General features: G+C 56.8%; 93 protein-coding genes and 11 tRNA genes (2 of these 104 cut by a window edge). 52 read left to right on the forward strand and 52 right to left on the reverse strand.

What is annotated here, in order from left to right:
* From AB1L30_RS06600 to AB1L30_RS06630, 7 genes are all read left to right on the forward strand, one after another.
* A protein-coding gene (locus AB1L30_RS06600) for a phosphate ABC transporter substrate-binding/OmpA family protein (protein WP_367012641.1) crosses the window boundary here: on the forward strand, positions 1–959 show its 3' portion. 589 nt of this gene lie to the left of the window's left edge; 959 of the gene's 1,548 nt are visible here — the last part of the coding sequence; its start codon lies off the left edge, out of view; it ends in the stop codon at positions 957–959.
* Positions 960–995: 36 nt separating this feature from the next.
* Positions 996–1,715: a hypothetical protein gene (locus tag AB1L30_RS06605; RefSeq protein WP_367012642.1), complete on the forward strand. Its 720-nt coding sequence runs from the start codon at positions 996–998 to the stop codon at positions 1,713–1,715.
* Positions 1,716–1,766: 51 nt separating this feature from the next.
* A complete protein-coding gene (locus AB1L30_RS06610; RefSeq protein WP_367012643.1) occupies positions 1,767–2,579 on the forward strand; it encodes a hypothetical protein in 813 nt (270 codons plus the stop codon).
* Positions 2,580–2,631: 52 nt separating this feature from the next.
* On the forward strand, positions 2,632–3,699 hold the full coding sequence (locus tag AB1L30_RS06615; protein ID WP_367012644.1) for a hypothetical protein: 1,068 nt from the start codon (positions 2,632–2,634) through the stop codon (positions 3,697–3,699).
* A gap of 115 nt (positions 3,700–3,814) precedes the next feature.
* Positions 3,815–4,609: an ABC transporter permease subunit gene (locus tag AB1L30_RS06620; RefSeq protein ID WP_367012645.1), complete on the forward strand. Its 795-nt coding sequence runs from the start codon at positions 3,815–3,817 to the stop codon at positions 4,607–4,609.
* 33 nt (positions 4,610–4,642) lie between these two features.
* Positions 4,643–5,281, forward strand: a complete 639-nt coding sequence (locus AB1L30_RS06625) for a TMEM175 family protein (RefSeq protein WP_367012646.1) — start codon at positions 4,643–4,645, stop codon at positions 5,279–5,281.
* A 43-nt stretch (positions 5,282–5,324) separates the two neighbouring features.
* Positions 5,325–6,758, forward strand: coding sequence for a sulfatase (locus tag AB1L30_RS06630; protein WP_367012647.1), 1,434 nt, complete (start codon positions 5,325–5,327; stop codon positions 6,756–6,758).
* Positions 6,759–6,851: 93 nt separating this feature from the next.
* Here AB1L30_RS06630 and AB1L30_RS06635 read toward each other — a convergent pair whose 3' ends face one another.
* The gene (locus AB1L30_RS06635) at positions 6,852–7,694 is read right to left on the reverse strand and encodes a sugar phosphate isomerase/epimerase (protein ID WP_367012648.1); all 843 of its coding nucleotides are present in this window, start codon (positions 7,692–7,694) and stop codon (positions 6,852–6,854) included.
* Positions 7,695–8,339: 645 nt separating this feature from the next.
* A complete protein-coding gene (locus tag AB1L30_RS06640) occupies positions 8,340–9,635 on the reverse strand; it encodes a hypothetical protein (protein WP_367012649.1) in 1,296 nt (431 codons plus the stop codon).
* A gap of 260 nt (positions 9,636–9,895) precedes the next feature.
* Between AB1L30_RS06640 and AB1L30_RS06645 the strand changes: the two genes are divergently transcribed.
* Positions 9,896–10,726, forward strand: a complete 831-nt coding sequence (locus tag AB1L30_RS06645; protein ID WP_367012650.1) for a purine-nucleoside phosphorylase — start codon at positions 9,896–9,898, stop codon at positions 10,724–10,726.
* 66 nt (positions 10,727–10,792) lie between these two features.
* Positions 10,793–11,632: a purine-nucleoside phosphorylase gene (locus AB1L30_RS06650; protein ID WP_367012651.1), complete on the forward strand. Its 840-nt coding sequence runs from the start codon at positions 10,793–10,795 to the stop codon at positions 11,630–11,632.
* On the opposite strand, the gene AB1L30_RS06655 is transcribed toward AB1L30_RS06650, so the two are convergent.
* Genes AB1L30_RS06655 through AB1L30_RS06665 form a run of 3 tightly spaced genes read right to left on the reverse strand, consistent with a single transcriptional unit; the run spans position 11,629 to position 14,036 of the window.
* Positions 11,629–13,092 (reverse strand): hypothetical protein, encoded by a 1,464-nt coding sequence (locus AB1L30_RS06655; RefSeq protein ID WP_367012652.1) that lies wholly within the window; start codon positions 13,090–13,092, stop codon positions 11,629–11,631. The genes AB1L30_RS06650 and AB1L30_RS06655 overlap by 4 nt on opposite strands.
* 17 nt (positions 13,093–13,109) lie before the next feature.
* Positions 13,110–13,496, reverse strand: coding sequence for a VOC family protein (locus tag AB1L30_RS06660; protein ID WP_367012653.1), 387 nt, complete (start codon positions 13,494–13,496; stop codon positions 13,110–13,112).
* A 3-nt stretch (positions 13,497–13,499) separates the two neighbouring features.
* Positions 13,500–14,036 carry a type 1 glutamine amidotransferase domain-containing protein gene (locus tag AB1L30_RS06665; RefSeq protein ID WP_367012654.1) on the reverse strand — a complete coding sequence of 179 codons (537 nt, stop codon included), beginning with the start codon at positions 14,034–14,036 and terminating at the stop codon, positions 13,500–13,502.
* 259 nt (positions 14,037–14,295) lie between these two features.
* Between AB1L30_RS06665 and AB1L30_RS06670 the strand changes: the two genes are divergently transcribed.
* Positions 14,296–15,945: a vWA domain-containing protein gene (locus AB1L30_RS06670; RefSeq protein WP_367012655.1), complete on the forward strand. Its 1,650-nt coding sequence runs from the start codon at positions 14,296–14,298 to the stop codon at positions 15,943–15,945.
* 251 nt (positions 15,946–16,196) lie between these two features.
* Here AB1L30_RS06670 and AB1L30_RS06675 read toward each other — a convergent pair whose 3' ends face one another.
* From AB1L30_RS06675 to hemB, 6 genes are all read right to left on the reverse strand, one after another.
* Positions 16,197–16,556, reverse strand: a complete 360-nt coding sequence (locus tag AB1L30_RS06675) for a helix-turn-helix domain-containing protein (protein ID WP_367012656.1) — start codon at positions 16,554–16,556, stop codon at positions 16,197–16,199.
* A 418-nt stretch (positions 16,557–16,974) separates the two neighbouring features.
* A complete protein-coding gene (locus AB1L30_RS06680) occupies positions 16,975–17,766 on the reverse strand; it encodes a YceH family protein (RefSeq protein ID WP_367012657.1) in 792 nt (263 codons plus the stop codon).
* 217 nt (positions 17,767–17,983) lie between these two features.
* Positions 17,984–18,550 carry a DUF1569 domain-containing protein gene (locus tag AB1L30_RS06685; RefSeq protein ID WP_367012658.1) on the reverse strand — a complete coding sequence of 189 codons (567 nt, stop codon included), beginning with the start codon at positions 18,548–18,550 and terminating at the stop codon, positions 17,984–17,986.
* Positions 18,551–18,689: 139 nt separating this feature from the next.
* Positions 18,690–19,604, reverse strand: coding sequence for a TatD family hydrolase (locus AB1L30_RS06690; protein WP_367012659.1), 915 nt, complete (start codon positions 19,602–19,604; stop codon positions 18,690–18,692).
* A gap of 65 nt (positions 19,605–19,669) precedes the next feature.
* Entirely contained in the window at positions 19,670–20,539 is an 870-nt protein-coding gene (locus AB1L30_RS06695; RefSeq protein WP_367012660.1) for an EboA domain-containing protein, read from the reverse strand.
* A gap of 179 nt (positions 20,540–20,718) precedes the next feature.
* Complete coding sequence (hemB, locus tag AB1L30_RS06700; protein WP_367012661.1) at positions 20,719–21,729, reverse strand: porphobilinogen synthase; 1,011 nt, start codon at positions 21,727–21,729, stop codon at positions 20,719–20,721.
* Positions 21,730–22,137: 408 nt separating this feature from the next.
* Here hemB and folE2 point away from each other — a divergent pair, with 408 nt between their 5' ends.
* The 5 genes from folE2 to AB1L30_RS06725 all read left to right on the forward strand — a co-directional run bounded on the left by folE2 (position 22,138) and on the right by AB1L30_RS06725 (position 26,012).
* Positions 22,138–23,148 (forward strand): GTP cyclohydrolase FolE2, encoded by a 1,011-nt coding sequence (folE2, locus tag AB1L30_RS06705; protein ID WP_367012662.1) that lies wholly within the window; start codon positions 22,138–22,140, stop codon positions 23,146–23,148.
* 38 nt (positions 23,149–23,186) lie between these two features.
* Positions 23,187–24,125 (forward strand): TIM barrel protein, encoded by a 939-nt coding sequence (locus tag AB1L30_RS06710; RefSeq protein WP_367012663.1) that lies wholly within the window; start codon positions 23,187–23,189, stop codon positions 24,123–24,125.
* On the forward strand, positions 24,122–24,469 hold the full coding sequence (locus tag AB1L30_RS06715) for a nucleotide pyrophosphohydrolase (RefSeq protein ID WP_367012664.1): 348 nt from the start codon (positions 24,122–24,124) through the stop codon (positions 24,467–24,469). The genes AB1L30_RS06710 and AB1L30_RS06715 overlap by 4 nt, the downstream gene beginning before the upstream one ends.
* 476 nt (positions 24,470–24,945) lie before the next feature.
* Entirely contained in the window at positions 24,946–25,161 is a 216-nt protein-coding gene (locus AB1L30_RS06720; RefSeq protein ID WP_367012665.1) for a hypothetical protein, read from the forward strand.
* 200 nt (positions 25,162–25,361) lie between these two features.
* Positions 25,362–26,012, forward strand: coding sequence for a LysE family translocator (locus AB1L30_RS06725; RefSeq protein WP_367012795.1), 651 nt, complete (start codon positions 25,362–25,364; stop codon positions 26,010–26,012).
* An 80-nt stretch (positions 26,013–26,092) separates the two neighbouring features.
* On the opposite strand, the gene AB1L30_RS06730 is transcribed toward AB1L30_RS06725, so the two are convergent.
* From AB1L30_RS06730 to AB1L30_RS06740, 3 genes are all read right to left on the reverse strand, one after another.
* Positions 26,093–26,635, reverse strand: a complete 543-nt coding sequence (locus AB1L30_RS06730) for a carboxymuconolactone decarboxylase family protein (protein WP_367012666.1) — start codon at positions 26,633–26,635, stop codon at positions 26,093–26,095.
* Positions 26,636–26,726: 91 nt separating this feature from the next.
* Entirely contained in the window at positions 26,727–27,197 is a 471-nt protein-coding gene (locus AB1L30_RS06735; RefSeq protein WP_367012667.1) for a nuclear transport factor 2 family protein, read from the reverse strand.
* Between the two features lie 79 nt (positions 27,198–27,276).
* Entirely contained in the window at positions 27,277–27,861 is a 585-nt protein-coding gene (locus AB1L30_RS06740; protein ID WP_367012668.1) for a TetR/AcrR family transcriptional regulator, read from the reverse strand.
* Between the two features lie 197 nt (positions 27,862–28,058).
* Here AB1L30_RS06740 and AB1L30_RS06745 point away from each other — a divergent pair, with 197 nt between their 5' ends.
* From AB1L30_RS06745 to AB1L30_RS06775, 7 genes are all read left to right on the forward strand, one after another.
* Positions 28,059–28,694 (forward strand): DUF4272 domain-containing protein, encoded by a 636-nt coding sequence (locus tag AB1L30_RS06745; RefSeq protein WP_367012669.1) that lies wholly within the window; start codon positions 28,059–28,061, stop codon positions 28,692–28,694.
* A 110-nt stretch (positions 28,695–28,804) separates the two neighbouring features.
* Positions 28,805–29,545, forward strand: coding sequence for an SDR family oxidoreductase (locus AB1L30_RS06750; RefSeq protein ID WP_367012670.1), 741 nt, complete (start codon positions 28,805–28,807; stop codon positions 29,543–29,545).
* 486 nt (positions 29,546–30,031) lie between these two features.
* Positions 30,032–31,012 (forward strand): DUF1559 domain-containing protein, encoded by a 981-nt coding sequence (locus tag AB1L30_RS06755; RefSeq protein ID WP_367012671.1) that lies wholly within the window; start codon positions 30,032–30,034, stop codon positions 31,010–31,012.
* Positions 31,013–31,053: 41 nt separating this feature from the next.
* The gene (locus tag AB1L30_RS06760; RefSeq protein WP_367012672.1) at positions 31,054–31,476 is read left to right on the forward strand and encodes a carboxypeptidase regulatory-like domain-containing protein; all 423 of its coding nucleotides are present in this window, start codon (positions 31,054–31,056) and stop codon (positions 31,474–31,476) included.
* A gap of 161 nt (positions 31,477–31,637) precedes the next feature.
* Positions 31,638–32,051 (forward strand): hypothetical protein, encoded by a 414-nt coding sequence (locus tag AB1L30_RS06765; RefSeq protein ID WP_367012673.1) that lies wholly within the window; start codon positions 31,638–31,640, stop codon positions 32,049–32,051.
* Positions 32,052–32,644: 593 nt separating this feature from the next.
* Positions 32,645–33,685: a DUF1559 domain-containing protein gene (locus tag AB1L30_RS06770; RefSeq protein ID WP_367012674.1), complete on the forward strand. Its 1,041-nt coding sequence runs from the start codon at positions 32,645–32,647 to the stop codon at positions 33,683–33,685.
* 185 nt (positions 33,686–33,870) lie between these two features.
* Positions 33,871–34,371 (forward strand): DUF1569 domain-containing protein, encoded by a 501-nt coding sequence (locus AB1L30_RS06775; protein WP_367012675.1) that lies wholly within the window; start codon positions 33,871–33,873, stop codon positions 34,369–34,371.
* A 33-nt stretch (positions 34,372–34,404) separates the two neighbouring features.
* Here AB1L30_RS06775 and AB1L30_RS06780 read toward each other — a convergent pair whose 3' ends face one another.
* The 5 genes from AB1L30_RS06780 to AB1L30_RS06800 form a co-directional block, all read right to left on the reverse strand.
* Complete coding sequence (locus AB1L30_RS06780) at positions 34,405–36,306, reverse strand: M48 family metallopeptidase (RefSeq protein WP_367012676.1); 1,902 nt, start codon at positions 36,304–36,306, stop codon at positions 34,405–34,407.
* A 221-nt stretch (positions 36,307–36,527) separates the two neighbouring features.
* Positions 36,528–38,111, reverse strand: a complete 1,584-nt coding sequence (locus AB1L30_RS06785; RefSeq protein WP_367012677.1) for a methyl-accepting chemotaxis protein — start codon at positions 38,109–38,111, stop codon at positions 36,528–36,530.
* The gene (locus AB1L30_RS06790; protein ID WP_367012678.1) at positions 38,104–38,796 is read right to left on the reverse strand and encodes a hypothetical protein; all 693 of its coding nucleotides are present in this window, start codon (positions 38,794–38,796) and stop codon (positions 38,104–38,106) included. Before AB1L30_RS06790 ends, AB1L30_RS06785 begins: the two co-directional genes overlap by 8 nt.
* Before the next feature lie 204 nt (positions 38,797–39,000).
* On the reverse strand, positions 39,001–40,914 hold the full coding sequence (locus AB1L30_RS06795; RefSeq protein WP_367012679.1) for a M48 family metallopeptidase: 1,914 nt from the start codon (positions 40,912–40,914) through the stop codon (positions 39,001–39,003).
* 270 nt (positions 40,915–41,184) lie between these two features.
* Complete coding sequence (locus AB1L30_RS06800; protein ID WP_367012796.1) at positions 41,185–43,368, reverse strand: glutamine synthetase III; 2,184 nt, start codon at positions 43,366–43,368, stop codon at positions 41,185–41,187.
* A 573-nt stretch (positions 43,369–43,941) separates the two neighbouring features.
* Between AB1L30_RS06800 and AB1L30_RS06805 the strand changes: the two genes are divergently transcribed.
* Positions 43,942–45,606 (forward strand): tetratricopeptide repeat protein, encoded by a 1,665-nt coding sequence (locus tag AB1L30_RS06805; protein ID WP_367012680.1) that lies wholly within the window; start codon positions 43,942–43,944, stop codon positions 45,604–45,606.
* A gap of 40 nt (positions 45,607–45,646) precedes the next feature.
* On the opposite strand, the gene AB1L30_RS06810 is transcribed toward AB1L30_RS06805, so the two are convergent.
* A complete protein-coding gene (locus tag AB1L30_RS06810; protein WP_367012681.1) occupies positions 45,647–46,834 on the reverse strand; it encodes an FAD-dependent monooxygenase in 1,188 nt (395 codons plus the stop codon).
* A 183-nt stretch (positions 46,835–47,017) separates the two neighbouring features.
* Here AB1L30_RS06810 and AB1L30_RS06815 point away from each other — a divergent pair, with 183 nt between their 5' ends.
* On the forward strand, positions 47,018–48,274 hold the full coding sequence (locus AB1L30_RS06815) for a PQQ-binding-like beta-propeller repeat protein (RefSeq protein WP_367012682.1): 1,257 nt from the start codon (positions 47,018–47,020) through the stop codon (positions 48,272–48,274).
* A gap of 73 nt (positions 48,275–48,347) precedes the next feature.
* On the opposite strand, the gene AB1L30_RS06820 is transcribed toward AB1L30_RS06815, so the two are convergent.
* From AB1L30_RS06820 to AB1L30_RS06840, 5 genes are all read right to left on the reverse strand, one after another.
* Complete coding sequence (locus tag AB1L30_RS06820) at positions 48,348–49,772, reverse strand: MBL fold metallo-hydrolase (protein ID WP_367012683.1); 1,425 nt, start codon at positions 49,770–49,772, stop codon at positions 48,348–48,350.
* A gap of 129 nt (positions 49,773–49,901) precedes the next feature.
* Positions 49,902–50,450, reverse strand: a complete 549-nt coding sequence (locus AB1L30_RS06825; RefSeq protein WP_367012797.1) for a rhodanese-like domain-containing protein — start codon at positions 50,448–50,450, stop codon at positions 49,902–49,904.
* Between the two features lie 73 nt (positions 50,451–50,523).
* On the reverse strand, positions 50,524–50,847 hold the full coding sequence (locus AB1L30_RS06830; protein ID WP_345088085.1) for a metalloregulator ArsR/SmtB family transcription factor: 324 nt from the start codon (positions 50,845–50,847) through the stop codon (positions 50,524–50,526).
* A gap of 111 nt (positions 50,848–50,958) precedes the next feature.
* The gene (locus tag AB1L30_RS06835) at positions 50,959–52,341 is read right to left on the reverse strand and encodes a sulfatase-like hydrolase/transferase (RefSeq protein WP_367012684.1); all 1,383 of its coding nucleotides are present in this window, start codon (positions 52,339–52,341) and stop codon (positions 50,959–50,961) included.
* A gap of 86 nt (positions 52,342–52,427) precedes the next feature.
* Entirely contained in the window at positions 52,428–53,240 is an 813-nt protein-coding gene (locus AB1L30_RS06840; RefSeq protein WP_367012685.1) for a hypothetical protein, read from the reverse strand.
* Between the two features lie 225 nt (positions 53,241–53,465).
* Between AB1L30_RS06840 and AB1L30_RS06845 the strand changes: the two genes are divergently transcribed.
* From AB1L30_RS06845 to AB1L30_RS06870, 6 genes are all read left to right on the forward strand, one after another.
* A complete protein-coding gene (locus AB1L30_RS06845) occupies positions 53,466–54,977 on the forward strand; it encodes an aldehyde dehydrogenase family protein (protein WP_367012686.1) in 1,512 nt (503 codons plus the stop codon).
* A 175-nt stretch (positions 54,978–55,152) separates the two neighbouring features.
* Positions 55,153–56,706: a hypothetical protein gene (locus AB1L30_RS06850; RefSeq protein ID WP_367012687.1), complete on the forward strand. Its 1,554-nt coding sequence runs from the start codon at positions 55,153–55,155 to the stop codon at positions 56,704–56,706.
* A gap of 157 nt (positions 56,707–56,863) precedes the next feature.
* Complete coding sequence (locus tag AB1L30_RS06855) at positions 56,864–58,210, forward strand: AAA family ATPase (RefSeq protein ID WP_367012688.1); 1,347 nt, start codon at positions 56,864–56,866, stop codon at positions 58,208–58,210.
* Positions 58,207–59,478: a tetratricopeptide repeat protein gene (locus tag AB1L30_RS06860; protein WP_367012690.1), complete on the forward strand. Its 1,272-nt coding sequence runs from the start codon at positions 58,207–58,209 to the stop codon at positions 59,476–59,478. The genes AB1L30_RS06855 and AB1L30_RS06860 overlap by 4 nt, the downstream gene beginning before the upstream one ends.
* Positions 59,479–59,490: 12 nt before the next feature.
* A complete protein-coding gene (locus AB1L30_RS06865) occupies positions 59,491–60,765 on the forward strand; it encodes a tetratricopeptide repeat protein (RefSeq protein ID WP_367012691.1) in 1,275 nt (424 codons plus the stop codon).
* Positions 60,766–60,767: 2 nt separating this feature from the next.
* Positions 60,768–62,045, forward strand: coding sequence for a tetratricopeptide repeat protein (locus AB1L30_RS06870; protein ID WP_367012692.1), 1,278 nt, complete (start codon positions 60,768–60,770; stop codon positions 62,043–62,045).
* 24 nt (positions 62,046–62,069) lie between these two features.
* Here AB1L30_RS06870 and AB1L30_RS06875 read toward each other — a convergent pair whose 3' ends face one another.
* From AB1L30_RS06875 to AB1L30_RS06885, 3 genes are read right to left on the reverse strand one after another with little or no spacing between them, the layout of a single operon-like run.
* A complete protein-coding gene (locus AB1L30_RS06875; protein WP_367012693.1) occupies positions 62,070–63,416 on the reverse strand; it encodes a sulfatase in 1,347 nt (448 codons plus the stop codon).
* A gap of 55 nt (positions 63,417–63,471) precedes the next feature.
* Positions 63,472–65,094: an arylsulfatase gene (locus AB1L30_RS06880; protein ID WP_367012694.1), complete on the reverse strand. Its 1,623-nt coding sequence runs from the start codon at positions 65,092–65,094 to the stop codon at positions 63,472–63,474.
* A gap of 20 nt (positions 65,095–65,114) precedes the next feature.
* Positions 65,115–66,836, reverse strand: a complete 1,722-nt coding sequence (locus AB1L30_RS06885) for an arylsulfatase (protein WP_367012695.1) — start codon at positions 66,834–66,836, stop codon at positions 65,115–65,117.
* A 190-nt stretch (positions 66,837–67,026) separates the two neighbouring features.
* On the opposite strand from AB1L30_RS06885, the gene treZ reads away from it, so the two are divergent.
* Positions 67,027–68,832 (forward strand): malto-oligosyltrehalose trehalohydrolase, encoded by a 1,806-nt coding sequence (treZ, locus tag AB1L30_RS06890; RefSeq protein WP_367012696.1) that lies wholly within the window; start codon positions 67,027–67,029, stop codon positions 68,830–68,832.
* A gap of 79 nt (positions 68,833–68,911) precedes the next feature.
* On the opposite strand, the gene AB1L30_RS06895 is transcribed toward treZ, so the two are convergent.
* Entirely contained in the window at positions 68,912–70,771 is a 1,860-nt protein-coding gene (locus AB1L30_RS06895) for a methyl-accepting chemotaxis protein (RefSeq protein WP_367012697.1), read from the reverse strand.
* Between the two features lie 441 nt (positions 70,772–71,212).
* On the opposite strand from AB1L30_RS06895, the gene AB1L30_RS06900 reads away from it, so the two are divergent.
* Both AB1L30_RS06900 and AB1L30_RS06905 read left to right on the forward strand, forming a co-directional pair.
* Positions 71,213–72,667 (forward strand): porin, encoded by a 1,455-nt coding sequence (locus tag AB1L30_RS06900; RefSeq protein ID WP_367012698.1) that lies wholly within the window; start codon positions 71,213–71,215, stop codon positions 72,665–72,667.
* Between the two features lie 74 nt (positions 72,668–72,741).
* Positions 72,742–73,377 (forward strand): hypothetical protein, encoded by a 636-nt coding sequence (locus AB1L30_RS06905; RefSeq protein ID WP_367012699.1) that lies wholly within the window; start codon positions 72,742–72,744, stop codon positions 73,375–73,377.
* A 152-nt stretch (positions 73,378–73,529) separates the two neighbouring features.
* Here AB1L30_RS06905 and AB1L30_RS06910 read toward each other — a convergent pair whose 3' ends face one another.
* The 4 genes from AB1L30_RS06910 to AB1L30_RS06925 form a co-directional block, all read right to left on the reverse strand.
* Positions 73,530–73,769: a hypothetical protein gene (locus AB1L30_RS06910; protein WP_367012700.1), complete on the reverse strand. Its 240-nt coding sequence runs from the start codon at positions 73,767–73,769 to the stop codon at positions 73,530–73,532.
* 370 nt (positions 73,770–74,139) lie between these two features.
* Positions 74,140–74,349, reverse strand: a complete 210-nt coding sequence (locus tag AB1L30_RS06915; protein WP_345088047.1) for a hypothetical protein — start codon at positions 74,347–74,349, stop codon at positions 74,140–74,142.
* 286 nt (positions 74,350–74,635) lie between these two features.
* Complete coding sequence (locus AB1L30_RS06920; RefSeq protein WP_367012701.1) at positions 74,636–76,042, reverse strand: ATP-binding protein; 1,407 nt, start codon at positions 76,040–76,042, stop codon at positions 74,636–74,638.
* A 1-nt stretch (position 76,043) separates the two neighbouring features.
* The gene (locus tag AB1L30_RS06925; RefSeq protein ID WP_367012702.1) at positions 76,044–76,724 is read right to left on the reverse strand and encodes a response regulator transcription factor; all 681 of its coding nucleotides are present in this window, start codon (positions 76,722–76,724) and stop codon (positions 76,044–76,046) included.
* Positions 76,725–77,000: 276 nt separating this feature from the next.
* Here AB1L30_RS06925 and AB1L30_RS06930 point away from each other — a divergent pair, with 276 nt between their 5' ends.
* Positions 77,001–77,576: a hypothetical protein gene (locus tag AB1L30_RS06930; RefSeq protein WP_367012703.1), complete on the forward strand. Its 576-nt coding sequence runs from the start codon at positions 77,001–77,003 to the stop codon at positions 77,574–77,576.
* Between the two features lie 5 nt (positions 77,577–77,581).
* Here AB1L30_RS06930 and AB1L30_RS06935 read toward each other — a convergent pair whose 3' ends face one another.
* From AB1L30_RS06935 to lpxA, 11 genes are all read right to left on the reverse strand, one after another.
* Entirely contained in the window at positions 77,582–79,009 is a 1,428-nt protein-coding gene (locus AB1L30_RS06935) for a DUF1501 domain-containing protein (protein WP_367012704.1), read from the reverse strand.
* Positions 79,010–79,062: 53 nt separating this feature from the next.
* Positions 79,063–82,296, reverse strand: coding sequence for a DUF1549 domain-containing protein (locus AB1L30_RS06940; protein ID WP_367012705.1), 3,234 nt, complete (start codon positions 82,294–82,296; stop codon positions 79,063–79,065).
* A 3-nt stretch (positions 82,297–82,299) separates the two neighbouring features.
* The gene (locus AB1L30_RS06945) at positions 82,300–84,021 is read right to left on the reverse strand and encodes a FecR domain-containing protein (protein ID WP_367012706.1); all 1,722 of its coding nucleotides are present in this window, start codon (positions 84,019–84,021) and stop codon (positions 82,300–82,302) included.
* Positions 84,018–84,587: a sigma-70 family RNA polymerase sigma factor gene (locus tag AB1L30_RS06950; RefSeq protein ID WP_367012707.1), complete on the reverse strand. Its 570-nt coding sequence runs from the start codon at positions 84,585–84,587 to the stop codon at positions 84,018–84,020. Before AB1L30_RS06950 ends, AB1L30_RS06945 begins: the two co-directional genes overlap by 4 nt.
* 170 nt (positions 84,588–84,757) lie before the next feature.
* Positions 84,758–85,174, reverse strand: a complete 417-nt coding sequence (locus AB1L30_RS06955; RefSeq protein ID WP_367012708.1) for a hypothetical protein — start codon at positions 85,172–85,174, stop codon at positions 84,758–84,760.
* A 30-nt stretch (positions 85,175–85,204) separates the two neighbouring features.
* Entirely contained in the window at positions 85,205–86,104 is a 900-nt protein-coding gene (locus AB1L30_RS06960; RefSeq protein ID WP_367012709.1) for a DUF1559 domain-containing protein, read from the reverse strand.
* 331 nt (positions 86,105–86,435) lie between these two features.
* Positions 86,436–87,878 carry a sulfatase-like hydrolase/transferase gene (locus AB1L30_RS06965; RefSeq protein WP_367012710.1) on the reverse strand — a complete coding sequence of 481 codons (1,443 nt, stop codon included), beginning with the start codon at positions 87,876–87,878 and terminating at the stop codon, positions 86,436–86,438.
* 32 nt (positions 87,879–87,910) lie between these two features.
* Positions 87,911–89,401 (reverse strand): arylsulfatase, encoded by a 1,491-nt coding sequence (locus AB1L30_RS06970; RefSeq protein WP_367012711.1) that lies wholly within the window; start codon positions 89,399–89,401, stop codon positions 87,911–87,913.
* Positions 89,402–89,405: 4 nt separating this feature from the next.
* Positions 89,406–91,208: an arylsulfatase gene (locus tag AB1L30_RS06975; RefSeq protein ID WP_367012712.1), complete on the reverse strand. Its 1,803-nt coding sequence runs from the start codon at positions 91,206–91,208 to the stop codon at positions 89,406–89,408.
* A 32-nt stretch (positions 91,209–91,240) separates the two neighbouring features.
* On the reverse strand, positions 91,241–92,851 hold the full coding sequence (locus tag AB1L30_RS06980) for an arylsulfatase (RefSeq protein ID WP_367012713.1): 1,611 nt from the start codon (positions 92,849–92,851) through the stop codon (positions 91,241–91,243).
* 111 nt (positions 92,852–92,962) lie between these two features.
* On the reverse strand, positions 92,963–93,853 hold the full coding sequence (lpxA, locus tag AB1L30_RS06985; RefSeq protein ID WP_367012714.1) for an acyl-ACP--UDP-N-acetylglucosamine O-acyltransferase: 891 nt from the start codon (positions 93,851–93,853) through the stop codon (positions 92,963–92,965).
* Between the two features lie 142 nt (positions 93,854–93,995).
* Between lpxA and AB1L30_RS06990 the strand changes: the two genes are divergently transcribed.
* Together AB1L30_RS06990 and AB1L30_RS06995 are read left to right on the forward strand one after the other, a co-directional pair.
* The gene (locus AB1L30_RS06990; RefSeq protein WP_367012716.1) at positions 93,996–94,829 is read left to right on the forward strand and encodes a hypothetical protein; all 834 of its coding nucleotides are present in this window, start codon (positions 93,996–93,998) and stop codon (positions 94,827–94,829) included.
* 31 nt (positions 94,830–94,860) lie between these two features.
* Positions 94,861–96,072, forward strand: a complete 1,212-nt coding sequence (locus AB1L30_RS06995) for a glycosyltransferase (protein ID WP_367012718.1) — start codon at positions 94,861–94,863, stop codon at positions 96,070–96,072.
* A 3-nt stretch (positions 96,073–96,075) separates the two neighbouring features.
* On the opposite strand, the gene AB1L30_RS07000 is transcribed toward AB1L30_RS06995, so the two are convergent.
* Positions 96,076–96,900, reverse strand: coding sequence for a prolyl oligopeptidase family serine peptidase (locus tag AB1L30_RS07000; protein WP_367012719.1), 825 nt, complete (start codon positions 96,898–96,900; stop codon positions 96,076–96,078).
* 341 nt (positions 96,901–97,241) lie between these two features.
* On the opposite strand from AB1L30_RS07000, the gene AB1L30_RS07005 reads away from it, so the two are divergent.
* Together AB1L30_RS07005 and AB1L30_RS07010 are read left to right on the forward strand one after the other, a co-directional pair.
* Positions 97,242–99,656, forward strand: a complete 2,415-nt coding sequence (locus tag AB1L30_RS07005) for a DUF1592 domain-containing protein (RefSeq protein ID WP_367012720.1) — start codon at positions 97,242–97,244, stop codon at positions 99,654–99,656.
* A gap of 32 nt (positions 99,657–99,688) precedes the next feature.
* Positions 99,689–100,984, forward strand: a complete 1,296-nt coding sequence (locus AB1L30_RS07010) for a DUF1552 domain-containing protein (protein WP_367012721.1) — start codon at positions 99,689–99,691, stop codon at positions 100,982–100,984.
* 64 nt (positions 100,985–101,048) lie between these two features.
* Here AB1L30_RS07010 and AB1L30_RS07015 read toward each other — a convergent pair whose 3' ends face one another.
* From AB1L30_RS07015 to AB1L30_RS07045, 7 genes are all read right to left on the reverse strand, one after another.
* Positions 101,049–101,567 carry a hypothetical protein gene (locus AB1L30_RS07015; protein ID WP_367012722.1) on the reverse strand — a complete coding sequence of 173 codons (519 nt, stop codon included), beginning with the start codon at positions 101,565–101,567 and terminating at the stop codon, positions 101,049–101,051.
* Positions 101,568–101,572: 5 nt separating this feature from the next.
* Positions 101,573–102,139 (reverse strand): response regulator, encoded by a 567-nt coding sequence (locus AB1L30_RS07020; RefSeq protein ID WP_367012723.1) that lies wholly within the window; start codon positions 102,137–102,139, stop codon positions 101,573–101,575.
* Positions 102,129–103,373 (reverse strand): response regulator, encoded by a 1,245-nt coding sequence (locus AB1L30_RS07025; protein ID WP_367012724.1) that lies wholly within the window; start codon positions 103,371–103,373, stop codon positions 102,129–102,131. The genes AB1L30_RS07020 and AB1L30_RS07025 overlap by 11 nt, the downstream gene beginning before the upstream one ends.
* A gap of 52 nt (positions 103,374–103,425) precedes the next feature.
* Positions 103,426–106,674, reverse strand: a complete 3,249-nt coding sequence (locus AB1L30_RS07030) for a response regulator (protein WP_367012725.1) — start codon at positions 106,672–106,674, stop codon at positions 103,426–103,428.
* A 380-nt stretch (positions 106,675–107,054) separates the two neighbouring features.
* The gene (locus tag AB1L30_RS07035) at positions 107,055–107,483 is read right to left on the reverse strand and encodes a hypothetical protein (RefSeq protein ID WP_367012726.1); all 429 of its coding nucleotides are present in this window, start codon (positions 107,481–107,483) and stop codon (positions 107,055–107,057) included.
* A gap of 45 nt (positions 107,484–107,528) precedes the next feature.
* Positions 107,529–108,419, reverse strand: coding sequence for a DUF1559 domain-containing protein (locus AB1L30_RS07040; RefSeq protein ID WP_367012727.1), 891 nt, complete (start codon positions 108,417–108,419; stop codon positions 107,529–107,531).
* Positions 108,420–108,472: 53 nt separating this feature from the next.
* Positions 108,473–109,543: a GntR family transcriptional regulator gene (locus AB1L30_RS07045; RefSeq protein ID WP_367012728.1), complete on the reverse strand. Its 1,071-nt coding sequence runs from the start codon at positions 109,541–109,543 to the stop codon at positions 108,473–108,475.
* Between the two features lie 179 nt (positions 109,544–109,722).
* On the opposite strand from AB1L30_RS07045, the gene AB1L30_RS07050 reads away from it, so the two are divergent.
* The 14 genes from AB1L30_RS07050 to AB1L30_RS07115 form a co-directional block, all read left to right on the forward strand.
* Positions 109,723–112,449, forward strand: coding sequence for a sialidase family protein (locus AB1L30_RS07050; RefSeq protein WP_367012729.1), 2,727 nt, complete (start codon positions 109,723–109,725; stop codon positions 112,447–112,449).
* On the forward strand, positions 112,450–113,433 hold the full coding sequence (locus AB1L30_RS07055; RefSeq protein WP_367012731.1) for a dihydrodipicolinate synthase family protein: 984 nt from the start codon (positions 112,450–112,452) through the stop codon (positions 113,431–113,433). It begins immediately after the preceding gene.
* A gap of 452 nt (positions 113,434–113,885) precedes the next feature.
* Positions 113,886–113,958 (forward strand) — tRNA-Ile (locus AB1L30_RS07060).
* Positions 113,959–113,974: 16 nt separating this feature from the next.
* A tRNA-Lys gene (locus AB1L30_RS07065) sits at positions 113,975–114,047 on the forward strand.
* Between the two features lie 34 nt (positions 114,048–114,081).
* Entirely contained in the window at positions 114,082–114,345 is a 264-nt protein-coding gene (locus AB1L30_RS07070) for a hypothetical protein (RefSeq protein ID WP_367012732.1), read from the forward strand.
* A 62-nt stretch (positions 114,346–114,407) separates the two neighbouring features.
* Positions 114,408–114,479 (forward strand) — tRNA-Thr (locus AB1L30_RS07075).
* A gap of 36 nt (positions 114,480–114,515) precedes the next feature.
* Positions 114,516–114,586 (forward strand) — tRNA-Gly (locus tag AB1L30_RS07080).
* Positions 114,587–114,596: 10 nt separating this feature from the next.
* Positions 114,597–114,671 (forward strand) — tRNA-Pro (locus AB1L30_RS07085).
* A gap of 6 nt (positions 114,672–114,677) precedes the next feature.
* A tRNA-Asn gene (locus tag AB1L30_RS07090) sits at positions 114,678–114,752 on the forward strand.
* 12 nt (positions 114,753–114,764) lie between these two features.
* Positions 114,765–114,836: transfer RNA gene (locus AB1L30_RS07095), tRNA-Gly, on the forward strand.
* Positions 114,837–114,873: 37 nt separating this feature from the next.
* Positions 114,874–114,948 (forward strand) — tRNA-Gln (locus tag AB1L30_RS07100).
* Positions 114,949–114,956: 8 nt separating this feature from the next.
* Positions 114,957–115,027 (forward strand) — tRNA-Trp (locus tag AB1L30_RS07105).
* An 18-nt stretch (positions 115,028–115,045) separates the two neighbouring features.
* Positions 115,046–115,118: transfer RNA gene (locus AB1L30_RS07110), tRNA-Val, on the forward strand.
* A gap of 183 nt (positions 115,119–115,301) precedes the next feature.
* A tRNA-Asp gene (locus AB1L30_RS07115) sits at positions 115,302–115,343 on the forward strand; it runs 31 nt beyond the window's last position.

Consider the following 115,343-nt stretch of genomic DNA (forward strand, 5'->3'; position numbering starts at 1 on the left):
CGGAACTCGAGAAAGATCCCTTCATCAAAGTGGCCGACGCCGCGGAAGTGATGCAAAAGTACAAGCAGGCCAAGCCGGGCGATCCGTTGGCGTACGTCGTCTGGCAGCCGTTCATAGCCAAGATGCTGCAGAACGATCGGATGCACGTCGTGGTCGATAGTTCTCGCTTTCCCTCCGCGATCGTTGACGTGCTGGTGGTCAGTGACGACTTCATCGCCAAGAACCGCGACACGGTTGCCCAAGTGGTGAAGGCGTACCTCAAGGCAAACTATGCCTATCGTGACGATGCCCGGCGAATTGAACTGGTGATGAAAGATGCCGCTGCTACCGGTACCAAGCTAACCCAGTCCGAAGCAACGCAGTTGGTCGAAGGCGTCTGGTGGAAGAACACACAAGAGAACCTCGCGCATGTCGGCCAGCGAGGTGGTTCCCACTTGCCCCATATCGAAGACATGATTGCCGGCGTGACCAACGTGCTGGTCGAAACAGGTTCGATCGCCGCCGATCCGACGATGGGCCATCCGAACTATCTGTACAACGACTCGATCTTGAAAGAACTGGTCGACTTTCATCCCGGCGAGCAGCCGGAAGAGGTTCGTGGTACTTCGATGCCGGCACTGACCGATCAGCAGTGGGGCTCGCTGGTGCAAATCGGAACGGCCCGGGCACCAACGCTGGTCTTTGCTCGCGGAACGGCAAGCTTAACGGAACGCAGCCGGGTGCTGCTGGACGAACTCGCCGGAACGCTTCAGGCAACCCGTTATTACGTGATTGTGAGGGGGAATGCCTCGCGCCGGGGCAACCTGGAAGCGAATCAAAAGCTGGCCGAAGATCGTGCCAAAGAAGTGGAACAATACCTGGTATCGCAGGGTGTCGATCGCGATCGCATACGAGCCATCGGTGTCGAGCCGAGCGGCAGTACTTCGGTTTCGTTCGTCCTGGGCGAGCTTCCCTATTAGTCACCACGGGAAGCAGCGGATGAAAGCGATACCCTGATGGACAGCGTCAAAAAGAAGGTCTTACTCGATCTCTTTGTTTCGCCGTGGACGGTCATTCCGATCGTCGGCGGGCTGAGCGCTTGGCTGCTGTCGTGGGGCATCGACGGTAATACGACGCTCAATGTGATCGGCCTCGCAGGCGTGCTCGCAGGCATGGGAATCCAGGCCTCGCGATTGATCTTCGGGATCGAAGACCTGACCGCTCGGGCGCACAACTATTTGACCGAACAAGAGCGGCTCGAGAGAAACCAGCACCTCGACCAGTTGGCCCGCCGGCTCGAACAAGACCAAGACCCACGCAGCGAGCAATGTTTGAATCGGCTGCGGGCGTTATACACCTCGCTGGAAGTCGATGCTCCGGTGGGGCATGCCGCGATCAGCATTCGCGAGAAGGTCGACAAGCTGTTCAACGCAGCCGTGCGGCAGCTCGAGCGTTCGCTGGAACTGTGGGACAAAGCCAATCGATTGCCCGGCAAGATCGGCCGACCGCTGCTGGAAGAACGCCGCAAAGCGGTGGATGAAGTGGTGCTGACCGTCGAGCATCTGGCGCGGACCGTGCAGCAGTATCACTCGTTCCAACTGCGCGATAGTGACGATGAATTGGCAAAACTTCGCCAGGAACTCGATCGCACTATTGAAGTCGCCAGACGAGCAGAAGAAGTTATAGAGTCGCTCGATTCGTCGAAGCAATATAACGAGTCCGAATACGAATCCTAGATAATCGCTCATCTACAAGTTTGACCGCCATTTCCCAAAGTGAGGGGATCCATGTTCCGAGCAATTGGCAAATACCTGCGAGCCATTGGCTACCTGTTGACCTTCCGGATCGACAAGGCAAGTGAATCGTTGCGTATGAACCCTGGCGTTGTATCGGCCAATTACGACCGGATCATCACCGAGAAGCGTAGCCGGATCAATCAATACAAAGACGCCATCAGCGCGATGATTGCCCAAGAGGAAACGAAGAAGGAAAAGCTGAAGGTCGTTACCGAAGAGATCGAGCGACTCGAAAAACTGAAGGCTGGTGCCGCGGCGAAGGCCCGCCAGGTTGCCTCGAAGTATAACGGCGATCCTGAAGCGACCCGGAACGATCCAGAATATCAAAAGTGCCAGGCCGCGTTCACCGATTTCAGCAGCACGCTGTCGGAGAAGCAGGCCCGCGTCGCCGAATTGGAATCGGATCTCGAGCAGTTGGTGGAAAACGTCAACCGTCACAAGCTGCAGATCCAAACGCAGATGCGTGAGTTGGAAAAGCTGGGCGAAGAGAAGCACGATGCGGTGGCTTCGATGTTGTCGGCCCAGGAAGAAAAGCAGATTGCCGACTTGATGACCGGCCTCGCCGAAGATCGTACCAGCGAAGAGCTGCGAGAGCTTCGCGATCTGCGGAACAAAGCCTCGGCCAATGCCCGCGTCAGCCGCGAACTGGCCGGCCTCGATACGAAGCAGGCCGAAGCCGAATTCATGGACTTCGCCGTCAACAGCCAGGCTAACGACGAGTTCGACGCCTTGATCGGGCTGACCAACAAGTCGCCAGAATCGGATGGCGATGGCCCGGAAAAGACAAGAATTCCGGAAAGCTAACGAATAACTGACGCAGAGAAAAATACACACCCTATCAAGAAGGAAGCAGTCAATGAGATTTGGAAATCTAGCAGCGTGTGCCGCCCTCGTCGCGTTAGTGGTCGGTTGCAACTCCGGCACACCCGCCGGTGGTGGCGAAGGGGACGTTCCGGTATTCAGCCTGGCTTGGAGCGAGTATCCCAGCTGGTCGGTCTTCGGTGTCGCGCACGAAAAGGGTCTGCTTCACAAAGATGAAGGCCAGATGGGCGAGTTGGAAAAGAAGTGGGGCGTCGACATCGTGCTGGTCCAAGCCGACTACGATTCCTGCTTGAGCCAGTATGGCAACTCGACCGTCGATGCCGTCTGCATGACCAACATGGACAGCCTTGCTCCGGCGACCGGCCGTGATTCGGTTGCCATCTTGCCGACTTCGACCAGTGTCGGTGCGGATGCTTGTATCACGGTGGGTGTCGATTCGATCGAAGCTTTGAAAGGCACACCGACCTACGGTTTGGAGAAGTCGGTTTCGCAGTACGCATTTGAACGCTGCCTGGAACTGGAAGGCGCCAATCCAAAGGATTACGAATTCAAGAACATGGATCCCGGTGTCGCGGCTCAGGCCATGCAGACCGGCGACGAAGCGATGAAGTCGATCATGGTTTGGAATCCGTTCGTTCTGCAGACACTCCGCGATCGCGACGGTGCCAAGCGTTTGTTCGACTCGCGTAAGATACCAGAAGAAATCATCGACATGGTCGTGGTTAGCAAGGCCAGCCTCGCGAAGCCAAGTGGCGACAAGTTTGCCGGCGCCGTGATCGATGCCTTCTACGAAGTGAACAAGATGCTGGAAGACGACAGCACCCGCGCCGACACCTTGAAGGCGCTGGGCGAAAAGTTCTCGAGCCTGGGTGTCGAAGACATGGAAGTGGTCGTCCAGGAAACGAAGATGTACCCAACGCCAGCCGACGGAATTGCTTTGTTTGAAAACAAAGATTTCCAGGAAAAGACGATGCCAACGGTTGTCGACTTCTGCGTCACGCACGATATCGTCGACGAGAAGTCTTCGATCGGTTTCGGCAAGGCAGACGCTCAGTTGAACTTCGATGCGTCGTACATGAAGCAGGTCGAAGCGGGCAAGTAAGCTCGTTCGATCCAAGATGCTTTCGCAAACCGATGTCAAAGGCACGAGGCAATGCTTCGTGCCTTTGCGCGTTGCCTACAACCTATGCCCCACACTTGCCTGAAAGTTGCCCCGAATGATTCGCCGGTCCATTAGCAAACGGACTCGCCTGCTGCTGGGATTCGCCAGCTTTGTTGTGATCTTGCTCGGTTATGCTTGGATGTCGCATCGCGCCCATGTCGAAAACCCTCGCAACAAAACGCTGCCCAACTTCTCGCAGTTTCAAGAAGGCTGGCAGAAGATGGCCACCGGCGATGGGGGCATCAAGTTTTGGGATGACGTGAAAGCGTCTTCCACCCGGCTTGCCGTCGGTGTTGGAATTGGGGTGCTGCTGGCCTTTGTGATCGGGCTGGCGATGGGGTGTATCCCCCAGGTCGAAGCCGTGCTGCTGCCGCCGATCTCGTTCTTCGCCAAGATCCCGCCCACTGCGATGTTGGCGGTTTACTTCGTGCTGTTCGGCGTGACCGGGATGAAGATCTTTGTCGCGTTGATCGCCTTCGGCATCTTTCCTACGTTGGCCCAGGCGATTGCCCAGGCTGCCCAAAAGGATGTCGACGAGCACACGATCTATAAGTCGTACACGCTCGGTGCGTCTCACTTCGAGGTCATCTGGGAAGTGGTAGTGCGGCAGATTCTGCCTCGTATTATCGAGAACGCTCGCCTGCAGATCGGACCAGCGATGGTCTTTCTGATTGCCGCCGAGTTTGCCCTGGCCGATGTCGGGTTTGGCTACACGCTGCGGATGCAGTCGCGTCTGCAGAACCTGAACATTGTGTACACTTATCTGATCATTCTGGGTGTGGCCGGGCTCGCGATCGACTGGTGCTTGATCTTGATGCGACGCAAGCTTTGCCCTTGGTTCGGCGAATAGTTCAAGCTGCCACGATAAAGGGCAAACGGCATCATGGGAAAAGGACGTCTCGAAGCATTCAGCGACGGGGTGATCGCCATTCTGATTACGATCATGGTCTTCAATCTGAAGGCACCCCAGCAGCATACGTGGGACGGGCTGATGGACATTATGCCGGGCGTGCTGACGTACGTGCTGAGCTTTGTCTATCTGGGGATCTACTGGAGCAATCACCATCACCTCCTGCAGTTGACCCAGCGTGTGAATGGTGGTGTGCTGTGGGCGAACTTGCACTTGCTGTTCTGGCTCTCGCTCATCCCGGTGGCGACGGCTTGGATGCATGAAAGCGAGTTCGTCGACCTGCCGGTCGCGATCTATGGCGTGGTGCTGTTTTGCTGCTCGGTGGCATGGTGGATCCTGCAAACGACTCTCGTCGCTCAAGATGGCAAGGGTTCGCGACTGGGAGGAGCGGTCGGGATCGACATCAAGGGAAAGGCCTCGATGCTGGCCTATCTGTTCGGAACGCTGGTCGCGTTTGTTTCTCCCTGGTTCGCGATTACGGTCTATTCGATCCTGGCGGTCGTCTGGCTGGTGCCGGACCAAAGGTTTGAACGAGCGGTGGTCGAAGCACAACGCGCGGAAGTCGCTCGTCAGGAAGGCAATGTTGGCCATCGCCGTTCGGAGGAGCTATAATCGGGCCACCCCATCCGTGATTCTCTCTCGCCTGAGATCCGCCATGCCTGCCCCGATCCGTCTTGGTTCGCTCCTTTTCGTCTGCCTGGTCGCGAGTTTCTGTCAGGCCAAAAAGCCCAATGTGTTGTTCATCATTTCGGATGACCTCGGCAGCCAGTCGCTCGGCTGCTATGGCAATGCCCAGTGCCAATCTCCGAACATCGATCGTCTGGCCGGCGAAGGGATGAAGTTCGAGCATACCTACACGCAGTATCCTGTGTGCGGTCCATCGCGAGCCTCGCTGATGTCTGGCATGTACGCCCAAGCGATCGGCGTGACCTCGAACGGATTGTCGGACAAGTTCACCAAGAACCTCGGCGACCGTCCGACGATGGCGCAGCACTTTCGCGACAACGGCTATTACACGGCACGCGTCAGCAAGATCTATCACATGCGAATCCCCGGCGATATCACCGCTGGGACCGATGGCGCGGATCACGCGGCATCGTGGACCGAGCGTTTCAACTGCCAGGCCCTGGAGCAGTGGAGCAAAGGTGAGCATGCCCATCTGACCAAAGAGAAGCTGAAGCCAGATCCCAAGCAGAACATTCACTACAACCTTGGCTACGGCGGAGCATTTTACACGGTAAAAACGCCAGGCGATGGTGCCGAGCAGGCCGATGTCAAAGCTTCGGCCAAGGCGATTGAAATCCTTGAGGCCCGAGCCAAAGACAAGCAGCCATTCTTTCTGGCAGTCGGGCTGGTGCGGCCTCATGTTCCGCTGGTGGCCCCCAGCAGTTTCTTCGATCTTTACCCGGCCGAAACAATGGAACTGCCGCCGCAAGTCGATGACGACTGGGACGACATTCCGAAGCCTGGCATCATCAAGAACAGCAAGTCGAGCGGCCTCGATACGCAGATCAAAAAACAGAAAGTGCTCGAGGCCTATTATGCTTCAGTCAGTTTCATGGACGCCCAGGTCGGCAAGATGATCGATGCTCTCGAACGCTTAGACCTGGCGAAGAACACGATCGTTGTTTTCACGGCCGATCATGGATACCATCTCGGTGAACACGAGTTCTGGCAGAAGATGAGCCTGCACGAAGAGTCGACGCGGATTCCGCTGATCGTTCGCGTCCCTGGGGAAGGGGAGGGGACGACTGCTTCGCTCAGTCAGCAGATCGATATCTATCCGACCCTGGCCGAGCTGTGCGGGCTGAGCATTCCTGAGCATGTCCAAGGTAAGAGCCTCGCTCCGGTCTGGAGCGACCCGCAGGCAACGATTCACGACGCCACTTACACGCTGCGGAACAAGAACGATCATCTGTTGCGAACAAAAGGCTGGGCGTTGATTCGCTATGGAAACGACAGCGTTGAACTGTATGACATGCAGAACGATCCACAGCAGTTTACGAACCTCGCTCGCAAGGCCGAACATGCCGAGACGTTGGCGGGCCTGCAAAGCCAACTTGATCAGAAGCTGGCCGAGATCAAGTAAGCGGCCGCAGTCGTGGATGCTGCTTCCATCAACAAAAACAGGCACGCCCGAAATGGACGTGCCTGTGCATTGATTGAGCGAATTGGCTGGCCGTTACGAGGCAGCCGTCTTGCAGGCTTCCGAGGCGACTGCCAGGCATTCCTGAATGTCGGCGACAGGATTGGCTGCGTTTTCTTCGTACTCCAGCGACAAGCAGCCATCGGCTGGGAAGTCGACCTGACGCAGTGCCCGAAACACACCGACGACGTCGAGGTGACCCTTACCGAGGATGACACCCTTGGTCTTTTCTTTCTGCTCGGCGAAGTCCTTCAGGTGGATGCCGAACACGCGCCCCTTCAGCAGGCGAATCACTTCGACGGGGTCTTCACCACTACGAATGAAGTGACCCAGGTCGGCACATGCACCGATGCGAGGATCGTGATCGCGAACCGCATTCAGCACGTCCAATGCCGTGTTGTAGCGATGCGATGGGCCATGGTTGTGAATGGCGATCCGGATGTCGTACTTGTCGACCAGCTTGTCGAGGCTATCGAACGAATCAGGCGTTGGGTCGGCCGACAGGTTCTTGATGCCGGCAGCCTTGGCGAATTTGAAGATCTCTTCGTTCTTGGCATGGTCGCTGCCGAAGTGATTCACACCGTGACCATAGATCGTCATGCCCTGGTCGGCCATCTTTTGCTTCATCGCGGCGATTTGTTCGGGCGTCGAATTCAGCGGGAAGTGACCGCTAAAGAATTCGAGATGGGCACAACCCAGGTCGCCCGCCGTCTTGATCGCCTTATCGACGTCGAAGGCACGCAGCGAATAGCTTTGCAGACCAACCTTGAAGCCTGGGAAACGTTCCTGGTCGTACTTAGCCCAGGCCCGGCCTGGCAGCGTGGTTGCGGCGAAGGCAGCGGAAGCAACTGCCAGAAAGCGGCGGCGAGAAATCGGCATGGTGGTAGATCCTTGGAGGGATGAGCCCGGGGCGGGGAAATACAGATTCACCAGTATACCTGCCGCAAAAATGGGTTTCAGCGGTGTCTAGGGAAAAAGCACTAGATCTTGCTGATTTGATGCGGGATGACAGCATTCCGGTTGCCCTCGCCCCTGGTTTCTCGCAGGGGGCAACGAGTCCATCACGTGGTAAGAAATCGCGATTTCGCCCCTTATTTCTGGCAAAGAAGAATGTGCCGCCCCTAAGATCGGAAATATCGGGCGATACTGCCCTGATTTCGTGCCAAGACAAAGCAGAAGAGTTGCTGCAACAGTGCCAAAGCGATCAGGCGTACAGAAAAATCAGGGGATAAGTGTGAATAGCCCTTAACTTGGAACCAGTGTTCCCTATAGTGGGAATTGGCACTCAAGCAGAGTATGTGCATAGTCGCAGGACGCGATTCCGACTCGGGAGGAAGCATTTCACGGAAACCGCTTCCCACTGCATTTCTTAAGGAAAAGGAGATCGCAATGCGTCCTGAAAATCAAATTGCCCAGACTTCGGAAGTTCGTCAGTACACGACTTTCCTCGTGGTACATGCCCTTGTTTATGGGCTTGGATTCACGATTGCACTGCTTCCATAACGTAGTAGAAGCAGTTTTGGTTCAAGCATTGACTCTCTCTAAGATTGCTTGAACAGTTTCTTCCGCCGAACAACATTCTGGTTCGGCGATCGCCCGGATCGGCAGCGGCATGTCATCCATTCGCGACATCGAGCCTCCGCTCGTAAGCCCAGGTCTGGCAATCGGCAGAAACACACTGCTAGGCAACGCTTCGCTTGGTCGATGCCCTAGCACCACCGTTGGAATCTGCTTGAGCGTCTGCATTGCCTCGGCTGGCAAGTCGGCCAACCAAGGGCCCTCCATCACAAACGCTGCGTCGACGCGTTGTTGCGTCAGCAGTTTAACGGCCGACAGGTTATCGGGATCGAACTGCGGCAAGCCTTGCAGCAGCGAAGCTCCGCCTGGGTAGCCGGTTCGCGAAGCAATCACGCCGCCAGCGCCGACCCAGTTTGGCCCAGGCCGCAAGATCGAGACCGCCCCACGGGTTTGTTCATGCAGAGGCCGCACATACTGAGCGAGGAGCTCCAGCGGGACGCAACCTGCCTCTCGTCGCAAGAAGCGATCACCAATCACAAAGACAAAGTATTTCGCTTGTTGAATCTGTTGATGAAGGTTGTCCAGGGCGGGGGCGACATCTTTCAATTGCGATTCGACCCGGCCGGCATCGGTTGGTTTGTCGGTAGCCAGCGATAGCAAGTGATGCAGCGCCGCGATCTGCTGCGCGTCATCCAGCGGAATCTGAGTATCGCATTCCGCACTGGTCGCGTTGGGTGAACCGATCGCGATAAGCGTTCGATCGGCACGGCCATTCGGGATGAAGCGTCCAGTGGCGTCGACGCTGTAACGTTCCCAGTGCCGCAGATGCGTTGTCTTTGGATCGCAGCCCCAGAAGATCACCAGGTCGGCGCGATGTCGAATTTCACCCAGCGAACAGGTCACCATGCCGGTCGTCTGCAAGATGCGACCAGTAGGATCGAAAAAGGTGGGGTGCGTCGCGTCGACGATTCCGCCCACGCGATCGGCGAGGTCCACGATTCGGCGGACTGCTTCACTGGTGGTTTCTCCCAGGCCAAAGAAGAGCGGCGCGTTGGCTGTGTTTAAAATCTCTGCCGCTCGCTTCAAGGCATCATCGGCCGATGCTGGCTGGCCGTCGATCTGGCAGTTGTCAGTCGTGGTGAGTGGTTGCCGGTAATAGGCAGCCGCCATCGGACAGGCAGGCTCGATGCTTTGCACCTGGTTGCCAGCAACGCCGACAGAAAGGTCATCGCAGAGGCAGCCACAGCCAGGGCAAGGGACATCGTGATGCCAGGTAGGGGAAGCAGCGTTGGATTCAGCCATCTTGTTCTATTGAGAAAACAATGCAACGTTCAGCAAGTAACGCTTTTTAGTATAAGGGATTCGCCCGGCAAATCGGGAGGTTCGTCCCATTGCCTGGCAAGATTCGCTGAGAGGTACGCGAAACATCGCATTCTCCATCCGATTTCGCGAATGCTTTCAGTTCGCCCCCAGTCAGGGCCGGGACTTGTCGGTCGGAGGGAACGTGGCATAATCGGGGGCTAAGTTGACCTGACCGCCGATCAAAACCGGGAAACCCCGCCATGCTCGATCTCTACGACAAAATCGAAGACGCCCTCAAAGTTATCCGTGCCAAGTGGGACAAGACCCCGAAGGCCGGCATCATTCTGGGGACTGGCCTCGGTGGATTGGTCGAAGAAATCGAAGAAGAAGCTTCGTTCGAATACTCGGAAATCCCTCACTTCGCCGCATCGACCGCCACCAGCCATCGTGGTCGCCTGGTCTGTGGCATGCTGTGCGGTGTGCCTGTGGTGGCGATGGAAGGTCGCTTCCACATGTACGAAGGCTACTCGCTCAAGCAAATCACGCTGCCAGTCCGCGTGATGAAAGCCTTGGGGGCCGAACTGCTGCTTTGCTCGAACGCCGCCGGCGGTATGAACCCGTTCTATAACTGCGGCGACATTGTCCTGATCGACGATCACATCAACCTGATGGGCGACAACCCGCTGATCGGTATCAACGACGATCGCCTCGGTCCACGCTTCCCAGACATGTGTGCTCCTTACAATCACGAGCTGATCGACAAGGCCCTGGAAATCGCTCGTAAGGAAGACATCGTCGCGCATCGCGGTGTGTTCGTTGCGGTCGCCGGTCCGAACCTCGAAACCCGTGCGGAATACCGTTTCCTGCGTGCTATCGGCGCGGACTTGGTCGGCATGAGCACCGTGCCAGAAGTGATTGTCGCGGTGCACTGCGGTTTGAAGACGGTTGGTTTCTCGATCGTGACCGACATGTGCCTGCCCGACGCTTTGAAGCCAGCCGACGTGGCCGAAATCATTTCGATCGCCAACAAGGCCGAGCCGAAACTTCGCACCTTGGTCAAAGGCGTTCTGTCGGAAATTGCCGCCAGCTAACGGGGCAGCTCTCTGGTTTGCATTCTCGTGCGGCAAGGATCGCAGCAAGAGAACAGGAGTGGTTGTTTGTACAAACTGAAAGCCCAGGTCGAAGAGTTGGCGGCCGCCATTCGACGCCGATGGAACGAGCGTCCGCTGGCTGGCATCATCCTTGGTACCGGGCTCGGATCGTTGACCGACGGCATCGATGTCGAAGCAACGATCGATTACGAAGATCTCCCGCACATTCCTTCCTCTACCGCCCTTAGTCATAAAGGGCGATTGGTATGTGGACGGCTGGGTTCAGTCCCAGTCTTGGTCATGGAGGGCCGTTTTCATGTTTATGAAGGGTACTCGTTAGAAACGATTACTCTGCCGGTCCGGGTCATGAAAGCGCTCGGCGCCGGCATTCTGGTGGTCAGCAATGCCAGCGGCGGCATGAACCCGTTCTACAAGAGCGGCGACATCATGCTGATGGAAGATCACATCAACTTGATGTGGCAAAATCCGCTGACTGGGCACAACGATCCGAATCTCGGAAAACGCTTCCCCGATATGTCGAGCCCCTACGACGAGTCGCTGCTCGAAGCGGCAACGCGAATCGCTCGACGCGAAGGGATCGTGTGTCACCGGGGTGTCTACGCCGCGATGACCGGACCGAATTACGAGACCCGTAGCGAATACCGTTTTCTGCGAAAGATTGGAGCCGATGTCGTCGGCATGAGCACGGTGCCTGAGGCGATCGTGGCATCGCAGGTCGGTCTGCGGGTGTTGGCTCTGTCGACGGTCACCAACATTTGCCTGCCTGACAATCTCGGTTCGGTTGGCAAGTACGATGTGATCCACGCCGCCCAGGCCGCCGAGCCGCGGCTTCGCTTGATTGTCCGCGAAGTGCTCAACGAACAGTTGAAGCTGGCAGCCAGCTAGTTCGTCGGCTTCTTCCGCCAAAGCTGGAATTCGTCGTTGTGCCAATCGATGGCGAAGCCTTCTTTCTCAAGCAGTGGCGTGACCGATTCTCGATCCTGATTGGTTGTCACCACCACGCGGACATCGCCCAGGTCGAGCGTGCGTCGAAGACTTTCCGGGGAAAGCTCAATCGGGAAGCCAATCGTGCGGCGGCGAGCGTAAAAGGCCATCACACGTGGTTTGAAGAACAAGCAGGCCTCATGTGGATCAACCGTCAGTTTGACGTGATTGAACATCTCTTTCGCCGCGACCGATTCCGGTCCAGGGAAGGCGTGGTAGTCTTCATATTTGTAGTGCCGAGCATCACACGCCAGCGTATAGATCACCAACGCTGCCACGGCGATCCGCTGCCAGTGGGTTCGCGGGATCAGCCATTCGATCGCGAAGAAGATCCAGAACAGAAAAGCCGGCAGCATCGGCAGCACCATGCGAATGCCATTCGCTCCTGGCCAGACAACAATCAGAATCATGTACAGCAAGGTCGCCACACCCATCAGTTGCGGCCGCGGAAGCGTTTCGCGCAGGTAGCCCACCACCGCCACCAGGCTGAAGATTACGCCGCTGACCGCAGCGATGCCGCGAGCATGTCCGTTCCGCCAGATGTACAGAAACGAGATGCCATCATGATAAAGATTCGAGGCCAGCGACTGCGCGGTGATTTGTGAAAGCTGATCGAGATAACCAGAGCCGCCCATCGGCAACAGCACTTTCTGTAACGCGTAACAGGCAATCGCCGTCAGCAAACTGACCATCGCAAACCGCGTCAGTCGCCGAAAGACGAGGACCTCGGTCAGCAGCAAGGCGGGTGGCAGAACGATGCCAACCGTTCGCGTGCCGATCACCAGATAGGTCAGTACGCCAACCGCGATCGCTGGTCCCCAGTGTTCGCACGGCTTTGCATGATCGCCGCGATAGATCTGGTAAACCAGCATTGTCAGCATCCACCAGAACAAGAACAGATGCTCGGAGTCGAGCATGTGATTGAATTCCCAGAAGACCGGCGAGAAGCCGAGAATCGCCGCAATTCCAATCGCCGACCAGGGAGAAAGCTTCCGCGCGAAAAGTACCGCCGATATGCCAAGCGTGGCTAAGAAGACAAGTAAGATCGCTAGCCGAAACACGTCGAGGTCCATTCCAAAGCCGGCGTAGATCGGGGCCAGGAACATCGGGAACAGCGGAGGGTAGGCTCGTGGCCCGATCACGGCGGCATCGGGATTGTAGATGTAACCGGTATCCGCGTAATCGTGCAGCGTCGCGAGGTTACGGGCATGGCCAAGGTACTGGGCGAAGTCGCCACCCCATTCATGCCCTTCACGCTGCATCGCCAGGTGAAAGAAGAAGGTCGCCGCTAAGACGGCTGCCAGAGAAAAACGCTGCAGTGTTGTCCATCCGTGAACATCATGGCAATCCGTCGCTTCCACTGCAGTGTCTCGCGGGGCTACTGTTCCTGGACGAATTTGTCCTGGTCGATCACTTCGAACATGTAGCCGTTAGGGTCGTAGAAGAAAAAACGCTCGAACGGTGTCGGCCGAATCGGCGGGATGATGCTCACGGAAAGTTCTTCCAGTCGCTGCCGAATTTCCGCCAGCTTAGCGGCTGGAAACAGAAAGGCAAAGTGACGGCCGAACTCTTTCTCGAAGGGCGACACTTCGAAGCCTTCGACCTGCAGAACGTGGACTTGCTGGCCTTGGCCGATGTCGAGCCAATAGGTTGTCAGATCCACATTACCGGGCCGATGGACTTCGGGCCAGTCGAACACCGTTTGCAGGAACTTGGAGGTCGCCGCGGAGTCGGCGGTGGCGATCGTCAGATGTGCGAGTGGCATCGGCTATTGCTTCTCCAGCACGTCGATGATCGCCTGGCAGAAGGCTGGCAGGTCGTCTGGTCGGCGGCTAGTGACAATGTTGCCATCGACGACGACTTCGGCGTCTTCCCAGCTGACGCCAGCGTGGACCATGTCGTCTTTGATGCCAGGCGATCCGGTCTGACGCGTACCGTGGCAAATACCGGCCGATGCCAGGAACCAACCGCCATGACAGATCGCGGCAACCAGTTTGCCTTGCTCGTGAAACTGACGAACGAGTTCCTTCACTTTGTCTTCACGTCGCAGCTTGTCCGGCATGAAGCCGCCAGGGCAGATTACGCCGTCGAAGTCGTTTGCATCGACATCCATAAACGACACATCGGACTTCGCAGGGTAGGTGTGTTTGCCGGCGTAGACGGCGCCAGCTTCCTGCCCGGCCAGAACCGATTCGGCCCCGGCTTCTTTCAAGCGAAGGTGCGGGTACCACAGTTCCAGATCTTCGTAGATGTCTCCGACGAAGATGAGAATTCGTTTTCCAGCGAGGGTTGGCTGCGATGGCATGGTGTATCCTTGTGCGTGAGCGTGGGGCTATTGTTTCGAATAATCGTTACGATTGCGACCCCCTTAATCAACAGAACGCATGCTTTTGTGGCAGGGCGGTAAGTTACGGGCTTTGAGGTATCCCAGTTGCTTGCTATCGAGGGGGGAGGTGCTGGCAGGGGAATCTTGACCAGTGACTCGACCGGGCTGAATTGAGGGGTAGAATAAATGGCGAATCGACCTACCTTTCTTTCTCGTCCCTAGAGGAGTGTCCCCCGACATGTCTCGCCGATTCCCATCGTTTGAAATTGCCAGCCTGGGCTCGATTTCCGCGACGCTGATTACTTTGATCGCGGTGTCTGGCTGTGGCGAGAACGTCAAGTTTAATAATCCTCTGGCGAAGAAGCCGGCGCAAACGCAAGCCACGTCGAAACCTGCCCCAGCCGCCAAGCCTGCCGCCCCGGCAGCCAAGCCAGGGCCATCCAAAGAAGAGCTCGCTCGACGGACCATGATTCGCACGGAATCGATTCGTGGTGGCACCAGTCGCTTCAGCAGTGGCAAGTCGGTCGGGGCCAATGCAACGGTTGAAGAGAACGTCGATCGCCTGCGGACCGAAATCGCCAGCAGTATCGACTTCGCGCCGACGTTGATCGTGTGGGTGGTCGATGCGACGCAAAGTGCTTCGGAAATGCGGCAGTCGTGGTCGACCGCCGCCAAGCAGCTTTACTCCAACTTCCAGACCAACGGACTTCCCGGCGGCAAGGCTTCCGATAGCCTTTCGACCGCGGTGGTGGCCTTCGGTGAAAAGACGATCATTCTGCAAGATCCGACGACCGATCTGCCCGCGGTTGTCAGTAAGGTGGGAACCGCGTTCCCAACCGACAACTCAGGTAAAGAAAATACTTTCGCGACTTTGAACCAGGTGTTCGACACCTTCGGCCCTATCAAACAGAAAGAAAGCCGCGAGTTGCTCGTCGTGGTTGTTTCCGACGAAGCTGGCGACGACTGGATGCAGGTCGATGCCGTCACCGAGAAGGCGAATGCCCTGGGGGCTCGCGTTTATGCGATCGGCGTGCCGGCTCCGCTGGGACGAAAGCGTCCGGAGGTGGCTGCTCAGGAAACTCGCTCCGACGGCATGCCAGCCATGTTGCAAGGACCAGAAACACGTTACTCGCAGCGTGTCGACATGAAGTTCAGCAGTGGCGGCTTCGGTGGCGACGACGTCGACAGTGGTTACGGGCCTTTCAGTCTGGGCTACCTGACGAACAAAACCAACGGGGCGTTTCTAATCTCGCGACTCCGTTCGTCGCAGTGGCCTGGCAGCTCGATGCGTTTCGATGACGAAACGATGCGTAAGTATCCTCCGCAGTACCTGACCGAGGCTCAGTACCAAGCGAAGCTGGCCGAGAACAAAGCGTTGGCGGCACTCGATCGTGCTGCCCAGCAAGGTCAGGTCGAAGCGATGACCTATCCGGCGTCGCAGTTCATCGTGGAGGATGAAGCTCGATTGAAGAACGCGCTGGATGGCGCTCAGCGTACGGCAGCCCGGCTCGAACCTTTGGTGAACGCGATCTACGATCCGCTGGCCGAAGGGGAGAAGGATCGCGACAAGATCACCGACAAGCGTTGGCAGGCCAGCTACGACCTGGCACTCGGCCGCGCTGCTGCTGCCAAGGCACGCACCGACGGTTACAACCAGATGCTCGCCATCTTGAAGGGTGGCCGCAAGTTCGAGGATCCGTCGCACAATACCTGGAAGCTGGAGCCAGCCGACACGTTGGAAGAAGCAGGTAGCCGCCTCGAAAAGACGCGTCTCCAGGCGAAGGAATACCTGGAACGTGTCATCAAAGAGCATCCTGACACGCCTTGGGCCTATTACGCCGAGAAAGAGCTGGAAACGCCAATCGGTTGGAAGTGGGCCGAGTATTAATCGCCTCACGGCATGGTCGTTTCTGAATAGCGACCGTTCGAAATAAACCAGGGCCGGCATCAAAATGTTGAATGCCGACCCCAGTGGAACGCTTCACAGCGAGATCTATTGTCATCAGGGCGAGGCGGAGTTCAATCCGCTCAGGCAATCACGAGGCCTGATTCGTCAAATCTAAAACGCACCTTCAAATGGTGTTAATCTCGTCGGCTGAATTTGCCACTTACGCTGGGTTTGTGAGCACTGCGTGGCCACTACCATTGGCCACGCTGACGACGATCTCGGTCGTCGGTTTCAGAGCGATCGAGCTGGCCTGAGTCGACCATGCTGCTGATGCGACACGGCATGCAAGGCATGTGAACGCGGCGACCACAACGAGGGCAGCGTTCGATCGGGCCATCGAAAAACGGCGTCGAATCGTCGATCGGCTCGTTGTTTTCTTGAGCATGCGACGACGAATGCTGTCCATGCAAAATCAAATGAATCGTCGTCCGCGAGATGCCTGTCTGGCGTTTGATTTCCATGTGCGTGTGTCCGGCAGCGCGAAGGCGATGAACTTCAGCGATCTGATGCGATTGCAGCCGGTTGCGAGAATTGCGGATTCGTCGCGACATGATTTCCCTGGCTCCACAAAGGTGAATGATTTTCAAACGTCACGTCGGCGCGCACGACTTCCCGTCTGCCCCAACGTGCAAGATAAAACTGGTGCGAAACAACATCCTGAAAGAGGGCTCGCCGCGTCGATTCAAATCGAGCGATTCGCGAGCAAGTCAGGTACAAAGATGCGATCGGACGGCGATCACAGCCGGCAGCGCCCAGGCTGACGAGGTTGTCTAAATCAGATAAGCGATACTGTACAAAATTTCAGTAGTGATGGCAAGCAAAACCAGACCCAAGATGTGGGTACGCAAGCAGTCCGAAGCACAACGCGCACCCCTTTGGTCACCATCATACAATCGCACAAAAAAAGGCCGCCGTCGAGCGATGCGACAGCGGCCTTTTCGGTTTCTTACATGCGATGCGGAAGCGAACTCACGTGATGCTCGACCAGAGGTCCTCGACATCTTTTTTCACGCGTTCAAGCTCGGCTTTCAGTTCCGCGACTTCTGCCCGTAGCGCGGCGATCTCTTGGGAATCAGCCGCACTCGAAGCCGGGGCAGGGGAGGCGGGGGCGGATGGTGCCGGCGTGGAAGCAGCGACCGGTTGGGCCACAGGTGGAGGGGCTGGAGCTGAAGGCGATTCCGGCGGAGCTGTATCTTCCACGGAGACCGGACGGCCGTCGCCCATGTGTTGTCGCTGCTCGTTCAGTTCCTTCTCGTTGAACAGGCCATGCGTGACGACCTGACCGCGTCCACGCGGAGTGAGCGGAACGACCAGCTTCTTCTGTTGCAGTTCGTCGAGCAGTGGTTGCAGCGAGCCCATGTCAGGGATCTTACCCATCCGGGCCGCGCGTCCGCGGAGTTCGCCAACGGTCTGCGGGCCACGCAGCAGAAGCTCGGCCATGATGGCGAGTTCGTTCCCTTCGCAGCCGAGCCAGTCTTTGCCGTAATGACGAAACTTAACCACGCGACCATCGCCATGCACTTCGGCGACGGCACCCATCTCGCGCAGTTGGTCGATCGCTTCTTCGACTTCCCAGCCTTCGAGGTTCATCTGGGGATCGCGATTGCTCTTTTGATTGCAGCCGGTCGTCAGACCGTTCAGCGACATGGGATAAGCGTCTGGTGTCGTCTTGGCTTTCTCGATCAGCACACCCAGTACGCGGCGCTGAACTTTGTTGAGCGGGCGCCAGGCGGGTGCGGGGGATTCCAACTCTTGCGACATGAGGGGCCTTCCTGGATAAGCGACGAGAGGTTTGTCGCGCAGGATACGACGAGCGATGTCTCATGGCAAGCGGTGCCACGTTTCAGAAAGCGTTTTCACGCTGGCACACGACCGCAAGATGGCTCGCCCTAACGAAGCGCGTAGCCATGCTTGCGATATTGCGTTGAGCCCAGGCAGCGACCGGAAGTCAGGCGACCTGGAACGATTGGGAAGTCCTTTAGGACGAGACGTCGCGAGCCGCTGGAATGAGGTATTCCAGGTGATGCTGGCAATGCCACAGGTGAACCTTCCGCCACTCTTCTGGCGTCAGTTTGCCAAACAGCGGCGAAGGAACGAACTGAACGTTCGGGTCCAGAATGCGAGCAATGGCAGCTTCCAGTTGTGGAAGCGCCTTCTCGTCTTCGGCCCATTCGCCTGGCATGAATACGCTCAGCGTAGGCATCTTGGCCGGAAGATGTTCGTTCCGCAGGATCTTACCCAGATGGGCCATCCGTGCGAACGGACGAATCAAAGGAACATAGAACGGCGATGGCGGAAATCCGTCAATCGACGCATCCATGAATCGAGAAACATGATCGCAGATTTGCCCTAGCGACCATTTGGCTACGCGATGATAGCCGACACGGGAAAGGCTTCGGGCCTCCGACAGTACCTCGTCAAAGGACTGGAGGTGAAGCTGGCGCCGCGACAACTTGTCGCTAGCACCATTTCGATGAAAGCTCATATTGCACCGTAAAAAAGCTGGTCCAGGTTTCAGTCCGCAACGGTAGCGGACCCAAGGCATGTGCTGGGTGCCTCTGGATACGAACAGTCAACGCGGTTCCGACGCGTTGCTAATTCTTCTTTGGTGGTGCCTGGCGTTCTCTGTTCTGACTTCCCGAGGGAAGTGAGAGGGTTATGGATGAGCACAAAGACGTATGAGCTTATTGAATGATACGATCGTCTTCTTGCTTATCATCGACTCGAGGAGTCTGACCGCCCCGGAGCACGCTATTACCCTCGAACAGCGTACGTTGATCAATGGGTTCCGGGTCGAGCCAATCCGATTCCTCGAACTGACCGCTCTGGCCATAGGCTGCCAGGGCGTTCTTGTAACAGGTTAACTCAACGTGCTCTTGGGGAATACCCCGCTCTAGCATCAAATTTCCCGTTTTGGGAACGGCTAAAGGATCGGAAACACCCCAGTCGGCGGAGGAGTCGACTATGATTCGTTCAGGTCCATACTTCTTGACTACTTCCACCATCCGTTCGTTCCCCATTTTGGTCTTGGGATAGATGGTGAACGCGGCCCAGTACCCGCGCCGCAGGACCTCTTCGCAGGTCTCTTCGTTGTTGTGGTCGATCACCACCAGATGGGGCGGGATCTCATGTTCTTCAATGATGTCCATGCTCCGATACGTTCCCTGCTTCTTGTTGCGATGGGGCGTATGGATCAGGACTGGAAGGTTGACTTCCTTGGCCATTTCCAGCTGCAAGCGAAGGTACTTCTCTTCGAGTGCTGTCATGTCGTCGAAGCCGATTTCACCCACGGCAACCACGTTCTCTTTCGCCAGAAACAGAGGCATGATTTCCATGACCTGTTCGGCGAGGGCCTCGTTGTTGGCTTCCTTGGAATTGAGGCCGATGGTGCAGTAGTGGCGGATGCCGAACTGAGCCGCGCGGAACTTCTCGAACCCAACCAGGCTGCTGAAATAGTCTTGAAAAGAACCGACATTGGTACGAGGCTGACCCAGCCAGAAGGCGGGTTCGATGATGGCCGCCACGCCGGCTGCTGCCATCGCTTCGTAGTCGTCGGTGGTTCGCGAGGTGACGTGGATGTGCGGGTCGATGAATTTCATGGTTGGTTTCGATTCGGTTGGTGGCTTCATTGGAAGCTGGCTTGGGGAATGAAGGTCGCGACCGACTAATAAGCTTCTTCGGCAATTGCGCGCCAGGTAATTTCCCCCCGTTCCGCACGAGCCGCGATTTCAGGGTGGGTTTTCAGAATAACATCCGCTTCATCAGATGCACTCGATACCAGGGCGAGCGCGATCGCCGACTGCTCGAGCTGTTCGCCCGAAGCATACAATGCTCGCATGTCTTCCAGGGCGATCTCGTCCGCGAACGGAGCTGCGACGCGCCACAGTTCGACCGGGATCGGACGCTTAGCGGCGCGGCGTTCGTGCGCGAAGTCGATCAGCATGCGGGCCAATTCGGGATTCACTCGGCGATCGAGCCCTTCGATCGGATCGAGTGCCGCACCGATGAACAGCGCCTTGAGCACCATCTGATTCCAGGCCGGCTCCTGCATCAGTTCCATCGGCAACGGATTGTTGTGGGCGATCGACTCGAACACGCTTTTAATGTTCGTGCGAATGCCTTCCGCGAGGCGATCATCGAACAACTCTTGATGCGGCAGCAATTGCAACGCTTGATACAAGCAGATTTGCTCGCGGATCTCAGCGGTCTGAAACAGCTTTTCGATCGTGGCGAAGTAGGCCGCGTCGTCTTCCGATGGCAACGAGGTAAGTAGAAGAACACGGGCCGCTTGATCGATCGTCCACGTATGTGGCATCCAACCTTCGCGGGCTTCGGCGGCATCGTTGAGGTCGCGTTCGGTAAGCTGAAGATCTGCCTTGCCGACCTTACGCGGAGCAAAGCCAAAGCCCATGTACAACGCCTTCATGTCGCCTTGAGCGACCGCTTGACGCTGGGCATCGAGCCACTCTTGGCCGGCGTCAGATGCCTGGCGGAGAATCCAATTCTCGAGCAATTGAATTGGTGTATAGGACATAGCGTTCGACCTGATTGTCAAATGGAGAGAATCTTACCGCTCGAAATAGCGTTAAGGCTCCTCTTTTAGCCTAAGTCTAAGTCGGGGCTGAGGCAAGATGTTGCCGCCTCGAGCGTAAGTTCCCGTAGGATGCTGTGAAATCGTTCGTTGGAGGGCCTTCGATCCGCAGTGCCTGAATGCTAACCGCTCTTCAGCATTTCGGCCGCCACAGGGGCGAAGTAGGTCAAAATGCCATCGGCGCCGGCTCGCTTGAAAGCGGTCAGGCTTTCGAGCATTACCTTGTTCAGATCGAGCCAGCCATTGCCTGCCGCGGCGTGCAGCATCGCGTACTCGCCAGAGACCTGATACACGTAGGTCGGTTGGTGGAAGGTTTCCTTCACGCGACGCACGATGTCGAGGTAAGGCATGCCTGGCTTCACCATCACCATGTCGGCCCCTTCTTGAATATCGAGGGCGACTTCGCGAATGGCTTCGTCGGTGTTGGCCGGATCCATCTGGTAAGTCTTCTTGTCGCCGCCCCCCAGGTTGCCGGACGAACCAACCGCATCGCGGAACGGTCCATAAAACGCCGACGCGTACTTGGCCGCATACGACATGATTTGAACGTGCTGATAACCCTTGTGATCGAGCGCCTTGCGGATCTCGCCAATGCGGCCATCCATCATGTCGCTCGGGGCGATGATGTCGCAGCCGGCCTGGGCTTGGACGAGCGATTGCCGGCAAAGCATCTCGACCGTCTCGTCGTTCACCACGTACCCATCACGCACGAGTCCGTCCTGGCCGTGGCTCGAGTAAGGATCCAGGGCGACATCGCACAGAATGCCGAGGTTCAGCCCCAGCTTCTTGATCGCCCGGACCGCTTCGCAAACCAGGTTCTCTGGGTTGACCGCTTCTTCGCAATCAGGCGTTTTCAGTTCCGAAGGTGTCGCCGGAAAAAGGGCCAGAACTGGGATGCCGAGCGACTCGGCTCGTTGGGCTTCTTCCACCGCCAGATCGACCGTCAGACGATCGACCCCGGGCAGAGAAGGGATAGCTGTTCGCTGTGATTTGCCTGGCTGAACGAAGATCGGCCAAATCAGGTCATCGACTGTCAGCGTGTTTTCGCGAACAAGACGTCGCGACCAATCGGTCTGACGATTGCGACGTGGGCGAGTGTGCGGATAGTCTCCAAATGGACCCATGGCAGTCATATTGGCGGTCTTCCCAGGGCAAATCAGGGGTGTCGATTGACTTTTGCAGCCGACAGGAAACGATTATCTGTCAATGAGTTATCGTCACATCGACAGGCCGGTCGCGATAAGAATTGTTGAGCCCGGACGGTCCGTGGGCAACAATGATCTTCGGGAGGCAGGATAGTCCTTAGTGTACTCAGTTTACGCCTCGATTGGCAGTATCCAGGTCGCTGTAACGAGTTACGTCGGCTGGCATCTCAAGACGTGGCGACTTGATTGCAGTATGATAAATGCCCTGAATGGTTCGTTTCTGGCCTGATAGGTCGCCGATACATTGTCTAGAAATGCGGTTGCCCCACCGCGATTATGCCGGTCTTGATTCTGGCAAATAACGACCGCACGATTCACTCCGTCAAGGAAATCTTCATGTCCTCTCAGCCTGCTTCTTCCACGCAAGCCGCTTCGGATCCCTCCGTGGTGGCTGAAGTTACTCGCCCCTTGACGATGGATACCTCGCCACGATTGCTCCCGGATGTCGCCAACGACACCGCTCCGCAGTTCCAAACGACCATCGATCGCGTCGGCATGTCCGGCATCGAAGTCGCCATCTTGCTGAAAGGTGAAGATGGCGTGCTGATGCGTACGCCGGCCAAGGTCGACGCGTACGTCAGTCTCGACGATCCCGCGACCAAGGGCATTCACATGTCGCGGTTGTACTTGAGTCTGCAGAACGAATTGCACACCGAGTTCTCACGGAAGCAGATCGAACGCATCTTGGGCCGGTTCCTCGAAACCCATGCCGAGATGAGCCAGTCGGCTTACCTGAAGTTTTCATTCGAGCACATGATCCAGCGGGCCTCGCTGCTGTCGGACAACCGCGCCTGGCGAAGCTACCCAATTCAAGTCGAAGCCTTGAAGAAGGGGACCGAGGTCAAATATCGGATTCACGTTCGCTTGACCTACTCAAGTGCTTGCCCATGCTCAGCTGCGTTGTCGCGGCAGTTGCTACAGCAGCAGTTTGAAGAACAGTTCGATGGTCACAACTGGCTGAGCGCCTCGACCGTGCTGAACTGGCTCGGTTCGAACAACACGCTGATCGCGGTTCCACACAGTCAACGTAGCCACGCCGACATCACGGTTGACCTGGATGGCTCGCGTGATGGGTTGCCGTTCGACGAAATCATCAAGCGAACCGAAGGCGTGCTGAACACGGCCGTTCAAGCCGCGGTCAAACGAGCCGACGAACAAGAGTTCGCTCGCTTGAATGGCGAGAACCTGATGTTCTGTGAAGATGCCGCTCGTCGTATGAAGTCGGCAGTTGACCCAATGCCCGGCGTCGTTGACTACCGCATTCAGGCCAGCCACTTCGAGAGCCTGCATCCGCACGATGCCGTGGCGATCGTGGTGAAGGGCGTGCCTGGCGGTATGGTCCCGTAACGAACGACCGTTGCCCTGCGAAACCCGCTGAGAAAACCATGCTCAGTCGTCGAACCATCTTGAAACAAGCTGTCGCTGCGGCAGCTTGTTCTTCGTTTCTTGACCTCGCAAGCGTCGTCCACGCAGCTGAATCTGCCGGTGTGCCGATCGCCACGCAGCAGTATCCGTGGGGAACGTTCTACGGTAGATCCGGCAAAGATGCACGCGATCTTTCGGCGATGCTTGCTGAGGTGAAATTGTGCGGTCTCTTCGCTTTCGAGCCGATCGCCACTTCGCCCGAACATATCCAAGCGGTGGCGACCCAGGCGAAGGCAATCGGCCTGGAAGTCCCTTCGATCTACGTCAACAGTTCGCTTTATGAAGCGGACGAAGCGAAACGCTCGATCGATTCGGTCCTGGCAATCGCGGCTGCTGCCAAGGAGGCCTGCGGAACGCGAATCGTCGTGACCAATCCCAGTCCGTTGGCTTGGGGCGGTAAAGACGATAAATCAGATCTGCAACTCCGAACCCAAGCCAGCGCACTCGATACGCTCGGAGCGGCATTGTCGGAAAACGGTCAGCAGCTCGCTTATCACAATCACGATGCGGAACTACGCAGCGGTGCCCGTGAACTGCATCATATGTTGGCCTCGACTAATCCAAACCATGAGAAATTTTGTCTGGATGCGCATTGGATCTTTCGTGGCTGTGGCGACTCGGAGGTCGCGGTGTTCGACGTGGCTCGGCTGTATGCCTCGCGTGTGATCGAACTACACCTGAGGCAATCGCATGGTGGCGTCTGGTCGGAGTCGTTTGCCGCCGGCGACATCGACTACAGCAAACTAGCCGAGTTGTTGGCAGGGCTGGAATCGCCTCCGCTTCTGGTGTTAGAACAAGCGGTGGAGGGAAAGTCTCCGCAGACGATGTCTGCCGCCGAGGCCCATACGTTGGGCCGCCGTTACGCACAACAAACCTTCAGTCAATGGGCTTCTTCGTGACCGAGAATGATTCGCCGCTAACGCTTCGCCAGGCTCAAGCTGATGTCGACCAGTGGATTCAGACCATCGGTGTTCGTTACTTCTCAGAACTGACGAACCTGGCCCAGTTGGTCGAAGAAGTGGGTGAGGTCGCGCGGATCATCTCGCGAACCTACGGCGAGCAAAGCTTCAAGCCTTCCGACGAGAAGGTCGAGCTGTCGGACGAACTGGCAGATGTCTTGTTTGTGGTGATCTGCCTGGCCAATCAAACCGGAGTCGATCTGACCGAAGCGCTCCGCCGAAATCTGGACAAGAAGACCAAGCGAGATGCGACCCGGCATCAGCAAAACGAGAAGCTAAAGTAGCGCGGCCGGCTCCAGGTGTCTGCCGGAGCTGGGTTCTTCTCTCGGCGATCTGTTGCCACTTCTAACGGACAGTCACGCTAAAGTCCCCATTGTGTTTCTTGAGCGGCTACGGGGGACCTGGATTGCCCATTATCTCGAAATAAGAAGGGGCGAGATTCCGCCCGGCATCGCTCAAAAACCTCGGGTTTTCTCGCTGTTTTCGATGTACGAGAAAGCGCCAGGCCGGAATATCCCCAACTATGAGGTACTAGTAATTGGGTGTGAAAAATGGTACGATAGTCGATGCTGTGGAAAAAATGGCGATGGATTACCTGGGGCAAGGAGCCGCCAGGGGCTATCTCTCTGGATTCCTTGCTGTTCGATCCGTCGCATGATGTGTGGTGATTTCGAGCAGACGGCACCCGACTTTATGGACGGAGTCGCCAATTTTATAGCAGGAGGCTGAGCTCTTCGAATCCTTATCATAGGAGCTTCCCATGCTGACCGAAGGCGAAAAGAAAGTCCTGAGAACATTCCGCCAATACTTGATGGATCCAGGCCGAATGCTCTGCTTCACAGGTCCCATGCTCGCGACTCACAAGAATTCTCTTTCCAAGCTGGTCAAGCGGGAATACTTGGTACCTGAATCGTTCAAAGGGGCTTACAGCCTGACCAATGCTGGCTTCCAGGCCATGCGTACTTGCGGAAAATAACACGACCGAATCAGGTCGAGTTCCCATATAAATCGCCGGGCAGATTTCACAACCAGAAGTCTGCCCGGCTTTTTTTATGCCCACATTGAACCGCGGCCGCTCCGTCGGTGTCGAGTCGATACTTCTGCGTTATTCTGTACGGGTCATGTCCGCACCCCGTGGGAATGTCGCCAGAGGGCTTCGTTCAGGAATTCATCGTGATGCCGCCCATCGAATCACTGCCTTACTTTTTCCTGGCCATGCTCGTCATCAGTATCACGCCGGGGCCAGATATGCTGGGGATTCTCAGCTATGGCATCGCCCGCGGACGTCAGGCCGGCATGGGGTTCGCATTCGGCGTTGGCCTGGGAACACTCTTTCATACACTGCTGGCGGTTGTTGGCATTTCGGCGATCGTCGCCACGTCGCCGTGGGCGTTTCGTGGGATCATTTACGCAGGGGCGTCGTACCTGATCTATCTCGGAACGAAAGCCTTGCTCAAGCCAGGTTCGATCGGGGAAGAAAGCGAAGAAGTCGCTGTTGAGAAAAGCACTGCGCGACCAGGATTCTGGCCAGCGGCGATGCGTGGTTTTCTGTGCAATGCCCTTAACCCCAAGGTCGGGCTCTTCTTTCTGGCGTTTCTGCCCCAGTTCATCAATCCGCAGCAACCAGCCTGGTCGCAGCTTTTGGTGCTGGGCGTGGTGTTCTGGCTGTGGACGACATTCAGCTATTCGCTGTTGGGCTATTACTGCGGGGTCGTTGGCAGTTGGTTACGTGGCCGGCAGTCGACGGGACGCTGGATCGATCGCGTCACCGGCGGACTATTCGTCGGCCTGGGACTGCATTTGATCTTTACCGGGCAGAAGTCATAGCGTGCGTGATTCCCTGCGTGGATGCCTCGCGGACAGGCAAGCCCAACGTGCACCCACGCAGAGAAGATCACACCAACGCATTACGCCGGGACCGCATCGACTTGCGGGAAGTCGATTTCCGTTTCCGCGACGCTATTGAAGTAGTTGGTCAGCACATTCAGGGCGACATGGGCGACCACTTCCGCCACGGCAGCGTCGTCATAACCCGCCGCGCGAAAGTTCTCTAACTCGGCGTGTTCAACGTGTCCCTGCGATCGGAGGATGCTTTGCGTGAAGCGGAGCAGGGCGTCCGCCTGCGGATCGTCCGACTTACCTTTGCGAGCCTCGACGACTTCCTCTGCCGAAAGACCAACCATCTTGCCCAGCATCGAGTGGGCAGCCAGGCAGTATCCGCAGTCGTTCTGCTGAGCCGAGGCCAACGCGACACGTTCCCTGTCTTGGGCCGACAGCACGCCATGTCCCAGCGATTGGCTGAGGCTCAGGTAGCCTTCCAGTGCCGCGGGCGAATGGCCGAGCGTTTGCATCATGTTGGGCACCTTGCCGAGGGCACGCTTCACTTGATCGTAAAGCTGGCTGGTCTTACCGGTGGCGTTGGCAGGAGCGATAGTTTGCAGGCGTGGCATGATCCATTTCCTTGTGAAAAAAACAGGTGGCAAATAAAACAGACAGGTCTGTATGTTGTGATGTCAAAAAAAGAAGGGGGTTACAGCGAAACTAAAAAACTTCCGAGATGCCAGGGTGGTCGGCAGGCCGCGGAGCATCTTCCGGCCAATCGAATCTCCGCTGGTCGGCGGTGATTGCATAGTCGTTGATGCTCGCCTCGCGGCGTCGCATGAGCCCGTCGGCATCGAATTCCCATAGCTCGTTGCCATAGGCACGGAACCACTGACCGTCAGCGTTGTGGTATTCGTATTGAAAGCGAACCGCGATCCGGTTGTCCGTGAACGACCAGAGGCTCTTCACCAGGCGATAATCGAGCTCGCGTTCCCATTTATCAGCGAGGAAGGCCTGGATCTCTTCGCGGCCGGTGACGAACCGATCTCGGTTTCGCCACTGGGAATCGATTGAGTAGGCCAGCGAGACTCGCTGTGGGTTGCGAGAGTTCCAGGCATCTTCCGCGGCCCGAACTTTCGCCAAGGCGGTCGCCTCGGTAAAGGGGGGCCGGATCGATGTCGGTGTGGTCATCGAGATTCTCCTTATTGGTAGGTGCAAATTAAGGTATGTAGAACGGTCTGTATTGGTGCGGCAAAAAAAGAGTTGGCGATTACTCGTCGAGCCAGGTCTCTCCCAGCAGTTGCCGGGTTGCCTTACGTGCCTGGTCGGCTGGCTTTGGGCTGTGCTGCATCACGGCGGTCACAATCGAGCCTTCCACGATCAGCTCGATGGCAGGCACAACCTGAGCCGGAGCATCGGGGGCGGAAGCTTTGATGGCATCGGCCAGCAAATCATTGAAACGCTTCTTGTGATCCACGGAGTACTGAAACGCGGGATGGTTGCAGTCGGCGATCTCGGCTGCTGTGTTGATGAACATGCAGCCTCGGAACTCAGGAGCCGAGAACCACTTCTTCAAGGCAGTGAAAAAGCCACCCAGTCGGCCACCCTTCTTTGAGGCGCCCTTTTCGATCTGTTCGTCAAAGAACTGAAAGAAGACGGTGTCCCGTCGCTGCAAAACGGCCAGGATCAAGTCGTCCTTCGACTTGAAGTGGTTGTACAGCGTCATCTTTGCCACGTCCGCTTCCGCGATGATACGATCGATCCCGACGGAATTGATTCCATCGGAATAGAACAAGCGGAGTGCCGTGTCGACGATTCGCTCGCGGGCTTTCGACTTGGGTTTGGTGTCTTGCATGCTGGGAATATACAGATCTGTCTATGTTGTGTCAACTAGAAATTTTCAAGGACCGAGTCCAAGGAGATGTGCGGCCGACCCACTGGCCCAGGTGAACCCTTGGAAAAGGCCCCTGGCAGGCCAAAAACGCTCGTAGCCACCGATCGCGGTCCCTGGTAGCATGTTGGCGATCTTTCTTTATCAAAAATGGAGTACTCATGGATAACGAGGCCATCCGGCAGAAGAGTCTGTCGAAGGCGAAGCGGCTGGGGTATCCGGTCAATTCGCATTTGCCGTTGTTGGGGGACATCAAGATCGAACGCTCGTTGGAAGAGTTCGTCGATCGAATGCTGTGTCTCTACACATGCGTGGCTTGTTCTTATGGGCTACCGAAGAAGATCGGCTGGGCCTGGTTGGCTCAGGAAGGCTTGCTCGAGAAAGTCACCACCGGCGAATCGCTTTATCTCCGCGAGAAAGATCCCGACGCTGGCGAGAAGTACAAGACGCACGTCGAAACGATCTGGGCGATGACCTGGATCGCTAGTCTTCAAGACGAACTGGAGTTCGACAAGACCTGTACGAACGAAATGGTCTCGATGTTTCCCAACCTGAAGGCATCGGCATCCAGCGAAGCCTTCCGCAGCAAGTGCCAACTGCGAGAACTGGACGAAGTGGTGCCCAAGATCGACCTGGCATATTGCCTGCACTGGGCCGTCGGCTACGAATCGTTGAACAAGGCCGAGATCCCCAAGAAGCCAAAACGGATTCGCCCTTACATCATCGTCAACCGACGCCTCGCCCTGGAGTGGCTGGTTTGCGACGATCCTTGGGACGAAGTGCACCTCGATACGTAGTTCTCTATCGCAATGCGGCTTTGCCCTGCTCGCTGAAAGATCAGGGCCGCACCGGCACAAGTCGCGGTACTCGTTTGCTGTAAGGCACGGTTTCGATTGGAGTCATCTCGATGCGCAAGTTGGAAGATAAAGTCGCCATTGTCACCGGCGGATCCCGAGGGATTGGTGCCAATATCTGCACTTCATTGGCGGCGGCAGGGGCCAATGTGGTGGTGAACTACACCAGCAACCATCCAGCGGCAGCCGAGGTGGTCGCCAAGATCGAGTCGGATAGCGGCGCTGCGATTGCTGTTCAGGCCGATGTCTCTCAGGTCGAGGACGTGCGGAAACTGTTCGATGCCGCAGAGCAGCAGTGGGGGCCGGTCGATATCCTGGTCAACAATGCCGGCATCGTGCACTACAAAACGATCGAAGAAACCAGCGACGAAGAGTTCGACCGGGTCATGCAGGTCAATACGTACGGCGTCTTTTATGCTCTGCGAGAAGCGGCAACGCGACTGGCCGAAGGGGGCCGCGTGATCAACATCTCCAGCTCTGCCGTCCGCATGATGCTGCCGACCTACGGACCATACTGCGCCACGAAAGGAGCGGTCGAACAGTTGACACGAAGCTTCGCCAAGGAGATGGGGAAGCGTGGGATCACCGTCAACGCGGTTTCGCCAGGTCCGACCGAGACCGACTTGTTCATGGGCAACAACGATCAGGAGAAGATCGAGCGAATGCGAAGCCTGTCCGCGTTCGGCCGGCTCGGTAAATCGGAAGATATGGGCCCGGTCGTCGTGTTTCTCGCCAGCGAAGATGGCGGCTGGATCACAGGGCAAGTGGTCCCCGTGAATGGCGGTACGGCCTAGTCCGTCCTGCGGTGTTCCCAGCGTAAGGCCCCAATCCGGGGGAACCCTTAATGGCGGATTATCTTCCCCGTGCTTCCTTGGTCGGGGTTCCGCTCCCCATGCGTTCGATGAAAGTACCCGGTTGATGGGGTGTCTTGTAGCAGTCGAAGTAGTGGGTAAATATCACGGGATAGTCGCTTGTTTGAGCAACAATTCTAAAGACATGCCTTGTTTCAGAGCATCAGGCCGCTCGCCGGAGGGTGGTAAGGAAGAAACAATGTGAAATTATAAATGTCTATCGAAGGGAATATCTCACTACCTACTGAAAATCATGGGTTAACGATAAATAACAACGCGTTGATGTAAATTTTCTCTCTTCGATTCTCGACGAGCGGAACACTTGCGGCGAAATGGAACGGCATTTGAGTTACCAAGGCTGTCAATCTCGCCAACCGAGGCCTGGGCTCCGTTGGCAAACTGCCATCATTCGTTAAGGAACTCCCCACTATGACCATCCAGTTTCGCTCGCGACGCGCGTTCACGCTCGTCGAGTTGTTGGTTGTCATCGCGATCATCGGTGTTTTGATCGCTCTGCTGCTGCCGGCCGTCCAGCAGGCACGTGAAGCTGCTCGCCGTATGCAGTGCACCAACAACCAGAAGCAAATCGGCCTGGCGATTCACAACTATCACGACACGTACTTGAAGATGCCGTACAACGCGGTGCCGCAGGTCACCACCAGTGCAGTGCAGCGTGGTCCTTCGTGGTTGGTTCGTCTATTGCCCTACGTCGAGCAGAACGCCGCGTACGATCAGTTCCAATTCACCGGCGACTGGTCGATGCAGGATGGACCTAGCCCGAATGCGACGATCCTCGGACAGTTGCGGGTGCCAGGATTCAATTGCCCCTCCAGCCCGCTGCCAGAGCTCGAATCGCAATCGACCAATGCCAACGGTACCGTCTCGCTGCAGGTCGTGAACTACATCGGTATCACCGGTTCGTATTACAAGGGTGGCACGACCAATGTCGTCTCGGGCTCGCCACAAGACAGCTCTTACGGCGATGCGGTCTACAACGGGATGATCGTTCCGCTTTCGTCCAAGAGCAACGCCATCAATCTGGCCGCGTGCACCGATGGGACCAGCAACACGATGATGGTCACCGAGCAAAGCGACTATTTCATCAACTCTTCGGGAACGAAGGTTGCCCGTCGTAGCTCGGGGCATGCCGGTCGTTCGTGGGCCAACGGGGCGGGGGCAGGCAACTGGACCTCCAACGTAACCACCATTCGCTATGCCATTGGCGAAGAAGGGGGAACCGGGAATGCCGCGAACTATAACGTCAACATTCCGCCAATCTCGGCCCACCCAGGCGGCGTGATGATTCTGCTCGGGGACGCCAGCGTTCGCTTCCTTTCGGAAACAACGAACTTCGCGATTCTGACTGGCCTGGGCGATCGCCAGGACGGCAACGTGCTGGGTGAATTTTAATCCAAACGCAGAATCGAACTGAATTGATGAGAGGCGGAACAATGAAGATTCCAACCCTGACCAGCATCGGGGCCACCATGGCTACCGCTGCCCTGATGCTGCTGGTGTTTGGCTGTTCTCAGCAAAGCTATGGCTCGCTTGGTGGCGTTACCGGAACGGTGACGCTGAATGGCAAACCGCACGCGAATGCCAAGGTCACATTCACTCCAGCCGCAGGTCGGCCTTCCAGTGGAATGACCGACGAGAACGGCAATTACGAACTGTTTTACATTCGCGATACCAAGGGAGCCGAACCTGGCTCGCACAAGGTTACGATTGTGACCGTCGCCCCGGTCGAGTCTGACACCTACCAAGGGCCTGCGTTCAAAGATCCCATTCCCCCGAACTACAACCGGGTGACCGAGCTAACGGCGGAAGTCGAAAAAGGCTCGAACACGTTCGACTTCGACTTGAAGGGCAAATAGCACTCACTCTCCCTCCACCTTCTTGACGAGCGGTGCTGGATCGGACCTGATCTGGCACCGCTCTCTCCTCTTCTTGCCCCTACCTTTGCCGGGGACATCTTTCTTTGAATCGCCTTGCGCCGATAGGATGGCAGTGTTACCCCATCAAGACGGAGTAAGAGATGATCGAAGAACAACAACCCCTCCCCGATGTCCCAGAGCCGGACGAGCCCTATCGGATGCCGGTCGAAACGATGTCGCTGCGGCAGATCGATGGCGAGCTCCGTGATCTGTTTAGCGTGGCGGTGTTGTATCTGTTGGTGCCGGTCTTCTTGATTGCCATCAGCACAACCACCGTTGTCGCGACGCCATTCTTTGTCCGCGTGTTGCCTGCGTTTGCCTTGGTGTTTGTGGGGTATTGGATTTTGCAACGCTCGTATGGCCCCCTCTATCGAGCCGAGCCTGCCATGGCGATCGAGTACGTAAAATGGGTCTCTTGGGTTGGTGGCGGAATCATGAGTACTCCTCATGCCCGACTCGTTGCGCTTTGTGAGCGCCGAGAAGCGATTAAGGAAGAAAAAAGCCTTGAATCGTAGTTGTCGCAAAGCATGGTGATTTATGACTTATGATTGCGTATTAACGAGGTAGTAATTTAGGTTTTGCCAAATAGAGGGATCAAGCTTTCCACTCATTCACCTACGTTCTGCATTTTGTCAACGGGAGATTATCTCGCGTTAATTGATGCAGAGAGATGTTAACGGTGACGAACCTATTTATTCGTCATATTTTCCCATGACATAGTCAGAAGAAAATGGACAAATTGCCTGAGAAGTATTTCGAGGGTGCCCCCTTAGTCGGTAGATACGCTGCTGACGAATCCCAAGGCGCGATTCTCGTACATAAAGGGGGTGTGGCACCCTGTTAGGTAAATTAGTTTGTTTTTGTTGCCTGATTAGCACTCGTGAAGATAAGAAAGTTGAGTATAAAGAAATACGCAGCGCTTTTCATGCAGTAGGGTTTCTCATCAATCTCTCTGCAAACCTCGCTGGGTAACGCGGCCATAGAGGCACGGGGAGATCAACTCTCCGGGGTCGTAATACCGGTTCTCGCATCAGTTCAACGGCGGGAACTCACTCACATCTAGTTCTAATTTTCTTGCATCTCTCTGGGGACAGAGAAGGAGACGTTCGTGACTCATTCTTGGAATGCCCGCCGGGGGTTTACCCTGGTGGAACTGCTCGTTGTGATCGCCATTATTGGCGTATTGATCGCCCTGCTTCTGCCGGCGGTCCAGCAGGCTCGTGAAGCCGCTCGTCGTATTCAGTGCAACAACCAGCTGAAGCAGCTCGGTTTGGCCATGCACAACTACCACGACACGTACATCAGCAAACTGCCTTTCAACTCGTGCTACATCAGCGGGTCGGGCAACACCACTGCTCCATCGTTCTTCGTGCGTCTGCTGCCGTTCCTCGAACAGAACGCTGCTTACGATGCCTTGGATTGGAGCGGTTTCAACAACGGTACCTTCATCACCGACAATACCCAGACCGGCGATCCACTGCTGGCCCTGCGTGTTGACGGCCTGTGGTGCCCATCGAGCCCGCTGCCAGAAACCCTGAACAATGTTCAGCTGACCAGCTACACCGGTATCGGTGGTACCGCTCAGAAGTGGAGCACCTCGGCTGCCGCGGTTCAGAACATCGACTCGACCAAGAAGGCCCAATACTACAACGGTATGGTGGTCGCTAAGGGTGACGGTTCGAACCCAATCGGTTTGGAAAGTGCAACCGACGGTACCAGCAATACTATGATGATCAGCGAATGCAGCAACTACTTCTACGATGCCAATCGCGTGAAGCAAGTTGACACCATTCGTACCAGCATGGGGCCAAACAGCGTTGGTGGTGCTTGGAACGGTCTGGGCTTCACCAGCACCGGTACCGGTACGGTCACGACGGCTCAGAACGTTACGTTCATCGACCTCGATCCAACCAACAACACCACGGTTCCTTACCTCGGTAACATCAACTCGGGCGTCAACGCCGGCAGCTCGCCAGTTTTGGGCAACGCTAAAGGCAATACCGCGATTCCGCTGACTGCAGCCCACCCAGGTGGTGTGCTGACCGTTCTGGCCGACGGTTCGTGCCAGTTCATCTCGGAAACCGTTGCCGGTCAGGTTCTGGTCAGCTTGGCCAACCGTCAAGACGGCAACGTTATCCCGGATTATTAATGGTCACGGGCTAACCGCTTGATTCACCAGAAGGCGAGAGCATCCATCGATGCTCTCGCTTTTTTTATGCGCCAATTTTCGCTTCGTCCTAGCTCAAACGGTAAGCTAACCGACGGAAGTAATTCCAGCAGAACGCGATTCTTGAAGGTGGGGCGAATCGAAGCACATCAGAAGGAGCCGAGGCGATGGCAATCAACACGAAGGGAGTCCAGGGGCGTCGCGAAGTGCACTATCGCACGCCCCAAGAGGTCTTGGTCGATGCACGTCAGCTCGCCGAAGCCGAGCATATCGAGACACTGGGCAACTGGAGTCCTGGGCAGATCTTCGATCATCTGGCGAAGGCTTTTGATATGGCGATTGATGGGGCGGACTTTCGTGCCTTCTTCCTGCTGCGGTGGTTTGCGACGCTGTTTCTCAAGCGAAAGTTCCTGGAACGAGGGTTGCCGCCAGGGCTGCCGACCAACGAATGCTTCGTGCCAGAGCCGATCGATAACGATGCCGGTCTCGCCAGGCTGGAAGATGCGATTGGTCGCTACTTGCAGGACCCACGGCGAGGACTGCACCCGATCTTCGGCAAGCTGACGCCCGAGGAGTGGACGCAGTTCCAGCTGCGGCACTGCGAGATGCACATGAGCTTTCTCAAGGTGCAGCAAGACGTCACAGCGCCAGCAACGGCCGACGTCTAGCGGCCAGAGAGCCGTTGAGACGCCCTGCGAGATCTAATCGAATGAGAAGGTCTCGCCAGGCTGGGCGACGTTCACAGGCTCTTCCTGCGACTGCTGATAGGCGATCGCGGACATGGCCCGGGCATAATACTGCTCGAGGGTTTGAATCACCTGCTGCTGCTCCGCTTGTTTCTTGCTGAGTGGCAACTTGATCGTTCGCTTCTTTCCGTCACGCTTCACGACCAGATCGAGCCGGGCACCCCACTGGTTTTCGAACGACATGCTCTCGATTTCGCGGTAGTAAGTCGGCTGATCCCAGTCTTCAAACGTGAGCTTCTCGTAATCGAAGTAGACGATGCGGTTCTTATTCGCAGGGGCTTCGACCGCCGGGAAGAACTTCTCGACCAGTTCCTGTTCTTCGGTATTCGAGGGGATATAGCGATACGCCAAGATGTTCTCGTGGAACTGACGGAACTGCTCTTCGTAGTGTTCCCACTGCTCGCGTTCCAGATCGTTGGCCCGTTCAATCTTCTGGAACCAAGGCCCCAGCGAGTCATCCCCCAAAGCATGACGCATCACGTCAGGAGTCGCCGAAAAGCCGAGGGCTTCCAGACGAGCGTGTAGCGGGGGATGGGAATCGAACGGATGCGTGGTGGTCAGTTCGCCGACGTCGCGTTTGTCGACGAAGGCGGTTGCATACTCCAGGAAGCCGCCGTCGATTCGTTGCGATAAATTGACTTGCTCGTGGGCCTGATCGGCATCGAAGAACTCTTGTTCCAACTCGTTGCGATAATACGAGTACGCCGTGGTGCGAAGCAAGGCCTGGGCCATCGATTGCGGCGAGGTGCCGCTGGCGGCCAGACGATCGGCTCGGAACTCGCGTTGCCGACTTAGGCTGCCGAGCGAGACTTCAAACAGCATGCGGAACATGACGGCAAAGTAGAAAACTGGCAGCGAGATGCCGCCATCGTGCAGGCCCTGCAGAAAATGGCCATACTTGGCCAGCAGTGGGCTGATCTTCTGCGTGTAGAGGGTGTCGTCGCCGTTGAAGTGGGCCAGTTCGTGCAGCAGCACGGCGTCGGCTTCATCGCCTGGCAGCTTCTTCAGCAGCGAGAGGCTAACGAACAGCGTCCGCCCGGTATAGGTTTGCAATTCGTCACTATCTTTCACCTTTAGCTTCACGGGGCACTGCGTCACGAAGAAGCTATCGTCGATGCCCGCAATCACATGATCCGGCGGGGCGGTCTGCATTGCCTGGCTTAGTCGTTCCAGGTCGTACCAAAGCTGTGGAGCCATCTCCGGCGTGATCTTATGTCCTTCGATCACAAAGTCGTCGTCCACCTTCTTGAAGATCGCGACGATCACGGCCCCCATGGCCGCGAAGGCCATCAAGCCAAACACCACCAACAGTTTGATGATGTAGATCTCGAAGAAGAAGGCCGGAATCCAGAACGAAAGCGAGAACACCAGCAGCGACTGGGCGATCACTTCCAGCGTGCAAAACAGGCGTAGCGTATGCCAGCCGGCCAGCAGGCTGTAGTACTGCATTGCTTGCGAACGAAGCGAGAGAAGAACGCTGATTCCAATCAGGAAACAGGTCCCCACACCCGCCAGAATACAGAACCATGCAACGCGAATCGCCCAAATGATCGAGAGCTGCATGTACAGATAATCGGCCGGCAATTCGTTCCGCCACGCGACCAATTCCGGGTCGCTAGAGACCAGCAGCGACGACAGATTGACGTTCTCTATCTGAGCCAGTTCTTCGGCACGCTCTTGGGGATTGAGCATCCTATCGGCTTTGATTTCGTCCCGCATGCCTTGGCGGAAGAATTCGTCGTAGGTCCCTTGGACATGCTCGTAGAAGAAAAGACACGCCACCGGGATCAGGAACAGAGCCAATGCCGGATAGATGTAAGTTTTGACGAAGCCGAGGCTCGAAAAGTTTTGCGACATGCGACAAGGCGCCTGCGTGGGAACCGCTCGTGCAATGGGGCACGAATCGTTCGCAGTGGATAGCAAAGAAAGGAATGGCACGTCTTGCGCCATCTTGGCATGCACGCAGTATGAGGAAGCTTGCCTTCCAGGGCAAGAAAAACTTTCGGTTCGAAAAGAAAGCAGGCCACTTCCTTCATCAGGAAGCGGCCTGAGTGGTTGTTCAATGGCTGGCGAGAAGCCTATCGCGAGCTCGCCAACTGCCGGGTATCGGTGTCGCGGAATTGGAACTGGCGAACGCATTGGCTAAGCTCTTGAGCCAGGTTTGCCAGCACGTCCCCTTCATCGGAAAGCTGGTCGCCGTTATTGCGCGTGACCGATTGAGCCTCCTGCAGTTGCGTCAATTGCGATTGAAGACGCATCGCGGACTCGGCCTGCGAATGAGTCAGGTGCCCGATACTCGTCGTTTGCGAAGTGATCGACTCGACCGAAGCACACACCTGCTTAAATTGCTCGGCGGTTCGGTTGCTCTTCTCAACACCGGTCTGAATGTGCTGCCGGGTTTGTTCGATCAACGCGGTGACCTGGGCGATGTTGTGATCGCAGCGCCCAGCTAGTTCTTTCACTTGCTGGGCAACCACAGCAAACCCGCGGCCTGCTTCGCCGGATCTTGCCGCTTCGATCGAGGCATTCAATGCCAGCAAATTCGTTTGTTTGGCAAGCTCCTGGATGGTGCCGATCGTCGAGATCATTTCGTCGGCACTGTCTTGAATTGTCTTCATCGACTTTTCCGAGTCAGCGAGCGTTTCGGTGCCGAGTCGAGCGATCTTGTTGGCTGCGAGCGAGGTCGCTTCGGCCTGGGAGACGTTTTCGCGAATCGCTTGAATCGAGTCGTTGAGCGTGAGCACTTCTTCAGCCATGTGATGTAGAGACTCTCCCTGGCTGGCGATACCATCGGAAAGTGTCGAAGAACTGGTATGCAGTTGTGTCGAACTCGAGGTCACGCCTTCCACGCTGCGCGAGAAAGTGGCGATCACGTGATTCCATGAATCGATGGTGTGCTGGATGTCGGTTCGCAGCGAACTCACCATGCCATCGTGCACTTCTGGAATGGTCACCGTCAGATCGCCATGGCTGGCTCGATCAAAGACCGGACGGAGCGATTCAATTGCTGATCGCAGCGTTTCGTGCTGGCGGCTGCTGGCAACTTGCTCGCGTGCCAGGATCGACGAATCCCGTAGCGAAGCATAAATACCAACCAGCAGAACCGCATCTTCAATCACGACCCACGCGGCATGTTCCAGTGCCAGAACGAGGGCTGGATCCGAGAGCCCAAAGATCGAATACGGCCAGAACACCGCACGCAGCAAGTGATCAGCCGCCGTAAACCCGGTGGCGGCCAACAGCACCAGGGGATCGCGGTAAAGCGAAAGGAATGCCAGCGACGCGAAGACGTGAAAATGGACTTCCGTGCGTCCGCCACTGATATGAATGAACAATGCCGAAAAAGCGGCCTGCGAAATCGCCATCACGTAGCGAGTCATGCGATCGCGAGAGCGGTAGTAACCGAGGTACGCCGGCAGAACGCCCAGCAAGATCGCCAGAATCGCCGAGCCCCACACGTGATTGTGGATGCTGCTTTCGTGGCCAGCCCATGTGCGTGGCGTCAGGAAGATTGCCAGCCCCAAGGCAATCGCCGCTTGCAGTAACATCAGGTTGGCAAACAACCGATTAGTTCGCTGGTCGGCTGCCACTTCTCGTTGAAGGACGAGGGCGGCCTCTTGCGGGTCAAGGCCTTCGTATTGTGGAAACAGGATCTTATTCATGAGGATTCCTATTTTCGCAGCATGGGGAAGGGATGAGTGATTCAACCGCCGCCAGATTCGAGGTCGCAAGTGGCTCGCTCCCCTTAAGCGGGCAGCCAAACACTGGGAACTGCTTGCGACCAGACGACCAGCCTTCGATCACTGAACTGAGGCACGCCAGGCCCGAGTTATTGCCTTCATGGCCACGCCGAGAGGTCACCCCTCCGCTAAACCGAAGATTGCCAAGTTCATCAAATAGCAGGCAATGGCCACTGGTTGTCACGCGAAAACGATCCGCTTCGAGACCGTCGATGTCGCGATATACATCAATGGATGGACGCGATTGCCAGCGTGCCACGTGTCCGCGGCAACTGCCGGCGGTCAGCCAGTTCGACTCGAATGATTCCTGGTGCGAATCGCTCAGGCAGACCAGTGTGATCGCGATCGAATGTTGTTCCGCGATGCGTTCAAGATTGTCGAGAGTCGCACGGCTGCAGGGGCATTCAGGATGTAGGAACACCAGCAGCGAGGATTCGCCAGGCTCGTGGCGAATTGCAGAGCTCCCCGGCCAATTCTCTGGTGGGCGCATTGCAACGCCGGGAGCCGAGCCGTATTGCGTCAACCAACCAAACGTGATCAGAACGGCAAACAGCCACACACCAAAGGCAATCAGGCTTCCTCGATTCGACGTAGGTAAATCCGTCATGAGGGGCTCTCGAACTGTCTGGAAAGTTGAAGAATTTTCGAGAGCCTAGGTTATCAGGGATCAGAAGGCTGCACGTTTACGGCAACCCGAGGATGCCCTCGCATCGTTTGCTGTCGAAGATGATCACGTTCGACTTGTCGAAACGGATGTAGCGATTGCGCACCCTGGTTCGAGGCAGCGAAATCGCTGTCAAAAGGCGTGCAATCAGGAAGTCGCCAGGCTGGGATCTGTCAGCCGATTGTTGCTTTGCGAGGCGAACGCCGCCTCCCGTTCGGCCTGATAGGCATGGGCGAAATCGCTGCGATTCGAGTACCGCTCCATGTTATCGCGAACGGCCATTTCCTGATCGACATCGTTGCGGCTGAGCGGGAGCTTCGCCTTTAGTGGAATCTCCATGCGGCGATACGAGACGATGATATAGGTTTGCTCCTCGCGGAAGATTTCGAACGTCTCGACCTCGTGGTAGTAGATGGGATGCTCCCAGTTTTCAAACGACATCTTCTCGAAGTCAAGAAACAGTCGGCGGCCGTGGGCTACTGGAAGATCGATCGGAGGGAAATACTTTTCGACCAGGGTCCGTTCAGTATCGTTGGAAGGGAGATAGCGATGCACGAGCATCGTTTCGTGGAACGTTCGGAACTCCGCTTCGTAAGCACTCCACTGCTGACGTTCGATTTCTTCGGCATCGTAGATATTGCGATACCAAGGCCCAACCGACTGGTCGGCCAGGGCCGTTCGTAGCGTGTGGGCATCGGCCTGAAAGCCGATGAACTTCAGTCGCTGCTGCACCGGCGGGTGCGAGTCGAACGGGTGAACCGACGTTAGTTCGCCAATCGGGTTTTCGTCGAAATAGCTTTCTGCGAAAGGGCGGAAGCCATCGTCCAGCCGTTTTGAAATTGTGGAGTTCGCGTCGATCGCCGCGGCTTCGTAAATCTCTTCTTCGCATTGTTCGCGATACCGCGAGAACGCGACCACGCGAAGCAAGGCGAAGGCAAACGCTTCCGGCGACGTATGCCGAGCAGCGATCTGATCGGCGCGGTGTTCGCGGTCGCGAGCAACCTTGCCGTTGAGCGAGTGATTGATCACCAGTTGCAGCATCGCCAGGTGATGAATCGGACGCGTCAGCCAGTGCTCGTACAGGCTCTCTGCGTAGGCATAGTGCCGTTCGAATAAAGGGGCGATTCGCTGCGAGTAAATCGTGTCATTGCCGCTGAAGTGAGCCATCTCGTGCAATAGGATCGCGTCGGCTTCCTGATCGGGCAACTGCTTCAGTAGCGGTAGGCTGACGTACAGGATTCTTCCACGCAGCGTGCGTCGCATAACGTCGTCGATCGGCAGCACGACCGGGCACTCGGTAACCCAGAAACCGTCTTCGATGCCAGCGATCACGTAGTCTGGTGGTGATGTGCCTGCCTTGAAACACAGACGGTCCAGATCGTCCCAGAAGAGTGGAGCGTGTTCGCGCTCGATAAGCACGCCAGAGGCTTCATGCCGCAGGTCAACCCGTTTGAACATGGCAGCCGCCGCGGCACCGACACCAGCCAGGCCAGCACCACCGATGAAGATCAGGAACTTCGTCGCCCCGAGGCTGCTGTGCGAGAAGAGATATGCCGAGATCAAGCCGACGATAATAGTTGTTTGAGCGATCAATTCGAGAAGGCCAACGATACTGATGAGGTACCAGCCGCCCAGCAGCGAATAGTACAGCATCTCGTTGGAGCGAATCGACAGGCCTGAGCCAATCGAGATGAGCAGCAGCGTGGCGATGCCCAGGCCGATGCAGCCCCAACTCAGCAGAACGACCCCTTTGTAGGTCAGATAGGTTGGAATATCGAGCGGCCTTAGTTCGCTGTCCCAGCGGCTTAACGCCTTGTTTTCTTTGTTGAGGATCGACCAGGTCGAGGTCTTTTCCAGGGCCTTGAGGGCACTGTTTTTCTGTTGCAGGTTTAGCCCTGGTGCCGTGTTGATCGCACGCTGAAACCGCGCCGTCAGTTGCTGTTCAAATTCAGGTTGAAAGTGGCCGCATACCAGCAGGGCACCAATGGGAATCAGAAAGAGCGTTAGGGCTGGCAATACGAACGAGCGTACCAGCGAGGGCGGAGGCGAATGCTGAGTCATGGTGGGAGGGTCTCCTGGGCGAAAAGAGACGTAAGGCGGACGAGGTTACAGGAGCCCAGCGTGAATGAGCAGCCGAGAAGGTTGGAACGGCCGAAGTAGACTCCCCTAATGGGAGTGTATGATCCGATTGGCTTAGGGGGCTAAACTTGCACGATAGAGGCAATTAGCGCCAGAAAGAATTAGTGCGAATCCCAAGAAAAGAAGCAGGCCGAGATGTGAAGTCTCGGCCCGCTTCCGTGGAAAGATTGAATTGGCAATGCCGATGTCCGCTTAGCGGATGAAGAGCATTTCCTGGTAGGTTGGCAGTGGCCACAGGTCGTCGGCAACGTAGCCTTCCAGTTCGTCGGCGTACTTACGAACTTCGTTCATCGCCGGCAGAACATCGTAGCAGCAAGCGTTGGCCTTCTTGTGCCAGCATTCGATTTCGTCGGCCTTGGCAGCGGCAGCTTCCAGGGCGGCGACACTGTCCTGGAGCGACTTGACCAGGGTGGTCATCTTGTCCAGGGTGTCTTTGTCGAAATCGTAACCCAGAGCCTGAAGGTTCGCACAGGTCGAAGCCAGTTCGTTCTGGTAGCGGATCGAAGCAGGGAAGATCATCGTGCGAGCGATCTCGACGGTGAGCTTGGTTTCGACGCTGATCGACTTGCAGTACTGTTCCAGGTAGATTTCCAGACGGCTTTCCAGCTCGCGTTCCGAGAGGACACCGTACTTGGTGAACAGTTCTTTGACTTCTGGCTTTTCCAGGTAAGGCAGAGCATCGGCAGTGGTCTTCAGGTTCAGCAGACCACGCTTTTCAGCTTCCTGGTGCCATTCTTCCGAGTAACCGTCGCCATTGAACACGACCGCGCCATGTTCGTTAATGATGTCGGTCAGAAGCTTTTGGATTGCTCCGTTCAGCTTCGAGTTGTCGCCGCCGGTGGCTTCTTCCAGCTTGGTCGCACAGTAGTCCAGCGACTCGGCAACGATGGTGTTCATCGCGACGAGTGGACCAGCGATCGACTGGTTCGAGCCAACAGCACGGAATTCAAAGCGGTTGCCGGTGAAGGCGAATGGGCTGGTACGGTTACGGTCGCCAGCATCCTTTGGCAATGGCGGAAGAACGTCGGCACCGATTTCCAGCGTGCCCTTTGGCAGCGAGCTGCTGGCCCCACCACCCTTGATCTGCTCGAAGACGTCGGCCAACTGAGTGCCGAGGAAGATCGAGATGATCGCAGGAGGAGCTTCGTTGGCACCCAGACGGTGATCGTTGGAAGCCGAGGCAACCACAGCACGCAGCAGACCCTGGAACTTGTGCACGGCACGGATAACAGCACCGCAGAACACAAGGAACTGAGCGTTTTCGTGTGGGGTGTCGCCTGGGTCGAGCAGGTTGCCTTGCGAGGCACTGCCCATCGACCAGTTGACGTGCTTACCCGAACCATTGACGCCGGCGAACGGCTTTTCGTGGATCAAGCAGGCCATGCCGTACTTTTCGGCGACGCGCTTCAGGGTGATCATGACCAACTGCTGATGGTCGGTCGCGACGTTGGCGAACTCGAACATCGGAGCAATTTCGTACTGGCCTGGGGCGACTTCGTTGTGACGAGTCTTGACCGGGATGCCCAGCTTGAACAGTTCACGTTCGGTTTCCAGCATGAACGCGAGAACGCGATCTGGAATGGCACCGAAGTAGTGATCGTCGAATTCCTGACCCTTTGGAGGCTGAGCACCGAACAGGGTACGACCAGCGTTGAGAAGGTCAGGACGTGCGAAGAAGAAGTTGCGATCGACCAGGAAGTATTCCTGTTCTGGACCGGCGGTCGAGCTGACCATGGCGCCATCGGTGTGACCGAACAGGCTCAGGATACGCTGAGCTTGCTTGTTCAAAGCCTGCATCGAACGCAGAACCGGGGTCTTCTTATCGAGGGCTTCGCCCGTCCACGAAACAAACGCCGTTGGAATGCACAGCGTGGTTCCGTTCGGGTTTTCCATGATGTAAGCAGGGCTGGTAACGTCCCAAGCGGTGTAACCGCGAGCTTCAAACGTCTGGCGGATACCGCCCGATGGGAAGCTGGAACCGTCTGGTTCGCCCTGGATCAGCTGCGAGCCGCTGAACTCGGCAATGGCGCTGCCGGTGCCGTCTGGGCTGAGGAAGCTATCGTGCTTTTCGGCGGTGAAACCGGTCAGCGGATAGAAGACGTGGGCGTAGTGGGTCGCACCCTTTTCGATGGCCCAATCCTTCATGGCCGAAGCGACGTAGTCGGCGACGGTCGTATCGAGCTTTTCGCCCGTTTCGATCGTCTTCATCAGCGACTTGAAGATCGGCTTAGGAAGACGGTCCTTCATGACCGATTTGCTGAAGACGTTTGCGCAGAACAGTTCCTGAGTTGGGGTTTCCAGGAAGTTCATGGCTGGAGCGGAGGGCTTGTAGTTGGTAACCGCGGAGATGGCTGCCATTCGAGCCGAACCGCCCATAAACCCGCTACCGCTGCCTGCGGAATTGGTTCCGCAAGAGCCCGCCTTACCTTTCGATGCCGTACTCACTAGTGTGTGACCTCCAAAGCCTTAGCGCGAACGGCGACCCCTGGGGAAGGGATCTGCGTCACGCTTTTCGTTGTTGAAATTCCCTTACGATCGATACGCTTCGCGATCCCTGCAGAAGCATGGTGCGGAGTGATAGCAATTACCATGCCGCACCGTCAGAAGGGTCAAAATCGCTAGAAAATGACCCCAGAATGAGTAGCCTCTGCGCGCGAAGTGGGCGTGACCTGCATAGAAATGTAGCAAAAAAGTATTGCCGAGGCCTCTTTTTTAAACTTTGCAAAAAGGGTGCCGACCGTACTGCCGGGGGAGATCAATTTTTGATCACCAGCCCCAGCACGTCGTCGCCCTCTCGAAAAGTCCCATTCGTCGGCCGAACATTTCTGCCCCCGGAAGGTCTCTTCCGGTGGTCACTGTCGCTAAACTTAAAGCGCTGAATAGTCAAAGGGAAGTAGGCAAATGGGCCAAATGGCTCACGGGGCAAAACTATCTTGGGGGATCCTTTTCATGCTTCGCCATCTTCAAAAGCTTGTTTCAGTAGGGTGCCTTCTACTGGCATGCCTGGTCGCTGCTCCACTGCTTCACGCCGAACCTCCCCTGGTCGACGTTCCTATGTTCCCCGGCTTGGGAGAGCATGGCATGAAGATCTCGACCGACCAGCCGCAAGCTCAGGCCTACTTCAATCAAGGCCTGGCCTTTATGTATGGCTTCAATCATGACGAAGCCATTCGCAGCTTCCACGCTGCCGCGAAGCTCGATCCGCAGTGCCCGGCTCCCTGGTGGGCGATTTCGTTTGCCAACGGTCCGAACATCAACTATCCGCTGCTGGACGAAAAACACGCTCCACTGGCCTGGGATGCTTTGCAAAAGGCCAAGGAGCTTGCCAAGAACGGATCGCCCCTCGAACAAGACCTGATCGCGGCGTTGGAAGAACGTTACGCCGACCCGCCGCCTGCCGATCGCAAACCGCTCGATCAAGCGTTTGCCAAAGCGATGCGAAACGTCTGGCAGAAGTATCCCAACCAACCAGACGTCGGCGCGATCTTCGCTGAGAGCCTGATGGATCTTTGGCCTTGGGATCTGTGGCAGAAGGCAGGCGCCGCCAACCCTGACACGGCCGAAGTGATGCGCACACTAGAAGCGGTTCTGCAGCAATCACCAAATCATCCGCTGGCACTGCATCTGTATATCCATACGCTCGAAGCTTCCGGAGAAGTTGCCAAAGCGGCCGACGAAGCGGATCGACTGCGTGATCTGCAGCCTGGTCTCGGGCACATGGTTCACATGCCAAGCCACATCGACGTTCGACTCGGGGCATGGCGGAAGGCAATCGTCGCGAACGAAAAGGCGATTGAGGCCGATGCCGCTTACAAGGCTCAATCACCTGATCAAGACTTCTTCCGGATCTACATGGCTCACAATCGTCACATGTTGGCGTTTGCAGCCATGATGATCGGGCAAGAGAAGGTGGCGACCGAACAAATCGATTTGATGCTCGAAGAAATGCCGGAAGCTTGGGTGGAAGCGAACGCTCCGTTCGTCGATGGGATGCATAGCATGCCGTACGAAATGCACATTCGGTTTGGACGCTGGGATGCGATCTTGGCAGAGCCAGAACCTGCCGAGCACTTCCCGATTTGCCGAGCGATGCGACACTTCGCACGGGGAGTTGCTTACGCCGCGAAGAAGCAGCCAGAGAAGGCTCGCCAAGAACAGGCCATCTTCCAGAAGCTGAAAGACGCGATGCCAGAGGATGCCTACTTTGTGCTGAACCCTGCCAACGTTGTTCTGGCGGTCGCTGACAACATGCTGGAAGGGGAAATCCTCTACCGCGAAGGGAAGACCGATCAGGCCGTGGCGAGTTTGCAGAAGGCAGCCGAACTGGAAGACGAACTTCGCTATACCGAGCCGCCAGATTGGATTCAGCCGGTGCGTCACGCGTTGGCGGCAACCTTGATGGATGCCAAACGCTACGCCCATGCCGAGAAGGTGTTACGCCGCGATCTCGAGATTCATCCGCATAACGGCTGGGCATTGTACGACCTGGCCCGCAGTCTCCGGATGCAAGAGAAGTGGGACGAAGCCGACAAAGTTCAGGCCGAGTTCGAGATCGCCTGGAAAGACTCGGACGTCAAGATGAGCTCGGCGTGCATGTGCTTGCCGGCTCAATAATCCGTGAAAGAAAGAGACTGACTCCGCGCGATTGGCTGGGTCAGTCTCGTCGTCGCTTGCGTGGCTTTTCGTCGGCGGCTTCCGCTTCGCTGGCCGCTTTCTTCTGCATGAGCGGAAGGGGGTGATCGAGACCGGTTAAGGTCTTCAGCATGTTCTCGCGGATGCTCTTCCAACGCATGACACGCGGGAGCATCACATTGCGAATCGTACGTCGCATCCACGACTCGCCTTTGGCGAAATCGGTGATCGTTCGGATCCGCTGGACGACGGCATTGTCGACCGGCCAACGCTGTTGATCGTAAAGCTTTAGTTCGTCTCGCTTGGCAAGTTCGGCGAAGACCCAGGCATCTTCGATCCCCAGGTTCATGCCACGGGCACCGACCGGCGAATGTAGATGGGCTGCGTCGCCAGCGAAGTAGACCTGGCCAACGCTCATCGATTCGACCACGCGATGCGCGATGTGGAACGACGAATTCCAAAGGGATTCGCCAATCAGATTGGATTCGGTCAATTGAGCTAACGGTTCTGGGTAGTTTCCCATCACACGCCATACGGTTGGCTCGCCTGGCTTTTCTTCGCCGGTATAGATCGGCAGCAGAAACAGGAAGCCATCGTCCAGCAGCTTGATGTGGGCTCGGTCCGGGGCGAAGTCGGATGCCAGCGGAATGTCGTCCAGCACCCAAGCTCGGTCGTAGGTGTCGCCGGCGAAGGGGACATGGACCGACTTGCGAGCGACACTGTGGGCACCATCGGCGGCCAGGATCCACGGTGCGTCGATCTGCAGGTGCGACTGTGTTTCGGAGTGGACCAGGTTCGCCTTGCCTTGGATCAGGGCAGGGGACTCGACCAGTTCAAGCTGGCGTTCGATCTCGATCCCTTTGCGGGCGAGATGTTCGCTCAAGACCCGCTCGGTTGTGGCTTGCGAGAGGGCCAGCATGAAGGGGAAGCGGTGTTCGAGGTCGTTGAAGTCGACCTCGGCGATGATTTTGTCGTTGCGATGGAAGGTCGTGCCATGGATCTTCCGGCCAAGCCCCAGCAATTGATCGGTGATCCCGCTCTCTTCCAGCAGTTCCAGCGTCCGGGGATTGATGGCCAGTGCTTTCGAGAACTTGGACCGTTCCGCCCGTTTGTCGACGATGCGCGGCACGATTCCGTCCTGAGACAGGAAAGTTGCGGCCGCCATTCCGACGGGACCTGCACCAATAATGAGGGGTGTGGAGAGCGTCATGCAGTCGATTCAGCGCGAGGAATACGTCTTTCGGTCGAAAAACACTACCCCTCACACTAGGTTGCTGTATGAATATCTGCAACCGAGGATCTGAGGGGAATCATTGAGATTAAGGAATCCTCCCCGTTAGAATAACCCTGGTTCACCCATTCTCTCAATTTCTTAACTACGGAGAGTTCACCCATGCCCGCTTCGTTTCGCCTGGGTTCCCGATTCGCACTGTCGTGCGGATTATTGCTTCTGGTTCCATTTTCCCTTTTCGCCGGCGACTGGGCTCAATGGCGTGGTCCTGACCGGGATGGTATCTCGGACGAGAAGGGGCTGTTGGCCGAGTGGCCCAGCGATGGTCCGAAGCTCGCCTGGCAGGTCAACGATCTGGGCGATGGCTACGGTGCGGTTTCGGTTGCCGATGGCATCCTCTTTCTGGTCGTCAACGAAGGACTGGAAGACGAACAAGTAAAAGCTCTCGACGCGACCACCGGTCAAACGTTGTGGAGCACGCGCATTGGCAAGGTTGGCAATCCCGATCAAAAGCCTGATTACCCGGCCGCTCGCAGCACGCCGACAGTGGAAGGCGAGTTCGTTTACGTCTTCGGTTCTGATGGTGACCTCGCTTGCCTGAAGGCAACGAGTGGCGAAGTCGTCTGGAGTAAGAATGTCCGGACAGAATATGGTGGCGAGCCAGGGATCTGGGCGTACTCGGAATCCCCCCTGGTCGATGGCGATAAAGTGATCGTCACGCCTGGTGGTGAGACCGCTGGCATCGTGGCGGTCGATAAGAAGACCGGCAATACGATCTGGAAAGCCGAGACGCCGAAGATGGGCGCGGCCGGGTATGCCTCGGTCCAGAAGGCAACCATCGACGGCGTCGAACAGTACATCGCGTTCATGGGGAACGGTGTCGCCGGCGTGAATGCCAAAGATGGGGCTTTCCTCTGGTCGTATGAAGGAACCTCCGGCACCGCCAACATGGCCACGCCAGTCGTCAGCGACAACGTGGTTTACAGTGGCGGTGGTCGCAAAGGTGGCGGTGCGTTCAAGCTGATCGCTCAGGAAAAAGAACTGACGCCGGAAGAACTTTACTTCAGCCCGAAGCTGCCTTCTTCGATCGGCGGTGCCGTGAAGGTGGATGGCTATCTCTATGGCTGCGGTCAGTCGACACTCATGTGTTTCGATGCGATGACCGGCGAAATCAAATGGCAGGAACGCATCAGCGCCGCGGCGTCGATCGTATATGCCGACGGTCGTTTGTACCTGCATACCGAAGATGGCAAAGTGATGATGGTCACTGCCTCGCCGGAAGGATTTCAACTGCTGGCCGAGTTCACGCTGCCAGGCCAACCGGAAGGGCGTGGCAAGGAATGGGCCTATCCAGCCCTGGCCGACGGCAAGCTCTACTTGCGTCAGCATGGCACCGTGTGGGTGTATGACGTGAAGTAAACTCAAGAAATAAATCGAGCCAGGCACATCACGCGCCTGGCTCGGTTTTGCCTTGGGATTCGAGTCGGGTGACTTAGCTCTTCACCGAACACGTTCCTCCACAACTGCCGCTGCTGCCGGTTGTCGGCAGATGCGAAGCTTCCCAGGCCTTGTAACCACCCACGAGGTCGAGCAGGTTCTCTTTGCCGAGTTTCTGCAGCACGCTGACGCCCAGCGACGAGCGATAGCCGCCGGCACAATGCACCACCACGTGATCGACTGCCGGAATTTCGTCGGCACGTTCTTCCAGGTGAGGCAGGGGAATGTTGATCGCACCGTCGATGTGTCCTGCATCGAATTCTTTTTCGCTGCGAATATCGACGATTGCCACATTGCCATCGAGTTCGCCAACCGCCGGGGCAGTGATCCGGGCTGTCGATGCCACCAGGTCGCTATGCTGATCGAGGGCATCCATTCCGCCGTCGAGGTAGCCAACCACTAGATCAAAACCAATTCGACCCAGTCGCACGATCGATTCTTCGGTGCGGTCGGCGTCCGCGATCACAACGATCGGCTGATCTTTCGCCAGCATCGAGCCGGCCCAGGTCGCGTACTTGCCATCGATACCGATGTTGAGCGATCCTTTCAAATGGGCACCTGCGAAGTCGACTGCTTCGCGGGTGTCGACCACCTGAGCACCATCTTTCTGGAACTGCAAAACCTGCGACAGTGTCAGCGGCGAAAGACTTTCCTTTAGCGATTCATCCAGGCTCTGGCGATCCTTGCGATTCAGGATGGCATCGTGCACGAAGTAGCTCGGTGCCTCCGGCTGGGCTGTGGTCACCAGGTCGAGGAACGCCGATCGCGACATCGGTTGGAGTGCGTAGTTGTACTTTCGCTGTTCGCCGAGTGTCGAATAAGGCTCGCTACTAAGGGCCTTGCCGCAAAGCGATCCAGCACCATGAGCCGGGTAAATGCGAACGGCATCCGGAAGCTTCAAAAGCTTCTCGTGCAGCGAGTCGTAAAGCTGATTGCCAAGCTGTTCAGCCGTGGCACCAATCGAGGCCAGCAGGTCAGGACGGCCCACATCGCCGATGAATAGCGTGTCGCCGGTCAACGCGGCGTAAGGAACCTCAGCGTTGGATTCGGGATCGTAAACCAGCAGGGTAATCCCTTCCGGCGTGTGTCCTGGGGTTTGGATTGCCGACAGGTAAACCTTGCCCAGCACCACCTGGTCGCCGTCCGAAAGTTTGACGTGATCGAACTCGGCGTTGCCTTCGGCACCTAGATAGATCTTTGCGCCGAGGCGATTGCGTAGTTCGATATGACCCGCCACGAAGTCGGCGTGGAAGTGCGTCAGAATGACATGTTCGATGCGGAAGCCATGTTCTTCGGCGTCCTTCACGTAGATGTCGATATCACGCTGCGGATCGATGACCGCGGCGACCTTGGTTTCTTCGTCCGCCACCATGTAGGAAGCGTGCGAAAGACACTCCAGATAGTATCGTTGAAAATACATGGTCTTGGTCCCTATGCGAGTGGTTGGGGCATGTTTGGAGGGGAGGTAGGGGAGCAGAGCGAAGTGTGCCCTTGCATTGGGTGGAGCCACAATGAGCACTCCAGGTCTGCTCCCCTGATCCACGATGATTTAGATCGAACAGTTCTTCGCGCCACTGGAAACCTGGTTCCACGGCATCTTGGCCAGCACCATGGCCATGCCGCAGGTATCGGTGATCCCAGCGAACATCAGGCCTGCTCCGACAAAAGCCGAAAGTCCAGCGAAGTAGGGATGCACGAACATGGCCAGCAAAGCACCGACCAACACCAGGAAGCCGGCCGCGATGCGAACCTGGCGTTCCAGCGACATCACCTTCTTGCCACGCACGACCGGCAGGCCAGCCGCAGCCCAGGCTTCGGTGCCACCTTCCACGTTGACAACGTTCTCGAAGCCAGCGGCCTGAAACTTTTCACAGGCCTTGCCACCTCGCGTACCAGACTTGCAGATCACATACAGCGTCGTCTGGGCATTGCCGTTACGGGCTTGCATGTAGTCGCGCGGCACGAGGCGATCGAGCGGGACGTTGACGGCCTGGGTGGCGTGCACTTCCTGGAACTCGGCCGGGGTGCGGACGTCGATCAGTTCGTAGGCTTCGTTCTGATGGCGCTGGTTCAGCTCTTGGGGCGAAATAGTGTTGATGCTCATGATTCGCTCCTTCAGTATCCTTGATATGTCGTGAGGTGACGATGTATTCGGTCAAAAAAAGGGGCGGCTATTTGCCGGCACCCGTGAGGAATCGACTTTCGATGCAGCCCATGATGTCCTTCAAGTGAGGTTCGGCAACCGAGTAATAAACACGGCGACCATCTCGCTCGCTGGTGAAGAACCCACAGCGTTGCATCAGGCGAAGGTGTTCCGAGGCCAGGTTCTCGGCAATACCGCAGTCTTCCGCGATTTCACCCACCGTGAAACGGCCTGCCAGAAGCAATTGCACCATGCGAATACGAACTGGGTGAGCCAATGCCTTCAGGCATTCAGCGGCTTCACCAAGGGCGTCCATATCGAGTGGCGGCTTGTTGTCAGGTTTCTCGGGCATGATTGATTCTCCTAATATCAATATATCGGGAATTCACGAGATGTCAATCAGGAAAATATCTGAGGAAAGCTCAAAAAGGTGGGGATACGGTAAGCCGAGTACCAGGCGGAACTAATAATCGCGAAACGGACCTCGCGGCTCGGCCGCTTCCATTTGGCTTTGCCACTGGGCCAATTGCTGCTGCAGCTCGGCGACCTTTTCAGGGTGTTTGGCCGACAGATCGTTCTTCTCGGCGATGTCGTTGGCCAGATGGTACAGACCCTTCGCTTTCTTGCTATCGATCCATTTCCAGTCTCCGACCCGCACCGCGACCTCGTCGCGGCGCTGCCAGAACATTTCGATGCGGGGTGAAGCGATTTCGTTACGCAAGACCGGCAGCAAATCGAAGCCGTCGTACGTGACATCTTGCGGCAGTTCAACACCAGCTGCCGCGCATGCCGTCGGGAAGACTTCCAGCGACGAGAGAAACTGATCGCTGACCTGATTGGCCGGAACATGACCAGGCCATCTCACAAGGCATGGCACCCGGTTGCCACCTTCCCACATCGTCGACTTGCGACCTTGCAGTGGCGCGTTGTTCGCCAGACCGCTTCCTCCATTGTCGGAAAAGAAAATCACCAAGGTGTTGTCGGCAATCTCATATTGGTCCAAGCGATCAAGCACGTCACCTATCGCGGCATCCATCTCGGTCACGGCAGCCATATAACCTTGGCGTCGCCGCGATGCTTTTGTGTCGCCGGCTGGGTAACGTGCAAGGTATTCCGGCGAGGCCTGAACGGTTCCGCGAATCTCGGGATCTAAGTTCGATGCGCCGTGCGGTGCGTTGAAGGGAAGATACAAGAAGAAGGGACGCTCGTGATTGCGGTCGATGAAATCGAGCGCATGATCGCGAAAGAGGGTCGTGCAGTAGGTGCCTTTGTCCTTGGTGGTGATCTGGTTGCCATCGAACATCGAGGGGACGCCGTAACGTTCGTGGGTGAAGTAATCGATGCCGGTGTTGCAGAATCCATAGAAGTCGTCGAAGCCACGTTGCATTGGCAAGTATCGCGTCAGTTGCCCGCCATCCCACTTGCCGAAACAGCCGCATGCGTACCCGGCATCGTGTAGCGTTTGCGAAAGGAAGATCTCGCGGATGTCGGTTCCCAAAATATGTTCCGGCGAAACGGCGTATTCATCCGCCTTGTAGAGATAGCCGTCGTCAACGCGATCGTTCCGGATCATGTCGTAGGTGCCGTTTCGCTGTGGATAACGGCCGGTCAAAAACGCGGCACGCGATGGCGTACAAGCGTTCCAGGCCACATAGAAACTCGTAAGCCGCGTTCCTTCTTTCGCCAGGCGATCGAGGTGGGGCGTCTGCACATCCTGGGCACCGTAACTTCCGAGATCGTGATAGCCCTGGTCGTCGGAAACGATTAGCACAATGTTGGCCGGACGGTCAGCGGTTAGTCCGGTAGAGCAGCACACGAAAGTCAGAAGCAGAGCGAACGCACGCATTGCATTTCCAGTCGTCGGGGGGAAGGAAGCAGGAGGGAGGTGCGTTCAAGATAGCGATTTGTAATCGCGAAGCAAGTTTTCGCCGTTTAGCAGCCGGAGAGAACGGAGGTTCGCATCCCGGCGAAGTGTCCGACCGAATCGGCAAAGAAGGCGTCAGGCAGGATCGCGTAGTGATCGAGCGCTCGTTCGACCTGATCCCAGCCTACGTGAGCGGCGATGTCGAACGCCTTGAGGCCGCGAGCGATCCGTTCGGCTTTGTTGTCGAACTTCCAGAACTGCAGCCAGCGCCCGGTGGGGAAGTAAGCGAAACGAACCGCGGGCATCAGGGCGATCGATTTCATGAGCGGCCAATCGAACTCTTGCACGGCCTGGGCAATCCGCGGACCGACGACCCGGTCTTGCTCGTCGAAGAAGTGAGCCTGGAAGATCTGGCGTCGTGCAGCATCGCTTAGAGGTGTTTGACTTCGTCGAGCATGATGGATTTGTCGTAAGCCTGCCAGAAGCGGAGCACGCACGATTTGATCGGCATCTGGGTGATCGCCGAAATGCTTGGTGAAGTGGTAGGTCGCGTAGGTGTCGACACATACCCGTCGATTGACTTCCCGGAACGCTTCGGCGAAGTTCTCCAGGGCCTGCAGCTTTGCCACGCGTTTGTCTCGATTTCCGGCGAATTGCCAGGCGGCGACCTGTCCCAGCTTCATGCCGAAGGCAAAATAACCACGTGCCCACAAGGCGCCGTGAGCCGCAATCAGGGGAAAAATATGGTTGTGACCCGAGTCTTCAAAAAGGTGGTGATAGGTGGTCGCTCGCTGCGATAGCTGATGCGTCGCCCCTGCCAATTGGATCGCTTCTTTCTCGATATCTACATAGCACTGCCGTAGTTGGGCAAGCGATTCCATGGCCGGTACTCCACCGTACGTTTTTCATCTTCTGGTCGTGTTTGTTGGTCAGGGAGTAGACCGAAGTGGGGGCAGAGGCAATAACCCAAATTCGGAAAAGATTCCAAGGAAAGGGTCCCAACGCATAGAATGAGATGGGAGGCTGTTTGCCCAGTCTTCTATGCTGCAATGCTGATAACCTGCCGGCTCGTTCGGCAGTCACCCTCATCGACCAAGGAGAGACCTATGATCTTGACGACGACTGCCCCTGTCGCCCGTCGCGAAACGCAAGCATTCATTGACCAGCAGCATCAACTGTTGATCGATGGTCAATGGATGCCGGCTGCCTCGGGCAAAACATTCGAGGTGACCAATCCTGCCGATGGCAAAACAATTGCCGAGGTTGCCGAAGGTGATAAGGCGGACGTTGACAAAGCAGTCGCTGCCGCTCGCCGAGCCTTCGAGACCGGCCCTTGGCCAGCGATGACAGCCTCGGAACGTGGCAAGCTGATCTGGAAGCTGGCCGACTTGATGGAACAGCACATCGAAGAGCTGGCCGAAATCGAATCGCTCGACAACGGCAAACCCAAAGCGGTTGCCGCTGCGGCTGACGTTCCACTAGCGATTGATCTGTTTCGCTACATGGCGGGTTGGTCGACCAAAATTGAAGGGACCACGATTCCGATTTCGGTGCCGTATCTTGAAGGGGCCGAGTTCCACAGTTACACGCTCCGTGAACCGGTTGGCGTTGTCGGCCAGATCATTCCGTGGAACTTCCCGATCTTGATGGCCGCTTGGAAGCTGGGCCCAGCCTTGGCCACCGGCTGCACCGTTGTGCTGAAAGTGGCCGAAGAAACGCCGCTGAGTGCTTTGCGTTTGGGACACTTGATTCAAGAGGCAGGCTTCCCACCCGGCGTGGTGAACATCATCACCGGGTTTGGCGAGACTGCCGGTGCCGCGCTGTCGGCGCATCCCGATGTCGACAAGATTGCGTTCACCGGTTCGACCGAAGTGGGCAAGCTGATTGTCAAAGCGGCCGGCGATACCAACTTGAAAAAGGTGACGCTCGAATTGGGTGGCAAGAGCCCCAACATCATCCTGCCTGATGCCGACATCTCGGCGGCGATCAGTGGTGCGGCCAACGCTATCTTCTTCAACCATGGCCAATGCTGCTGTGCCGGTTCGCGTTTGTTCGTGCACCGCAGCCAGTACGATCAGGTCGTCGAAGGTGTGGCTGCCGAGGCTTCCAAAATCAAGCTCGGTCCCGGCATGCATCCCGATACCAACATGGGGCCGATGGTCTCGCGGATTCAGCAAGACCGCGTCTGCGGCTACCTCGACATTGGCATGCAGGAAGGTGCCAAGGCATTGGTCGGTGGTAAGCGAGCCGACAGCAGCGGTTACTTCGTCGAGCCAACCGTGCTGGTCGATACCCACGCGGAAATGAAGGTGATTCGCGAAGAGATCTTTGGCCCGGTCGTGGCGGCGGTTCCTTTCGACGACATCGACGAGGTGATCGCCACGGCCAACGACACGATCTATGGCCTGGCCGCCGCGGTCTGGACGAAGGACATCAGCCACGGGCACCGCATTGCCAAAAGGCTGAAGGCCGGCACTGTGTGGATGAACTGCTACAACGTCTTCGATGCGTCGTTGCCGTTTGGCGGTTACAAACAGTCTGGCTGGGGCCGCGAGATGGGCTACGAAGCGATTAGCCTTTATACGCAGACCAAGGCCGTGACGCTGCAAATTGGCTAGTGTGCCGAGTGTTACTTCTGGGGATGCTGGTGCCAGCGTCCCCTCTTTTATGCGCGGCGGAAGCTTCATTGCTACCCATCACCGTAGGTGAATTCGTTTTTCATTTTCGGGCCAGCGCGATACAAAGGAGGCTGCGCGGAAGCAAAGCCCCATCCTGCTATTCGGAGTCATCGCCATGCATTCCCCATTACGCACCCCTCGCGTCTCACGCCGTCAAATGCTGCAGTCTGGTGCCCTCTGTGGTGGCTTGCTGGCGATGGGAGATCTCGGAATGCTATCGCAACTGAAGCCGGTCTCGGCGGCGGAAGCGAAGCTGGATCCAAACGTCGTGCGTCTCGACTCCAGTATCGAACCCCTGGTCCGACTGATTGAAGAGACCCCGCGCGAGCAATTGATGGAAGCAGTCGCAGGCCGCATCAAGCAGGGAACCAGCTATCGCGAAGTCCTAGCGGCGCTGCTGCTGGTAGGTGTCAAGAACATCGAGCCCCGTCCCAGCGTCGGCCATAAGTTTCATGCGGTGCTGGTTGTGAACTCGGCCCACCTGGCGAGTATCTCTTCCCCAGATGAACATCGCTGGTTGCCGATCTTCTGGGCGCTCGATCACTACAAGTCAGCCGCCCAGCGTGATGTCGAAGAACGGGGCGACTGGACGATGCCCGCCATCGACGACAGCCAGGTCATGCCACACGCCAAGGCGAAGGCTCAGTTCATCGAAGCGATGGAGAGCTGGGACGAAGCGAAGGCCGATATCGCCGCGGCCAGCCTGGCACGGACCGGCGGTGCGAACGAGATCTATCGTTTGCTCTTCAAGTATGGCTCGCGCGATTATCGCAGCATCGGCCACAAGGCGATCTACGTTGCCAATAGCTATCGCACCTTAAGCTGCATCGGCTGGCAGCATGCCGAGCCCGTCTTGCGCAGCTTGACCTATGCCTTGTTGATGCATGAAGGAAGCAACCCATCCAAACGCGACGACGAAGCAGACCGGCCGTTCCGTCGTAACGAAGAAATCGCGGCGAAGTTGCGCGACGACTGGACGACGGGCAAGCTCGATTCCGACGCCACCCAGGCCATGATCGATACGCTGCGAAGTGGTTCCAATGACGATGCGTGCGATCAGGCGGTTCAATTGATCAACAGTGGAATTCATCCACAGTCGATATGGGATGCCATGCATGTGGTCGCCGGCGAGATGGTGATGCAGCAGCCGGCGATCGTGCCACTGCATAGCGTGACCACGACCAACGCCATGCGTTACGCCTACGAGACCTGCGGAGACGATGCGACTCGCAAACTGCTTCTGCTGCAGAACGCTGCGTTCCTGCCGATGTTCCGCAGTGGCATGGGAGGCCGCGGCCGGGTCAAGGACGTGACAGTCAGCAAGCTTTCCGAAGTCGAGCCAGCGAAGTCGCGGCAAAGTGTGGACGATATCTTCGCCGAACTGGGAAGCGATCCGATGGCCGCCGCGCAGATGACTTTGGCCTACCTGCAAGGTCAGGAAAACCACTCCGCCAAGGCGAAGCAGTTAATCGATGCGGCCCGGGTATTGGTGTTCCGCAAAGGGGACAACGCCCACGATTACAAGTTCAGCTCGGCCATCCTGGAAGATTATTACCACGTCTCGCCGGCCTGGCGGGATACCTACCTGGCGTCGAATATCTTCCTGCTTCGCGATTCGCAGCGAAAAGATAACCAGCTTGTTTCACGAATCCAATCGGCTCTGGCCTAGCTAAGGTAGGTGATTCGTTCTCGATTTCCCGAACTTGTTGTCAGTTTTGGCTGTCATCTTCCTGGGAAAAATGATCGCTCGGCAGTGGGCAATCAGCCCCCTGCGTGGCATGATAGGAATAGTCGAATTCGCTACTGGGAACGGAAGATCGCAGGCCATGAGCTCATCTGAAGAATCACTCCGCGCGCTGGAAGAAGCGTTGCGGTTCAGCCCCGACAATATCCCGCTTCGTCGTCACCTGGCCGACTCGCTGTATGGCCTGGGCAAGTTTGAAGCGGCCATCGATCACTTTAAAGAGCTGACTCGCCAAGAGCCAGGCAACGAAGGCTGGCCGCTGCGGTTGGCCGATTGCTTTCTGCAGAACAACCAGGTCGGTGAAGCGGCCGTGGTGATCGAGCGGATCGTCCATGGTCGCGATGCATCGCCGGAAGCACATATGCTGGCGTGCCGTGTGGCGATGGCGGAAGGGGATACCTCATCGGCCGTTTACCACTACAAGACCGCGATCGATCTCGATCCGGAACTGGAAGACGACGCCTTGAGCGAACGCTTGGGTGTCGGCGTGCAGTTTGAAGAAGGAGAAGTGGTCGAAGGAAAGATTCGCATCAATTCGACCGATCCGGCCGATGATCTGACCGCCGCGGTCGAACGTCCGAAGATCAAGTTCTCGGACGTGGGCGGGATGGAAGATCTCAAGGAAGAGATCCGGATGAAAATTATTTATCCGATGCAAAACCCTGAGATCTACAAGGCCTACGGCAAAACGATCGGCGGCGGGATCATGATGTATGGGCCTCCGGGGTGTGGCAAGACGCACCTGGCTCGGGCCACCGCTGGCGAGATCGACGCCAACTTCATCAGTGTCGGCATCAACGATGTGCTCGACATGTGGATGGGCAATAGCGAACGCAACTTGCATCAGCTTTTCGAGGTTGCCCGAAACAGCAGCCCTTGCGTGATCTTCTTTGATGAAGTCGACGCACTGGGTGGTCGCCGTAGTGATATGAACGGCGGCAGTGCCCGGCAATTGATCAATCAGTTTCTGGCCGAGATGGATGGTGTCGAAAGTTCGAACGAAGGCGTGCTGATTCTTTCCGCGACGAATGCTCCCTGGCATGTCGACTCCGCCTTCCGCCGACCAGGCCGTTTCGATCGCGTGATCTTCGTTCCGCCACCTGATGCTCCCTCGCGAACCGAAATCTTGCAGGTCCTTTGTCAAAACAAGCCGACCAAAGATGTCGACTTCAGTTACCTCGCCAAGAAAGCAGACCAGTTCTCTGGGGCCGACTTGAAGGCGGTCGTCGACCTGGCGGTCGAATCGAAACTGAGCGAAGCACTGAAGACCGGCAAGCCCGTTCCGGTGACCGGCAAAGATGTACTGGCCGCGATCAAACGGCACAAGCCAACCACCAAAGAATGGTTTTCGACCGCGCGTAATTATGCCTTGTACGCGAACGACGGTGGGCTTTACGACGACATCCTGAGCTACATGAAATTGAAATGAATCGACACGTCGAACGTGGTCAGATGCTGATCGATACGCACCGTTATGCGGAAGCGAAGAAGCAGATCAGCTTGGGACTGGCCGAAGATCCGCAAGATCCGATCGCGCACATGCTGCTGGGGATTTGTCACGCCAATCTCAAAGAGTACGATGCCGCGATCGAGCATGCCGAGTTCGCCGTGCATCAGGTACCTGACTCGGCGAACACGCACGGGGTGTTGGCCGCCATCTACCTGCAAGCCGACAAGTGCAAAGATGCGAAGCTCGGCGCCGAGCAGGCACTCCGCCTCGATCCTTCGTTGATCATGGCGATGAATGTGCTGGCCTCGGTTCATGCCCATAACAAGAACTGGGCGGAAGCCCGGCGTATGGCTGAGATGGCTCTGTCGTACAAGCCAGACGATATCGAAGCGATGAACCTGCGTGCTTTGGCTTTGCGAAGCATGGGCGAGTCAGGGGCTTCGATCGACGAGTTGACTGAATCGTTGAAAGTCAACGCCGAAGATGCGACCTCGCATGCCAACCTGGGTTGGACCTATCTGCAAAATGGCAAGCTCGACAAGGCCGAGATTCATTTTCGCGAAGCACTGCGGATCAATCCGAATCTGGAATGGGCCCGCGTGGGTGCTCTCGAAACGCTGAAAGCGAAAGTACCGGTCTATCGCTGGATCCTCGGCTATTTCATGTGGATGGCGACGAAGACCCGCAGCATGCAGTGGGCGATCGTTATAGGTTTGCTGATCGGCTATCGCGTCGTCTTCCAGGCCCTGGTCAACAATCCGGCGACGGAAGGGCTCGCCTATGTTGTCATGGGGGCGTATCTGATCTTCTGCGCGACGACCTGGTTCGCTGGGCCGATTTCGGATGCCCTCGTCGTATTGCATCCGTTCGGACGACTGGCGTTGACTCGCTGGGAACGGCTGGGCGGATTCGCGGTCGGTTCCGCAATCTTGCTGACGGTTGGCTGCCTGGTTGCCAATTTCTTCATGGCGAGTCAGATTGGACTTGTCCTCGCCATGTGCATCGGGTTCACGGCGATCCCAATGGCAATGATGTTTCAGATTCGCGAGGGGACGCCACGCAAGGTCATGGCAATCACGACCGTGGTGGCCGCCGGCCTGGCGATTGGCTTCGGCGTTGGTGCCATCTATGGACTCGAGAACCTGCCGGTTGCCGTCGCCTCCCTTTGCGAACGATGCACCCAGGCATTCATCTTCGTTCCGCTGGGAACCATCGTGTTAGCGAACATGCTGAGCAGCTATCGATAGGCCTGAGCTTCTATGGAACAACACGATCGGATCCGCATGCTGGTTGGGGCAGGGCGGTATGAAGAGGCTCGCAAGCAACTGATGTTGCGGTTGGTCGACGATCCGGAAGACCTCTTCGCCCACTTGCTACTGGTCGACTGTCTGATCGAACTGAAAGACTATTCTGCAGCGGTCGAACATGCCGAAACGGCCGTCGGGTTGGCACCGGAGTTCGCCGAGACCCATGGCTGTCTGGCGTTTGCCTGTTTGATGGCCAACCGATTGGCCGATGCCGAGATGTCGGCAAAGATCGGCGTCGCCATCGATCCTGAGTCGGTCTCTTGCTGGCTTGCTCTGGGGACGTATTACTCACGCAAATCGCAGTGGCAACAAGCTCTGAATGCGGCCGATACTGTGTTGGCACTCGATCCTCAGCATCACGAAGCCCGAAACCTGAGGGCCTTCGCTATGCGTGGGCTGGGCAAGCTTGATGCCTCGCAGGAGGAACTCCGCGATACCTTACGAGAAAACCCGGAATCGGAATACTCGCACTGCAACTTCGGTTGGAACTGTTTGCATCGCGGGCAGATCGAGGAAGCGGAAGTTCATTTCCGCGAGGCGCTACGTCTCGATCCGAACTACGAAGATGCCCATCGAGGCGCATTGGAAACACTCAAGGCGAAGTCCCCCATCTATCGCCGGTTACTCGCGTTTCTGCTATGGCTCGGGACCAAGACCACCGGCATGCAGTGGATGATTATTCTCGGCATCCTCGGCGTGATGATCGCGGTCGATCGAACGGTCGAGTGGCTGCAGTTGCCGCGGGTGGCCGCCGTCCCGATCGATGCCGCTGTGATTCTTTTCGGGGCGGCGCTCGCGTTTTCGGATGCCGTGACCAATTTCATGTTGCTCTTTCATCCCTTCGGGCGTCTCGCGATGTCGCGGTGGGAGCGGTGGCAAGGGGCGATCGGTGGTCCGTTGATCTTGCTGGCGGTCGGCACGATGATCACCTCGCGGATTGTCGAAATGAAAGAGATGAGCCTGATCAACTCAGGCGTGCTAACACTTGCGCTGCCGACCCTGTTACTCTTCCAAGCCGAAACCAAGTGGGCTCGCTGGGCCATGGTCGGAGCGTTGGTTCTGGCAGTTCCGCTGACTATCGGTCGCATGATTCTTGCGTTCGGCCCTGAGGATCTTCCGCTGTTGGTGCTGCTATTCTGCCTCCCTTCGATCTTCATTTATCGTTGGTGGATCCTGATTACCTACATCACTTGTGTGGCCCTCGATAGCCTCGGAGAAGAAGGGTAGCTATGGCATTGTATCCCGTCTCTCCGGATGGCTCGCAGGCCAACTTCTACATGGACCGTGGCTTGTTTTTGCTGCAAGCGAAACGGTATGCCGATGCCCGGCAGCAGTTCGCTTTGGCTTTGGGAGAAGACCCGGATAACCCACTAGGCCATGTGCGAATGGGAGTCACGCTGTGCGAACTGAAGCAAGTTCGCGAGGCGATTCCCTACGCCCAAGAAGCGATCCGATTGGGGGCCGATAATCCGTTGGTGATGCAAAACGCCGCTTGGATTTTGCAGCGCGACGAACGGTTTGACGAAGCGGAGAAGACGGTTCGCGAAGCGATTCGGATGGCTCCGGAATATGCCGATGCCTACTCGTTGTTGGCTTCAATCTTATATCGACTGCTGCAAAAGCAGGAAGCCTTGGAGATGGCCAATAAAGCGATCGAGCTCGATCCGAGCGATGGTTACTCGCATCGGCTGAAGGGCATTATTCTGCGTGATCTTGGCTTCAAAGATGAAGCAGATAAAGCGTTGAAAGAAGCCATACGGCAAGATCCAGAGAATCCCTGGACGCATCACTTTATGGGGCTCGCCCAAGCCGACTACGGAGATTTGCAGGCAGCCGAGTATCACTTCCGTGAGTCGCTGCGCATCGATCCGAATATCGAAGACTCGCGAATGAGCCTACATCAGGCCAAAATCGCGACGACTCCGATCGGCAAGCTGCACAACTGGGGACGCGACTCAGCTGAGTTCGTGCTTGTCTTCTTCGTGCTGCTCCTGGGCGTGGGTGGTGGCATCTACGCGTCGAAAGTCGACAAAGTGATTCCAATGGCCCTGGCGCCGATCACTGGCCAATTGATTCTGGCCTCCGTGATCCGGGCAATCGTCGATCCACTTGGTGTGTGCTGGCTTTCGTTGACGAGCCAGGGAAGACAACTCTTCTCGCGTTGGGAGATTCGCAGCAGTTGGTTTCTGTTTGGGTTTCTGCTGCTTTATCTCGGCATTATGATCACGGGAATGGCCTTGGCGAGCCAGCCGATGGTGCTGGTCGCACTGCTGTTGGCGTTCGCTTACTTGCCGATCTCTGAGGTCTGCCGCACTTATAGTCCGAGGATCGCGAAGAACTGCATCATCTTCACGCTGGTCGCCATTCCGTTTGGCATTTTCTGCATCGTGCTGACGCTGACTGGTGATGAGTCAAACGACTACAACAGCTCAGCCTTCGCGTGGGCGGCCTACTTTGCCCTGACCGCGGTGCCAACCATCGTGGCAGAGGTCTATGAGGGCAAGTGAGTTTGCATCGGCCAGGCGGAAGGCTTATTCGTTTTCCAGCAAGATCGGTTCGCCGTAGATCTTTTCCTGATCGCCTTGTTCTTTCATCCAGGCATCAAGCTTTCCGCGAAGCTGGTTCAAGGTTTCGGCATGCTCAGGATCGAGAGCCAGGTTATTCTGCTCCATCGGATCGGCTTCGAGGTCGTACAACTCTTCGGCCGGACGCTGCGTGTAACGTTTCACTTTGCGGGCAGCCTCTTTGACCGTCTCCGCCTTCTTCACCCAGCTATCCCAGTAAGGGACCGGGCGTTTCTCGCGAACGACGTGCGAGCTGAACTTGAACTCTGGATGCAAGTTGCGAATGTACTTCCAGCGTTCGGTGCGGACACTGCGGGTCGGATAGACATTGTTGTTGCCATCGCCGCTATGGACCGTGAAGATCGCATCGCGATGATCGGTCTTCTCCCCTTCGAGCACTGGCAGGAACGACTTGCCATCGATCGATTCCGGAGGCGTCTGTCCGGTGGCGGCGTACAGCGTCGGCAAGATGTCGACCCACGAGACCATCGCGCCGGTTCGCTTGTCGGCGGCAATGTGGCCTGGCCAGACCGCGATCATCGGCGTGCGAATGCCGTCGTCGTATAGCGTCCACTTGCCAAACGGCCACTGGGCGCCGTGATCGCTCGTGTGCAGAAAGAGGGTGTTCTCGCCCAGCTTGGCGTAGGCTTCGTCGAAGACTTCTCCAAGTTCGCGGTCCATCGTTTTCACGGCCTGATAATAGCGGGCCCGGGCAGCACGCGTCTGAGGCGTGTGGACATGCGTCAGCGGAATCTTGATCGACTTGGGATCGATATCCTTCGCTTCCGGCCATGGCACATGCGGCCAGTTCGTACCGACGAACAGCACCAGTGGCTTGTCGCTCTCACGAGCCTTCAGCCATTTGATCGCTTCGCCAATGGCGATGTCTTCGTGATATTTGAAATGCTTCGCCAGGTCGAATCCGTACTCAGGCGTCTGGGCGTAATGCCCGACTTTGCCGAATGAAACGACTTCATATCCCAGGTCCTGGAAATAGGCTGGCAGCTTCTTGATCTCGGCCCGAGGACGCGAGTGATTCGGTTCGGCACCGTTGCGAGAAGGCATGAGGCCAGTCAGCAGAGCCGCGCGGCTGGGGGCACACGATGGCGAAGCGACGAAGGCTCGATCGAACGTCAAGCCTTGCTTGGCGATTCGCTCCATATTGGGCGTCTTCAGGTCGGTTGAACCGTAGAGCGACGAATCGGTCAGCGTATGATCGTCCGAAAGAAAGACCACGATGTTGGGCAGATCCGCGGCACGGGCCGATCCGATCAACGCGAACAAGGCCAGCACAGCCAGCGAAATACGATGCATGACTAAAACTCCGGCGACAAGGGATGAGGGGTGTTCCGGCAAGTGGCACGGAAGGTTAGTTGGCAGGCTTCACGCGATCGAACCAGGCCTGCCACTGCTTCTTCATGTTGGCCAGTCGCTCTGGCTGCTCGGAGGCGAGGTTCTTCGTTTCGGTGCGGTCCTCTGCCAGGTGATATAGTTCCCACGGACCACCTTGGCGTGGCTGAACGACTTTCCAGCCATCGGCGATCACCGCCTTGCCACCTTCATGCTCGAAGTAAAGTTGCGGGTGACCTTCGCGCGTCTGATCTTGAAAGATCGGAGCGAGCGACTTGCCTTCCACCGGCGTGATCGTGTGCGAATCGTAGGTCGTCGGATAGGAAGCCCCAGCCAATTCCAGGCAGGTCGGCATCACATCGATGACATGCCCTTGTTGATCAGTCGTCGAACCTGGCTTCGCTTTCAGACCGCTCGGCCAATGAGCAATCATCGGCGTATGGGCTCCTCCTTCAAACGACTGCGCCTTCCAATAGCGGAACGGCGTGTTCACGGCGCTGGCCCAATACGAACCGATATAGCCCCAGGTCTCTTCGCTGCCAGGATTGAAGATCCCCTCGTACTGAATCGGTTTGCCTTCGCGAGTTTCGTTCGGTCGATCGAAGCCAGGGTTCAGGTAACGTTCCGGCGAAGCACCGTTGTCCGACATTACCAGGATCAAGGTATTGTCGTAGCGGCCGGCATCCTTCAAGGCCTGAATGACTCGGCCGACACTTTGATCGACGCTGTCGACCATCGCGGCATGGACCGCCAGCAACTGAGCCATGTGTTGCTTCTCTTCGGTCGACAGGGCATTCCAGTCGGGGCCTTCGCCTTGCAGGGCAGCCTTAGGAAACGTTTGTGGATCGATCAAGCCAGCTTCGACCATGCGGTCGTAGCGGGCATCACGAAGTTGGTGCCAGCCAGCAGCGTACTTGTCTTGATACTTGGCGATGTCTTCTGGCTTGGCATGCAGCGGCCAGTGAGGAGCGGTGTGGGCGACGTACATGAAGAAAGGAGCATCCTGCTTCGACATTTCTTCGATGTATTCCACCGCTTTGTCGCCGATCGCATCGGTCATGTAGAAATCGTCCGGGACTTCTTTCACGATCTCGGTGCCGTCGACCAGCGAGAACGGATCGAAGTAATCGACCACACCCCAGATCGGACCGAAGTGCCGCTGGAAACCACGATTGATCGGATAGGTTTCCGGCGGAGCGAATTCGCGATCGAAGTTCGATTGGTGATTGAGCCAGTCGAGCTGCTTCTGTCGGCCATCGATGGGATTCGTCTGGCTGAGATGCCACTTGCCAGCCATGGCGGTCTGATAGCCGGCCTGCTGCAGGGCTTCGGCAATCGTCACGCCATTCTTGGTCAGCGATCGGCCATTACGAATGAGACCGACCTGGTGCGGATAGAGCCCCGTCAACAATGCGGCCCGCGTCGGACAACAGCGAGCACAGTTGTAAAACGAAGTGAACCGCAAGCCTTCGGCGGCCAGTTTGTCGATGTTCGGCGTGTCGATCTCGCCGCCGTAGCAGCCAAGATCCGAGAAGCCAAGATCATCGAGCATGATCAGCACGATGTTCGGTCGCTCGTCCGCGTGGGCTGCGGTCGCCAGGAACAAGGTCAGCAGAAGCGAAAGAGAAAGGCAAATGCGCATGTCGGACTTCAGGCGAAAGTTTACTTTTTACGGAGATTGCCCCAAGGCCAAGGCAACACATGAGAGGCTTCCGCCCAGCTTTGCCATTGGCCGGCCATCTTCTTTACGATTTCAGGGTGTTGGTCAGCGAGATTGTGTTGCTCGGTGCGATCGGCTTCCATGTCGTACAGCTCCCATGGCTGCGTCTTGCCTGAGCCCATCTTGCCGTATCGCACGATCTTCCATTTGCCGTCACGAACGGCACCGTTGGCTTCATGCTCCCAGAAAATCGGTGTCGGACGCTGCACGTCGTTGCCGCTGAAGGTTTCTTGCAGGCTGATCCCCGGCATCGGCGTGATGGCATTGCCGGCGACTTCCTTGGGGTATGAAGCCCCGGCGACATCGACACAGGTCGACATAATATCGATTAAGTGACTTGGCGTGTCATTCAGTTTGCCGAGCTGATCCTTCGCGACACCGGCTGGCCAGTGCACGATCAGAGGGGTCGAGATGCCTCCCTCATGGACCCAATGCTTGTACTCGCGAAACGGCGTGTTGGAAACATTCGCCCAGTCGCGACCGTAACCGATGTAGGTGTCTTCGGGGCCTGGCATCGCATCAGGACCATGACGCATCGGTCGACCTGACCGATCGAACGCAGGTATCACGGCCAACTGAAGTTCATCGGGGCCCATCGGTTTGCGATTTGGTGGAAGCTTCTCGTCGTTGCCGCGGCCGATCCCTTCGGCACAACCGCCGTTGTCTTGCATGAAGAAGATCAGCGAGTTGTCGTAATCGTTCGAAGCCTTCAATTGATCGACAATCTTGGCCACGTTCTGGTCCATGCGATCGATCATTGCCGCGTAGACTTCCATGTTGCGGGCTTGCCACTCTTTGTGTTCGATCTTCTTCCAGTTGCCAGCCTGTTCCGACATCTGCCAGTCGGCGTCGATCAGGCCAAGCTCTTTCAAGCGAGCAAATCGCTGGGCTCGAATCTTGCCATAGCCTTTGTCGTAGACCCCGTCATACTTGGCGATGTCTTCCGGCAACGCATGCATTGGCCAGTGGGCCGCAGTGAACGCGACGTACATAAAGAACGGCTGTTCGGCCGAGCTCTCTTCGTGCTGCTTCAAGAACTGAACCGCATTGTCGCCGATCGCATCGGTGTAGTAGTACTGCTGCGGCTGGTAGTCGCTGTCGTTCACCGGCGTGATCAGTGTGTTGCCTCGGCAAAGTGCGGCCGGATCATAAAAGCTGCCAGCGCCGGTGATCGTACCATAGAACTTGTCGAAGCCACGTTGCAGCGGCCAGTTGTGCTTGGGACCATCGGGCTGAATATTGCGGCAGACGTGCCACTTGCCCACCATGTAGTTGGCATAGCCAGCAGTCTTCAGCACTTCCGGAATCGTCTGGCACTGCTGGTTCAGTTCCATGTGATAGCCAGGGAACGCCTCGGGATCGTAGCTGCCGGTGACCATGTGGCCGATTCCCGCTTGATGCGGATAGAGTCCCGTCAGCAGTGAAGCTCGGGTCGGGCAGCAGCGAGCCGTGTTATAGAACTGCGTGAAACGAAGACCAGAGTCGGCCAAAGTGTCGAGCGTTGGCGTTTTGATTTCGCCGCCATAGCAGCCAATGTCAGAATAACCCATGTCATCGGAGAGGATGACGATAATGTTCGGCGGCGTGGCGGCTTGAGCAACGGCAGTGCCAAGCAAAAGCAGCGGGATCAGCCCCAAGAGCCGAAAGGCAGGGAATCTAGGCATGGCGAGATCTCGATGAGGGGATTTTTGAGAGTGGTGGCCTTTGATTGTAGCTGAAACGAAATCAAAAAACGAACTACGAAATTTCGAGTCGCACCATCATTGTCGAATCGAACCAGAAACGAAATAATCGACGCGCAACTTTAGAAGTTTTGCGGCAATTGAAACTCTTTGCACACGAATTGAAATTGTTATGCCTCGCACTTTTGGCCCCACGATCCAGCCCGACGGAAACGTTCGCTTTACGGTCCATGCTCCGGCGTGCGAAAGTCTGACCCTTCGGCTCGAGGGAACCGACCCGCGAGAGATCGCAATGGAAGATCAGGGGGACCGCACGTTCGTTGCCGAGGCCGCGGTGCCCGCCGGAACGCGGTATTGGTTTCGCATGCCCGATGGCAACTTGCGGCCAGATCCGGCGACGGGTTTTCAGCCAGACGGAGTTCATCAGGCATCGCAGTTGATCGATCCTGCCGCATACGACTGGCAAGACGACGCCTGGAAAGGACTGCCGAAGTCCGAGATGGTGTTGTACGAACTCCATATCGGAACCTTCACCGAAGAAGGGACTTACCTGTCGGCGATTGAGAGGCTGGACGAATTGGTTGCCTTGGGCATCAACGCAATCGAACTGATGCCGGTTGCTCAGTCTGCTGGTCGTTGGAACTGGGGCTACGATGGAACCGACTTCTTCGCGCCACGCGAATCGTTCGGAACGCCAGACCAGTTGAAGCAGTTGATCGATGCAGCCCACCAGCGCGGCATCGCGATGATTCTGGACGTTGTCTACAACCATTTCGGCGCGGAAGGGAATTATCTGCATCCGTTTGGCGGCTATGTTTCGCCGCGGCATCAAACGGTGTGGGGTGATGCACCGCACTTGGATGGCGACGACTGCGAAATGATGCGGGACTACATTGTTGAAAACGTGCAGTACTGGCTCGAAGACTTTCACTTCGACGGTCTTCGTCTTGACGCGACGCACTGCATTCTGGACGAATCGCCGCGACACATCGTGGCTGAGGTCGGAGCATTGTTTGCCAGCCTGCAAGAGAAGCTGGGACGCGAGTTGCATTTGATCGCGGAAAGCAATGTGTACGATCCACAGTTGCTGACCCCGCTCGATCAGCAAGGCTATGGTTTCGATGCGATCTGGTGTGACGACTTCTTGCATGCGGTCGCGGCAGAGATTCGTCCGGACGAGCACATGTCGGACCGCCGCTATTTGCCTGGGGAAGATATCGACACCGTCTTGCGGCGCGGGTACGCCTTCCTTGGAACGTTCGAGAAGAAACGTCGCCGAATCCCGCTATCGGAAGACGCGACGTCAGCCGATTGGGAGTCGCTAATCTTTTCGATCCAGAACCACGACTTCATTGGCAACCATCCCGATGGTGGCCGACTGCACCAGGTCACCTCGCACGAAGCCCACCGTGCGTCGGCGGCGCTTATGTTGATGTTGCCGGCGATTCCGATGTTGTTCATGGGGGAAGAGTTCGCGTCAGAGAGCCCGTTCTATTTCTTCACCGACTTCGGCGATGCTCATCTGCGAGAAGCGGTCGAGCAAGGACGGCGTCGCGAATACCCGCAGCATAGCTGGGCCGACACGGTTTCGTGCTTATCGAACGAAGCCTTCGAGCGTTCGCGGATTGGCACGATCGATCAAGGGAACGCCGAAACGTTGGCCTGGTATCGCAACCTGATTGTTTTACGAAAGCAATGGAAAGCGGCCGGGCTGATGGCCGGTGCCACGTTGAGGGCGGAGTGGAACGGCCTGGCACATGCAGCGGTGATCCAATATCGAAAAGACGACGCGACAGGCTTCGCCGTTGTACGTTTAGGAGTGCCTGACGAGGTTTCCACACCAAGCAAGTTGACGATCGATGGCAGGGTGCTGCTCAGCCAGAATGCCGATTCAAGCTCCGACGAAGCGAACCAGTATCAATTGAATGCGTTTGGTGTCTTGATCGGAGAAGGGGAACTGGTATCGCTGACTCCGTAAATGTCGGCAAGAAACAAAACAAGTCCGGCAGGAGAATCCCGCCGGACTTGGCTGTGGGTCGAAGTCGACTGAGTTGTGCCTAGTAGCTGAACTCGGCCAGGGTTTCTTTCAACTGCGCGGCGAGCGATGTCATTCGCGTACCGACTTCGCCTGTCTTGGCAGCATCGGAGGCCGTGCGGCTGGCGACGTCGTCGACCTGGGCGATGTTGCGGCTGACTTCCGCACTCGCTTCGCTCGACTGATCGAGGCTGTGCGAGACCGACTGAACGCCCGAGGCGACGTTGGTCAACTGTTCCGAGATGCTTTGAGCGACGCAACGTTGCTCTTCCACCGCGGCGGCGATCGTCATCGAGATGTCGTGAACCTGTTTGACGACGTTGTCGACGTCCGAGATCGTTTCGACGGCGAGTGTGGCCGAGCTTTGGATACCGGCAATTCGCTTGCGGATGTCGTCGGTTGCTTCGGCCGTTTGACGGGCCAGAGCCTTCACTTCGGTGGCAACCACCGCAAAACCTCGACCGGCTTCCCCGGCTCGCGATGCTTCAATGGTCGCGTTCAAAGCGAGCAGGTTAGTTTGCTCGGCGATGTCTTGAATCACTTCGGTCACGCGGCCGATTTCTTCGGCGGCCTGACTCAGCAGTTGCATCTTTTCGTGGCTGCTACCAACCGTCACCGAAGCCGAGTTGGCGATCGACGACGACTGTTCGGTATTGGTCGCGATTTCGGAAATGCTGCGGGTCATTTCATCGACCGCGGTCGCAACCATGTTGAAGCTGTCGTTCATATCGTGAGTCGTACGCTGAATGTTGGTAATCGAGACCGACATTTCTTCCGCGGCGGCGGCGACCGACGAACTTCGCAGCGAAGTATCTTCGGCACCCTTCGACAAGCTGCCGGCGGTGGCGTTCAGTTCGTTCGACGAATTCACGAGCACTTCCGAGTTGGAAGCAATCCGACTGACCACATGCTGAATCTTCTCGACGAAGCGATTGAATGAGTTGGCCAGAATGCCGAACTCATCTTTGCGATCCATCACCAGTCGCTGGGTGAGGTCACCGCCGGAAGAGGCAATTCCGTCGAGCATTTGAATCGTCGTATTAAGCGGTGCGATGATCGAGCGAGCGATCAGGACGCCCAGGACCATCGTCAGCAAAATCGCGAGACCGCCAATCACCAGGAAGCTAGTCACCGAAGCGGAAGCAGTCTCGCGGACCTCTTGCGAAGTCGCGACGACGGACTCACGGCTTTCGCTCGCTTTCTGCTCGCTTTCGTTGATCAACTGCTTCTTGTTCTGAATCGCTTCCAGGGCGTCTGCAATGTCTTGCTGGAGCTGTTCTTTGGCACCGTCCAGCGGTTCGCGGAAGGCTTGAAACGCAACCAGCGACTCGGCGATCATCTTGTCCATTTGCTCGTCGTTGTATTCGTTGCCGGGTGCTGACTTGGCAACGATCTGACGGGTAATCACTTTCCACTCTTCCAGACGAGCGAGCGATTCGTCGAGGTGAGCCATTGCCTCTTGGCTGAAGATGCCATCACGCGACTGCCCAACTCGGCGATCGATCTGACCGATATTGTCCTCGTGATCCTTGACAAAACCGGCATATTCTTCCTGATTGTTATTACCGGTCTGGGACATGTTGCGGGCTTCGATTTCAGCAACCAACGCCTGGTAAGCATCGCGGTCGGCATCAAGCATCAGCACGATACTGGCCTGCATCTCTTGCATTCGCACCAGGTCTTCGTTCAGGAACGGAAGGATTTCGTCCTTCAGCAATGGTGTGACTTTTTCGTCGATCAAAACCAGAAATTGATTGTCGACGATGTCGTCGAGACTCTTCACTTGTGAAGAGAGGGCGTACCACCCGAGACCAATGAGAAGAACAAGCGACAGGCAACTGATTGCTACCAGTCCCCCGATTTTGCCCTTGGTGTTAAACATGCTGAATCTCCTGCCCCGTGGCCTTTGGAAGCCACATGTTCAGATCCTTGAAGAATGAGGGCGTCGCCACCAATGACAACGCGATTGAAGAACCCTAGGTCACATGAAGGTTCCACGGGCAGGCTGGCGGAGGGATGAGCTAGATTTGGCCCGCAATTGCGGCAACCTGCATCATTTCGACCCGAAATGCCATGCTAGAGAGTGGAGAAAGCATGTCACAGGGGGTGGCAAACTCTAGTCCTGAGATATGCAAAGATTAAGCGCCAAACTCAACGTAGCTGGAATAACAGAAAACAGGGGCCTGCGGGAATCATCATCAAAGCTCGTAAAGCGCATTAAAACTTCTAGCCCATTGTGGTGTGAAGTCGAACCAGTTGATGCCGGGGGACGGTTGAACCGGTTTATCTCGAAATTCTGAAATTATCTTCGGGGCAGATTTCAATGACACGATGGATTGTGATTGCCACGGTCGTGGTGGTGAGCTTTTGCCATACGGCAATGGCTCAGTATGAGTTCGCGGGACCAACCTATTATCCCACGCCTCTTCCACCCCCGCCGACGCCAGAAATGATCACGGCGGATCAAGCCGCGGCACTGCAAGCGCAGATCGACGAACTGAAACGAGAGTTGAATCGTTCCAAGTTCGATACGCCTGCCATGAATGTCAGTGCCCCCAGCAACGCTGCCCCAGACCTGATCGGAGACGTCGACTCGTTAATGAAATGGAGAAAGTCGGTTGAGAAGGCGGAGGCAGCCGCGGCAGCCAAAGCGGCTCTCAAGCCATCGGTCAACGTCGGCGGACGTGTCTTTATCGACTCGGCCGTCTTCGGGCAGAACGACGAGAGCATGGATCAGGTCGGTGATGCCGAAAACGCGATGAAGGTTCGCTGGGCATGGGTCGAACTGAAAGGTAACATGCTCGAAAACACCGAGTACCGCTTGTGGTTCGATCTCGCCGGTCAGGTGAGCTTGCTCGACGTTTACCTCGACTTTGGTGAACTCCCTTACATCCAGAACTTTCGCGTGGGGCACTTCTTCGAGCCGTGGGGCATGGAGCAGCTTACCCCAAACAAATATATGACCACGATGGAACGTGCCAGTCCGTTCAATCTTGGACGTAACATGGGCATCATGGCTCACTCGAATAACGACGAAGCCAACTGGACCTATGGGGTCGGTCTGTTCGTTTCCGAAGTGGGCTCCAAGCCCCCGTTCTATCAGAATGACAATGATTCCTCGGCGATCACCGGGCGAGTAACGTACTTGCCATGGTACGACGAAGCCAGCGGCGGACGTGGTCTGATCCACGTCGGTGCCGGCTACAGCTGGCGACATCTGGGCGACGGAACAGCTCAGTTCCAGAACCGACCTGACTCGGCCCTGGCTCCGATCATTGTCGACACCGGGGTGATCAATGCCGACTCTTACCAACAGTTGGAACTGGAAGCTGCTTACGCTTATGGTTCGTTCATTTTACAGTCGGAATACCATATCGCTTCGATCGACACGGATGACTTCGGTTCGGAAGCACTCAACCACTATTACATTCAAGCCAGTTACGTGCTGACTGGCGAATACCGACCCTACAACCGCAAGTCGGGTTCGTTTGCCAATCGCGTAGTTCCTTACGAGAACTTCTTCCGGGTTCGTACGGAAGACAACTATATCTGCAATGGATGGGGGGCCTGGGAACTGGCTTACCGCTTCGCTCACGACGACTTGAACAGCGACAACATCTTCGGTGGCCGCGATCATCGTCACCTGGTTGGTTTGACCTGGTATCTCAGCCCGTTCTCGCGAGCGATGTTTGAGTATGTGTACTCGAATACTGAGGACCAGGTTGCTTCAGATGGCGTGCTGCAGATCTTCCAAATGCGAATGCAGTACGACTTTTAGTCGCGACAACGCCCACTTCGCTTGTCAGGTTGAATCCGAAAGAACTACGAATATTGCCCACGAGGGAAAGAACAATGCGTACCAAGATTCTCACGCTGATGCTGGTTGCGATGCTGGCCTGTTTCTCAGGTCAGGTCCGCTCGCAAGAGCCATTTGTGATCCCGCCGATTCCCGTCCAATTGGAAAAGGCAGTGCCAGTCGCGACGAAGGTGCCTCCGGTCGAGTCGCTACCTCAAGTCGTTTATGGCGAACCATCGTGCTGTGCTCGTTGTACCCAGCAATGTGCCTGTCAGAAGCACACACGGATCGTCTGCGAAATGAAGAAGGTCAAGAAGACGGTCTTCGATTGCGAATGCGAAGACGTTTGCGGCCTGCTGCCCAGTTCGATGTTGCCAGACAGTTTGTTTGGTATCTCGCTATGGGGACATAAGAAGACGGGCTGTGGCGAAGCAGGCTGTGGTGATTGTGCCGCTGGCTGCTGCACCAAGGCTCCTGTGGCGACGCATTGCCGTACCCGGAAAGTGCTGGTCCAAAAGACCATCACGGTGGAAGTGCCGGTTTATAAATGCGTCGTTGAATTCTGCTGCGACAGCTGCGGTGGTGCGATCGACTCGGCAGGTAGCGAAAAATCGCCGGTCGCCGATGCCAAGTCGGAAGACGTGCCACACGTCGCCACGCTGCCTCGCAATCAAAGCAGCTATGGCGAATAAGATCTGCCATTCAGACTCGATAGCTCCTGCTCCCAGCTTCCTTGCCCGCCTCGTGCGGGCATGGTCGTTTCTTGCCACTAGCGGTCGCGCACAAAAACAGCCACGTTTGCAGAACAAACATGGCTGCCGTGCTTGGAGTGAGCAGTTTGCGATTAGCTTTCGCCGTAGTTCGATTCGTTCAAGAACATCGAAGGATCGTTGACGTGGCGGATGATGCTGATCGCAGGCGTCGAATAGCTAGGAGTAGAGTTGTAGACGCGATACGAGGTGCGAGGAGCGTGGTGCCCAGGGAAGCTTGCACGGCGGCCAAACAAACCAGCTTCGGCGGTCGATACGAGCGAGCTACCTAAGATCGCTACCAGGGCCAAGGATGCAAAAATACGTGTGATCATCGAAAGGGGCCTCCAATACAGAAAGGCGAACACTAGGGAGTATGAATTGGGGACGGACATTGTTGCTTCATTTCATACTAATCAGGCTCGACCGAGGTTCAATCGCGCGCGGGCATCCCTGGGAGCGGAGGATGGCCCGAGGGACTGAAATGGAAGGCGAGCCAAGATTTGGTTCGTTGAATTGCGTCACAATCGAAGAGTCTGATCAGGGAATCAAGTCGGTTCGTACTGATTGTACGGCCCAAGATCCCCCTGCGTGACGGAGCGCCTAGCCTAAAGGAACGAGGCGAAAGAGAAGCGGCGCGCTCAAAAAATTTTGAGAAAATCGCAGGGAGAGGAGTCCCTGCGAGATCTCAACAACTGAATGGGCCTAAGCCTGCGAAGGGGCGAGGTCGGTTTCGACGGATTCGATCCGCAGGATCTTGTTCAGCACGGCGCGAGCCTGATCGTACGACCGGTAGGTGCCCGGGTCGACCAGGTAACCTCGCTCTTCGCGAGCGGTGTCTTCAGGCAGTTGGCCTGGCGTGACTTGAGCGATCGTCAGAGTTCGATTTACCTCGATGATGGCAAAGCGGACCATGGTTGGACTCCTTAATTCTGAGGTTCCGATTCCACTAAATCCTAATGCCCAACGTTCATCATTCCGCCTAGAACGATGCGACATCGTCGCTGTTTCCCTACAACAATAATTCCTTCTTCGGGCAGTGTCCCAAGGCTCGAGAAGTATGTAAATGGGAAAAATTTCACGAAGTTGAAATTTGATCAGATCTAAACAAGCGTGGTCAAATCGTGATCGGTTTTGGCGCGATTCTGTATGAGCAAAGGAGACATCGCCGACAGCACTTGCCGCCTGCGGTTGGCCAAGTCTAGGTCGGAATCTGCAGCGTGAATCTGGATTTTGACGCATTCGGGGAATCAACTCGAACGTTCCCTTGGAGGCGGCGGGCAATCCGCGCGACCATTGCCAGACCGAGGCCGGTACCGGCAACGCCTTGGCGGCGAGCCATTTCAGAACGATAGAAAGGCTCGAAGATCCGCTCCTGGTCTTCCGCCCGGATCGATCCACCTTCGTTGATCACCGAGATCTCCACGTGATCTCGCTGAGGATCGCAAGTGATTTCGATGGGGCTACCAACTGGGCTGAACTTGACGGCGTTCTCGACCAAGTTATCGAGCACAACTTGCAGCAGCCCAGGCGATGTGGGGACCGACCAGCCGGCTACCGAGGGCCAATGCAGGTCGCCGGCTCGGGCATGGTTCGACCATAACACGCGATAGCTGGCAAACCATTCGCCCAGGTCGACCGATTGCCAATCGTCGGGTTGTTCCTGGTCGTCCCGAGCCAGCATCAAGAGTGCTTCGATAATGTGCTGCAGTTGAAGCGTCTGCTCGGAGAGTGTGTGAAGTGTTCGTTGATATTCCTCGGGCGAACGTGAACGGAGCAGGGCCACATCGATCTGGCCTCGCAGGGCGGTCAGCGGTGTCTTCAACTGATGAGCCGCGTCTCCAGCAAACGCTTGCTGCCGTAAGAACGATTGTTCTAGTCGATCTAGCAATCCATTAAATGCTTCGGCCATGTCGGCTAACTCGTCCCGCTGGGAAGAGACCGGCAGTCGCGACGAGAAATCATTCGGCTCGATCCGGTGGGCTTGCTTTGCGATGTCGTGGACCGGTCGCAAGGCACGGCGGCAAAAGGCCCGCCCAAGCAACGCGGCGACAATCCACATCACCAGCGGCAGCAGCGTGAATAGTACCCCGAGACGAAACATGTCGACTTCCAACTGCTTGGCAGGTCGCGCGACCGTAACCAGGATGCGTTCGAAGTCGTCTTCTTCGCGTTCCGATTCTGGCAGCGGATCGAGAGCGACAATCTCTTCCTGCAGGCAACGCCACTTGCCGATCTCAATCGGATCGTTGGCGGTCGCCATGCGGGTATGGGCCAGCGAAAGGAGGTCGGCGTCGATTTCGTGCGGGCCATGATGGTGGGTCGTTTGATCGATGACCTGACCCTTCTCGCCGACAAGCACCCAGCGAATATCTTCAGGCGCCTGATCACGCCATAGCTCGATGGCATGTTCCAGTGGTTGCCATTTGATCGAGTCTTCTTCCGCTTCGATCACGGCGGCCAGCACATGCAGCGAACCACGCAGCTGACCATCGAATCGGGCATAGATGTAGTGCTCGATGACGAGGTACATCACTGCGGATAACGTCACCAGGCAAACCGCCAAGGCCGCCAGGAAGAAGGCCGAAACTCGATCGACTAGCGTCATCTTAAGCCTCGGTTTCTTCCAGCAGGTAACCACGATTACGGCGTGTTTGAATCACACGCGGACCATGCTTTTCCAGCTTCCGACGTAGTTCTTTCACGTGCACTTCGATTGTGTTGGAATGCCCGTCGAAGTTGTCTCCCCACACGGAATCGAAGATGCGGGTTCGCGTCAGGATCTTGCCGGGGTTTTGCAGGAACAAGCATAGCAGCGAGAACTCCTTCGCCGTCAGGTCGAGGGCCGATCCGTCACGCGTTGCCTTCTGCGAGCCAAGATCGGCACGGATGTCACGGTACTCGAGCATCAGGCTCGAGTGTTGCTCCGGGCGACGAAGCAGCGCCCGGACACGTGCCAACAGTTCGGCGAACGCGAACGGTTTGACCAGGTAATCATCCGCGCCCGCGTCAAGCCCTTCGACCCGCTGGGTGACCGCATCGCGGGCGGTGAGGAACAGCACCGGCGTTGTGCGATTGATCGCACGGAAGCTTCGCAGTACATCAATCCCATCCAGCCCGGGCAACCACCAGTCTAAGAGAATCAGGTCGTAGGATGTGGTTTGCAGCAAATCCCAGGCGGCTTGTCCATCGGCGGCACGTTCGACCCAATAGCCTTCTTCCCCTAATCCGCGCAGTAAAAAATCGGCGATGGGGGCTTCGTCTTCCACGATCAGAATGCGGCTACTCACAAATGGCCTGCGTTAGGGTTGGATCTGTTTGGGTTTGGGGCACGAAGACCACTCTAGAGATTCTAGCAGCCAGTCTGCTGGCAGAAGGATTGAAGATAAATTCGGCTTCATGTTCGACTGATTTCCGCGGCAATTTCGTGTCGATATTGGACGACGAAGCCTAAAATGAAGTGGAACTTATCTTCGCCTCATCTGTATCTTATCCAACCAGCGTAGAAAGAAACGGATCAAACCCCATGACCGTTTTATGTCGCTTCGCGCTTCAAGGATTCTGTGATGACACGCACAAACTCACACTCCCTGACTTTGGGACCTGAGCACCCCAACGCGGTCCTGACCGGCGAGCCCCACGGTTTGGATCTCATCGGTCGCACTCCTTCCGCTGCCGCGGACTGGAGCAAGCAGCATTCATTGCAGCACTCGGAAGAAGAGTTGCTGGCAGTCCATGTTGTCTATGGCCAGGCCAACTGGACGGTGGTGCTGTACCGATCGGCGAAAGAACTGACCGATCGATGGAATGAACTCGATCGCCGAGAAGCCCATTCAGGCCAGGGAGTCGTGTTTGGACTTTCGACCGAATTCCAGGGCCACTTGCCGGCGCTCATTCGCCGCGATTCGTTCGGGCGGCTTCTGTTGCTGAACTATCTGCCGGGATGTCCCGGGACGGTTCGGCGATTCCTGCCAGATGACTTGCCTGCGGAAGATTTGGGCTGGAGCGAGATACGTGTTGTCAAAAGCTTCGAGTCGCTTTGCGAGGCCTCCGGCGAGGAGCAGTCGTGGTTGATCTTCTGGCCGTATGACCTGGTCACCGATCAGATTCGCGACTACGCCACTCCACGCCGAATGATGTAGGCCACTTAGCCGAGGCCAAGCACCTTCAGTTCTGCTCGGCCTTCGTTCATGTCGATCCGTTCCGGACGACCTTTGTGTCGATAGATCATCTTGGTGTGGTCGACACCCAGCACACGCATGATGGTCGCGTGCAGATCGTGGACGTGCAGTGGATTCTCGACCGCCTTCAGGCCCAATTCGTCGGTCGACCCAATCGTGCGGCCGCCTGGGATTGCACCACCAGCCATCCACATGGTGAAACCGGTCGGGTTGTGATCTCGGCCGGTTCCTTTTTCGGACATCGGAGTTCGCCCGAACTCGCCACCCCAGATCACCAGCGTTTCGTCCCACAGGCCGCGACGCTTCAGGTCTTTCAGCAGGCCAGCGATGGGCTTATCGACTTCTTTGCACAGCCTGCCATGATTACCTTCGATGTTGCTGTGAGCGTCCCAGCCGCTGCCGGCACCGCTGTAAAGTTGAACGAAGCGAACGCCATTCTCGACCAGCCGACGTGCCAACAGACAGTTGCTGCCGAAGACATTCGTTTCTTTTTGATCCAAGCCATAAAGCTGCTTGGTCTCTTCGGTCTCGGTCGATAGATCGACGATCTCGGGAGCGGCCGACTGCATCCGAAACGCCAGTTCGTACGCCTTGATGCGGGCTTCGAGTTCCGAAACGTCGCTCCGCTGCTCGGCGTGGTTGCGGTCGAACTGCCCCAGCAGGTCGAGCTTGGCACGCTGACGTTTGTCGGAGATATGGCTGGGTGGATTCAAGTTCAGAATCGGATCGGCACCTGACTTGAACTGAACGCCCTGGTAAGCTGCCGGCATGAAACCGCTACCCCAGTTACGGGGGCCATTCACGACTTGTCCCTTGCCATCGGTTAGAACGACAAAGGCGGGCATGTCCTGGTTTTCCGTTCCCAGCCCATAGGTCGCCCAGGCACCCAGCGATGGCCGGCCACCGATCACGTGACCGGTGTTCATCTGACAAACGCCAGAGGAATGATTGATCCCGTCCGAAACGCACGAGCGAATCACGCACAGGTCGTCGGCACAGGTCGCGATCTCGGGGAACCAGTCCGATACCCACAGCCCACTTTCGCCATGCTGCTTCCACTTACGAGGGCACCGCATCAAAGGAGCGTCGTTCTCGCCCATGGCTAGAATCACCTTGCCGAAGCTTTCGGGCAGCTTTTGGCCGGCCAGTTCGTTCAGCAGGGGCTTGGGATCGAACAGGTCAATATGGCTCGGGCCACCTTCCATGAACAAGAAGATGACGTTCTTCACCTTCGACGGGAAGTGCGTTGCCTTGGGGGCACGGGGATCGACCGGAGCCGCCGACGCTTCGCCTCCCATCAACGCTGCCAGAGCCATAGCTCCAAATCCCCCGCCAGATTTGGCGAGGAATTCGCGACGCGAAGTGGGGACTTCGATGTGAGGTCGATTGGTCATGATAGGGCTCCCTTCGGAGTTGGGTGAGGTAGGCAATCAGGGGCGGCGACGACTTAGTCCATGAACTGGAACTCACTCGAGTTCAGTAGCACGTGACAGAAGTCGCTCAAAGCGGTCAGCTCCGGTGTGAGGCCGTGCCGCTCGTTGCTGGTGTTCAGTTCTAGTTCGTTCTGGTCTCGTTCCATGTCGGCCAACGGGCCGCGAGGATCGGAGCGAACGAATCGCCACATACCGACCGTGTCGTCGGTCACCAGGCTGTTCGGATTGTTGATCATGATCTGTGAATCGTCAGAGATCGCTTCTCGAGAAAGTCGAACTTCGTCGATCAAGCCATCCCAGTTGTGAGAACTCTTCGAGTCCCGGCCACCCACGCAGAAGCGAAGCGACTGGGTCCCGCAATCGCCGACGATCGAAGTCTTCACGACGGCCGTTTCGAGTTCCGATTCGTCGTATGACATGTCACGGGCAAAGAAGGTCACGGTTCCCTCGTCGAAGTTCACCGAGGCTGCCACGTAGTAAGGCTTGTCGGCGGGAATACGAATGTTGGAAGGCACGACTTCGTACTTCACGTTGCCGCCCTTGTCTTTGCCGATCAACTGAATGATCAAGTTGCGGGGACGATAGGCTGACTTCTCGCTGGTGATGCCGAAATTCCAGCCTGGCGTCGAGTTCGACCCGTTCCAGTGCGAGGCGATGGTACGAACCGATGCATCTTTAAAGAGAGTCCGATTGAACACGATCGCTTCGATCGAGAAGTTATGCGATGGCAAAGCGTTCGTGTCAGGCAGGGTCAATGTCTGATGCCCGATGGAATCGTTGATGTTGAAGGCGGTGTTCCATCGCTGCATCTGAGGTTCGTCCAGCAGCGCGGTCGAAGGGATGTCGCCCGCGTTGGCCTTGTTCAACTCGCGGTTGTAGGCGACTTGCTGCTCGATATAGGTCAGTGCCAATTCCACTTCTTCTGGCTGAGCAGGACGTCCGTAGCATTCTTCAATGCTCTCGCGAACGATCGCGGCGAAGTCGGTGCCATGCTCGCGGTAAAGCCGCTTGGCCATCGCTTCGGAACGCTTCAGCGTCCAGTCACCGTTGATCATCAGCAGCGACTGGGTGGCGGTAGTGGTCGCATTACGCTGAGCCACACTGGCGAAACCATTGGGCGAGTCAAAGCTTTCGAGCAGGGCATCCGGCGAGTTACGCATCTTCTTGGTGAAGACGGTCCGAACCGGGCTGTTGCTGGACGAGGCAGGGCCTTCGGTCTTTTCGGAAAGCTCGCCGCTGACCGCCAGCATCGCGTCGCGAATCTGTTCCGCTTCCAGTCGACGCGAAGGAAACTTCCATAGTAGCCGATTCTTCGGGTCGACCATCTTGGCCGTTTCCGGCATGTCGACCAGCGAGGTCTGCTGATAGGTTGCCGAAAGCAGGATGGCCCGATGGATAGGCTTCATCCGCCAGTTATTCTGGATAAACTCGCCGGTGAGCCAGTCGAGCAATTCCGGGTGGGATGGTGGCTCGCCCAGGCGACCGAAGTCGCTCGAGTTGCCGGAAAGGCCCACACCAAAGTGATACTGCCAGATGCGATTCACAATCACGCGTGGCGAAAGTGGGTTGTCGTCACGCGAGAGCCACTTGGCCAACGCCGCACGGCGACCGCTGCTGTGTGAGTTCTCGATCGACGAAGGATCGATTTCGGCGTTATCGGCGTCGAGAATCGTCAGGAAGCCCGGCTTGATTTCTCGCTTCGTCTTGTCGTCTGGATTGATTGTCGGCGGGATCGTACCGCGAGCATCGACAGCAACATTGGCAACTGGCAAGGCCTTCGGCTTCTGCCCGAGCACGTCTTGAAGCTTCTTCTTCAGATCTTCCCAGTTTTGTTTCTGGTCCTTCGGAATGTAGTTGGTCAGGCGATCATGCTCGAAGCCGACTTGTTCCTCGACGAGGTAGAAGATCTGGTTCTCGTAGGTCGTCCGTTCGTCGGCAGGCTTCCAGTACATTTCCTGGACTTCTTCCGGGAACATCTCGACCGCCTTGCGGCGAGCTTTCTCGCGAGGCTTCTCTTCGATCTCGGCAATCTTGCTGATCAGTTCCGCATGCTTCGTTTCCCACTTCGCGAGATCTTCCGCATACTTCTTCTGTTCTTCCGCGGTCGCGATTGGCTGATCGTTCTTCCAGACCATCGGTTTGAAGAACGCTTGCAGGCGGTAATAGTCGTCATGCAGGATCGGATCAAACTTGTGGTTGTGGCAATGGGCACAGGCGATCCCCATCCCCATGAATACGTCCCCCACGGTGTCGGTCAGTTCGTCCAGGATCAGTACCTGTTGGCCTTCCGCGTCGCGGCTGTTGTATTCGTAGACGCCACCTCGCAGGAAGTATGTCGCGATCATCGCATCCGGATCGTGCGGAGCGATTTCATCGCCGGCCAGTTGTTCACTCATGAACTGGTTGTAAGGTTTGTCTTCATTCAGACTGCGGATCACGTAGTCGCGATACCGCCACGCCAACGGACGATAGGCATCCTGGCGATAGCCATCGGAATCGGCGTAACGCACGACATCGAGCCAATGCGTTGCCCAGCGTTGCCCGTAGCGAGGATCCTCCAGCACGCGGTCAACCAGTTCCTGGTAGGCGGTCGGGCTTTTGTCGGCGACAAACGCTTCCACTTCTTCGGTCGTTGGGGGAACGCCCAGCATGTCGAAGTAAACGCGACGGATCAATTCGCGGCGGGAAGCAGCAGGGGCGGGGGCGAGCTTCTGGTCTTTCAGCTTGGCCAGCACGAAGTTGTCGATTGGGTTTTCGACATGATCGTCTTTGCCGACCTTAGGAATCTTCGGATGCGACAGCGGCTGGAAAGCCCACCACGAAAGATCTTCCTTGGTGAACGGTCCGTCTTCTTCACGCTGCTCGCCAGCATGCTCTGGCCAATACGCTCCGTTCTTCACCCAGGCTTCCAGGATCGCGATGTCTTTGTCGGGCAGTTGCCCGGACGGAGGCATCTCGTAGCTTTCGTACTTCACGGCCGCGATCAAGTCGCTTTCCTCAGGCTTGCCTGGGACCACAATTGGACCGGCGCTGCCACCCTTCATGAAATGGTTCTTGCGATCCATCCGAAGGTCCGACTTCTGCTCTTTCGGGCCATGGCAGCCGAAGCAGTGTTGAGCCAGCAGTGGACGCACTTTCGTCTCGAAGAAGTGCGCGTTCTCTTTCTCGTCGGCATGGAGCGGCAGGACCAGGATGCTGGTTACCAGCACCATGGCGAGCGACATTGTGAGTCGGAGGGGACGTGGCATGATTTACTCTTCCGTTGAGGTGGGCTCTTGGGTTGAGGCTGGTGGGGTTACAGGAGGGAATCCACCAATGAAGACAGGATCGATAAGGTTATCGTCGTCCATCGCATCCTGGATGAACAACTCCTGGACTTCGGCACCTTCCGGGTAGCCGAGGTCGGAAAGATCGATGCCGGTAGCAATCACCTTCGCCGGCACCGCGTGCGCGACACCGTTGTTGTGATGGGCTCGGCAAAGTTCTTCGATACTGCGGATACGTCGGTCGAAGCCATAGAGGCGGAAGTTGCAAAGTGCGTGGGCACCTCGGTCCGCCAATGAGATATCGTAGTTGGCAATCGTGACGGTCTTCAGACCAGTCTCGAAATGCAGCGGCGAAACATGGAAAGGATCGCCTTGTTCTGGGTGATGCACGACCTGAAGGTCGAAGAAGACGATGTCTGGGCCAGGGCCGTTCACGACGGGTTGCTCGAATCGAATCGCCAGGCCAGGCGTTCGCGCGTCGAGGTCTTCGCTCGTGATGTCCGGATCGGTGGTCAGTGGAATCGCATTGCCGCCTGGGTTCAGCAGGCCAGTGCAGAGCGAGCGATCGCGATCGAGGTATTCGACTCGCCGACGGGAGTCATCCCCTTGCTTCATGTCGATGCTGACCAGCGGCGTGGTCATGTTGTTGGTGTTGGTCCCGACTTTGAAATGAATCAAATCAAACCCAACAAGCTGATCGACATTGTAGGTGAACGACTTGCCGCCACGCTGGACGGTGACGCTTTGCAGTTGATTGGGATCGTCGGCATTCTTGGGCGTTGCCTCGAACGAGACGATGCGGTCAGGCAAGGTCGCGCGATAGGTTTCACCGAAGCGGGCGGCATCGGTCGACGCGATTTCCCCCAAGGCGTTGATGGCACGGGCCTGACCAGCTTCCAGCAGCAAGCCGGTCGAGGTCGACTTTTCGTCCTGGCCAACCGGGAAGACTTCCGCGGCACCTTCGATCACTTCGACATCGGCTTCACCTGATTCCTTCACATTGATCGAGAAACGGGTTCCTTTGTCGACGACTTCGGCCTGAGGCGTCAGCACGCGGAAGCCTTCCGCTCCCTCGGGAGCGTAGACCGAGCAGTTACCGACCTTCAGCAAGACCTGTTCGGCCGATTGGATCGAGAAGACGGCCGGTGCCTGGACGATCATCTCGGCACCGGTGCTGCTACGCATCTGCACGCTCCCTTCGACCAGGGCATAGTCGTGATCGAGCTGCATCGAGTCGCCAGGAGCGAATGCCTGGGGTTCGTCGAAGAAGCGAGTCCGTGCCAACTGAACGATCTGCATCGCAGGCGTCGGCTGTGGGGCAGCCGGATCATTCGCGAGGGCAGGGGAAGTCGTTTCTGGCAGCGGATCGATTTTCGCGACGTCGCGATCCTGCATCAGCCACGCGGTCAAAGGAATCGCAATTAAGCCAACCAGTGTCAACGCGATCAATGGCCAGGCAATGCTGGCTGGGGATGGGGTGTTGTTCGCGGACAGTGGTGTCGAGCGGGTCGGGAATGGTTTGCCAGCTTCTTCTTCGGCTAACTTCGCCAGGCCATATTCCAGGTCGACGAGCAAGAAATATTGCTCTCGAACGGCAGAGCTTTCCAGAAGCAACTGTTCGAGTTCGGCATGGTCGGCCGAAGTCAGCGTACCTTGCACACTGTGATGCACCAGTTCGATCAGACGTTGGTTGATGTCGCGATTCATGCGTCCTCTCCTGTGGCGGCGAGTCGCATCTGGACACATTGGGCCAGCTTGCGGCGAATGGTTGCCAACTGATTGTAAAGGGTCTGGGCCGAACGACCTGAGGCGGCGGCCAACTCGGCGGTGGTCATCGCACCGCTATAGGCTTTCCAGACTAACTGCTGTTGATGCTCGGTCAGCTTCTTCACGCATTGTCGCAGCGCAGCCAGGTGATCGGCACCTTTGGAAAGATCTTCTTGCCGCTTTTCCGCCAACAAATCGAGTAACGATTCGCTGAACTGAAGCCGGTCGCGTTGGGTAGTGCGAAGGAAGTTTTTCACTTCGTAAAATGCCACCCCGCAGGCCCACGATAAGAAATCTCGTTGTTGATCGAATGTATCGAACTTCTTCCACAGCAAAATGCTGCACCGCTGAAACACATCGTCCGCATCGGCATGGTGGGGCAGCAGCGAATAAATGTACGCGTGCAGCCGATCGCAGTCCGCCGAGAAATAGGCGAGGAAGTCCGCATATCGCTCGTCTTGAGCGACATCTTCCAGAGGAGTGCGTTCTGATGGTTCGTGCGGCATGTTTGGGCGGGGAATCGTGGGAAGGAAAAGGCCGGCAAAGCGGAAGTCTTCACCGGCTCTCTACTTAAGATCGTACGCTGGGACCTCAGTTTACTACGGGATTCTCCTCGAAAATGTGGGAAAAAGGGGGCAGCCTAGCGCCTTGCCGTCAGGCTGCCCCGCGAAGGCCGTTATCGGGCCTCCAACCGAATTACGAAGTCGTTCTCCCCCGGGCCCACGTTGAACTTGAGTCCGGACGTTTCGTAATTGCGGTATTTCGTAGGAAATGACTTGGTCTTCATGGGACGCTGGCCATCTCCGATCGCAGGCAAGAATAAGAGGGCTTCATGCTCGCCAAGAATGGCGCCGTCCCCCTCTTCGAAGGTTGTCAATTGAAAGCTTCCGTCCGACTGGATCTGGCCAAAGGCTTTCACCTCTTCGCCTTTGTCCGAGACGGTGCGGAACTTAATGACGCCAGTGTCGGCGGGGGAGCCATCGGAAAGCAATACTTTGCCGGTAACAGGCTGGATTTCACTGCTACTCCCGCAGCCAAGCGTCAGGATGCCAGCGGAGAGCAGTAGCAATTTGAAAAGTGTGGGGTTTCGCATCGCTGAGAACTCTTACGTGGAATGTGAGAATTAGAACGAGACGTCGATGACCTGACCATCTTCACGATTGGCCAGTCGGCCAAGATTCGTTTCGTCGATGTTCACTTGGATCGATTGAACGCTCGCGTCTCCCATCACAAAGTTCACGATGCCTGGGTGGAAGCTACCAAATACAAGGTGCTCGACCCCGCCCACGTTGTCGCGTTTGTGCTGGGCCAAGGGATAGTCGGTCCCAGCCGCACGCATCGTGGTATAGGCCCAGCCACTGAGAATCGGACCATCGTGCCCGGTGTTTTCGTTACGCAGCTTGTCGTTATGAATGTGGCGTTCACCGATCATGATGGTGTTCGACAAGCCATCGGTGACCGAGGCGAAGTTGGTCTGCGTTTCGTAGGCATTTTGATCACCCTTCGCTACGACGATCATCCCTTTCTCGCGGCCGACCTGGCGGATGATCGAGTTGTCGCCGCTGGGACCGCAGACGCTGGCGTAGTCCCAGACCGCGCCATTGTCGACGTTGATGGCTTGGACTTCGGTGGTCTGGTCGCCAGGGGAATGGCGGCTGGGGCAAACATAGCCTGAGATGCTGGCCTGTTGAACGACGGTGGTCTGGTCTTTGTAGCGGACCTTCAAGTCGATTTGATCGTACAGGCTCGTTTGTTCCATGAACGGCAGAATGACCGCGGACCAGCCAAGGTATTCGTACTTGATACGAGATGGTGGCAACTCGCCGAACGTATCGTGGAAGTTATGGACGGCGAGACCGATTTGTTTCAGGTTGTTGGTGCATTGCGAACGGCGAGCCGCTTCGCGAGCCTGTTGCACGGCCGGCAAGAGCAGAGCAATCAATACACCAATGATGGCAATCACAACAAGAAGTTCGACGAGCGTGAAGCCGCGACGGGCGATCTGAGCAGATCGAGATACCATAGGGCGATTCCTGACTGAATGAGACAACAACGAATAACGCGCGGAGGAGAGGCAAGGCCGACTGCGGCAAGAAGGTCGAGGGAGGGCTTTCATGGTGCAGAGCAGCACGATGAAGCGCTGGTAACCTTCATGCGGGGTTAGGGTTACGAAAAGGTATGGGAGGCGCGGATGGGAGATATCGGCGCTATCCTAGGAAAGATCGTACGCCCGAGATGCTGTTTACTATCAAATTGAAAAGAAATCACAGAAAAAACATCACAGGTGGCAATGTGATGTGGTAAACAGCCCCGCAAATTGGCTAGAGACCCGCTTAGAGTTCGCTCAGGGCCCGTTATTTCTTTTTCGAGCGTTTGATGTAGGGACGAAATTCCCAGCGGTTTTCCCATTCGCTCAGGTAAGGTTCGTAACGAGGATCTTCTGTCCACGAGTGAGGCTCAGGGTCGGCCTCGTTAAGTCTACCTTCGGCGTAGTCTTTTCCCGCGAAGCTTGCTTCCACGGCTTCGTTCCACGCTTTGTAGCCTGCTTTCAGCTTGGCAAGCATCTCAGGCTTCTCGCGGGCGAGATTCGTCTCTTCATGGGGATCGGACTTCAAGTGGTAAAGCTCGAAGGCGGCTCCTTGATCTCGTTTCGTGGTGACCAGCTTCCAGTCGTTGTCGACCCAGGCCGCTTGCTTCTGGAATCGAAACGGAATCGGTCGCACGCGCGACCCGACTTCCTCATTCAGAAGTGGCTTCAAGCTGACACCGTCCAAAGGCTGCACAAAGACATCTTCCGGCAACGCCAGAATATCGGCGACCGTCGGAAACAGATCCATCGTGCACGCAGGATATTCGGTGATACGAGGCTGAATGACCGAAGGCCATTCGATGATGGCCGGAACACGCAAGCCACCTTCATAAACGGTTCCCTTGTTGCCACGCAGTCCACCGACCGTGTCAGGTTCGATGCGTGGCAAGCCGCCGTTGTCGCTGCAAAAGACAAGCAGCGTATTGTGGGCGATCTCCAGTTCGCGCAGGGCAGACCGAAGCGTGCCGATGCTGCGGTCCATCGCGGCGAGTTCGCCATAGTGGTTCTCGGAGTCGACCTTCAAGTTACCGAACGGAACTTTGTCGTCGTCCAGTGCTTTGAAAGGACTGTGCGGCGTGCCATACCAGATAACCGTGAACATCGGCTCGCCACCATCTTTGTGCTTCTTCAAGAACTCAATCGCCTCGGCCACGATGATGTCGGACGAATCTCCCTTCTTCTGCTCAAACTCGCCATTACGGCTCATCAGTGGATCGAGATCGAAGAAGTTGGTGACCGAAAGCCATTCGTCAAAACCGAAGTGACCTGGGCTGTAAGGATCGTCTTTCAAGATCGGAGCCCCTGGGCCGCGCAGGCCATCTAGGTGCCACTTACCGAAGTGACCAGTGACGTAACCGGCGTCTTTCAACGCTTGAGCAATTGTCTTTTCCTGATGCCGCAATGCGTAGCCATGCGAAAGCACACCACAGCGGTCGGGCGATCGACCGGTCAGGACGCTGGCTCGGGTCGGCGAGCAAACGCAGCAGCCTGCATAGAAGCGTTCGAATCGCAAACCGTTGTTCGCCATCGAATCGAGATTCGGGGTCTTCAAAACGGGATGATTGCGATAGCCTGTTTGTCCCCAGCCCATGTCGTCGGCCATCACGAAGATGACATTCGGCCGTGGCGGATCTTTGGCCGATGCCTCGAAGCTTAAGCAAGAGAGCAGGGCAATAGCAGCAAAGCTTAAGATCGCGAAACGAATCATGGTGTGGTTCTCAGGCAGGGAGGGATATTCGATTAACGGACCTGACCGCGACTGCGGATCTGTTTCAGTTTCTGGCTCAGCTTTTCCACGAGCTGTGGCTTCTCGCTGTAGAGATTATGCTTTTGAGCCGGATCGATTTCCAGATCGTAAAGTTCGCCAGGTTGCTGATCCTCGGTATAGCCTTTCTCCTGATCGAACCAGGCAGGAACGCGATTATGCGAGCCGCTTTCGGCTTGGATCAGCAGCCAGTTACCATCCCGAATGGCATATGCTTTGGCAAAGGTGTTGTGGACAATCGTCGTGCGTCGGCCGCCTTCATTGGTCGTCCAATTGGCCTGTTGGTTGTAGCTGTCGTGGGCGGCGTCGGCCGGAAGGTCTGCTTCGACAATCGCGGCGAGCGTTCCCATGATGTCGACCTGGCTGGTGAGCGAATCGTTGACGCTGCCAGGCTTCACGTGGCCTGGCCAACGGACCAGAAACGGAACGTGGTGGCCACCTTCGTAAAGGTCACGCTTCACACCACGAAATGGTGCCGAGCTCCAGTGGCCGAAGTTTTCGAGCCGGGCATAGGCATAGTTTTCCGCACCGTTATCGGCGGTGAACAGGACAAGCGTGTTGTCCTCGAAGCCGTTGTCTTTCAAGGCCTGAAGAATCTTGCCTGCCATGGCGTCGGTCATGTTAACGAAGTCCCCAAAGGGACCGGCCTCCGACTTGCCGGCAAACTCGGGCGTGGGAACGATCGGCGAGTGAGGCGAATTGAACGGAACGTACAAAAAGAACGGCTGCTGCTCACCTTTCTGCTCGGCGATCCATTCGACCGCCTTATCCGCGAGCCGAGGGACGACGCCCCAGAAGTCCCAGTCGGCAACTGCCGGTCCGCGTCGAGCATTCCACTTTCCCTCGGGCGTCTTCGGGGTTTCCGTCAGCATGACGGTCGGTGGCTCGATAACACGATCGTTCTCGATCCAGGCATACGGCGGAAAGTTCGGGACGTCGTCGCCGAAGTAATAGTCGAAGCCATGCGACGTCGGTCCGCCGGAGACTGATCGATTCCAATCGAACGCTTCCGGCGGAATCACCAGGTTGCCGCGATCCTGCTTCACGTTGGCATCGGGACGAAGGATCTCGCTCCAATTCCATCCCAAGTGCCACTTGCCAATGCAGGCCGTACGATAGCCTTGGGCCTTCAGCATCTCCGGCAGCGTGAACTCTTCATCAGCAATCACCGGGGGACCGAACGCGTAAACGATGTCGTGGAACTTTCGCCAGTGATAACGACCGGTCAGCAGGGCATAGCGGCTGGGTGTGCAGATACCGGACGAACTATGCGCGTCGGTGAATCGCATCCCTTCGCTGGCGAGGCGATCGAGGTTGGGTGTGGGGATCTTCGAGTCGGGGTTGTTGGCATGCAGGTCCCCATAGCCCATGTCATCGGCATACAAGATGACGATGTTCGGGCGATCAGCGGCCTGACCGACGCTGGGGAACGCGGCCAGGACCATAGCTAACAAGATCCAACGCATCGCATTACTCCCCGACAAAGCGAACCACGGTGTAATAGGCCCCCAGTTCGCCACCATCCTTCAAAAGGAATAACGGCGACAACTGGTGCGAGCCTGCCGTCAGGCGAGTTTCAAAGGTCACTTCGGTAGCGTCGGCAGGAACCTCTTTCTCGTCGAGGTCTTTGCCATTGATCCGCAGAACGGCCGAGGTGACGTCGATGGCTTTACCAGGGACGGTTCGCATCGCTTTGTTCGCCCCAGGGACATCTTCCCCTGGTGGCAGTGAGGCGACGATCGGATGGTTCGCTTCAACAGGCCAGCGGCGAACGCTCACTTCGTAGTTGCCATCGCGAATCACTTTCACCGCCCAGTGTCCTTCATGCAGGACTGGCTTCTTCTTCGGATTGTTTCCATTGCCGGAGCGAATGTGAGCCTGGGCCCATGGCGGATAGCTCGACTGAATCCAGTCGTGCGCGGTTAGCGAGGCCTCAGGGGCGGAGGGATGGCCGAGGTAGATTTCGGTCGTCTTGGCGAACGTCGGTTCGAGTTCGGCCCACCATTGATCGTAGAACTTCCGCATCGCAGCGACTTGTTCAGGATGCTGGGCAGCGACGTTGTTCTTCTGGCCAGGATCTTGCTGAATGTCGTACAGCTCCTTGCCGTTGATCAATCGCCACTGCTGCGACATCACCGCGGTTTGCTTCCACTTGATCGGATCACGTACACGCTGCGAGTCAGTCACCAGGAAGCGATCTTTCCAGTCGACATCAGTGCCTGGTTTCAGCAGGGAAGCGATCGAGATGCCGTCGAACTGATAGTCTTTGGGACCTTGGCCGCCAACCATTTCGAGCAAGGTCGGAGCGACGTCGATCGCATGGGTCAGGTGGTCGTCTACATGTTTCACGTTCATGCCGGCCTCTGGCCAATAGCACATGAAAGGAACGCGGTGTCCGCCTTCGTATTCGCTTCCTTTCTTGCCACGCATGCCGGCGTTGAAGGCTTTGCCTGGAGCGGCCGTGCCATTGTCGGTGGTGTAGATGAAAATCGTATTGTTGGCGATCCCCAGGTCTTCCAGCAGCTGGCGAGTTTGCCCAACGTTGTCGTCGATGTTCGTGATCATGCCATAGAAAGCGGCCATCGGCTTGGGCTCGTCCGGATACATGTCCATGTACTTCTGCGGACAGTGCAGCGGACCATGCGGCGCGTTCGTGGCGATGTAGGCAAAGAAGGGTTTGCCTTGTTCCGCATTAGTTTTGATGAACTGATTCGCTTGATTAAAGAAGACGTCGGTGCAATAGCCATCTGCTGCTTCGATTTCGCCATTGTGGAAGTAATGTCCATCGAAGTAGGCATTGTCCCACAGGTCAGGCGTTTGGCCGACGCCTCCGCCGCCATGACGATAGACTTCGTCGTAGCCGCGATCTTCAGGTCGATAAGGATAGTTGTCTCCCAGATGCCACTTGCCGAACATGCCGGTTGTGTAGCCGTTCGCTTTGAGCAGTTGCCCCAAGGTGGCCTCGTCGGCGCGAAGCATCGAACGTCCCATGATCGTATGCCAGGCACCAGCTCGATCGGTCCAGTGGCCTGACTGCAATGCGGCCCGTGTCGGCGAACAGGTCGGAGCGACATGATAGTTCGACAACTGCGACGACTGCGATGCCAGCCGGTCGAGGTTCGGCGTTTGGATCACCTGGTTGCCATGACATGCCAGATCGCCGTAGCCCTGGTCGTCGGTGATTAGCAGGACAATATTCGGCTTCGCGGCGAAGCCAGTCGAGACGCATAGCGCCATCAAAACAAGCGACGCCAGCGCGAGGGTAGTTTTCATCAGGAGGGATCTCCAGCAGAGGAGGTTGTTGGCTATTTCTTGCGTTGTTTCTGAAGCTGCGACCATTCGATCACGCCGGCACTGTCGGCCCACTGCTTCCAGGCCTGGGCAAGTTCCTTGGTCTTTTCAGGCTGCTCTTTGGCCAGGTTGTTCGTCTCGGTGCGATCGTGCTTCAGGTCGTAAAGCTGCCATGCACCACTTTTGATTCGGACCGCTTTCCAGTCGCCGCGTCGGATCGCCTTGTTGCCTTCATGTTCCCAGAAGAGGTCACGTGAAGCGACTTCCTGCGGACCACGGAACTGCTGGGCGAAGCTTTGCCCTGGGGTAGGGATCACTTCCTTGCCATCGTGCGTCGTGGGATAGGTTGCCCCGGCCACTTCGACAAGCGTTGGCATGACATCGATCACATGCCCAGGGGCATCGACCAGTCGACCTTCACCACCTGAAAGCTGAATCCCCTTCGGCCAGTGAGCGATCAATGGCGTCGAGATGCCACCTTCACGCGTGTCGATCTTGAACTTGCGGAACGGTGTGTCGTTGGCGTTCGCCCATTCCAGCCCAACACTGGCATACGACAGGCCTGTGCCGATCGGGGCACCTGCTTTGCCGCGGCTAAACCCACCAGGACCACCTTCGGCCGAACAGCCATTGTCGGAAAGGAAGAGGAATAACGTGTTCTCGAATTGCCCCAGTTCTTTCAGCTTGGCCACCAATCGGCCCACGTTCTGATCGATGCACTGAACCTGGGCCGCATAGACTTCCATCCGGTGGGCCAGGTCTTCGCGCGCTTCGGGGGACATCTGCTCCCAGGCATTCGCATCCTGATCGCGTGGACTCAAACGAGTTCCTTCTGGGAAGAGCCCCATCTTCACCTGGCGGGCAAATCGAGCCTTGCGAGCCTCGTCCCACCCGGCATCATAGCGGCCAGCTTGCCGGGCGATGTCTTCCGGCTTGGCTTGCAGTGGCCAATGGGGAGCGATGTGAGCAAAGTAGAGGAAGAACGGCTTCTTCGTTTCGTTGACGGCCTGATCAATAAATTTGATCGCGTGGTCGGTCAGATCGTCGGTGATGTAGAAATCGTCTTCCAGTTCCACACGTTCGTTGCCATCGACAAAGAAGACTTCCTTCCGAATCTGTAACGTGTCTTTGAAGTAGACGCCACCGCCAGAAGGCGTGCCCCAATAACGATCGAAACCACGCTGCAGCGGCCAACCTTCGGGTTTAGAGCCGACATGCCACTTGCCGGTCATCAAGGTGGTATAGCCGGCCGGACGCAGGGCTTCGGCGATCGTAACGCATCGGTCGTTCAAATAGCCTTGATACGACGGCACGCCATAGTTGCCGGTCATGTGACCGAGGCCTGCTTGGTGCTGATAAAGACCCGTCATCAAGGCTGCTCGGGTCGGGCAGCAGCGGGCCGTGTTATAGAACTGCGTGAATCGAAGTCCGCCTTGGGCCAACTGATCGAGGTTCGGCGTTTCGATCTCGCCGCCATAGCATCCCAGGTCCGAGAACCCCATGTCGTCCGCCATCATCAAGACGATGTTCGGTTTCTCTTGGGCCGTCAAAGCGAAAGGGAAAAACGACAACACCACCATCGCGGTGGCAACTCTCACAGCGCGCAGATCAATACACAAAAGCATGGGAGGATCTCGACAAGCAAAATAGGAGAACAGCAAGAACAGGTGGGCAAGCGCGGACCTGCATTGTCCTCGGTCGAGAGTCCCCAGTCAACTTTTTGCCGGTGAAGCCGTTTAGGCCGCTTCGCCGCGATAGATGGTCAGCTCGATCGAGCCTTCCGCTGCCGTAGCTTTCGACGAAGTGCTACTTGAACGCCGGGCCTTTTCGTAGCCACGACGCGACGCTTTCAGGAAGGCGAGCATCTGCTGAACCTGAGGAACGTCTACGCCTTGTAGCCGGTCGTAGATCGCTTCCCGCGAGAGACCTTCGCGGAAGATCACGCGAAAGGCCTGCTTCATTTGTGAGATTGTCGCGGCAGGGGTCTCGCTACGCGTCAGGCCGATCTTGTTCAAGCTAACAACGTTCCCGGTACGTCCGTCGACCAGGGTAAACGGAACGATGTCTTGAGAGACGTAAGCCGAGGCACCCACCATCGCCAGCATACCGATGCGGCAGTGCTGATGGACATGCACACCTACGCCGAGGACCGCTTTGTCTTCCACGGTGACGTGGCCACACAAGGCCGTTTGGTTGGTCATCGTGATGTGGCTGCCGACCTGAGAGTCGTGCCCGATCTGGACGTTCGGCATGATGTAGTTGTGACTGCCGAACCGAGTGACATCGCTCGGGCCGGTGCCGACTTGAAACGTGGCGAACTCGCGAATGACGTTGTCGTGGCCAATCTGAAGTTGCCCAGGCTTCTGCGTGGGGCGGGCAATCAATGGAGCTCCACCCAGGATGCAATACTCGCCAATCTGATTTCGATCGCCGATTCGCGTACCTGATTTGATGACGGCACCATGAGCGATGATGTTGTTCTCGCCGATGACGACGTCGGCATCGATTCGAACGTGATCGGCGATTTGGGTACCAGCGCCCAACCATGCATCTGGCGAAATACGGCAGCCTTCCCCGATCACGATATTCGCGTCTTGGATGGCTAGGGTATCGCGAACGTAGGGCATCAGTGTGCCTTCATCGGGTGGAGGTCTCAGTGGGGGGAATTCGTCTGTTTCTTATCGCTGGAAGTCCCTATAAACGTCAATGTCGCTTCTGGACAAAAGCACGATTGTCCATCAAATCAGTTGAAAATGAGAGTACACCACCATGGATGGTGAAGCCCTGCTAGCACAGTCGCATCGTTCGTCGGCTTGTGTCTTCGCGCACCCCGCACACGAATGGTTCACGCTGGCAGCCTTGCTGCGTTTGCAGCCAGATATCTATTACTTGTCGCCAGGTCCGTTCAACGATCCTGAATTCGAATCGCACTTCCGCGAAGCGATGACGAAGATCGGCTATCGCGGATCGATCACGATCGCGCCAATCCGGGAAGACGAAGTCTACGCTCACTACCTTCGCCATGACGAGAAGTGGTTCCAAGAGCAGCGACAGCGTTTGGCAACTTGGCTGAAAGAAGTCGAACCGTCGGTGATCTTTACCGATCCGTTCGAGTGGTATAACTCGGCCCACGATCTGGCACCTCTGTTGACCAGTGCGGCGCTGTTGAGTCTTGGGCGAGGTCCTGGCGATGTGGTTCTCGCCGAACATGGCATCGCGATTCAGACCATCGCTCCGGAAGCTCGCGATACGAGTGGTTGGTCGAAGGTGATGCTAACCGAGGAAGAAGAACCAGCCAAAGCGATTCTGCTGGAATGCATGCGTGAATTCATCGAACGTAGCCCTTACCCAATCACCGACGATCTGGCCGCGATTGTCGGCAACTGGCCATCCGAGCTCGTTCGGACCGAGTTCTATCGAACGACGCCGGTCGAGCGTTCGTTCCTGCAGCCACCGGTGACCAAGGGGTGGGTGACCTACGACGTCCGTGGACAACGCCGTGTGGCTGAAGGTCGCTCGAAAGAAGCGATCAGCTTCGGCAAGCATTTCGCACCATTGGCCAAATCGCTGCTGCGTCGCCACGCGACCGCTTCGATTGGTTAGGGCACTCTTTCGGCGGAAAGGTTAGACAACGATGAGTCGGCTGACGGTTCTGATTACGAACATCTTCATGACATCCCGGTCAGGCACCGAGATGTATGTGTACGACCTGGCGAAGAACCTGATTCAGCGCGGGCACCGTCCGATCGTTTATACGCCTGACATGGGCGAAGTGACCGACGAACTGCGACGCAACTCGATCCCGGTGGTCGATCGGCTGGAAAAGATCCGAGAGACGCCTGATGTGATCCATGGGCATCACACACTGCAAACAACGGCGGCGCTGCTGCATTTTCCGAAGACGCCTGGCATCTTCCTTTGCCATGACTTCGATGCGTGGCACGACACGCCTCCCAAGTTCGATCGTATTGGACGCTATGTGGCTGTCGATCAGACGTGCGCTGATCGGCTGGCACACGGCGAAGGGATTGAGCTGGAGCGAATCCAAATCCTGACCAATCCGGTCGATCTCAACTTGTTTCAGACCCGCAGTCCTTTGCCCGAGAAACCGAAACGCGCCGTGGTCTTCAGCAGCTACGGAACGCCGGAATCGATTCAGCCAATTCGACAAGCATGCAGGCAGCTCGGGATTCGCCTCGATGCGATCGGCAGGAACTTTGGCGATGTTTGCCGCGATCCTTACTCGCGATTGCCTCAATACGACCTGGTGTTCGCCAAGGGACGCTGTGCTCGCGAGGCGATGGCCGTGGGGTGTGCGACAATCTACTGCGATGTGTTCGGCATGAGCTCGCTGGTCACGGCCGAGGATGTCGTCTACTTGAACCAACTCGGACGCCGCACGTTGGCGGCGCCCCTGACGACTGAGCGGCTTGTGGCGGAGATCCAGCGTTATAACGCTGCCGACGCCGCCGAAGTGACGCGATACATTCGCCAGAACAACAGCACCGATTCAATCTATGGTCAGTTGATCAACATCTATGAAGAGGTGATCGAGGCGTATCAGCAGCGAACCGACTTGGATCCGCTGGATGAAATTCGCGAGATGGCTCGCATGGCAGAGTGGTGGCATCTGACACGTAGCCAGCGGACGGCTGGTCCCCCGCTGGTGAGGCCGCAGGTTGTCATGCCTACGCCAGCACCAGTCGAGCCGAAGCCTCGTGGACTGCAATATCTGAAGCACCGCGGCAAGCGTCTTTGGCGTTCGATCAAGAAGCGGGTTCGCCGCGTTACGCAGCCACCGGTTGTGCCTGCTCCGCCGGTCGAGGCTCCGAAAAAGGCAGCTTAGCCGTTACTTCTTTGCCGCGTGCGACTCGATGAAGTCGGCCACACGCTTGGGATCGGGATGGGTGAAGTGATGCCCCTGTGACTTCTCGGTCCCTTCTTCGACTTCGATGATCTCCATCGTTCCACCGAGCTTACGATAGCGTTCGGCCAGGATGAAGGTGTTCTCCGTCGGCGGTACGACAACATCGTTCAGCGAAACGATATGCATGAGCGGAATCTTGGCGGCCGCGATCGGAGCGAGATTGTCAATCGGGTTCTTGTCGTAGGCAAGGGCTTGTTCTTCGGTGAAGCCATATTCCTCGAGCAGACGCTGCCACGAGCCCGCACTGCCGACGCCATTACCTTTGCCGCCTGGCCAGCTCTTGAAGTCGCAAACCGGCGTATCGGCATAGATGCACGCGACCCGATCTGGATGCCGTGCAGCCCAACCATAAACAAATAAGCCACCGCGGCTCACCCCTTCCAGGGCAACCTTCGGGGAAAGGCCTTTGTCAGTCATGTAGTCGTAGAACTTATCCCAGTGTCCCATCGCACGTGGACTTCCGAGCATATCGTTGGTATCGATGTGAGCGACATGGAAGCCACGTTCCAGAAGCAATAAGTCGGCTTCAGCATGGAAGCCAGGAAAGCGAGCTCGCCAAACCCACGGATTGCCTTCGGCGGCCTTCTTTGGCACCACGACGTAAGCAGGACGCGAGTCGACGGTGAAGTCAAAGCGGGTGTACCCGTTCCAGGTCGACTCTTTGCCGGTCCACTCGGCCGACGCAGAGGAAACAAGGCAGAACGCGACGACGAGCAGGACCGCAGCCAGAAGGCGAGGGGAACGCATGGCAGGCTTTTTCCGGGCAGGGGTGAGAGACTGTTGGGGGAAGTTGTCGCGGCAACTGATAGCATGCCATCAGGTTACCTACAGAGCCACGCTAATCGATTCGTCGGCCAATTAACAGAGCGTTGGCCGGATGAGCTTGAAAACAGTCCCCCTGAATAGGTTGTTGGTGCCGGCATTAAGTTTTCGGCCTGGCGCAAAGCTTCTCGCTTTTTTTGAACAAATTGGCTACCATTGGGTAGAGATGCCGAAGCTATTTCAGCAGCCTGCCTGGCATCGACACCCTCCCTCAACGATGTCGCAACCCCACAACGCGGCTCCCTCCATTCCCATTTGTCACTGCCATGATAACGACCCGTTACGCATCGATCTGCGCGCACCTTGCCGTCTGGGCCAGTGTTGTTGGCGTGGGCAGTTTCCTGGGGTCGGCCGATGCGGCCGCACCCGAAGGAAACCAGGTTCGTACGTTCCTCGAGAACAACTGCTACGACTGCCATCAGGGTGAAGACGCGGATGGATCGCTCGATCTGGAAGCTCTCTCGTTCGATCTCGGCAAGGCGAATAACTTGCAACGTTGGGTTCGCATTTACGATCGCGTCCGCGACGGCGAGATGCCGCCAGCCGACTATGGCGAACTGGAAGCCAAAGACAAGTCGCAGTTCCTCGCCGCGACCCATCAAGGTTTGAGCGACTTTCAGCACAACATTCACACCAAGTACGGGCGTGTGCGTGGTCGTCGACTGACGCGAAAACAAATCGAGAACTCGCTGCACGATCTGCTGGCGATCGATATTCCGTTGACGCATATCCTGCCGGACGAAAACAAGACCGATGGCTTCACCACCGTTGCCGACGGCCAAGGGATGTCGCACTTTCAACTGGCCGCGCATCTGGATGCTGTCGACGTCGCTTTGGACGAAGCGCTGCGTCGTGCCTTGAGCCCCGAAGACGACTATGTCCGCGACTTCGATGCGGAAGGGGTCGCTCGAACCAATCCCAAACGCCGCTGCCGCGAACCGGAGATGCGGGAAGGGAAAGCGGTCATCTGGTCGTCTGGCTTGATCTATTACGGTCGCCTGCCGGCAACCACGGCCAAGCAAGATGGCTGGTACGAATTTGAAGTGACCGTTTCTGGTTTGAAGCTGCCGAAGACCGGTGGTGTCTGGTCGACGGTGCGCAGCGGTCCTTGTGTCTCGAATGCCCCGCTGCTGGCCAGCGTCACCACATTTGAAGCGACCGAGAAGCCGAAGGTGGTGAAGTTCACGACCTGGTTGCCGAAGGGGCACATGCTTGAGATTCGTCCTGGCGACGGAGCTCTGAAGCGAGGGCGTTTCGCAGGTGGCCAGGTTGGTGTGGGCGAAGGCGAGCCACAAGATCTCGCCGGCATCGCCTTCGATCGCGTCACTATGAAACAGGTTCACCTGAAGGGCAACGACGATCAGGTCCGCGAGTATCTGTTTGGCAATCTGAAAGTCGAACCGGTTAAAGACAAACGTCAACCATGGCAAGTGACCTCGAAGAATCCGAAGGCAGACGCCGAGCGACTGGTGACCCGTTTCGCCACCCGAGCGTTCCGTCGCCCGGTCACCTCGGACGAGATCGAACCTTACCTGGCCGAAGTCTACGCGGCAATCGATGGGAAAGAGTCGTTCGTCGACGCCCTGCGGCTTGGCTACCGAGCGCTGCTGTGCTCGCCACGGTTCATGTACTTTGCCGAAGAGCCCGGCAAACTGGACGACTATGAAGTCGCGACCCGGCTCAGCTATTTCCTCACCGGTAGCACGCCTGACGACCAGCTGATGCAATTGGCGTCGGCGGGCAAGATGCACGAGCCAGAAGTGCTGAAGCAGCAAACGCGTCGCTTGTTGGGTGGCAAGCAAGGCGAGCAGTTTATGAACGACTTCGCCGCCGAATGGCTCGATCTCGATCAAATCGATTTCACCCAGCCCGATTCGAAGCTCTATCGTCAGTTCGATCCGATTGTCGAAAGTGGCATGCTTTCGGAGACGCAGCAGTATCTGCAGACGATGCTGGCCGAGAACCTGCACGTCTCGAACCTGATCGATTCCGACTTCACATATTTGAACAGCCGCCTGGCCCGGTACTATCAGATTGATGGAGTCGAAGGCGATACGCTGCAGAAGGTAACGCTGAAGCCCGAAACGCATCGTGGTGGTGTGTTGACGCAAGGTGCCATCTTGAAGGTAACCGCGAACGGCTCGAACACGTCGCCGGTGATTCGGGGCGTCTGGGTTTCGGAACGTCTCTTAGGTGTCGAGATTCCTCCCCCACCGACGAACGTGCCTGCGGTCGAACCAGATATCCGCGGTGCGAAAACGATTCGTGAACAGTTGGCGAAGCATCGCTCGCAAGGCGAGTGCGCCAGTTGCCACGTCAAGATCGACCCGGCCGGCTTCGCGCTGGAAAACTTCGACCCGGCGGGCCAATGGCGTGATAATTACATCAAGATGGAAGGCCGTAGCGTGAAGAAGGGCCCGAAGATCGACGCCAGCTACGATCTGCCCAGTGGCATGCACTTCAAAGACATCGACGGTTTCCAGAAGATCGTCACCAGCCATCCGCATCGCCTGGCCGCGAACATGGCCAAGCATTTGCTGACCTATGGCACCGGAGCCACGATTGAATTTGTTGACCGTGCCCAGATCGACCAGATCGCGCGGAAGTCGGCCGAAGATGGCTATGGCTTTCGTTCGATCATCGAGCAAGTCGTCGTCAGCGATTTGTTCCTGAGCAAGTAATCGACCCCACCAGAAACGGAAAGAGACGAGACATGTCGCGACAAGTTCATTTCAACTTCGGGAAGAAGCTGAGCCGCCGCACGGTCCTACGCGGAACCGCTGGTGTTGGGATCGCCGTGCCTTGGCTGAGTGCGATGCAGAAAGCATTTGCCGGCCCAGAAGAGCAGAAGACGCCTCGCCGCTTTGTGGCGATGACGCTGGGGCTTGGCTTGCACGCCGAGAACCTCAATCCAGAAAAGGCAGGCCGCGATTACAAGCCGTCGCCTTACCTGGAAAAGCTGCAGGACATTCGCGAGAAGTTCACGGTGATTTCTGGTTCGTCCCATCCGCATGTCTCCGGCGGTCACCGCGCCGAAGCGAGCTTGCTGTCGGCAACCCCCATGGGAAGTGGCGCCCAGTCGCGGACCACGATCTCGGTCGATCAATTGCTGGCCAAGCACATGGGGCATCACACGCGATTTCCTTCGCTCGTGCTAAGCTCGGCCGGGAACGCCAGTCCTTCGTATACCGAGAACGGCTCGATGATTCCGGCCGAAAGCTCGCCTGCGCGGCTCTTCATGCAGTTGTTCGTCAACGACTCGCCAGCCGATCAAGCCAAGCAGTTGCACCGGGCTCGCCAAGGAAAGAGCATCATGGACCTGGTTGCCGAAGATGCCAAGTCGCTCTCGCGTGAACTGGGAGCCGGCGATCGTGACCGCCTGGCAGCTTATTTCAACAGTGTGCGTGAACTCGAAAAGCGAATGGCGGAAGCGGAGCAGTGGGCTCACTTGCCGAAGCCGAAAGTCGACTCGAAGAAGCCGATCGACATCAGCAACCCGAACGACTTCATCGGACGCCAACGTTTGATGAACGATATGATCCGCCTTGCCTTGTCGACCGATTCGACGCGGTTCGTTTCGTATCATCTTGGCGGAAGCGGCGGCGTGGTGCCGATCGAAGGGGTGGAAGAAGGCTATCACTCGCTCAGCCATCATGGTCGCGATGAAGAGAAGTTAAGCCAGTTGGCACTCATCGAAACGTCAATCGTCCATGCGTGGGGCGACTTCCTGCGTGGTCTCGACGGAATTCAGGAAGATGGTGGCAGCCTGCTCGATCATACTTCGGTGCTGCTGACCAGTAACCTTGGTAACGCTTCCAGCCACGATAACCGCAACATGCCGGTGTTGTTCGCGGGTGGTGGTTTCCGCCATGGTCAGCACCTGGCGTTCGATCAGAAGAAGAACTACCCGCTGCCAAATCTCTACTTGTCGATGCTGCAGAAATCTGGCCTGGAAATCGATCAGTTCGCGACCAGTACCGGAACGATGACCGGGCTAGAACCTAGCTAGTTCGTCGGCAAATACTCGTTAGAAAAACAACAGGCACATCCTTCAGCGGACGTGCCTGTTTTGTTTAGTCGGGATGCGGTTTCGAGATCACGAGTTCCCATGGATCGGTCTGGCTGCATTTCGAGATCATCTTCGGGAAGCCTTCCTCGAGTGCTTCGTTCCAATCGGGTAGCAACTCGCCGGCGATCGAATCGAGGTGCGGATTACAGACCGGCGAGCTTTCACGAATCGTATAGAAGACCACCGGCGGGCTGGTCATCCATTCGAAGAAGTGATCGGCCACACGCTGAGTCAGGCCATCTTCTGCTTGTTGAAAGGGCATGTCGGTGACGAAGACTACCTGGCATGGTTTCATCATCTTGCCCCACAAACGATCACAGCCTCGCTGCAAAACGCCCGAGAGGCGATGACGCAGGAAGTTCGCCTGTTCGTCGAGCGGTTCTCCGACGTAAGGGGCGAGGTCTTGAGGTTCCGAGCAAAGCAGTGGGGTGGTGTTGCCCTGCTGATCGATGCCGGCGACATACCAGCGAAATGATTCGCACTCGATCAACACCGTCAGCAGGACCGGTTGTTTGGTTGCCAAAGGGGTTAATCTCCTGCTGCGGGCTTGCACGGTTCGTGCGTCAGTTCTTCCAGCACGTTACCCGATTGGGCGAACGCTTGTAGCAGGTCTTGGTCGATCTCTTGCCCATCGGGGCCCAGGCGAAGTCGCTGCGAAATCTGCTGTCCCATCGATACATACCGCTGCAGTTCCTGCATCAGTTTTTGATGGGCGGCTTCCCGTTCCGATACTTCGACTGCCTCGGTCAGCAATTCGATCAGTTCGTCGGGGTCCCAAGGCTTGGTCACGTAGCGATACAACCCGCCATGATTGATGGCGTCGATCACCGATTTGATATCGGCGTATCCTGTAAACAAGATTCGCGTTGTGGTCGGGAAACGGTGGTATGCCTGCCGGGCGAGTTCCGCACCGGTCATCTCGGGCATACGTTGATCTGTCATTAATACGGAGATGGGGTGTTCGGCCATAATCTGCAGCGCCTCTTGCCCCGATTGGGCCGTGTACACCGTAAATTGACGGCGTAGCAGGCCGATAAGCGAGTGCAGAATATCTGGCTCGTCGTCCACCAACAGAATGGATGGCCTAGTCTTCATGGCTTCCTCCCGGTGTTTGACTATCCAGCGGTCGTATAGGCAATTGTACACTAAAAGTGCTGCCGCGGCCCAATTGACTTCGAACCTGGATCGATCCGCCATGATCGCGTACGATCCCGTAGCTGACCGCCAAGCCTAGCCCTTGACCGCTGCCCACGGCCCTGGTTGTGAAAAAAGGTTCAAAGATGTGCGCTAAGTCGCTGCTCGAAATGCCACATCCATGGTCTTCCACATCGATTCTTACCCCTTCTTCGCAGCGGGCAGATCGCATCGTGACGGTACTGCCGGGTTCGCTGGCTTGGATTGCATTCAACAGTAAGTGATGCAGCACCTGTTGAATCTTGCCTGGTTCGCACAGGATCATCGGGATGTCTCCCGGATCGATCCGTAACTCAACCTGCTGCAAATCGACCTCGTGGTGCAGAACTTGTGAGACAGCGAACAGAGCGGAATTCACGTCCAGGTAATCGAGTTCTGCCTCGTCCAACCGGGCGAACGAACGCAGGTTCTGCACAATATCCCGCACCCGATTTAAACCGGCCAGCGACCGGTCGAACAACTGGGGGGACTCGGTCCGGATCCATTGATAATCGCACTCTTCTTCCAGTTCGGCCGCTTGCTGAGCTAGCTCTGGGTGAGTCTGCAAAAGATCGGAATGGATCGATCGATAAAGGTCTAGCAGATCGAACGCCGCTGAAATGTCTCGTTTCAAGACCGCCAAATTGTTCGCGACCAGGGCGATTGGATTGTTGATCTCGTGTGCCATGCCAGCGGCCATCTGACCCAGGCTGGCCAGTTTCTCGCTTTGCACGAGGGCGGCCTGGGTTTCGCGAAGCTGTCGATTTTGTTCCGCCAATTCTTGTTCGAGGCGGACAATTCGCTCCCCTTCACGAAGGCGGACACGTAGTTCGTTGTGGTCGACCGGCTTCACCAGGAAGTCGTCGGCGCCCACCTCCATCCCCACGACCAGGTCTTCCTTTTCGCTCTTGGCGGTCAGCAGAATGATGTAGACGTAGAAGGGGGCCTGGGCGGCTCGAATCCGGCGGATCAACTCCAGGCCATCCACCTCGGGCATGACCCAGTCGGTCAGCACCAGGCGGAACGGCTCTTTCTCAAACGCTTCCCAGGCTTCAGCACCATTTTCGACCTCGGTGACATCGTACTCCCACCCCTCAAGTGCACGCACGAGGAGTCGTCGCATCATCAATCCATCTTCAGCTACGAGGACTCGCATGGGAACGTTGCATTAAAAGGGTTGGAAAAGTACTCGCTCTGGTGAAACGTGCTCACGAGGAAGGTTCGTCGGACGGAACCCGGTCTGCCGAAAGATCGGCCGTCAGGCGTTTGATCTTTTCCTGCAGGTCGGTCCAGGCAACCTCGAATTCGTCGATCTTGTCGTTGCGGCCCATGAATTCAATTCGACGCGCGGCCGAGATCGCGGCATCCGCGGCAAACATCGCGACGGAACCTTTCAGCGTATGGGCTGCCCGCGTCAGTCGATCGTGATCGCCGGCGACGTACGCCGCTTTGATCTCATTCATCTGCTTGGGACACTCTGTCATAAACAAGTCGAGCATCTCGCGCAGGATCACTTCGTTACCGCCGACGTTGTCGAGCGCTTGTTCACGGTTGTACGAGATGCCGGAAGTGTCTTCTCCGTTCAGGTCTTCAGCAGAACTTTCTGTGGAAACGATCACCGGCGCGACACTTTCGACCGCGGTAAACAATTCCTGCGGGCGGAACGGTTTGGAAACATAGTCGTTCATACCACCTGCCAGGCAACGTTCGCGGTCTCCTTTCATCGCATGAGCGGTGAGGGCGATGATCGGAATCTGCCGGCGTGATCCTCGCTCCAGACGACGAATTTCTGCCGTCGCCGCGAAGCCATCCAGCACCGGCATTTGGACGTCCATCAGAATCAAATCGAACATCCCGCTGCGGTACGCATCGACGGCAAGTTGGCCGTTTTCCACCGCCGTGACATGGTGACCTCGATTCTCAAGCAGGCTTTGCGCGACCTTGCGGTTCACGACGCCATCTTCCGCCAGCAAGATGTTGCGCGGAATGAATCGCTTGGTGAGGTCGGGCGTCACCGAATGGTCGTCTGATTGATCCGACCGGGCAGTCCCCATGGCCGTTGAAATACCATTGAGGAGCAGCGACTGGGTGATCGGTTTGGTGATGTACTTCGCCACACCCAGCGAAGCCGCAAACTGGGCGTCGGCGGGACGGTCGGCGGAAGAGAGCATCATGATGGTCAGGGCCGTGTGATCGGCCACTTGTCGCAAGCGACGCACCAGTTCAATGCCATCCATCTCGGGCATCATCACATCGACGAGTGCCAACTGATACGGGGCGCCATCATCGATCGCTCGCTTCAATTCGACGAGCGCCTCGTTTCCACCTTTGACCGCTTTCGGTTTCATGCCCCAGCTGTAAAGCATCTCTTCACAGATCAAGCGATTGGTCGAGTTATCGTCGACCACCAGCACACGCAAGCCATACAGCGTATCGAGTGCGGCTGGTCGCGGATCGTGCTGCTTCGGAGCCCGGCGGAAACGCACCGTGAAGTGGAAGGTGCTTCCTTTGCCAGGATCACTCTCGACCCAGATGCGGCCTCCCATCATGCGGGTTAACTGCGCCGAGATCGCCAGGCCTAGACCCGTTCCACCATACTGACGTGTGGTCGAAGCATCGGCCTGGGTGAAGGCTTCGAAGACCTGGCTTTGCTTTTCTGGGGGAATGCCAATGCCGGTATCGCGAACGGAGAAGTGCAGCATGATCGTTTCGCCGGAGAACGAATCGTTCTCGACTTTGACGACCACTTCGCCATGTTCGGTAAACTTGATCGCGTTGCCGACCAGGTTCACGATAATCTGTCGTAAACGGCTGGCATCGCCGATGAGGTCGTCGGGAACTTCTGGCACGATACGGGCGACCAATTCGACTCCCTTCTTCGCGGCGCGGCCTGCGAGCGTATGGATGGTCGAGCCAAGCGTATCCCGCAGCGCGAACGGATGATGCTCGAGCTCCATCTTGCCGGCTTCGATCTTCGAGAAGTCGAGGATGTCGTTCAGCAAGACAAGCAGCGAGTCGGCGGAGTTCTGGACCAGCTTTTGGTATTCACGCTGCTCGGTGCTGAGATCGGTGTTGAGCAGCAGTTCTGTCATGCCGATGATACCATTCATCGGGGTGCGGATTTCGTGGCTCATGTTCGCCAGAAACTCGCTCTTCGAGCGGTTAGCCGACTCGGCGACTTCTTTGGCATGGACCAGTTCGTGGTTCATTTCCGTCAACTGCTTGGTCATCAGATTAAACTGACTGGCAAGCTGCGTCGCCTCGTCACTACCGCGGACGGGCACGGTAGTTTCCCAATTGCCTTCGCCAATTGCCACCGAGGCGTCGGTGATCTCTTGAATGCGTCGTGAAAGGGACCACGAAAATCCCCCGGCAACAGCCAGCGTCAGCAGGGTCGCGAATAACGCCAACGACCAAATGTTCTGCCGCATGGCATGGATCGGGGCGAACACTAAAGCGGCCTCTTGCTGGACCATCACAATCCAATGCAAGTTCTGGCGCACATCGGCTTGATTCGCCGAGGTCGCGTAGGCGGCTAACACTTCGCCTTGCCCGTCAGGACGATGCCGGGTCGCAATTAGCCCTTTCTGCGTGAAGTCTTCATCGAGATTCTCGAAGTACTCGCGACCATCGGTCAGCGGAGCCGAGTGCCCTGGTGGTCCCCGAATGATGCGATAGTCGTGCGTGAAGAGGAAGAACTCGGTCTGGGCGTTCGTGTCGGAGCGTGATTGGCCATCGATGATGTTGAACACTTCCTGAATGTTCAACACTGCCTTCATCACCCCGGCCAGTTTTCCTTCGGGTGTTTCCACCGCCAGGCAGATATCGACCGAATAGATGTTGGCGCTATCGTCGAACGCCACATCGCTGACGTAAATCTGGTTCTGGACCGCCTCTTGCCACCAGACTTCGTCATCCTGGCGATAGTCGGACGTTCGACTGGTGAGCGCGGCGATTCCGCCGAAACGATTAGTGAAGAAGATCTCGCCATAGACTGCGTAGCCGGTTGCCTCTTGCAGTTTCTCTTGGCGGAGTCGCAGCTCTTGCGACAGTTCGTTGTCGATCAGGCCAGCCAACAGGGCTTGTTGTTCGCTAAGGGTGCCGGTCTGCCAGATCTTATCGAGGTCGGCGATGCGCCGGTCAGGGTTTTCCAACTCGCCAAAGTGAGCATTCGACTCGGCCAAGGTTTGCCGCGCTTGGGAACTCCGAGCAAGTGCCTGCAGATTCGCGACGTGGGTTCGCAGGGCCCGATCGATTTCGTCCATAACGGCAGCGGCTCGAGCGGCCGAACGGGCCTCGATGATCTCGCGGAGGCTTCGTTCGCTTACGGCTACCGCATAGTAGCCGACGACCCAGATTAACAGGGCAGGCAGAACCGTCGCCAACAGCAACTTATGGACGATACGCATGCGGCAGATGGAGTAGTCGATGGGGCTGTGAACATTCGATATCGTCATGCGTGATCATGACGCGCTGCATCTAAAGTATCTACCTTAATTTAAGGGAGAACAAATCGCGGAAGCAACGAGATACGTATTTATGTCGACGGATATTCCGGAAGGGGCCAACTTTTCCCGAGGGGGTATGGCAACGGCAGGCACTTCGCGAGGATTCGCTCGGTAACCCGACAGAGGAAGGCTAAAGATTTGCTATCGGGTGGAAGGCAACACGCTCGCCTTCGCCGTCACTGGCTGGAATTTCGAGCATAAGCCGCAAGGTCGCTGTCAATAGAAACGTGGAACACGTAGGGGACAGCTTGGAGATTGTTGGCAAAACGGGGCAGCGATCACTAGGAAATCACCGCAAGGTGCGGCCTCCTGGCATGGTTGATCAGTGATCATTTCTTTTTGCCAGCCGCCGCTGGGATCTGAATGTCTTCCACATGATTCTCTTGCGGGAAGGTCAGTTTGACTTCGTAGTCACGAAAGACGACCTGACCATCGGGAAAGAGCCCGTCTTCATCGTTGGCAGGCTGCACTCCATCGTAGCCATCAATTCGGACGATATAGGGGCCACCCACCACGCCAAAACGCGACTCTGAAGTATCGTACTGACCATCGACGATCTGGGCGACACCTTGTGGGCCTTGGTTCCCTTGAGAGCTATCTGGCGTGAAGTAAATCTTGCCGGCGGGGAGTGGCTGGCCATCGAACTGGACCGTGCCACTCACATGAAAGGCAGTGGCGCTCGGACTGCTGCCGCCGCAGCCCGACCCGATCAGCATTAGCAAGCCGAGGCCAAGTCCGACGAACGGATGAGAACGCATGGGAGGTGTCCTTGCAGGGAACGTGTGGGACGAGGAGAGAAAGGTTTAGTTGCTAGAGATCGGCTCGCCGCCTGCCTTGCTGGCGTGCGATTGATAGACCGAAAAGTCGATCGTCTCGGCAACGAAGCTCACCGAAGCATCACCCAGGGCAAACTGGACGCCGCCGGGGTGCTCGCTGCTGAAACTGATGTTGTTGAAGTTACCGCCTGACTCGTTTTGCAGGCCGATCCCGTAGCGAATGTTCTTGGAGGCGGCCATGCCGTTTCCTTTCACGCCACGTACCCAACTGGCATAGCTACCATTGTCTCCGCCAATTTCGCTCAGGGCATAAGTGTTCGACAAGCCATCGGTCACGTCACGAAACTTGACGCTCGCATCGAGGAGAAACAGGCCTCCTTTGCAGAAGCCTCCGTGTCCGGACGGATTGGGTTCGTGCGGATAGGTCGAGCCATCGGTTGCATTGGTTCCATACGGTCCCATCACGCCGTAGTAGTGGGTCGTGTATGGCTTGCGTCCATCCCCCAGTGTGCTGCTGCCATGCGTCGTTTCGGTGCGTGGCGAGCTGGGGCACATGTACATGTCGATCTGATTCAGGCCAAAGATGTTCTTGTTCGGACCTTCTTTGTTCGTGCCGGCATTCCAGTCGCCAGCCGCGAAGCTGAATTGATCGTGCATTGGGCCTTGTTCGATGAAAGGCAGAATGAACGCATGCCAACCCAGCGTGTTCACGTTCAACGCACCTGGCGGCAGCGTACCAAACGTGTCGTGATAGTTATGCATCGCCAGGCTGACCTGCTTCAGGTTGTTCGAGCATTGCATGCGGCGTGCGGCTTCGCGTGCCTGCTGAACGGCAGGCAGCAACAAGGCAATCAAGACACCGATAATCGCGATGACGACCAGCAGTTCGACTAACGTGAAGCCAGAGTTCTTTCGCATAACATCACCTGACCAGAAAAGAGAACGGCATGAAGGGGATAGAGTAGGGGGAGCTAGGCCGAAGGATCGTTCAAACTGACGGGAAGTTTACGCACGGCAACTTCGGGCTGCTGTCCTTTCGCCAGGCTGATTAGCGCTTCGGCCAATTGGGCACCAATCGACTCGGCCGACTCGGCGGCGATCACTGATGGCCAAGGGAGGCGGGCCTGGTTACGGCTGTAAATATCCGACACGACGATCGGAGTCCGTTTGACTTTGGTTTGCCGGGAAGTGCGGACCATCTTCGAGGCCGACTCGGCCAATGGTTGCGAACGGCAAATCAAGCCTTCCGCCGCATGTTCATGAATCAAGTCGCGGGTCGCATGCTGGATGGCCTGTTCGTCGGCCGGCAGAAAGCGAACCGTCAGATCACTGGGCGTCAGACCGAGTTCGGCCGACGTCTTCCAGATCGAATCGAGGAACGCATGGTCCCCGGGCAGAACCTGACTTCGCATCAGGACGCCGATCTTTTTCACGCCGCGATCGACCAGGTGCGTCGTCAGCAGTTTGCCTGCTTGAACCTGGTCGCGGTCGATCGAAGGAAGAGCTTGAATCGAAGGGAACCGCGATCCGAAGATCACCGTCGGCATGCCACTCGCTTGAAACAATCGTTGCGAAGTGAGTGACGATCGAGCGAGAATGAACCCTTCCGCTTGCTGCGAGCGGGCCGTTTTCGCGATCAGTTCCGACACCCAGGCAGTGTCGTCACTACCTGGTAAATGGTTGAATTCGATCTCGGCATGAGGGAGAACACTTTGGATGCCGACGATCACCCCGTCGGCCAACATGCCTTCGGTTGATAGGTACGCTTTGTTGACCACTAAGTGAACGCGATCGATCGTCCGCTGCGAATCAGAATGAATGCCATCGGCGACAAACGTTCCACGCTTCTGGCGACGCGTCAGCACGTTTCGCTGGACCAGCAATTGCATGGCCCGGTTCGCGGATGTTGTGCTGACACCCAGCATGCGAGCGGCGTCGGCCGTGCCGAGGTAGGCATCACCAGATTTCAAACCGCGACCAGCAATATCGGCGATGATTTGCTCGGCCAACTGAACGACTCGGGGTGTGGTAGAAGTGTCCATACCTAAAAACTAACGCTCTTCTCAAAAAAAGCAATATTTATTTCTGGTGTTCGCCAGAATATTTCCGATTCGATTGAAATTATATCGATGGAGTACTAAACTCAGTCTAGGCAGGTCGCACCCACCTTGCCTGGCGACTCCCTTCTTTCTCATCCCTTCAGCCTGCCGAGCGAACTCTTATGACCCGTTGGAAGTTCTTCTTATTGACATGCGGTGTGATGCTCTTGGGCATCGCGATCCTGCCTCAACTATTATCGGCCGAGACACTCCATGCTGTCGCCAGTGGCGTCGCTCAGGAAGTTCGTTTTGATGGTCCTCCATGGAAATCGACCCCAACCGGGTTAGTTGGCCACGGGGTTGGCAACGTGGCCTGGGCTTCGAAGTCGATTGTCGGTCCGAACGCGACGGTGAAGATCCGACTCGCGTTGAACGAACTGAATCATACGGCCGCCTCCATCTCGCTTGGTCCAGGCAACCAGTTTGGTTTCGACGGCGATGCCCAGCGGCTGTTTCTGCAGGGGCCTTTGTTTGGCAAGCAAACCCGTTTCCTCGACGTAGCCAAGAGTCATATTCAGCCGAAGCAAATGTTCGACTGCGAACTGAAGACGGCCGATGGCAAGCTGACTATTTCGTTCGATGGCGAGACAGTTTATGAAGGATCGGTAACCAGCCCCTTAGGACTGGTCGGCCTTCGCCCCTGGCGTTCGACGATGACGGTCGAGCAGTTTTCGCTCTCCGGCGATTTGAGCGAAAGCAACTTCCTGCCGAAGAAGTTGGGAGATGAAATCACCGTGCCAACGATCGATCTGTCGGACGAAGTCGAACGGCAAGTGGTTGTTGCTCGCGGAACCAAGGATGTTTATCAGGGGCATCCCAACACGCTATTGATGCCGGATGGCAAAACGATCTTCGCCGCGTGGACCTACAACCATGGTGGCCGCTGTGGTCCCTTGAAGCGAAGTGACGATGGCGGCTTGACCTGGAGCGACTTGATCGACGTCCCGCAGAACTGGACCGAGGTCGAGAACTGCCCTTGTTTGCATCGCCTGGTCGATACCACCGGAACGGCTCGCTTGTTTGCCTTTGCCGGGCGTGGCGACATGACGCAATCGGTCTCGCTGGACGAAGGCAAGACCTGGTCGCCGATGGAAAAGAACGGCCTGAAGTGCATCGTCGCTCCGATCACCATCTTGCCGATCAACGATGGCAAAGAGCACCTCGCGATCTTTCATCGTGGTGCCGAAGATCGTGACCGTCCGCCACTCAAGCTATGGCAGGCGATCTCGCGCGATGGCGGTTTGACGTGGGAAGATCAGCGGATGGTGGCTGCCGTCGCAGGAGCCAACCCGTGCGAACCGTTTTTGCTCCGTTCGCCGGATGGCAAACAAATCATGTGCTTGATTCGCGAGAACGCGCGGCGATTGAACTCGCTGGTGATGGTCTCGGATGATGAAGGGGAAACCTGGTCGGCTCCGCAGGAAGTTCACGCCAACCTGACCGGCGACCGGCATTGTGCTCGCTACACCGAAGATGGTCGGCTGCTGATTGTCTTTCGCGACGTGGTGAAGAAGAGTCCCACTTACGGACACTTTGTCGGTTGGGTCGGTCGCTATGAAGATATTCTGGCTGGTCAGCCTGGCGAATATCGCGTTCGCCTTTTGGAGCATCACGGGCGTCCGCTCGATACCGGGTATCCTGGCCTGGAACGTCTGCCCGACGGAACCTTCGTCGCAACCACCTACGTCGGTTATCGTCCTGACGAAAAGAACTCGGTCGTTGCGGTTCGATTCCAGATGAAGGAACTCGATCAACGAGTCGCTGACGAGAAGCCGGTCACGGTTTGGAAAAGTGGCACCGATGGTTACGACACCTATCGAATCCCTGCCATGATTCAGGCCGCCGACGGAAGCGTGCTCGCGTTCTGCGAAGGCCGACGTAACTCACGCAGCGATACCGGCGCGATTGATCTTGTCATGAAGCGTTCGACCGATGGTGGTAAGACCTGGGGAAAGCAAGTGGTTGTCTGGACCGATGCGGATAACACGTGTGGTAATGCGTGCCCGGTTCTCGACGAGTCGACTGGACGCATTCATTTGCTGCTGACGCATAACCTGGGTGAAGACCACGAGTCGGCGATCAAGCTGAACAAGGCGAAGTCGACACGTACCGTATGGGTTTGTCACAGCGACGACCATGGCCAATCGTGGACCAAGCCGGTCCAGATCACCGACTCGACCAAAAATCCTGAGTGGGGTTGGTATGCCACCGGACCAGGTGTCGGTATTCAGGTGAAGCATGGCCCCCACAAGGGACGCCTCGTGATTCCTTGTGACCATAGCTACCCAATCGATCCTGCGGTCGACAAGCGTGGCTACGGGTTCGGCTCGCATGCGATTTACAGTGATGATCACGGGAAGACTTGGAAGTTGGGTGATGCGATCAAGCCGAACATGAACGAATGCCAGGTGGTCGAAGTCGGTGATCAGGGGAACCTGGTGATGGACATGCGATCGTACCGAGGCCAAGGTTGCCGAGCCCAGGCTGTCAGCAAAGATGGAGGGGCGACCTGGGGCGAGATCACCGATGCTCGCGAATTGGTGTCGCCGGTTTGTCAGGCCAGCATCATCCGCGCGGCCTGGCCGACGACCGATGCCCCTGGCGTGCTGCTGTTTTCGAGTCCTCGCGACCCAGCGAAGCGACGCAACTTGACGGTGATGGGAAGCTTCGACGAGAACAAGTCGTGGCCTTTCGAGAAGACGCTCTTCCCAGGCCATGCGGCTTACTCGTGTCTCGCCCCACTGGGTGAAGGCCAGGTAGGCTGCCTTGCTGAAGTCGGGGACAATCATCCTTACGAAACCATTTCTCTTTTTCGCCTGGACGTGCCACAATCAGGAGTTGGGAACTAGATGAACATCGATACGATGAAACCTGCCACGCATGCGCACGGCGGAACGGAGTCGCAATTGAATCCTGTCAAATCAGGACGAATGAGAATGAGTGGGCTGGTCGCAGCTACATTCACCCCAATGAACGCCGAGGGAGATCTCGACCTGGATCGTATCGGTCCGATGGTCGATACGTTGATCGAATCCGGCATCGCGGGTCTATACGTCAATGGCAGCACTGGTGAAGGTGTGTCGATGACGGGCACAGAACGCCGGGTTGCCGCCGAAGAGTTCGTGCAAGCGGTCGCCGGTCGCATTCCGGTCATCATTCAGATTGGCCATACCAGCGTTCGCGAAGCGAAAGAGCTGGCCGAGCATGCCCAGTCGATTGGGGCGACGGCAATCAGCGCGACACCGCCAACGTACTTCAAGCCGGCTTCGATTTCGTTGCTGCTGGCAACGTTGAAAGAGATCATGAGCGGCGCGCCGGAGCTGCCGTTCTATTACTATCACATCCCGCGCATCACCGGCGTTGACTTCGATCTGCACCAGGTCCTGCGACAAGCGACGGAAGAACTGCCGCAGCTCAACGGAGTGAAGTACACGGCCCAGTCGATCCATGAGTTCCAGGCCTGCATCGCGCATTTCGGCGAACAGTTCGACCTGCTGTATGGCTGCGACGAGATGCTGCTGAGTGGTTTGTCGGCTGAGGCGAAGGGAGCAGTGGGTAGTACTTACAACTTCGCACCGGGGCTCTATCGTCGCGTGTTCGAGGCGTACCGTCACGGCGAGAACGAAGCGGCTGCCGAACTACAATTGCGTTCGATTGAAATGGTGCAGGCGTTCGTTCGTTATCCGGCCTTGCCGGCGCAGAAGGCGATCATGGAGATGGTGGGAATCCCAGCCGGACCACCACGGCTGCCATGGCGCGACCTAACCAAGGAAGAGAAGCAAGCCTTGGAAAACGAGCTGAAGCAGATTGGCTTCTTCGACTGGCGAGACTAGTCAGCCATCGGAAAAACAAAGCAAGCGGATCAGAAATGGTCCGCTTCTTTTTTTGGCGAAATCTTATCTTTCCCGCGAACCATTCGCGGGCAGCTTCGTCTAAACCTGCAGACTTTTGATACCAACCTTCATTTGAAACGCTGAGTAAGTGCTTTCCATGTTGACCAAAAACAACATAGATCGAATCCAGAATCAAGGCGATTTGCGACCGTCCGGTAACGGGCAGTTCGTGTATCTCGCGTTTATTTTGCGCTTATGACCAGCGGTGAAAACCGATTGAGGCGAACAAGCCCGGTGTCATAAGTGACGCCGGGCTTTTTTTGTGCCTGGATCCAACGGTAGTCGAGGACTGGTCGTCCAAGTTTGACTGATACTCAAGCTGCGCTGAGTTCGATTCCCAGGGCTACCACTGCGACTAGTGCGTTTCCAATTGGCACGAGATTCACGAGAGACGGCGCGTAGCTCAGTGGTGAGAGCGGCGTCCTTATAAGACGTGAGTCGTGGGTTCAAACCCCACCGCGCCGACTGAAGACAATTTAACGGGACCGAGGTGTTAACGGCAGCATCCCTGGCTCTTAACCAGGCGGGTGAAGGTTCGAGTCCTTCCGATCCCACTTTCCAGCATTGTCACCTCAAGGAATCGAAGCCATGACGCTTTATTACCAACAATGTCGACTAGTCAAACAAACAAGTGCCACCACGAGGATCGAGCTCACGTCGTGGATCCCTGAGAAATACGCGCAGTTGAATAGCTACGTGAAGCTCAAGCAGCCCAATGGCTCGTTTGTCGATGGCTGGGAAGTGAAGTCGATCTCGTCCCAGAGGTTGCAGGAAAACGACCTGCCTGATGCGCATGCGATGATTAAAGGTCATAAGAAGGCGACAGGCGATGCCCTGCCCAAACGAGGTTAGTTCAACGGACTTTTGTCGGCCAGGCGCAGATGAATCATCGAACTGCGCCTGGCCACAAGCAAGCACTGGTCGTCCAGCGGCTAAGACACCGTATTCGTAATGCGGCTACGAGGGTTCGAATCCCTCCCGGTGCTCTTTCGATCTTTGAAAACTGAAAACCAAAACAACAAGCGCCCATGATGTAGCGGCAGCCTACTGCCTTGCCATGGCGGAAGTGTGGGTTCGACTCCCACTGGGCGCTCTTTCAAATTCAGGGTGTGGGAAAGCCTGGCTAATCCGCATGCTTCGGGTGCATGAGATCGCTGGTTCGAGTCCAGCCATCCTGACTGTTTTGTGGTGGGTCCTGTGTTGGTACGGGAAGGCGGCTGTTAACCGCTTTGTCGCAGGTTCGATTCCTGCCGCCGCAGCTTGTTGAACGTGTGCCCTTGGCCGAGCGGTTTAGGTGCCAGGCTTCCAACCTGGCGAGGTGGGTTCGATTCCCTCAGGGCACTCTGAAGTTCGATCGATGCGCATGCACGTCGAACGTTTTGCGAGGTAGACGCTGTTGGTAGTTTCGCCTGGCTCTGAACCAGGAAGCCGTTGGTTCGATTCCAACCCTCGCAGCTTACGATACGTCCTTGGTGTAACGGTAGCATGGCTGGCTCCAAACCAGCCGGTCAAGGTTCAAATCCTTGGGGGCGTGCTCGGAAAAGTAGATAACAGTCCTGTGGCCCAGCGGCAACGGCAACTCTCTTACAAAGAGTCGATCGGGGGTTCGAGTCCCTCCAGGACTACTGTGCTAGGGCGCTGATGGCATCGTGCCATCGCTATGCCCTCGCCAAGCTCAGAGCAGAGCTCCTCGCGGCTCCGAAAAGCGACGTGCGTCGGCTTTTCGACGTGCCATCCCTGGCACGTATTACCCGCGCTGCAGCTAGTACTTTGTTTCAACGTCACGACGCGAGGTACCGCATTAAGAAGTTCTCGTGGAGCAGCGGAGTGCTCGCCTGCTTGTCACGCAG

It is taken from the genome of Bremerella sp. JC817, from assembly GCF_040718835.1.
Classification (GTDB): domain Bacteria; phylum Planctomycetota; class Planctomycetia; order Pirellulales; family Pirellulaceae; genus Bremerella.

Bases quoted from the DNA above. Each gene is read 5' to 3' on its own strand.
- AB1L30_RS06765 (WP_367012673.1), top strand. From the start codon at position 31,638: ATGATCGAAGAACAACAACCCCTCCCCGATGTCCCAGAGCCGGACGAG.
- AB1L30_RS06960 (WP_367012709.1), bottom strand. From the start codon at position 86,104: ATGGTATCTCGATCTGCTCAGATCGCCCGTCGCGGCTTCACGCTCGTC.
- AB1L30_RS06745 (WP_367012669.1), top strand. From the start codon at position 28,059: ATGGATAACGAGGCCATCCGGCAGAAGAGTCTGTCGAAGGCGAAGCGG.
- AB1L30_RS06665 (WP_367012654.1), bottom strand. From the start codon at position 14,036: ATGCCATCGCAGCCAACCCTCGCTGGAAAACGAATTCTCATCTTCGTC.
- AB1L30_RS07050 (WP_367012729.1), top strand. From the start codon at position 109,723: ATGACCCGTTGGAAGTTCTTCTTATTGACATGCGGTGTGATGCTCTTG.
- AB1L30_RS06730 (WP_367012666.1), bottom strand. From the start codon at position 26,635: ATGCCACGCCTGCAAACTATCGCTCCTGCCAACGCCACCGGTAAGACC.
- AB1L30_RS06680 (WP_367012657.1), bottom strand. From the start codon at position 17,766: ATGTCGCAAGAGTTGGAATCCCCCGCACCCGCCTGGCGCCCGCTCAAC.
- AB1L30_RS06870 (WP_367012692.1), top strand. From the start codon at position 60,768: ATGGCATTGTATCCCGTCTCTCCGGATGGCTCGCAGGCCAACTTCTAC.
- AB1L30_RS06970 (WP_367012711.1), bottom strand. From the start codon at position 89,401: ATGCGTTGGATCTTGTTAGCTATGGTCCTGGCCGCGTTCCCCAGCGTC.
- AB1L30_RS06880 (WP_367012694.1), bottom strand. From the start codon at position 65,094: ATGCGCATTTGCCTTTCTCTTTCGCTTCTGCTGACCTTGTTCCTGGCG.
- folE2 (WP_367012662.1), top strand. From the start codon at position 22,138: ATGTCCTCTCAGCCTGCTTCTTCCACGCAAGCCGCTTCGGATCCCTCC.
- AB1L30_RS06875 (WP_367012693.1), bottom strand. From the start codon at position 63,416: ATGCATCGTATTTCGCTGGCTGTGCTGGCCTTGTTCGCGTTGATCGGA.
- AB1L30_RS07040 (WP_367012727.1), bottom strand. From the start codon at position 108,419: ATGCGAAAGAACTCTGGCTTCACGTTAGTCGAACTGCTGGTCGTCATC.
- AB1L30_RS06760 (WP_367012672.1), top strand. From the start codon at position 31,054: ATGAAGATTCCAACCCTGACCAGCATCGGGGCCACCATGGCTACCGCT.
- AB1L30_RS06860 (WP_367012690.1), top strand. From the start codon at position 58,207: ATGAATCGACACGTCGAACGTGGTCAGATGCTGATCGATACGCACCGT.
- AB1L30_RS06805 (WP_367012680.1), top strand. From the start codon at position 43,942: ATGCTTCGCCATCTTCAAAAGCTTGTTTCAGTAGGGTGCCTTCTACTG.
- AB1L30_RS06740 (WP_367012668.1), bottom strand. From the start codon at position 27,861: ATGCAAGACACCAAACCCAAGTCGAAAGCCCGCGAGCGAATCGTCGAC.
- AB1L30_RS07055 (WP_367012731.1), top strand. From the start codon at position 112,450: ATGAACATCGATACGATGAAACCTGCCACGCATGCGCACGGCGGAACG.
- AB1L30_RS06885 (WP_367012695.1), bottom strand. From the start codon at position 66,836: ATGCCTAGATTCCCTGCCTTTCGGCTCTTGGGGCTGATCCCGCTGCTT.
- AB1L30_RS06830 (WP_345088085.1), bottom strand. From the start codon at position 50,847: ATGCCCGAGAAACCTGACAACAAGCCGCCACTCGATATGGACGCCCTT.
- AB1L30_RS06780 (WP_367012676.1), bottom strand. From the start codon at position 36,306: ATGTCGCAAAACTTTTCGAGCCTCGGCTTCGTCAAAACTTACATCTAT.
- AB1L30_RS06695 (WP_367012660.1), bottom strand. From the start codon at position 20,539: ATGTCCTATACACCAATTCAATTGCTCGAGAATTGGATTCTCCGCCAG.
- AB1L30_RS06630 (WP_367012647.1), top strand. From the start codon at position 5,325: ATGCCTGCCCCGATCCGTCTTGGTTCGCTCCTTTTCGTCTGCCTGGTC.
- AB1L30_RS06710 (WP_367012663.1), top strand. From the start codon at position 23,187: ATGCTCAGTCGTCGAACCATCTTGAAACAAGCTGTCGCTGCGGCAGCT.
- AB1L30_RS06995 (WP_367012718.1), top strand. From the start codon at position 94,861: ATGAGTCGGCTGACGGTTCTGATTACGAACATCTTCATGACATCCCGG.
- AB1L30_RS06915 (WP_345088047.1), bottom strand. From the start codon at position 74,349: ATGGTCCGCTTTGCCATCATCGAGGTAAATCGAACTCTGACGATCGCT.
- AB1L30_RS06775 (WP_367012675.1), top strand. From the start codon at position 33,871: ATGGCAATCAACACGAAGGGAGTCCAGGGGCGTCGCGAAGTGCACTAT.
- AB1L30_RS06990 (WP_367012716.1), top strand. From the start codon at position 93,996: ATGGATGGTGAAGCCCTGCTAGCACAGTCGCATCGTTCGTCGGCTTGT.
- AB1L30_RS07020 (WP_367012723.1), bottom strand. From the start codon at position 102,139: ATGAAGACTAGGCCATCCATTCTGTTGGTGGACGACGAGCCAGATATT.
- treZ (WP_367012696.1), top strand. From the start codon at position 67,027: ATGCCTCGCACTTTTGGCCCCACGATCCAGCCCGACGGAAACGTTCGC.
- AB1L30_RS06610 (WP_367012643.1), top strand. From the start codon at position 1,767: ATGTTCCGAGCAATTGGCAAATACCTGCGAGCCATTGGCTACCTGTTG.
- AB1L30_RS06615 (WP_367012644.1), top strand. From the start codon at position 2,632: ATGAGATTTGGAAATCTAGCAGCGTGTGCCGCCCTCGTCGCGTTAGTG.
- AB1L30_RS06835 (WP_367012684.1), bottom strand. From the start codon at position 52,341: ATGCGTGCGTTCGCTCTGCTTCTGACTTTCGTGTGCTGCTCTACCGGA.
- AB1L30_RS06965 (WP_367012710.1), bottom strand. From the start codon at position 87,878: ATGATTCGTTTCGCGATCTTAAGCTTTGCTGCTATTGCCCTGCTCTCT.
- AB1L30_RS06790 (WP_367012678.1), bottom strand. From the start codon at position 38,796: ATGACGGATTTACCTACGTCGAATCGAGGAAGCCTGATTGCCTTTGGT.
- AB1L30_RS06645 (WP_367012650.1), top strand. From the start codon at position 9,896: ATGCTCGATCTCTACGACAAAATCGAAGACGCCCTCAAAGTTATCCGT.
- AB1L30_RS06675 (WP_367012656.1), bottom strand. From the start codon at position 16,556: ATGTCGCGACGAATCCGCAATTCTCGCAACCGGCTGCAATCGCATCAG.
- AB1L30_RS06685 (WP_367012658.1), bottom strand. From the start codon at position 18,550: ATGCCTTGGGTCCGCTACCGTTGCGGACTGAAACCTGGACCAGCTTTT.
- AB1L30_RS06920 (WP_367012701.1), bottom strand. From the start codon at position 76,042: ATGACGCTAGTCGATCGAGTTTCGGCCTTCTTCCTGGCGGCCTTGGCG.
- AB1L30_RS06810 (WP_367012681.1), bottom strand. From the start codon at position 46,834: ATGACGCTCTCCACACCCCTCATTATTGGTGCAGGTCCCGTCGGAATG.
- AB1L30_RS06660 (WP_367012653.1), bottom strand. From the start codon at position 13,496: ATGCCACTCGCACATCTGACGATCGCCACCGCCGACTCCGCGGCGACC.
- AB1L30_RS06865 (WP_367012691.1), top strand. From the start codon at position 59,491: ATGGAACAACACGATCGGATCCGCATGCTGGTTGGGGCAGGGCGGTAT.
- AB1L30_RS06905 (WP_367012699.1), top strand. From the start codon at position 72,742: ATGCGTACCAAGATTCTCACGCTGATGCTGGTTGCGATGCTGGCCTGT.
- AB1L30_RS06800 (WP_367012796.1), bottom strand. From the start codon at position 43,368: ATGGGCGGTTCGGCTCGAATGGCAGCCATCTCCGCGGTTACCAACTAC.
- AB1L30_RS06940 (WP_367012705.1), bottom strand. From the start codon at position 82,296: ATGCCACGTCCCCTCCGACTCACAATGTCGCTCGCCATGGTGCTGGTA.
- AB1L30_RS07005 (WP_367012720.1), top strand. From the start codon at position 97,242: ATGATAACGACCCGTTACGCATCGATCTGCGCGCACCTTGCCGTCTGG.
- AB1L30_RS07030 (WP_367012725.1), bottom strand. From the start codon at position 106,674: ATGACGATATCGAATGTTCACAGCCCCATCGACTACTCCATCTGCCGC.
- AB1L30_RS06955 (WP_367012708.1), bottom strand. From the start codon at position 85,174: ATGCGAAACCCCACACTTTTCAAATTGCTACTGCTCTCCGCTGGCATC.
- AB1L30_RS06640 (WP_367012649.1), bottom strand. From the start codon at position 9,635: ATGGCTGAATCCAACGCTGCTTCCCCTACCTGGCATCACGATGTCCCT.
- AB1L30_RS06850 (WP_367012687.1), top strand. From the start codon at position 55,153: ATGCATTCCCCATTACGCACCCCTCGCGTCTCACGCCGTCAAATGCTG.
- AB1L30_RS06980 (WP_367012713.1), bottom strand. From the start codon at position 92,851: ATGCTTTTGTGTATTGATCTGCGCGCTGTGAGAGTTGCCACCGCGATG.
- AB1L30_RS06950 (WP_367012707.1), bottom strand. From the start codon at position 84,587: ATGCCGCACGAACCATCAGAACGCACTCCTCTGGAAGATGTCGCTCAA.
- AB1L30_RS06785 (WP_367012677.1), bottom strand. From the start codon at position 38,111: ATGAATAAGATCCTGTTTCCACAATACGAAGGCCTTGACCCGCAAGAG.
- AB1L30_RS06725 (WP_367012795.1), top strand. From the start codon at position 25,362: ATGCCGCCCATCGAATCACTGCCTTACTTTTTCCTGGCCATGCTCGTC.
- AB1L30_RS06930 (WP_367012703.1), top strand. From the start codon at position 77,001: ATGACACGCACAAACTCACACTCCCTGACTTTGGGACCTGAGCACCCC.
- AB1L30_RS06690 (WP_367012659.1), bottom strand. From the start codon at position 19,604: ATGAAATTCATCGACCCGCACATCCACGTCACCTCGCGAACCACCGAC.
- AB1L30_RS07000 (WP_367012719.1), bottom strand. From the start codon at position 96,900: ATGCGTTCCCCTCGCCTTCTGGCTGCGGTCCTGCTCGTCGTCGCGTTC.
- AB1L30_RS06845 (WP_367012686.1), top strand. From the start codon at position 53,466: ATGATCTTGACGACGACTGCCCCTGTCGCCCGTCGCGAAACGCAAGCA.
- AB1L30_RS06935 (WP_367012704.1), bottom strand. From the start codon at position 79,009: ATGACCAATCGACCTCACATCGAAGTCCCCACTTCGCGTCGCGAATTC.
- AB1L30_RS06735 (WP_367012667.1), bottom strand. From the start codon at position 27,197: ATGACCACACCGACATCGATCCGGCCCCCCTTTACCGAGGCGACCGCC.
- AB1L30_RS06755 (WP_367012671.1), top strand. From the start codon at position 30,032: ATGACCATCCAGTTTCGCTCGCGACGCGCGTTCACGCTCGTCGAGTTG.
- AB1L30_RS06620 (WP_367012645.1), top strand. From the start codon at position 3,815: ATGATTCGCCGGTCCATTAGCAAACGGACTCGCCTGCTGCTGGGATTC.
- AB1L30_RS06820 (WP_367012683.1), bottom strand. From the start codon at position 49,772: ATGTATTTTCAACGATACTATCTGGAGTGTCTTTCGCACGCTTCCTAC.
- AB1L30_RS06855 (WP_367012688.1), top strand. From the start codon at position 56,864: ATGAGCTCATCTGAAGAATCACTCCGCGCGCTGGAAGAAGCGTTGCGG.
- AB1L30_RS07010 (WP_367012721.1), top strand. From the start codon at position 99,689: ATGTCGCGACAAGTTCATTTCAACTTCGGGAAGAAGCTGAGCCGCCGC.
- AB1L30_RS06815 (WP_367012682.1), top strand. From the start codon at position 47,018: ATGCCCGCTTCGTTTCGCCTGGGTTCCCGATTCGCACTGTCGTGCGGA.
- AB1L30_RS06795 (WP_367012679.1), bottom strand. From the start codon at position 40,914: ATGACTCAGCATTCGCCTCCGCCCTCGCTGGTACGCTCGTTCGTATTG.
- AB1L30_RS06605 (WP_367012642.1), top strand. From the start codon at position 996: ATGGACAGCGTCAAAAAGAAGGTCTTACTCGATCTCTTTGTTTCGCCG.
- AB1L30_RS07070 (WP_367012732.1), top strand. From the start codon at position 114,082: ATGACGCTTTATTACCAACAATGTCGACTAGTCAAACAAACAAGTGCC.
- AB1L30_RS06910 (WP_367012700.1), bottom strand. From the start codon at position 73,769: ATGATCACACGTATTTTTGCATCCTTGGCCCTGGTAGCGATCTTAGGT.
- AB1L30_RS06720 (WP_367012665.1), top strand. From the start codon at position 24,946: ATGCTGACCGAAGGCGAAAAGAAAGTCCTGAGAACATTCCGCCAATAC.
- AB1L30_RS06670 (WP_367012655.1), top strand. From the start codon at position 14,296: ATGTCTCGCCGATTCCCATCGTTTGAAATTGCCAGCCTGGGCTCGATT.
- AB1L30_RS06625 (WP_367012646.1), top strand. From the start codon at position 4,643: ATGGGAAAAGGACGTCTCGAAGCATTCAGCGACGGGGTGATCGCCATT.
- AB1L30_RS06635 (WP_367012648.1), bottom strand. From the start codon at position 7,694: ATGCCGATTTCTCGCCGCCGCTTTCTGGCAGTTGCTTCCGCTGCCTTC.
- AB1L30_RS07025 (WP_367012724.1), bottom strand. From the start codon at position 103,373: ATGCGAGTCCTCGTAGCTGAAGATGGATTGATGATGCGACGACTCCTC.
- AB1L30_RS06895 (WP_367012697.1), bottom strand. From the start codon at position 70,771: ATGTTTAACACCAAGGGCAAAATCGGGGGACTGGTAGCAATCAGTTGC.
- hemB (WP_367012661.1), bottom strand. From the start codon at position 21,729: ATGACTGCCATGGGTCCATTTGGAGACTATCCGCACACTCGCCCACGT.
- AB1L30_RS06750 (WP_367012670.1), top strand. From the start codon at position 28,805: ATGCGCAAGTTGGAAGATAAAGTCGCCATTGTCACCGGCGGATCCCGA.
- AB1L30_RS06840 (WP_367012685.1), bottom strand. From the start codon at position 53,240: ATGGAATCGCTTGCCCAACTACGGCAGTGCTATGTAGATATCGAGAAA.
- AB1L30_RS06945 (WP_367012706.1), bottom strand. From the start codon at position 84,021: ATGAATCGCGACATCAACCAACGTCTGATCGAACTGGTGCATCACAGT.
- AB1L30_RS06900 (WP_367012698.1), top strand. From the start codon at position 71,213: ATGACACGATGGATTGTGATTGCCACGGTCGTGGTGGTGAGCTTTTGC.
- lpxA (WP_367012714.1), bottom strand. From the start codon at position 93,853: ATGCCCTACGTTCGCGATACCCTAGCCATCCAAGACGCGAATATCGTG.
- AB1L30_RS07045 (WP_367012728.1), bottom strand. From the start codon at position 109,543: ATGGACACTTCTACCACACCCCGAGTCGTTCAGTTGGCCGAGCAAATC.
- AB1L30_RS06975 (WP_367012712.1), bottom strand. From the start codon at position 91,208: ATGAAAACTACCCTCGCGCTGGCGTCGCTTGTTTTGATGGCGCTATGC.
- AB1L30_RS07035 (WP_367012726.1), bottom strand. From the start codon at position 107,483: ATGCGTTCTCATCCGTTCGTCGGACTTGGCCTCGGCTTGCTAATGCTG.